We start from the raw sequence: 115,343 nt of genomic DNA, 5'->3' as shown, positions 1-115,343 counted from the left end.
ACTTAACCGAAAACTCACTTGAATTTACCGATCCTCAAAAAATGTCAGCTAAGACTGGACTCACCGCACGGCTCATTGAACTGTTTTCTGCCATTCAAGGTGAAGGACTCAATGTTGGTATCCGTCAATTATTCATCCGTTTGGCTCTGTGTGATTTGCGCTGCCATTTTTGCGATAGTCAGAATACCTGGACAGTTCCAGATTTAGCGGCTGTGGAACAAACTCCCGGAAATCGGGACTTTGAAGCTCATCCTAATCCCGTAACCGTTGATCAGTTAATGACATGGGTTGAGCGGCAAAATTATCCAGGACTCCATGAAAGTATTAGTGTAACAGGTGGCGAACCCCTGTTGCAGGCTTCCTTTTTAAGAGAGTTTTTACCCGTGGTACGACATCAAACCGGGTTACCCATCTATTTGGAAACCGGTGGACATCGTCCGGAGCAACTAGCCCAGATTTTACCCTATTTAAATAGTATCGGTATGGATATGAAATTGCCGAGTGTAAGTGGGGAAGAGTGTTGGCTCGCTCATCGTCAGTTTTTACAACTTTGTCTGGATGCAGATATTCAGTTTTTTGTCAAGCTGATTATTGCCCAAACAACGAACACCGCCGAACTGGAGTTAGCCGCCGAATTGGTTGCAGCGTGTAACCCCAGTATTCCCGTGTTTTTACAACCTGTAACGCCCCTGGCTCAACCCCATCATGCGCCAATGAGTCCGCCAACGCCGACTCAAGTTTTAGAATGGCAAGCGTTGATGAAGCACCATCTCAAATCAGTGCGCGTCATCCCCCAAACCCATAAGATGATCGGTCAGCTTTAGGCTCTGGATTCTCGTTTGCTTTTCGCTTCAGCTTTGGCTTTAGCAGCACTTTTTTTCAATGCGGCTAGGCGAGCTTCGTAGCGGCGACGTTGACGGCGACCGGGAGTAACTTCGACTAAGGTTTTTAAGGCACTGCCTAGGCTCTTGTAGGCGTTGGGGAGAGTGTAACCAAAGCGAGTAGCCAGGGCGATCGCTTTTTCATCTGCCTCAATTTCTGCCTTGAGAGTTTTCTCGCCGTTGTTTTTCTGATAGAGTCTCCATCCAGAAACACCACAGAGGGCGAGTGCCAACAGCAGTAGCAATCCATCTTGTACCCAAAGTTCCCCAACAGCTCCTCCCAAACCAATGGCTAGGGCTGCCATTTCCCAACCTTCTTTGGGGATCGTGTCATTCTGAATCCGGGCAACTTCGTGCCAAAATAGGAGATTACGTTGGTCAAGGGCAAACTGCTCCCATTTCACTAAGTCAATTTGCACCTCCACCTCATCGCTACCAATTTCTTCGGTGCGTAACAATGGGGGATTGACCTCAGTCGTTCCTTCCACCATGACCCAGCTTTGCAATTCTGGGGGGAGTAAGGTTTTTAGACGCCGGAGTTCACTCATCTCGGCTTTGGCAGAAGAAGTTGCATAAGATGTCATAGATCTGCCTCCAGGAAACTTAAACCAATTAATAAGGGTATCATTTGGCAGTATAGCGAGATTCACCCTCTGCCCTGTTTCTGGCTAGGTGTCAGGTAGCTTTCCCGGCTTTCCCGGCTTCCCCCAGAAGGGCGGGTTTGGTTAAGTTATCGGTTTGGCGTCATAAGTTATAAGTTATCCGTCAAAAGAAGCCCCTACACCCCCTGCTTCAAGAGCTTCAAGAGATCCATAACTCAACCACAATACTGATTCAGCAACTCCTAGGAACTACACCGTAGCGCTAGATACGAGAAGACCCGGAGTTCACGCCTATCCCAAGCATCTCGTATTGCTGCTACCTTCCGGTTCTGACAAGGTTTGAGCGTTGGGATTGCATGAATCCGAGTCATTTATCAGCATAACATCTTTGGAACCCCATTGATCAGTTCAGGGAGATATTTTTATTCGGCAATGATGCACCATTCGTGAAGCTGGTACTTAACACAGTGATTTACCACCAACGGATCTCGCTCAACGATCGCCTGTGCCTCTTGTTTTGAACTCGCCTCAAACAGGAGCATTCCTCCTCCTCGCTCCGCCCAGTAACCTGTTTTGGCTTGATGTCCTTTGGCAATCAAGTCTTGGACGTAGGCTTTATGAGCCGGAACATATTGGTCAAACGTAGGTTTATCGACGATGCCTTCTTCTATCTTGACGAACCAGGGCATTTGCTTTTTCCGATCAAAACCGCAGATAGTACATTATCTCAGATATCAGGTCTGGGGGAAGGGCAAGGCGTCGCTGTAAGTCGGCTAAGTTACGATAATTGCCCTGCTCTTGCCGATTTTGCACGATCGCTCTGGCAAAAAACAAGTCAACCCCAGGAATTCGGCTCAGTTGTGCCACGGATGCTGTATTCGCCGGAATCGATACGGGGGTGGCTGGACTTTCGGCGTCATAGAAACAAAAGCTGAGAATTGGTTGTAATAGCTGTAACCTCCCCACAGGGATACTTAACGCCGCCGCAATATCCTCCAAACAGCAAAACTGTACCCCACTACTTGCCAATTCAACCAGCGATCGCGCTTGATGGATGGATATTCCTGGTAATCTTAGCCAGTCATCCACCGTCGCTTGATTGACATCAATTCTCATCCCCAGCGCCACCGCCACCTCTATTTCTTGCGCCGATTGCAGCCGATAGTAGGGATCACTCTGAATCCGGGCTTGGATTGAGCGCCAGGTTGGGTTTAATCGATCCGTCGATAATAGCCTTATCGACAGATCCCCCAAAATCTGTTTAAATCTCTGCATAATTGCCTATCTGTTTATTATGCATAGATTAGAAGATCTAGTTCAAATTGGGGAAGCTGCCAAGATTCGAGGTGTCAGTATTGATACCCTTCGTCGATGGGAGCGATCCGGCAAGCTAAAAGCGGAGAAGACAGAAGGTGGTCATCGCCGCTATCGGGTTGCCGACCTGCTCAAAGTTGACAACCAGAACTTACGCCATACCGTTATTTACGGACGGGTTAGCACTCCAGATAAGAAAGAGGATTTGGCGCGTCAAATTGGGGTGTTAGAGCTTTACTGCCAGCAGCACGGATGGGGCTCGGTTTATACGCTAAAAGATATTGGTTCAGGGCTGAACTATAGGAAGCGTGGTTTACTAAAATTGATTGACTTGCTTCAGCGCAATGAGGTGGAGCGGTTGCTAATCACTGACAAAGATCGACTATTGCGGTTTGGATCAGAGCTAATCTTTGCACTCTGCGAAAACAACGGAGCGGAGATCACTATCCTGAACAAGCCAGCAGAGCAAGAACCAGAACAAGAGCTTGTTGAGGACGTTCTAGCGGTCATTACTGTGATGTCGGCTCGATTGTACGGAAAGCGGTCGCGCCGTAACCTAAAGGCAATGCAAGCTATGCATGAATGTGCCGAAAAACTTATTGACTCCCAGGATTGACGAATTAAAACTATGCAGATAGAATTATTATGTAGTTTTATTGGCTTAACCGAGGAAAAGTAAAGTAACGATGTCACGTCGCAAGAGACAACAGAAAACTAAAGAAATTTATACTCAGGTTATTCCTGTTGCCTCTTGTTCCGACTTTCCGCAGGTGATGCGGATCATGCACCTGTGTGGCATCGAGAGAGCATTAACATACAACAAACTTGGGTCGCTACAAGGGTGGGGGCTTGACTGGAGGAAAGCCGACCCTATCGTGAGAACTCAACTGAGTCCAACTGATATTGGATTACCTGCGAAGCTTTGGGAATGGTCGGTCAATGACACCATGAAAGCAATTTTAGCGCAACAAGAAGCCGCTAAGACCTTCATGGTTCGAGCAATTTACCGCCGCGCTCTAGACGAACCATCGCGGTCTAAGTTGCTGGATTTGATGCACAATGATCCAACCTCTGATCCTTGGCTACATCGGGTGTTCCGTAATCAATACCAGCGTGGACATACCTTTGTTCGTAATCAGATCGTTTACCAAGGTGGCGGTTACACCTGTAAGCGACTCACTCGCAATACAGTCAAACTGGAAGTTCAAGGGTTGGAGAAAGGTAAGCGGATTACGCTAAAACTGAAATGTCGTCGCACTGTGTCTGGGCAGATTCGACTAATTTGCAATGAAGACGGTCAGCTATCCATCCATTGCACTCGGAAAAGAACGCTGACTCTTCCCAGGCTCCGGGTCGATCAAGAAATCGGTATCGACAAGGGGTATACTGAGGCGTTTTATACCTCCAATGGGGACAGCATTGCCGATGGACTCGGACATCTTATGACCGAGAAAACGAAGCGCATCACCCGCACAAATCGCAATCGTTACAGACTGCGCTCTCATGGCAAAAACAACCCGGAAAAATCGGCAGCAATCCTCAAAAACAATCTGGGTCACAAAGTCAAATCGCGTAAACTAAGAAAAGAAAAAGCAACCATTCAGAATTTCATTCGCAAAGATTTAAGACGAGTTATCACCTCTCCGACTCGCATCTTTGCAGAAGACCTCACCTTGCCCATCATTGGAAAACAGCAAGCGAAGCCGATTAATCGCAAGCTGAATCAATGGATGAAAGGTGAGTTACAAGCTTCAATCGAGAAGATCGCATTGGAGACTGGATCAACAGTGTCTGTGGTGAATCCAGCTTATACGTCGCAAATGTGTTCTCGCACCGGGACGTTATTGGGTCAACGGGACGGGGATCGTTTTACCTGTTACACAGGGGACGTAATTCAAGCAGACAAAAATGCTGCATTGAACATTCTGCATCGCGGCTTTGATAGTGAGATCACTCGCTTTCTGAAATATGCAGAAGTCCGTGCCATTTTATTGATGCGGACAGTTCGATACTTGGCTTCGATTGGAAAGTCCGTAACCGAAGCTTCAGATTTGGGCTGGCTTAGTCCCAAGTTTAGAGCAGAAGCCTTACGACTTGAAGCGGAGTATCACCTAGCGGGGTGCTAGGTGCGGTTAAGCTCCGGTGGGTGGGAGAAGTGCCTTGCTCCATCAACGTCCCTAACGATAACCATCAACGGATGAAACCAGCAATATGAGACATTTCTAGCTTATCTGCATAGATTTGCACAGATTTAGTTCACCCCAGTCAAACAGTGCCATCTTCTTTATCAGGCAATACGATCCAGTAATTGGCGACGCTTTTGCTCAAACTCATATTCTGACATCAACCCCTCCTGACGCAGCTTGTCCAGTTGTCGCAGTGCATCCGCGATCGCACCCACTTGCGCCGGATCAACCTCTGGGATTTGACTTGGCGCTGATGTCCCGGTTTGGATCAAATCGCCATTAAAATTTTGGTCGAATTGTTCCGAATTTTGCAACAAATACCATACCCCTTCAATGGCACTCGCCACTCTGGGAATTGGTGTCCAGGACAGCAACAAATACAAAACTCCCCACCAAGGTTGCCCCAGATAAAACTTGTGCAGTCCAGAAATAGGTATCACTACCCCACTAAATGCCAGTAAGGAAGCAACTTTTCGACTTTTCGGCTTGCTTAACATAGTGGTTCTAACACCAGACGAAAGGACACCGTTATCAATCAAGAAAGAGGAACGCTATGCTTTAATGATATTCAACTACCCTGCACCCGGCATCCCCACACCCCTACTCCCTTGCATCCCCAATACGGATAACCGAAGTTTCCCCTAAGTGCAACACTGCACTAGAATATGACTGGAAACGGCAGTACAACCCACTCGGTTGATCGGGTAAGAGCTATGGGGTTTTTTGATTCAGATATAGTCCAACAAGAAGCTAAACAACTGTTTGAAGATTATCAGTCCCTTGTCCAATTGGGAGGCAGCTACGGTAAATTTGACCGAGAAGGGAAGAAAATTTTCATTGATCAGATGGAAGCGATGATGGAGCGCTATCGAATTTTCATGAAGCGCTTCGAGTTATCCGAGGATTTTATGGCTCAGATGACAGTTGAGCAGCTTAATACACAACTTGGTCAGTTTGGCATCACGCCTCAGCAAATGTTTGATCAAATGCAAATGACGTTAGAGCGGATGAAATCGGAACTGGAACAACAGTCTTAGAAGTGGACTCGGAGGGGTTTGGTAACCAAACCCCTGTTGTTTGTGCCGCCTATCATAGACATCCACCCGATTAGGTGAAGCCAATTCGTGCTTGAATAGAGTAAGGGCAGCTTAATCGCTGCTCAAATCGCGGTATTTTGGGAAAGGAAGATACCCACTCATGAAAGGCAAACACGTTTTACTCACTGGCGGTACTGGCGGACTAGGAATAGGGGTGACTCCAGCCGTATTAGCCTCTGCACCCAAAACGGTAACCATTCCTTATCGCAATCCTCAAGATGTAGAACACCTGAAACAAATCCTATCCCCGGCGGATTTTGTCCGGATTAGCTTTGTCCCTACCGATCTCACTGATGAGGCGAATGTCAGCAAGATGATCGACGATATGGAAGGGGTGGATGTACTAATCCATTTAGTGGGTGGCTTTTCCATGGGAAAAACCCACGAATACAGTTATGAAGCTTGGAAAAACGATTTTGACCTGAACTTAAATACCACCTTTTTGGTGTGCAAATACAGTTTGGCGAAAATGCTGCCCCAGAATTATGGGCGCATTATTACCGTGGGATCGCGGGGTGCTGTGCAACCGGGGGGACAGTTAGCCGCCTACTGTGCAGCAAAAGCTGGCGTTGTCGCCCTGACTCAAGCGATCGCGGATGAAACCAAAGGCACAAATATTACCGCCAATAGTGTACTCCCTAGCGTGATTGACACACCAACCAATCGTCAAGCGATGGGAGAAGAAAATGCCAATCAGTGGGTGAAACCCCAATCTATCGCCCAGGTGATTTGTTTCTTAGCCTCAGACGCGGCGCAGGATGTAAGCGGTTCGGCTGTTCCGGTTTATGGCAGCATTTAAGTAGAGACGTAGCATGCTACGTCTCTACATTGTTTTAGGGGCGGGTTTGACTTAAGTCAATTCGCCGTTCTTGGGGAATCATATCTGGACAATTAATCGCCCATCATGGGTCATTCGTCAGTGACAATAAACACAAACAACTAATAACTTTATAACTATTTTATATCGCTAAAATATAAATATACTATACTATATTCCCTATCAATTGGAGTTAAGAAACAAGGATGACTTCCCTGATCTCTAAAAAAATATGTATGCTGGGTGATTTTAGTGTCGGTAAAACCAGCTTAATTCGTCGCTTTGTAGAACGACAGTTTAGTGATAAGTATTTGTCCACTGTGGGGGTAAAGATTTCCCGAAAAACGGTTAAGGTGCAAGCAAAAACTCCCCAAAATGCGATTCAGGTACAAATGCTCATCTGGGATTTGGAGGGAAATACTAAATTTAAAACGGTGACGCCGATGTACCTACAAGGCGCAACCAGTGCGGTAATCGTAGCTGATGTCAGTCGCCAAGTCACAATCGATCATATTTCAGATCACTTACAAGCGTTTTTATCTGTAAATCCCAAAGGATTTGGTCTCGTTGCTTTAAATAAAGCGGATCTTCTTTCGGAAAAACAACAGCAAGATTTGCTAGACAAGTGTCAATTGAATTATCCAAATAAAATCGCTGCTGTCTATCCCACATCAGCTAAAACGGGGAAAAATGTTGACGATATTTTTTTTACCCTAGCTCAGCGAATGGTTGAATGAAGAAGATGATGTGCAACCCCCAGATCAGGAACTGATGCAGGTTATGGTAGCAATTAGTAATCAGTTAGGAGAGTTTATTAAGCGTAAACAAGCAGAAGCCGCACTGCGACAAGAACAGGAAAAATCTGAACAGTTAGACGTAGCCAGCTACAGCAGTGATTAATAAAAGCAGGGTAAAAATAATGAATAAAGAATGATTACTCAGGTTAAATCCTATACTTGCTATATATAATTTCTATGCTGTAATTATTGAGATTAAAAAATATTAGTAATAAAATAAATATGAATATGTTAGCCAATCTAGGTAATATAATTTTTTATGCACACCCTGTTTAAAAAGTTACTATTTTCTCGTCATATTGAATATTTAGCCGTCGATGAGTCATTCAGTATTTTAGAATTATCTCATAAAATCGCTCAGTTCGCTGACCGTCCTCAGGATTTGAGTATCGGTAAGGATGTGCGTCTGAGTTTTCCGGAACTTGTAGGAATTGAAGAGATTTTAAGCTATATCCTTCAGGGGCGACAGTTAAACTTTGATTTAAAAGGAATTGGGCGATTTTCGGGACGAGGTAATCTTCTCTATTTTGATATGTATATCATCAATGACAGTGAAGATTATCAGGCAGGAAAAAAACTCATTATTTTGTGCGAGGATGTCACTGATCGGATGAATTTAGAACAGACCTTAGTTCAACGCTCAAATGAAACGACCTTATTATTAGATGCTTGGGCAGCATCTAGTCAATATCTTGATAAAATCATCCAATATATAGGAGATGCTTTATTCGTCACTAATTCGTCATCCATTATAAAACTTGTCAATAAAGCGGCTAATTCCTTGTTCGGTTATAACAATTCTGAGTTAATCGGCAAACCTTTATCTTTAATTATTGATGAGTCTCAGGTTGAAATTTTAGTATCTCCGAAAAATGGCTCTTGTGGCAATGGCATCAACACAACTAAAATGGTTTGTCAGACTAAGACGGGAGACAAGATTATCGTGGCATTTTCCTGTTCTAGAATTGAGAGTGAATTAGAATACGAACAGGATATTATTTATATTGGGCGTGATATCAATTGATGAAGTAAATTCAAAAAATATTAATAAGCCTAAAATTATTACTGTTCCCTGTTCCCTGTGACACACCGAGCGTGTTACCGAGCGTGTTACCGAGCGAAGTCGAGGTTTATTTTTTTTGGGTGCTGGTACACCTTTACTATTCCCCAATCCCCCCTCCAAACTGCATAAGTGTCACCAGATGAGAGATACCTAAGCTTTAAAGAGGTTAAACTGGCGGACATTAGATCCCATCAGCATCAACTATGGAAGCAGGAACATTTCTCCCATCCCCACCCCCCCTAAGTCAAGACTTAGCTATTTCTACCCATGGATTGACAAAGCAATTTGACCGACATATCGCCGTCAATGATATCGATTTACAAGTCGCAGCCGGTGAAGTCTATGGATTAATTGGTCCCAATGGCGCCGGAAAAACGACGCTAATTCGGATGTTAGCCGCCGCTGAGGAACCGACGACGGGTGAAATTTATATCAATGGCGATCGCTTTTTGCGGGATCAAAGCAACCCCAAACTCAAGCAGCGCATTGGTTATCTCCCCGATGATTTCCCTGTCTACGAAGATTTAACAGTTTGGGATTATCTGGACTATTTTTCCCGACTCTATCGCCTGCGAGAACCCCGACGTACTCGACGCCTGCGGGAAGTGTTGGAACTGGTACAGCTTACCAGTAAGCGCAAAAGCTTAATTGCTACCCTATCGCGGGGGATGAAACAGCGCCTGAGTTTGGCAAGAACGATTATTCATGAACCGATTCTGCTGCTACTGGATGAACCCGTTTCCGGATTAGATCCCATCGCCAGGATGCAGTTTCGGGAAATTATTAAAACCTTACAAGAAGCGGGGATGACGATTTTGATTTCATCCCATGTCTTAAGTGACTTAGCTGAACTCTGTACATCAGTAGGGATTATGGAACTCGGCTATTTGGTGGAAAGTGCGCCTTTAGCTGAACTGTATCGCCGCCTTAGTCGTCAGAAGATTATTCTCTCCAGTTTAGGAGATATGGATGCATTGGCGGCTGAATTGAAAAATTATCCCTTAGTGCAAGAAATCGAACCGATTCCGGGAAAAAACCAGATACGGGTTGATTTTTCTGGGAATCCAGAAGAGAGTGCCATGTTATTGCGATCGCTTGTTGAAGCCGGAATTCCGTTAACCGAGTTTCACTGTACCCAAGAAGACTTAGAAACTATATTCTTAAAGCTAGGACACCAACAAGTCTCTTAGAAGATTGTGAATTATGTGTAGGGGCGGGTTTTACTATTATCGTTTTTGACATCACCCAGATAGAACTAAACCCGCCCCGACCAAGGTTTGAATTGAATATTTTTTCACGAATGACCAATGACAAATTTAGGAGACTATTCTCATGCTAAATAAAGGAATAGACAAACTCGGTGACTGGAACCCGCAACTCTTGCGGGAATTGAAGGGAAGACTGAAGGGACGGAATATCGCGATCGCACTGATTATATCCTTAGTGGGTCAATTCCTACTGTTCTTTTCTTGGTCAGGCGATCGTCCTCATGTTCCTCATGTTCCTTCTCATGCTGATATTCATTACCCCGATATTCATTACCCCGTTGATGAATTGGATATGCAGCTTTTGTGGCAAGACTACTATCGCGACATCTTCATCTCTCTCAGTCTTTTTGTTCTCTTTGCCCTCTTGGTTATCGGGAGTTATATGCTAATTGCTAACCTGGGTCATGAAGAACGACGCGGTACACTGAATTTTATCCGACTCAGCCCTCAGTCAACGTCACAGTTTTGGCTGGGTAAACTCTTGGGGGTTCCCATTCTCCTCTATCTAGCAATTGCCATTACTCTACCCTTCCATTTATGGTCGGGTTTATCTGGCAAAATTCCCTTAGCAGAAATTATCAGTTTCTGGGTAATTCTCATCGCCAGTAGTGGCTTTTTATTCAGTGCAGCGCTGTTATTTGGTTTGTTCGGTTCCTGGTTTAGTGGGTTCCAATCTTGGTTAGGCAGTGGCGCAGTTTTTACATTTTTGGTGATGGCGAATGTTAAACCCATTAACAACAGTTCCTTCGATTGGTTAAGTCTGTTTTCTCCATCCGTATTGTTTCCTTATCTTGTCGATGAAACCAATTCACACTATACAGGTTTCCCCTTTCACTTGGGAAAAATTCAAGCGTGGCAATTTTTTAACCTACCCCTGGGAATGATGGGATTCAGTATTGTTGTCTTGACACTGCTTAACTATGGTTTATGGACATACTGGATTGGACAAGCCTTTAACCGACAGTTTCGGAATCCGGGTACAACGCTACTGAGTAAACGCCAAAGTTATTTATTCACGGCTTGCTGGATAACATTTACTCTAGGTTTTGCCCTGCAAGAGCCAACTTCAGGATATTCTTATCCGTTTCCTGATAACTTCTACATTGTACTGGGATTCAATCTGGTACTGGTTTTGGGTTTAATAGCTGTCCTATCTCCTCAGCGTCAAGCGTTACAAGATTGGGCGCGTTATCGACATCAAAATCGTTCCACTGTTAATTCCTCATTGATAGCCGATTTACTCTGGGGTGAAAAGAGTCCAGCGTTCTTCGCGATTGCCATGAATTGTATGATTGTGGCACTCCCGTTACTCGGTTGGATTTGGCTAGCGTCAGTGGACATTGACATGAAACAGCAAGTCTTTGCCAGTCTAATTCTCAGCCTGAGTATGATGTTAATCTATAGCGCGATCGCACAGTTGATGCTGTTGATGAAAACGCCTAAGCGGGGAATCTGGGCAACTGGAATAGTCGTCGCAGTGATTGTTTTACCACCAACTCTATTGAGTGTATTATCGATTGTTCCCGGACAAAATTGGGGCGGGTTATGGCTATTTACAGCGTTTCCCTGGGATTATGTGATGCGCCATGCATCCGTTGGACTGGTGTTGCAAACCTTTCTGATTCAAGTGATTATCTTGGGTGGGTTAAATTGGCAGTTAAGGCGACAGTTACGCCTAGCTGGAGAATCTGCCACGAAAGCACTTTTGGCAGGGCGTTCACCTTTGTTTAATTGACCGACTGAATTGGGCGCACGCCATGCGCCCCTACAGTTTCTGGATGGAATTGTAATTCATAAAATAAGGTGTGCAAAATCATTACTTTCCCGACTTCCCTCACCCCCAGCCCCTCTCCCAAGCTTGGTAGAGAGGCTGGGGGTGAGGGCTGTAAGTTGAGGAATTTCCCTCATCCTATATTGCTTCTATCGCCGCTTCCAGTGCGATCGCGATATGAGTCCAATGGCTTCCCCCTTGACAAAATACGATATAAGGGTCTCTCAAGGGTCCATCAGCAGAAAACTCTGAGGTACTCCCATCAATAAATGTTCCTCCCGCCATGACTAACTGACTCTCATATCCCGGCATTTGGGCAGGTACAGGATCGAGATAGGAACCAATGGGAGAATATTGCTGAATCGCCCGACAAAAAGCGATTAATTTTTCCGGTGAACCTAACTGAATTGCCTGAATGATATCCCGACGAGGTGCCATGGGTTGAGGATTGACGGGATAGCCTAATTGATCAAAGACATAAGCGGTTAAATGCGTTCCCTTGATCGCCTCGCCCACCATTTGCGGCGCGAGAAAAAGTCCTTGAAATAATAACCGATTCTGTTCAAATGTTGCCCCACCCGAACTACCAATTCCGGGGGCAGTTAATCGACAGGTTGCGGCTTCGACTAACTCGGCTTTTCCGGCAATATATCCCCCAGCAGTGACAATTGTGCCACCAGGATTTTTAATCAACGATCCCGCCACTAAATCCGCACCAACGGCTGGGGGTTCTTGGTTTTCAATAAACTCGCCGTAACAGTTATCGACAAAACAAATCGTATCTGGATTTTGCTGTTTAACGCATTGGACAATTTTTTCGATATCCGCGATGGAGAGACTGGGACGCCAGGAATAACCACATGATCGCTGAATTAAGACCAGGCGTGTACGTTGTCCAATTGCTGTTTTTAACGCCTGCCAATCAATGGTTCCATCAGCCGTTAATTCTAACTGACGATAATGAATGCCAAACTCTTGTAATGAACCCTGACCTTGACCCCGAACCCCAATCACTTCTTCCAAGGTATCGTAAGGCGCACCCACCAAGGATAGCATCTCGTCACCAGGACGCAACACCCCAAACAAGCAACAGGCGATCGCATGAGTTCCAGAAACCAATTGAACTCGCACGGCTGCTGCTTCAGCACCCATGACTTCTGCAAATACTTGGTCTAAGGTTTGCCGACCTAAATCGTCATGACCATAACCACTTACCCCAGCAAAGTGATGCACCCCAACGCGATAATTACGAAAAGCAGTCAGGACTTTTTTCAGATTTTGCTTGACGTTTATGTCAATCTCTTCAAAAATTGGACGGAGTGCTTTAACAGCATCTTGAAGCTGTTCTGAACTGTTGATTACCATAGAATTGTTTTTTTAGATTGAATCCATAAAATGCAACATATTTTTGTCCAACTTGTTATCGTAACCAGTTTAGCCTTAAGTCTCCTCCTGACTAGCATCACTCCGGCTGAAGCAATGACGGTTAATTTTACTTGGCAAGGCAATCAGGGCTATTCGGCAACAGGAACATTCAATTATGATGAAAAAACGGCTCCTGCTATACTATCAGAAAAAGGAGTGGGTACAACTCAAGCCTTAGAAAGCTTGACCGTTTCTTTTGCTGATCCATCGAATCATCCGATTAAAACATATAATACTATTAACGATGGTGTATCAACGGGCAAGTATTTTCAGTTTAACTTTAATACGATGACTCAAGACATTATCGGTTTAATTGATATTGGCGGTGAGTTACCCGGAGATATTTATTTAAAAGGAACGGTTGATACAGACTTATCCTTGATTCAAGTTTTTGATTCAGGAGCGGAGAAAATAGTCGATAGTAATTCAGGGACAATTGTTATCCAAAGTAATTAGGGGCTACTGAATAAGTCTTGTGGTGGGGAGAGGCAACATCTCGACTTCGCTCGGTGTGTCATAGGCAATAGTTGCAACTCTCTGTTGAGGTGAAATTGGGCGCTTAGGTCAGCTTGCAATCCCAGGATGCAAAAGGGTGGTAGAGATACCGTAGTAGCTTGGCAAGCTTAAAACAGTGGTCAAGTATTTTCTCAAACCCTTATGAGAGTAGCGATCCAGAAAAATTTTACCCACAACTTTAAGCTTGCCAGCCTAGTAGGGTGGGCATTGCCCACCAGCCTTAAGTCAGGTATTAGTGAGCAAGATGCTCAATGTAGCGAGCAAGATGCTCAATGTAGCGAGCAAGATGCTCACACTACGACAAGGATTTCACCATTATTGACATTAAGGTTTAAATGCCGAACAGCTTATGACAAATGACCAATGGCGATCCCCACTATTAACTTTAATTTCTCCCACCTAATAGAACCAATTCTTCAATCGCATCTGCCTCAGTTGGTAAAGCGGCGGTGAGGACTTCGCTACCTGAAGGAGTGACTAAAACATCATTCTCAATCCGAATCCCACGCACATCAGCAAACTCAGCTAAACGATTCCAATTAACCACATCTTGATACTTGGCGCGTCGTTCTGGATCATTTAAAATAGCTGGAACTTGATAGAATCCAGGTTCAATCGTCACTAGCATTCCCGATTGCAAGGGTCGATCCAATCGCAGAAATCCTAAACCAAAGCGATCGCTCCTGACTCGACCTTCTGCATATCCCGCTAAATCCCCTAAATCTTCCATATCATGCACATCTAAGCCGAGCAAATGCCCAACGCCATGGGGAAAGAATAAAGCATGAGCATCTCGTTCCACTAAATCCGATACCTGTCCCCGCAGAATTCCCAAATCCACTAATCCTTGAGTCAGGGTGGCGGCGGCTAACAGATGAATGTCGCGATATTCTACACCGGGATGAATTTTCTCAATACAAGCGTTATGGGCGGCTAAAACAGTATCGTAAATATCGCGCTGCGTCGAAGAAAAGCTTCCAGTTACAGGGAAAGTACGAGTCACATCGGCTGCCCATCCTCTCTCCGTTTCCGCCCCCACATCCGCCAACAGTAAATTTCCAGATTGTAAGGGATGGTGATACTGGTCATTGTGCAACACTTCGCCGTGAACCGTAACAATACTGCCATAAGCACAACTCATGTTGTGGGCAAGAATCACCCCTTCCATCGCCCCCCGGATTGTGGCTTCGTAGAGGCATTCTGTTGCCACATCTCTACCCCCGATTGCCTGCATTCCCGCTTTATGGGCAGCTACCGTCACGGCGGCGGCTTTACGTAACTCGGATAATGCCTCCGCGTCGTGGCACAGTCGCAAGGATACAATCGCTTTAGCTAAGTCTCGGTCAATTCCTTCAGGGGAGTTAGCCCGGTTGACGCATCGATTTAATAGTTGTTCTTGCTGCTGATACGTCGCCCTATCTTGCACCGCCAGAGTTGCAGCATTGGCTGTGCGCGAGGCTAAGTCTGAGAACGGAAATGCCGCATCAGCACCAATTTTTTGGGCAATTTCCTCTCGTTTGGGCATTTCCCCATGCCAAAGGGTACTGGCTGGCGAGGGTTCATCCAGAAATAGTTCCAACCTGCCATTGTTGAGATAAATAGCAGCACCTTCCAACGGTAAACCTGCAAAGTAGAGAAAATGACTACTGGCGCGAAATGGAAACGGATTTGCCGGAAAGTTGCGCGGACAAGATTGTCCCGCCCAGAGAATGACGGGAAAATCAATAAGCTGGGCGAGACGAACTCGGCGATCGCGCAGGGTTGTGGCTAGGCTATTGTGGTTTTGCTGACTCTCCATAGTTTGGAGGGTAGCACAAGTTTTGAGGATCATTCAGGATCATCATCAGCGGTAGTGTCTATCCCTTCCGCTTCATACCGTTTTTCTGCCTCTGTTTTTTCTTCGGCGGCTTCTTGATCAGCACCTGTGATTGAATCTTTATCAGTTGCCTTATTTTCTTCTTGTGGTGTGGATTTACTGATGGGTTTTACCAGTCCGCAGGAGGTCATCGTTAAACTGCCCATCATCAGCAGTAAGCTCAATGAGGCGAGAGACATCCAAAGGGGTTTTCTCGTGTTTGGTTTTCCTGAAAACATGAGTCAGCCTTTAATTTAGTCATCCATTTAGTTGTAAGGGACGCCAAAAGGACTCAAAAAGTTTCATTGATATATTGTGTTGCAGCTAAGTTATTTTTATTTTAAAGTCGAAAAATATCCTTGAGTCAAGGCGTGATTTATTAGATACATTTTGCCCCATTCAAGACTTATGCATTTGTCGTTTTCTCCTCATCTCCTAACTCCTCTCCCAAGAAGAGGGAGAGGGGCTGGGGGTGAGGGCTGTAGCGTAAGTTGACACCAATGGATAGTATCGTGTCCCTACGAATGGTGACTTAGATACCCATTTGTGGAAGTCCTGCTATTTTGAAACTGAGAGGGCTGATCCCTCAGTTAATTACCAAAAGTATCTTTGAAAATTGACCTTAACCTCGTGTCATTTTGATATGATCCATAATCTGTTGTTTTTTAGAATCTGAAGTCATCGAAAAGCCTCGCTGAGGAATGGTGATCGAGCGCTTGATGTGTTCCATGATCCGCTGTTTCCGTTGGTCTGAGTTAGCCATGTTGAGTCCATTGAATGTTACTGTATGTTAACTTATTTTAATATATTCGTTAAGTAATGTGAACAGTTCCCAAAAATTAATGGATGATAACTCCGATTGGATTTACAGCTACCCAACCCTAGAGACGGGGAGATTACTCAGACGCTACAAGCGGTTTTTTGCCGATATTCAGCTTACGTCAGGGGAAACCATTGTCGCCCACTGTCCGAATACGGGTCCAATGACAGGCGTTTCCACCCCTGGAAGTTTAGTTCAGGTATCCCGTAGTGATAACCCCAAGCGCAAATTAGCCTACACCTGGGAGATGATCCAAGTCAATGACACCCAACCGACTTGGGTGGGGATTAATACAGCACTACCCAATCGGGTGATGAAGATCATCCTGGAACAAAGGCTGATTCCGGAATTAGCCAATCGCTACAGCCAAATTCGCCCCGAAGTGGTTTATGGCGCAAACCGGAAAAGTCGGGTCGATTTTGTACTGACGGGGGAGAATGACGCACCTCCCATTTATTTGGAAGTGAAAAATACGACTTGGGCGCAGGGAACCTTAGCCTTATTTCCCGATACTGTCACCACACGGGGACAAAAGCACCTGCAAGAACTCCAGCAGCTATTACCCCAAGCCAAGGCGATCATGCTTTATTTTATCAATCGAGGGGACTGCGATCGCTTTAGTCCGGGTGATAGTACTGATCCTGTTTACGGAAAACTCTTGCGAGAAGCGGTTCTCCATGGGCTTGAGGTGTTACCCTGTCGTTTTGAGATTACTCCCCAAGGTATTCGCTATTTAGGGTTAGCTGAGTTTCTTGTTGATTATGACACCGCATCCATCAGATGAGGGCTTTTTCGAGATACCTTAATTCTCACGCTGCCTACGATATGCAGCGACTCGCCCCTACAACCGCGATAATCCTGATAATCCCGATAAATGAGAATTAGCAATATTTTTGGCTTTCTAGATTTCTGGATCGGTATTGTTTACAATACTGCTCTTATTACCTGCCCTTTGTATTGTCTTGTAACCAAGCCGATAATTCCTCTAAATCGTTAAAATCTAAAATAGCATCACTTAGACCTTCTAATTCTTCAACAGACAAGTTTTGAAGCTGATTAATGATTGCGGGCGGAATTGACCCAAACTGACGCTCCAGCAAACGTAATGTCCATCGGATTGCTTCTTCTACTCGTCCTTCTACTCGTCCTTCTACTCGTCCCTCCTGCTTTGCCTTAACAATAAATCCCCGTTGATCTTCAAGGAATACCTCTCGCTTACGTAATTTTTCTAATTCCTCTACACTTAAATTCGCTTGGTTAGCAATATTCATGGCTTTCTCGAGTTCGGGAACCTGTCTAAACGTGGGTGGAATGACTTCCAAGCTGGGAGCGTCTTTAATAAAGTAAATCCATTTATCGGTTAAAGTGTCTAACTCCTCAATCGTTTTCGTGAACTTGGGTAATTCCACAAAAATTAGTTCGATTTCCGGATCGGTATAGTCAAATAATTCCTGTTTTTCCTTTAAGCCAAAACGAGTCAGGAACCGCTGAGTCTGGTTAAACATCTGGAAATCCGTTATCGTTAAGGCGATCGCGGGTTTAAGATGGGAGTATCCTTCCCCATATTTTAATTGATTAGCATAGGTTTTTGTCAGGTTATAAATGACGCGCTTTTCAAAGGACGCCACATTGAGTACCTGCATTTCGATTAACACCGTTGAGCCGTTATCCAATACAGCTCTGACATCCAGATAGCTGTCTTTTAAATCGACAACATCCCCAGGATTGTAGGGATCAATAATTTCTAAATCTTGAATCACTGGATTGGCATTATAGATTAAAGCGTTTAAAAAGCTAATCAAGATATCTTTGCTATCCTTCGCGCCAAATATTTTCTTGAAGGCAAAGTCTGTTTTGGGGCTAATGAATATCATGGTTATAATTTATCAATGATTGAAACTTTGAAAAAAACCTTTTTTGACATAATTTGCATTTGTTTAAGACATAGCCGATTACGTTGCTGGAGCAGACGGTTTCAAACACCGACAGGTATTCTCGAAACGAGTCTATATATTGATCATAGTTGAGACGAGCCTTCTCCCTAACGTTGACAGGGATATCGCTGGGTTGGCAAAATTAAACGGAATGATGTTACGTTGTGTAAAGCCCCTCAAACCATGGCACTGAAATAAGCCTTTGGGAATCGCTGAAACTCTGGATATCACAGCATTGACTCATCCGTGGCATTGCCGCGATTAAAAAATTGTGCCACAACCTAAATAAGTAATTGTCAGTTTCTGCGCCACCCATGACCCATGCAAGTATCGTCAGAGCTATTCCCGAACCCGGACAACTGGCAGATGTTAGAGGACGCCGCTTTGTGGTGACTGATGTCCGCCAGACTGCCTTATCCCCCAACTCCATCCTGGGGAAAATTGAGAATCCTCAACATCTGGTCATGCTCTCTTCTGTGGAAGATGATGCCTTGGGTGAACAACTGCAAGTCATTTGGGAATTGGAACCGGGCGCTTACGTTCATGAAAAAATGGAGTTGCCCTATCCCGCCGGGTTTGACCAACCCGCACGTCTGGATGCTTTCTTAGATGCTGTGCGATGGGGGGCGGCTTCGAGTGCAGATGTCCGTAATGTGCAATCGCCTTTTCGTAGTGGTATAGATATTGAAGATTATCAACTCGACCCGGTGGTGCGAGCCATTCAGATGCCTCGGGTGAACTTATTAATTGCCGATGATGTGGGGTTGGGAAAAACGATTGAAGCGGGATTAGTCGCCCAAGAGTTGATGCTGCGCCAGCGGGTGCGGCGGATTTTGATTGTCTGTCCCTCGGCGTTGCAAATTCAATGGCAAGAACAGATGCGAGATAAGTTTGGTCTGGACTTCCGCATTGTCGATAGTAGCTTGATGAAACAGTTGCGTCGTCATCGAGGGATTCACGTCAATCCTTGGACGCATTTTCCCCGATTAATTACCTCAATTGATTTTATCAAACGCGATCGCCCTTTACGATTAATCCGAGAAGTCCTGCCTACAGAGGGAGAGTCCATCTATCCCCGGCGCTTTGACCTGCTGATTGTGGATGAATCGCATAATGTCGCGCCTTCGGGTAGTGGGAAGTATGCCATTGACTCACTGCGGACGGCGGCGATTCGCTTACTCGAACCCCATTTTGAACACAAGTTATTTCTCACCGCTACCCCTCACAACGGCTATCCCGAAAGCTTTACCGCCCTGCTGGAACTGGTGGACAATCAGCGGTTCGCCCGGGGCGTTAAACCCGATCGCAACCAACTACAAACGATTATGGTGCGTCGCCTGAAGCGAGAACTGCCGCCTCGTTGGGATGGGACGCCGCGTTTCCCGGAACGGGAGTTAGAGGCAATTGCGGTTGACTATACTGATGCCGAACGACGGGCGCATCGACAACTCCAGGAGTACACCACACTCCGCCGCCAAGGTTCAACAGATAACACCGAAAAATATGCCACCGAGTTTGTCCTCAAGCTACTCAAAAAACGCCTGTTTTCATCATCGGCTGCCTTTGCCCTAACCCTAACTCAACACCTTAGTTCCCTCAAATCTGCCCGTCGTCGAGGTTCTGGGGTGTCGAAAGCCACCATGGGACTATTGCGGCGACAGGTGGAACAAATTGAGGAAGAGTTTGCCGATGATACCGTATATGAAGAGTCTACCGGAGATGCGATCGCGTCCACCTCTCGCCTATTTCGGGAACTCTCCCCCCAAGAACAATCCTTACTCCAAGACCTACAAACCTGGGCAGAGACAGCCTCTCGGCGACCGGATGCCAAAGCCAGGGAACTGCTGCACTGGATTGATACCCATCTGCGACCCAATGGCGAATGGTCACAGGAACGGGTGATTATTTTCACCGAATATCGGGCAACCCAAAAGTGGCTGTATGAAATCCTAGCAACCCAAGGACTTGCCCAGGATGAACGGCTGATGCTGCTGTATGGTGGCATTGATGCCCAGGAACGGGAACGGGTAAAAGCGGCATTTCAGGCACATCCGGATGTGGCTAATGTGCGGATTTTACTCGCCACGGATGCGGCGTCTGAAGGGTTGGACTTCCAAAATTACTGTTCCCGGCTGATTCACTACGAGATTCCCTGGAACCCGAACCGGATGGAACAGCGGAATGGGCGAATTGACCGTCATGGGCAAAAAGCAGATCAGGTTCATGTTTATCACTTTGTTGGCAAAGATTACCAGCAGAATGCGGTGTCTCATGTTCGTCCCGGCGAACTGGATGGGGATTTAGAGTTTCTGATGCGGGCGGCTTTAAAGGTGAATACTATCCGGGAAGATTTGGGCAAAGTGGGTTTGGTGATTGCCCAACAGGTTGAAGAAGCGATGCTGGGGTATCGCGCCGCATTGGATACCAGCCATGCGGAACAGGAATCGGAACCTGTGCGGCGGATGCTGAAGTTTGAACGGAAAGTACGCGACCAAATTGAGAGACTGCGGGAACAACTGGACGAAACCCGCCGCAATCTGCGCCTGACGCCGGATAATATTGAATCGGTGGTTCGGGTGGGGCTGGAGTTGGCAGAACAGCCGCCCCTGATTCCGGTGGAGATTCCTGATTTGAGGGGGAACGCCTATCAATTGCCGCCTCTTAAGCACAGTTGGGCGGTTTGTAGCGAAGGATTGGCACATCCCCACACCCATGAGATTCGCCCGATTGTCTTTGACCCGGATGTCGCCGGGGGTCGAGATGATGTGGTGCTGGTGCATCTGAATCACCGATTGGTACAGATGTGCTTGCGACTGTTGCGGGCGCAAGTGTGGTCGCGGGAGGGTCAGAACTCTTTACATCGAGTGACGGCGCAGTTAGTGCCGTCTTCGGCGCTGGAGTTTCCGGCGGTGATTGCTTATGGGCGTTTGCTGATTTTGGGCGGTGACCAGCAACGGCTGCACGAAGAGGTGATTACGGCGGGAGGGATACTCAAAGAGGGGCGGTTTAGTCGCCTGAATGTCGGTCAAATTCAGTTGGCGCTGGAGTCGGTTTTACCCGATGCTGTCCCGGAGGAGATCAAGGGACGGTTAGTTGAGCTTTGGCATAATTATGCCGATTCTTTGTTGCGATCGCTAGAGGTGCGGATGGAACAGCGCACGGCGGGTTTACAGAAAGCCCTGGAAGACCGTTGTCAGAAGGAAGTGAATGATATTACGGCTATTTTAACGGAACTACGCCAGAGTATTTTACAGGAGTTGCAGGAACCGGAGGCGGTGCAGTTGGAATTGTTCAGTAGCGCTGAGAGGGAACAGTTTGAGCGAAATGTCAATAGTTTACAAGCCAGAGTTGAGGAAATTCCCGATGAAATTGAACGGGAAACCGCGACGATTCGCGCCCGGTTTCGGAATCCTACACCGCGATTATTTCCTTTGGCAATTACCTATCTGATTCCGAAGAAACTGGCGTATTAGTTATCTTGTCTCCAGAGTCTTCCCAGAACATGTTAAGAAGGAGATGAACCTGCCTTTGATTCCGGCACGACTCTACAATTGCTATGTCTACTGCACGTCACCACGCCGAATGGTTATCTTTAGTTGAAGCATCAGGTCTGTTTTTGAGTATGCCTGTTCTGTTAGAGGCATTTCCTCAAGGATTGGACGCCCATGACCCGGAACTGTTGCGGAGTCTGCGTCTGGCTTTTGAAGAATGGGAGGATAATCAGCAGGGGTTAAGACCTGACCCGGCGATTCATCGCGCTTGGGTGGAGTTTGTTTTGCAGGAGGTGTTGGAATTCCCGGATGAGGTGCTGTTGTCGGGACAGCAGATTCCCACCGGATTGAGTGTGGATGTGGCGGAACATCAGGATAGGCTGCGTCCGGATTGGGTGGTTTACTCTCACCCTGACCCTCACCCCAGCCCTCTCCCTCAGGGAGAGGGCTGGGGTGAGGGTCGCCTGTTGATTCAGGTTGTTCCTGCTGGTCAGGATTTGGATAAACCTTTGGCGGGAAAACGCTGGAAGGCGAGTCCGGCGACGCGGATGATGGAACTGTTGCACAGTTGCAATGTGCGCTTGGGATTGGTTACGAATGGCGATAGGTGGATGCTGGTGAATGCGCCCAGAGGGGAAACGACGGGCTTTATCTCTTGGTACGCTAATCTCTGGTTGGAAGAACATATTACTCTGAGGGCGTTTCGCAGTTTGCTGGGGGTGCGGCGGTTCTTTGTGGAAGAGCCGAATTTAGAAGCACTTTTGGGGCAAAGTGTCAATAGTCAACAGGAGGTTACTGACCAGTTAGGGTATCAGGTTCGCAAGGCGGTGGAGGTGTTGGTGCAAGCGCTGGATCGGATTGATGGCGATCGCAATGGTACTCTCCTTGCAGGAATCTCGGAATCCCAATTGTATGAAGCGGCGCTGACGGTGATGATGCGTTTGGTGTTTCTCTTCTCCGCTGAGGAGAAGGGATTGCTGTTACTGGGGGATGAACTCTACGACCAATGTTATGCGGTGTCTACCCTGCGATCGCAGTTACGGGAAGTGGCAGATCAGCAGGGGGAGGAGATATTGCAGTATCGCCATGATGGTTGGTGTCGGCTGCTAGCAACATTTCGGGCGGTGTATGCGGGAATTCGCCACGATGCGCTGCAATTGCCTGCTTATGGGGGCGATTTATTTGATCCTGACCGATTTCCGTTTCTGGAAGGACGCCCTCTGGGTAAAAGTTGGCAGACTACCCCATCAAACCCGATTCCGATTAATAATCGCACGGTTCTGCACTTATTGGAAGCGCTGCAACTTTTGCAGGTGAAGGTGCCAGGGGGCGGGATAGAACCGCGTCGGCTGTCGTTTCGGGCGTTGGATATTGAACAGATTGGTCATGTTTATGAGGGGTTGCTTGACCATACGGCGGTGCGGGCGATGTCTACGGTGTTGGGATTAATCGGGACGAAGGATAAGGAACCAGAAGTGGCGCTGGTGGATTTGGAGAAGGCGTGGGAACAGGGTGAGGAGGAGGTGGTTGGGTTTCTGAAGAAGGTGACGGGGCGATCGGTTTCGGCGTTGCGGAAGGCTTTGCGCCCTCACCCCTTAGTCCCCTCTCCCTCAGGGCGAGGGGAAAGTTCTGTGGGGGGGCTTAGTTCTCTGGTTCGCCCTCACCCCTTAGTCCCCTCTCCCTCAGGGCGAGGGGGAGGTTCTGTGGGGGGGCTTAGTTCTATGGAAAGTCAACGGTTGCTGATTGCTTGTAATAATGATACCGTCCTGTTTAATCGGGTTTTACCCTTTGCTAAACTGATTCGCTTCGATACGTTTGATTATCCGATTGTGATTCCAGAGGGTAGTGTCTATGTGACTCAAGGTTCGGATCGTCGGGAAACGGGGACACATTATACGCCGCGCAGTTTGACTGAGGAGATTGTTCGCTATACTCTTGAACCTTTGGTTTATCGAGGAGTGGTTGAAGGAAAACCCAAGGAACAGTGGCGACTGAAGTCGGCGGCGGAGTTGCTACAGCTAAAAGTCTGTGACATGGCGATGGGTTCGGGGGCGTTTTTGGTTCAGGCTTGTCGCTATTTGGCGGAACGGTTGGTGGAGGCGTGGGAAGGGTTGGAACTTCATTCTCTAACCTCGTCTCGCAGGGGGCGAGGGGCGAAAAAATATGTGGTGGTTACGCCAGAAGGGGAGTTGTCTCAGGCGCATCCACAGGAGTGTTTGATTCCTACTGATGCCGATGAACGGCTGATTGTGGCAAAGCGGATTGTGGCGGAACGCTGTTTGTATGGGGTGGATAAGAATCCTTTGGCGGTGGAAATGGCGAAGTTATCGTTATGGTTGGAGACGCTGCAAAAGAGTAAGCCGTTTACATTTTTAGATCACGCCCTCAAGTGTGGGGATTCTCTGGTGGGGGTGAGTTTGGCACAGTTGCGCTGTTGGAATTTGGATACCAGTAGTAAGATACTCCAGTTGGATGTGGGTAGCGATCGCATTCTCCGAGAAGTGGAAGAGGCGATCGCATTGCGTTTGCAAATTGAAGCCAAACCGGTGACTACGCCGCACGATCAACAGGAGAAGGCGTTTCTGTTGACCCAGGCTAATGCCAGAATAAAGGATTTACGCGATCGCGCTAATCAACTCATTTATAGTTATTTTGTCCAAGGGACGAAATCGGAACAAGAAGCATTGCGCCAGCGCTTATTATGGGTGGCAAAAGGTGAGGCGGATGTGTCGGAACGCGATCGCGCGGTTTTGCCTAGGGAGGAAGAGTTGCGCCCGTTTCACTGGGAGTTGGAGTTTCCAGAGGTGTTTTCCCTCACCCCTGCCCTCTCCCTGACCCTCACCCCTGCCCTCTCCCTCAGGGAGAGGGAGTTGGAGAGGGAGTTGGAGTTGGAGAGGGAGTTGGAGTCAGAGAGGGAGTTGGAGTCAGAGAGGGGTTTCCACGCCCTGATTGGTAATCCGCCGTTTATGGGGGGTAAAAAGATTACGGGCGCACTGAGTACAGAATACCGAGATTTTCTGGTGGAATGGATTGCCAATGGTAAACGCGGCAATGCTGATATTTGTGCTTATTTTTTCTTACGTGGGCAACAGTTACTCCGTCAAGATGGCGGGTTGGGTTTACTAGCAACCAATACAATTGCCCAAGGGGATACCCGCGAGGTTGGATTAGACCAATTGGTGGCGCAGGGTTGCATTATTCCTCGTGCGGTTCCTAGTCGCAAGTGGCCCGGAACGGCGAGTATAGAAGTGGCTCATGTTTGGCTGCGGCAAGGGAATTGGCAGAGTAAGTTTATTTTAGATGAAAAGCCGGTTGAGGGAATTACATCGTTTTTGACGATACCGGGGAAAACTGTAGGAAAGCCTTATCGGTTAGCAGCAAATCAGGATAAATCGTTTATTGGTTCGTATGTGCTGGGTATGGGTTTTGTCTTGACTCCAGAAGAAGCCCAAGCCTTAATTGAAAAAGACCCTCGCAATCAAGATGTTTTATTTCCTTATTTAAATGGTCAGGATTTGAATTCTAACCCTGACCAATCACCGAGTCGCTGGGTAATTAATTTTAAAGATTGGGCTTTTGATGCTGAACATGACAATCCGAAGAAGCCTAAAGGTGCGCCCTATGCGGCTGATTATCCGGATTGTTTGGCAATTGTAGAAGAGAAGGTTAAGCCTGAACGAACTCGAAGAAAAGAAAACGGTCAATTTGCACTTCGGAAACCACTGCCGCAAAAATGGTGGATTTATGCAGATAAACGACCAGCACTCTATGATGCGATCGCGGAGTGCGATCGGGTGTTGGTTGCTGCCAGAGTAAGCAAGTTGCTTATTTTGTCGCTAGTTCCTAAAAATACTGTTTTTAGTGAACAGTTAGTTGTATTTCCTTTGGATACATACAACTACTTTAATTTATTACAGTCTTCTATTCATAATATATGGGCTTGGGAATTTTGTTCAACCATGAGAGATGCTGGAATTCGCTATTCCCCCACAGATGGCTTTGAAACCTTCCCCTTTCCCACATCAACCCCAAACCTAGAAGAAATAGGCGAAAAATACTACACTCACCGCCAAACCATCATGCAAACACGCCAAGAAGGACTCACCAAAACCTACAACCGTTTCCACAATCCCGACGAAACCGACAGCGATATCGAACACCTGCGCCAACTCCACATCGAAATGGATTATGCCGTCGCCGCCGCCTATGGTTGGACAGACTTACTCCCCTCTCAAAGGGCGGGAGGATTAGAACACGATTTCCACGAAACTAAACAAGGATTACGCTTCACTATCAGCGAAACTGTACGGCGAGAAGTCCTCGACAGACTCCTACAATTGAACCACGAACGTTACGCCGAAGAAGTCGCCGCAGGATTGCACGATAAGAAGAAAAAGGGAAAATCTCGGAAGAAGAAAGGGAAAAAGAAAGCATCGCCGGGACAGACAAGTTTGTTTTAGTAATGAATAGGAGTTTATTCTATGAGAAGAGTACCCATATAGTAGTCGGAAATAGTATTTTCTGCATCGGTGCTTTGCCTGCAATGTGTTTAAGGAGATAAGTATGTCAGATTTTTTCTCCGATAAGATTAACCCTCACCCCAGCCCTCTCCCACAGGGAGAGGGAGTGAAAGAGGGAGTCGGAGAGGAAGTGAAAGAGGAAGTGAAAAAGGGAGACCACCTCGCCGGAATTAACCGACATATCCCAGACATCTTACTCCAACGGGCTAGAGAACTCCGCAAAAAACAAACCCCCGCCGAAAAACTCCTCTGGCAATGTTTGCGAAATCGACAATTACTCAACGCCAAATTCCGTAGACAACACAACATTGGTCGCTATATCGCTGACTTTTACTGTCATGAAGCCCGATTGGTTGTTGAATTAGACGGTAGCATTCATGAGATCCGAAAAGCCGAAGATGCTATTCGTAATGAATGGATGCAAAAAAATGGCTTTACCGTACTGCGATTTTCTAATCAGGAGGTGTTTCATCATCCCGAAAACGTTCTGTACCAGATTGTGGATGTCCTCACTCGTTCCCTCTACTAAATTTCCAACATTTTACCCATGACATCTTGTCCTTCTCGTCAGTTATCATTTCCGTCTTCCTTCTCTTTTGCCCTCTATCTTGTCTCCATTAATACTGTAACTATTCAACCAGACATGACATGACTACCCCTTGGCTAACAACAATGAAACCCACATTCCAGACGGAATGGCTTGCCCTATCTGCAAAAGAAAGCCGCCAAATTCTGGAAAAAATTAACCTCCTCTCTCAAGACCCTACCCCCGATGCTAAAGTCAAAAAACAACTCAAATACTTAGGCGGAAAACTCCATCGCCTCCGTTCCGGAAATTACCGCATCTTCTACACCTTTGACCATCCTTACGTTAGCTTACTCGCCCTCCGCCGCCGCGATGATGACACCTACGACGAAGAAATCGATGCCGAATTCCTCGGTGGACTTGACCCTAAGTTCATAGATATCACTAAACCTAATCAACCCGACTGGGAAAGACTGTTTACCTTCCCTGACCCGGCACAAACAAAACTCCCAGAACCCATTACCCACGAACTCCTAGAAAACCTTCGCATCCCTGAACCCTGCCATCCGCGATTAATCCAAGTTAAAACCCGCGAGGAGTTATTTGATTGTCCAGGAATTGCCGATGATATTATTCTCAAACTCGACGACTATTTATTTGAACGTCCCCTGGTGGACATCCTACAACAACCCGATTTCCTCACCGGTGATGTCGATAACCTCCTCCGATTTAAACAAGGCGATATTTTCGGCTTTCTCCTCAAACTCAATCCCGAACAAGAAAAATACCTCACCTGGGCAATAAATGCCAGTGGTCCAACTCTGCTTAAAGGAGGTCCGGGAACCGGGAAAAGTACTGTCGCCCTGTATCGAGTGCGGGCAATTCTGGAAACCTTGAAAGCCTCTCCCCAGCCTGCCTTATCAAGGGAGGAGTCGAGTAGTACCCCAAAACTCTTATTTACCACCTATACCAACGCTTTAGTCGCCTTCTCAAAGGCATTGCTGGCAAATTTACTAGGGGATGATATCCAGTATGTAGAGGTAAAAACAGCCGATGCGATCGCCTATTCTATCATCTGCCAAGCCACGGGCAAACCCAACCTCGCCCAAGCAAAAGACTTACGGCGACTGATTAAACAAGCCCTACCGAAAGCGATTGACTCATTACCCGGTAATCTGCTGCAACGTCAAGCCCAAGCCCAAATCCTGGAACGCTTGAACATCGACTATTTAATCGCAGAAATTAACACCGTTATCGAAGCCAGAGAAATTACAGCCCTCGAAGACTATTTAACCACCCCCCGCACTGGACGAGAAATAGCCCTGAATAAAACCCAGCGCCAAGCCATCTGGCATCTGCGCCATCACCTCTATCAACTTCTCTGTGAACAAAGCTTAGAAACCTGGCAACAACTCCGCAGCCGCGCCCTGAAAATCCTCCGGGAGATGGACAACCCACCCCTCTATGATGCGGTGATTATCGACGAAGCCCAAGACTTGGAACCCAACGCCCTGCGCCTGCTTTGGCAACTGTGCCGTCACCCCAACCGCCTGTTCGTCACCGCTGATGCCAACCAATCCATCTACGGTAGCAGCTTCCGTTGGCGGGATATACACCAAGACCTAAAATTTAAAGGGCGCACAGGCATCCTCTACGTCAACCACCGCACCACCAAAGAAATCAACGAAGCCGCGCACTCTTACCTAGTCGGTGGCAGTTTGGATGATATAGTACAGCGTGACTATATCCACACCGGACCCCCTCCGGCTGTCCGTTCAGTGACCACATCAGCCGATGAAGCCGCCCTCCTCACCCGGTTCTGCAAATCCGCCGCCCGTGAATTCCGCTTAGGAATTGGCGCTTGTGCGATTCTCACCCCCACAGAAAAGGCAGGGAAAACCCTAGCCGAACAGCTTAAGTATCAGGGATTAGAGGCTACGTTTATGGCTAGTCGTGAGCTAGACTTAAAAAAACAAGGCGTAAAAATCCTCACCCTAAAAGCGGCAAAAGGATTAGAATTTCCTATAGTGGCAATAGCAGGCTTTCTGAATACTCCCTTCCCGACTATTCCCAGAGGTACGCCAGACGAGGCGAAAGCGGAAATTTACCAGCGAGAACGTCGCACCCTCTTCGTCGCCATGACCCGGGCAATGCGTGCCTTACTCCTAGTGGTTCCCGCCCAAAATCCCGGACGATTGTTGCAACAGTTCGACCCCCAACTGTGGAATCTCGGCAAGACAGCGAAATGAAAGTAATCCCGCTTCCCCCCGTCCTCCCTGGCGACCTAAATTTAAGCCAAATTAATCAACAACTGCGCGATCGCACGGCACAATTAGATTGGAGTGCTGTGGTTTCTGCCCCAGAAAAGCAGTTGACCGTTTTGCTAGCAGGACTCGACCTTTCTGACCATGCCGATGAAGTGGGAATTAATGGTGCGATCGCGGATAATATTATCGCTGAAATTAGCCGTTTCTTCAAAAAGCAAGAAACAAAAACCAAAAAAAGGCATTCCCCGTCTCAGCCAGCGCCCCAAACTACCCCTGAAGTTTGGACTCCAGTCCCCTCTCCAGTCCCCCCTATCCAAGTCCCCCCTATCCTAGGGAAGAGGGGGTTAGGGGGTGAGGGCATCCGCGCCGAATTTGAAACAGCAATTCTCAATGACCTCCTCGGACCCGTCAATGGTGAAACAGAGGAGATTGAAGAAAGTAGTGTTAGCGATCGCTATCTTATCGGTTTACTTGCCCCCTTGCACCGTAACAAAACCCCAGAAGAAAAACCAGAACAACAGGACGAATTAACCGTTGCAGATAAAGGTAACACCGAGGAAGGCACTACCGAAGCCACCATTCCACCCTCGGAAACCATGTTTCCCTCCTCCTTTGGCATGACCTTCTGTGTCAGTGGCGCGGCGGAACAATTGCAAATCACTGCCAAATGGGGAACCTATAAAAAAGAGAAAAGCCAACTCAGCTTTAAGGAAGATGGCACTCCCAAACAAATTTGGAAACGCTATCCCATGCAGGGTGTCCGTATCCAAAACCTCATCGATGGCGGTGAATTTGACTGGACGGTACTACCAGACAAATATGAGGTTTTCGTGCGAGGCAAAACCCGCCGCCAGGATAATGGGGACTGGATTGTCACTCTATTCCTGGTCAACGGACAACATGAACCGAAACCGTATCGAGACTCCGCTTGGTTATTTCAACCCCAACTCACTGTCCGTTCCGCCGATAACCACCATCCTGATATTTTCATCCGCAAACCCCTACCCCGTTCCGGTCAAAACCTCGACCCGATAATTCATGCCGAAAATCAGGCGATGGCGATGCTGTATCGCCGTCAGGTCGAATTTGCTGTGGGACATGGGGTTAGCGTCCATGCTGAAACTGCCCCCAATACCACCGAACGGGCAGTCTGTCTCTCTACCTGTGTCGCCCCTATCTACGAAGTTGCCAAAACCACACCACCCACGGCTGAGGAAATCCCGGAATTAGCGGGTTTAGTTTTGGACATGAAAGACCTGTCGGAAACCAACGGTGAGACCCTAGCCGCTAAACTGACTCCCCTAATTACCGCCTACCAAACCTGGATAGAAACCCAAGAAAAACGCCTATCTGACCCCGCCGCCGGACTAGCTGATTACCGTGATGCTGCCCAACGTGCGATCGCTAATTGCCAATGCACATTAGAACGCATTTGTCAAGGCTTAACCATGTTGCAATCTAATAAATTAGCCACAACCGCCTTCCAGTTTATGAATCGGGCAATGTGGCAGCAGCGGATTCAATCAATTTATGCCGAGAAAAAGCGCCGTGATACTGTAGCAGGTTTAGCCAAAAACACCAGGGAAAAACAGAAAACCTCTCAACAAAACCAGCCCTCCCTAGCAGACATCGACCAACCAAAAAACCGGAGTTGGTATCCCTTCCAGCTTGCCTTTATTCTCCTCAACCTCCCCAGCCTGACCGACTTGCACCACCCGGACCGAAGTCATCCCACCGATGCCATAACCGACCTCCTCTGGTTCCCCACAGGCGGCGGTAAAACAGAAGCCTACCTGGGACTCACCGCCTACACCATTGGACTGAGACGACTCCAAGGACAAATTGGCGGACGTGACGGCGAACATGGCGTCGCTGTCCTGATGCGCTACACCCTGCGCCTATTGACGCTGCAACAATTCCAACGGGCAACTGCCTTAATCTGTGCCTGTGAAGCCATCCGGCGAAACGACGAACAAACATGGGGGACTGAACCCATCCGCATCGGGTTATGGGTGGGACAGAACAGCACACCCAATTACACCTCCCAAAGTGAAGAATTTACCAAACAATCCCGGGGACAATACCAAAACCATAGCGGCGGTTCCCCCCACCAACTCACCAACTGTCCCTGGTGCGGCAGCAAAATTGAACCGGGCAAACATATTCACGTCGAACCCGTCGAAAAAGGCAGAGGTCGCACCTTGATTCGCTGTGGCGACCCCCTCGGTCGCTGTCCCTTCTCCAAAGGGGAAGGCTTACCCGTTTTAGTCGTCGATGAAGAAATCTATCGCCGCTTACCTGCCCTATTAATCGCCACCGTTGATAAATTTGCCCAAATGCCCTGGAAAGGGGAAGTACAAATGCTATTCGGGCAAGTAAACGGGTATTGCCAACGCCACGGCTTTCGTTCCCCCGATGTAGATGATAAAAACCGCCACAACCGCACAGGTAATTTACCCGCCGCCAAAACCCTACCTCATCCCCTGTTGCGTCCCCCTGACCTGATTATCCAAGACGAACTGCACCTGATTAGCGGTCCTTTAGGGACATTAGTCGGACTCTACGAAACAGCCATAGACCAGCTATCCTCTTGGAACGTCGATGGCAAGCGGGTACGTCCCAAAGTCGTCGCCTCCACTGCCACAATTCGCCAAGCCCAAGCCCAAGTTCACAACCTTTTCTTGCGGAAACTGCACGTCTTCCCGCCGCCCGGATTAGATGTCGAGGATAACTTCTTCTCCAAACAGCGCCAACCCAGCCCAAAAACCCCCGGTCGCCGCTACCTGGGCATTTGCGCCCCTGGACGCCGACTGAAAGCAGCGATTATCCGAGTTTACGTGGCTAGTCTTGCTGCCTCTCAAGCCCTGTATGAAAACTATGGAGAACACGCCGACCCTTGGATGACGTTGGTGGGTTACTTCAACTCCCTGCGGGAACTAGGCGGTACTCGCCGTCTGGTGGAAGATGACATCACCTCCCGCCTCGCCAAAATGGATCGGCGGGGACTGGCAAAACGCCTGAACATCACCATCGATGAACTCACCTCGCGCAAAGACTCCACCGACATTCCCGTTATCCTTGATCGCTTAGAAACTCCCTTTAACCCCCAACAGCAAGCCGAAACCAAAGCACGACGCAAAGCCGGACAAAAGGTGGAAAAACTTGACCCCTTAGATGTTATCCTCGCCACCAACATGATTTCCGTCGGGGTAGACGTGAAACGCTTGGGCGTCATGGTTGCCTGCGGTCAACCCAAGAATACGGCTGAATATATCCAGGCGACGTCGCGGGTGGGACGCACCCATCCGGGTTTAGTGATTACCGTTTACAACTGGGCAAGACCGAGGGATTTGTCCCATTACGAACGCTTTGCCCATTACCACGCCACCTTCTACCAAAACGTGGAAGCACTTTCGGTCACTCCCTTTGCCTCGGGTGCGTTGTATCGGGGCTTAACTGCCTTGTTCGTTTCTTTGGTGCGGCAATCGGGTCAAGACTTCAATAAAAATGACTCGGCTGGACGCATCGAACGCGATCATCCTTACATTCAAGCCGCCATTGACGCCATTGTACAGCGAGCCAGCTTAATTGAGGATGTCAAAATCGGGGAATACGTCCGCCAGGAACTGGAAACTCGGTTAGATAAATGGAAGCACAAAGCCGAGAATCTGCTGGGAGGTGGCATCCTCAAGTATCAAGCCGACAAGCGGGATGGCACGACGATTGAGTTACTCGACGCCGCAGGCAGTAAGGAATGGCAGGATTTTACCTGTCTGAACTCCCTGCGAAACGTAGAACCAACAGTGGGTTTAATCCTCACCGACCAACCCCCCGATGAAGATTTCTCTCGTTTACCCCAACCTATGGGTATGGAAATGCCAGAGGAATCATAAGATAACTATTCCCTGTTGCCAATGAATCAGTCCAACTACAGCTATAAAGTCGGCGAACTGCGACCCAGCCAAATTTTATTTTCCTTTGGCATTGGTGCGATCGCAGACTTACCCAATCTCTCAGTTATGATCATGGGACTGGAAGATTGGGACAAAAACCGTGGTATTGAACTAGCAGAAGAACGCCTGCTTGCCGCCGTGCGTGGGGAATTGGGGCAACAGGTAAAACAGCTTAAAGCACCGCCCATCCCCCCAGATGAGCAGAGTTCCACCCTCTCCCTAAGTGAACTATCCCGAATCGGCATTCCCGTCGCCCCTTTCCCAAGCTGGATGGTGTGTCCTAAATGTCGCTTACTTGCCCCCTTACAATCGGAATTTTTTGCCCTGAAACCCAATCCTTACCGACCGGATAAGACGTGCTACGTTCATAAAAATTGCCACAGAACGATCAAGCCGCCCCCGGTAATTCCAGCTCGATTCTTGGTCGCTTGTGAACATGGACATCTCGATGATTTCCCCTGGATGTATTTCGTTCACCGAGGCAATATTGAGTGTAAAGGTTCATTACGCTTAGAGGAATTGGGCGTTTCCGGTTCCGCTACAGATATTGTGGTTAAATGCAATGGTTGCGATACACCACCTCGACGATTATCCGATGCCTTTGGGGAATCGGGCAAAAAAAATATGCCCCGCTGTCGAGGTCGTCATCCCCATCTGCGTAGCTTTGACGACTCCTGTGATCAGCAGATGAAAAGCATTCTTTTGGGAGCCTCAAATAGCTGGTTTGGTATCACCCTTTCTGCCCTTTCTATTCCCACCGCATCGAGTCAGCTAGGGCAGCTCGTGGAGCAGTACTGGACAGCCTTAAGCAAAGCAACCAGTCCAGAAATTCTTAACGGTATCCTCACAGCCATGCAAGCGATGGGGCAACTCCAAGAATTTGCCCAATATCCTCTAGACGAGATTTGGGTACAAATCGAGCAACGCCAAACAGGACAGGAGGATATTATCCGTGCGGGAGATTTGAAAACTCCGGAGTGGGAAATCTTTTCCCAAGCTGACCCCACCAAGAATACAAAGGAGTTTCAACTCGACCCCGTAGCACCGCCCAAAGGTTACGAACACTGGTTTAATCAAGCCGTTCTGGTGAAACGACTGCGGGAAGTACGCGCATTGATTGGGTTTACCCGGATTCAATCCCCCGGTGATTTTGCCGATGCAGAAGAAATTCCCGATGATTACCAAGTTTGTATCAGCCGTCATGCTCCTGAATGGGTGCCAACCACGGAAGTGAAAGGCGAGGGCATTTTTCTGGAATTCCAAGAATCAGTCCTGAAAGCCTGGGAGGAACGTCCCCCTGTCAAAAAGCACGAACAACGTAGCCGGGAAGCCCATAAAAATTGGTGCAATGTCCGCTCCCTAGACCCGGACAAGGTACGATTTCCGGGTATTCGCTATATGCTACTGCACTCCTTTTCCCACGCCCTGATGCGGCAGCTTGCGATCGAATGCGGGTACAATGCGGCTAGTCTGCGGGAACGAATCTATTCCAGACCGCCAGAGGATGAGAATGGTTCTCAGGCAGGACTTTTAATTTACACCGCCGCTCCTGATAGCGAGGGAACCCTAGGCGGGTTAGTCAATTTAGGGCAACCTGCCATCTTGGGACATCATATTGCCCAAGCCCTGGAACAAATGCGTCTTTGTTCGTCTGATCCCCTCTGTGCCGAACATGCACCGCTATCGGGTACAGCATCATTGCACTGGGCGGCTTGTCATGCTTGCTTGTTCAGTCCGGAAACGTCCTGCGAACGGGGTAATAAGTACCTTGATCGGGCGTTGTTGATTCCCACCGTGCAATTGACTGACTTAGCTTTTTTCCAGTGACTCCTAAACTGCTATTTGCCATTCACTCGGTTGCCCAGTCGCTTCCCCTAGTCGCTGTGGAATCCGTAACCCGACTCTTAGCCACGAGTTCTGATACGTCTTGTCATGAAGCACTCAAAGCCACCGTTTTAAACCAGCTTGCCAATGCTAACTTTCGCCGCCTCGTCGCCAATCTACTCGAAACCTGGGAACAAGACGCCAACGATTTGGATAGTCGCGCACTCGCGGCAGCTCTGACGTCTGCCGCCTACGGTGTCGCCACAGCACGAGAAGCGTTATCGGTGGAGTTAGTTTGGACAGGACCCGAATCCCCAGGCATTCCCCTGCGCCGCACTGACCAAGTGCTGTTGCAACTCATTCGGGAAGCCAAACAGGAGTTGACGATTATCAGTTTTGCCGTTTACAAAGTGCCAGAAATTGCCCAGGCGTTAGTGGCAGCCATGAATCGAGGGGTCAGCTTACGAATTCTAGTCGAAACGCCCCAATCCGGTGACGGTAAAATCGCTTTCAGTGTCAGTGCAGCACTGGGAGCCGAAGTTATGCAACGGGCACAGGTGTTGGTGTGGCCCAAACAGCGACGACCTATCGATAAAGAGGGCAAATATGGTTCCCTTCACGTCAAATGTGCGATCGCAGATAGCAAACACCTGTTTATTTCTAGTGCCAATTTAACTGAATATGCCCTAACCCTGAATATGGAAATGGGATTATTAGTTAAAAGTGAAGACTTAGCGGGTCACGTTAAACAGCATATTGATCATCTGATTCAGCAGGGAATTCTGATTCAGGTTTTGAGAGTTTAACGGTTTGGCAAAATGAACTTTTTCGTCCCCATTAGCTTCAACGGTAATGTGAGCTGATCACGAATGAACCAAGACATCTGTAATAAATATGACTAAACTGAGAGTTAAAAGACCCATTGACAATTTTCGCACTATGGGGATCGGGAGGATCAACTTGAGCAAGCATTTAACACCATCTGTGGCAGGTTTAACCCTATTCGCCTTTTTTGCCCTAACCGCACCGCTTCCGGGAATGGCGCAAGTCCCGACATTTTCGCCCCTTGCACCAACGACGGTGACGAATCCACCACCCGATTTACCCTATACCCTCGGAGCAGGCGATCGCGTTGGCGTGACGATCTTTGATGTTCCTGAATACACTGGAGAATACCAGGTTTTAGTTGATGGTACCCTCAATTTACCCGTTGCTGGCAGTATCGTTGTCAAAGGGTTAAGCATCAATGAAGCTAGTGAACGGATTTCTCAGCGATATGCTCCCTTTGTCAGACGCCCTTTAGTCACCTTAACCCTGATTGATGCTCGCCCCCTAAAAATTGCTGTCGGTGGGGAAGTCAATCGTCCGGGTTCCTACAACGTCACCCTCAACGAAGGACAACAATTTCCTAGCGTGACTGAAGTGATTCAGGTGGCTGGCGGCATTACTCGCTCGGCTGATGTCCGAAATGTGCAAATCCGCCGCCTGACTAACTTAGCTACCCGCCAAAGGTATACGGTGAATCTCTGGCAGTTATTGCAAAATGGCGATCTTAGCCAAGATGTGACCTTGCGAGATGGCGATGAAATCTTCATCCCCACCACTACCGGAATTGACCTCGTGGAAAGCCGTCAACTAGCAACTGCGAGTTTTTCAGCCGAAGCGGTCAAACCTATTAAAGTCGCCGTCGTCGGGGAAGTGGTGCGTCCGGGTCCTTATACCGTAACCGCTGCCACATCGGGAGCCGCTACAGCTGACAGTGCCAGTGGCAGTAATCGTAATGTCGGTGGTGGTAGTAGTACAGAACCGCCAACGGTAACTCAAGCGATTCAAGTGGCGGGCGGTATTACACAATCTGCCGATATTCGTAACGTGGAAGTGCGACGTACCACCAGAGATGGCTCTGAGCAAGTAATCGTTGTCAATCTCTGGGACCTCCTGCAAGAGGGAAATCTCGCCGAAGATGTGATTTTGCAACAGGGAGACACGATTAGAGTCCCGGAAGCCGAAACTCTGACCGCTTCAGAAGCCACGGAATTGGCATCTGCTAGTTTCTCGGCGGCAATTATCAATGTCAATGTAGTAGGAGAAGTCCAGAGAGCCGGTAGAGTCTCCATTGCGGCTAACTCACCCTTGAATCAAGCCCTGTTAGCAGCGGGCGGATTTGATAACCGTCGCGCCCGTAAGAGTTCTGTGGAGTTGATTCGTCTCCAACCCAATGGCACCGTGCAAAAACGGGAAATTGAGGTGGATTTTACTGCCGATGTTAACGATCAAAGCAATCCGCCCTTGCGCCCCAATGATGTGATTATCGTCAGACGTTCCGGCTTTACCCGAGTCACGGATACGTTGGGAACAATTGTAAGTCCAGTTAGCAATGTGTTCTCGATCTTGAGATTTTTGGGATTCTAGTTGATGGAGTTGATGGTGAAAGTCGATCAGGTTTTCTTGACTAAGGACAGGGAGCAGGAAACCCATTAATTTTGGTAATATGATCTCTTAGCTATAGCGCTCAATCCACGCAGAAGGAGTAGGGGGAAGATGGAGATCGGTCAGATTCAACCACCATTATCGCCTAATGGTAATGGAAAACACCCGCAGTATGCACCACCGATAGTCTACCGGACTCCACCTCCGGAACCCGAAGCGGATGAATGGACATTGCGACAGTTGGTCAACGTTATTCGACGTCGGGCTTTAGTCATTGCTGGAGTCGCGATCGCGGTGACCTCGGGAATCAGTTTTTGGACGTTGAATCAGACACCAAAATATGAAAGCAAGTTTCAACTGTTGGTTGAACCCGTCACGGAGGAAGGAGACTTAGACAAACTTACGGAAGTGGTGGGTGGTGGTGATGGACGGAATTCCACACTGGATTATGATACCCAGATTCAGGTTTTACGCTCTCCTCAGCTAATGGAGGCTATTGTCCAAGAGATCCACAAGCATTATCCTGAGGTCAGTTACGAGTCTTTAATGAGTCAGCTAATTGTCAGCCGACTGGGGGACACCAAGATCCTGGAAGGGCGTTATCGGGATACTGAGCCGGAAAGAGTGCGGCGGGTTTTACATGAAGTGGCTCGAGGATATCTGCGCTACTCTTTACAAGAGCGACAACTGAACCTGAAACAGGGAATTCAGTTTGTGGATGACCAGTTACCTGTGCTGCGCGATCGCGTGAATAAACTGCAAGGACAATTGCAAGCCTTTCGCCAACAACATAACCTCCTCGATCCGGAAATCCAAGCCCAAGAGTTATCCCAACGGGTGAGCGCGATTGAACAGCAGCAGTTACAAACTCAGGTTGAGTATCAAGAAACCCGATCGCTTTATAACACCCTCTTACAACAGTTGGGATTATCACCCCAGCAAGCAATTGCCACAGTCAGCCTCAGTGAAGCCCCTCGCTACCAACAGTTACTCAACCAACTCGCGGAACTTGAATCCCAGATCGCCCTAGAATCGGCAAGGTTTACGCCACAAAGTCCCACGATGCAAGCCTTACGCCAGAAACGGGATAATCTCTTACCTTTACTTAGCCAAGAATCCCAAAACGTTTTGGGCGTCAGCCTAAGCGAGGCTGGGGTGTCCGGTGCTTCTCCCAATTCGATTCGCACAAACTTGACCCAGCAACTGGTGCAAGCGACTAATCAACTGCAAGTCTTGCAAGTCAAACAAAGTGCGATCGCGCGATCGGCTCAACTGCTCAACCTCCAGGTTAAACAAATTCCCGTTATCGCCCGCCGCTACACAGATTTCCAGCGAGAACTCCAAGTCGCTACCGATAGCTTAAATCGCTTTCTGGCGGTGCGGGAAAATCTGGAAATTGAAGCCGCCCAGAAAGCCTTACCCTGGCAGATTATATTAAAGCCAGAAGTCCCCCAAGTCCGCGTGTGGCCCAATACCCAGCGCAATATCACATTAGGTGCGATCGCTGGGTTATTGTTAGGCATGGGCATGGCTTTGCTGATCGAACGTTTGGATAATGTCTTCCATTCTCCCGATGAACTCAAAGACTTAACCAAACTGCCTCTACTGGGCATTATTCCCTACCAAAAACAACTCAAACAACAGATGATGTCTACGGCAAACTTAAGCCAGGTAGCATCATCACCCCCGTCCACTAACGGTCGAAAATCCCGCCATTCATCCCGAAGCTACAATGCGTCTCCCTTCTTAGAATCATTCCGTTCCCTCCAAACGAATATTCGGTTTCTGGGTAGCGATACACCTGTTCACTCCATCGTTATTAGTTCAGCCACCCCCTCAGAAGGAAAATCCACTGTTTCCGTTCACCTCGCCCAAGCCGCCGCCGCCATGGGTCAACGAGTGTTGCTGGTGGATGCGGACTTACGCCGCCCTCAGGTGCATCACTATTTGAATCTGGATAACCAGGTCGGCTTAAGTAACGTGATTGCTACTGGATTGACAGCAAAACAAGCAATCCAGCGCCTACCGATGTGGGATCGGTTGTATGTCCTCACCGCCGGTCAAGTCCCGCCCGATCCCAGTCGTCTTCTGTGTTCCAAGAAGATGCAACATTTGATGGAACAATTTCATGCGGTTTTTGACCTAGTGATTTACGATACACCACCTGTGTTAGGACTAGCAGATGGTCGTCTCTTGGCGGCTCACGCTGATGGTGTGATGATGGTGGTGGGCTTGGGTAAGAGCGATCGCTCGGCGTTAATGCAAGCCTTGGATACTATGAGAATCTCTAACGCCACCGTGTTAGGAGTGGTTGCCAATGGTGTTAAAGGGTATACCACCCGGTCTTACTACTACTATCACAATCACTATGGAACCGAATCCGACATTCTCAAAGCAAAACAGCTATTGATGAAACGGATGGAGGAAAACATCCAGCCGGATGACGAACAGAAGAATCACGAATAAAAAAGGTTTAAACCTTCACCTGTGTAGGGGCGGGTTTCACTACTATCATTTCTGTTGCACCTAGATGCGACTAAACCCGCCCCGATTAAATCTGATTCTTGACAAAATAAACTAAATATTGTAATAAGACCGATACCACTGAACAAATTGTTCCACACCCACTTCAATGGACGTATTCGGTTTAAATCCCACATCTTGCATTAAATCATCCACATCCGCATAAGTAATCGGCACATCTCCCGGTTGCATAGGTAGCATATTTTTCACAGCCGTTTTGCCCAAACATTGTTCGAGGGTTTCAATGAGTTGTAGCAATTCAATCGGTTGATTATTGCCAATGTTGTAGAGTTTGTAAGGAGCAGAACTTCTCGAACCAGGTAAAGCATTTCCTGATGCTTCCGGCGGCGGAATCTTACCCATGACTCGCACCACCCCCTCGACAACATCATCAACGTAGGTAAAATCCCGTTGCATCCGACCATAATTGAACACATTAATCGGCTGTTCAGCGAGAATCGCTTTGGTAAATAAAAATAATGCCATATCGGGACGATACCACGACCCGTAGACCGTAAAGAAGCGCAAGCCAGTTGTCGGGATGTTGTACAGATGACTATAGGCATGAGCCATTAATTCATTCGCTTTCTTAGTAGCCGCATAGAGGCTAATGGGACAATCGACATTATCCTGTACCGAAAACGGCACTTTCGTATTCGCGCCGTACACCGAACTGGATGAAGCAAACACCAGATGCTTGATGTCGGAATGGCGACATCCTTCCAGGATATTGGTAAAACCCACCAAGTTACTATCCACATAGGCATAGGGATTTTTCAAGGAATAGCGAACCCCCGCCTGCGCCGCCAAATGAATGACAAACTCAAAGGATTCTTGGGCAAATAACTGGGCAATTCCCTCTCTATCGGCTAAGTCGAGTTTATAAAAGCGAAACCCAGGTTGGTTCTCCAGTTGCGCCAGTCGAGCCTGTTTGAGGGAGACATCATAGTACGCATTCAGGTTATCTAGTCCAATCACGGTATCACCCTGGGCAAGTAATCGTTGACTAAGGTGATATCCGATAAAGCCGGCGGCACCTGTGACTAAAACGTTGACCACACTTGAATTCCTCTATAAACGTTGGGATTGGTTAATTTATCGAGTCCGCCTCGACAAATCAACGGGTTCTGGGGGAGAGCTATTCACAGAGAAAGAGCGGGAGAACGGAAGCCCCGTTCCTTCACTTCGTTCGAGGACATGATTTTTAAATCGGGGATGAAGTTCGACGCGGCGAATTCATTCGCCGTCATCTTTTCTGGTTTTCAATATAACACCTAACTGTTTCATTGCTAACATTTACAGCGGTAGAAGCAAAATAAGAATGAGTCCACAAACAAGGAAGCATTAAGAGTTGCGGAAATTCTTGTCTAAGCAGTCGAGAACTTCTACCCTTAATTGCTTTTATGACTTATAGTATAGCAATAGCGACAGTACCTAGTCAGTCATGATTTTAAGCTACGTCTACAAACTACGTCCATCTGGCAGTCAGTCTGTCAAGATGGAGTCGTGGCTTAATATGCTCAGAAGCCATTACAACTGGTGTCTGGCTGACCGAATTGAAACTTATCGACAGCAGTTCATCCAAGGCGCGTACTGCAACCTAAGAACTTCATCAGAAGCTTATCCACTGACCTGCTGTATCGTCAAAAATGGAGCAACAGGAAACCCTTGGCAGAATAGCGGTAAAAAACGCAATGCTGGCACAATCCAAGACGCTGGACTGGTAGACCTTAAAGCCGCCCGTCCTTGGTACAAATCAATAGACTCGGATGTTTTACAGCGCAATATCGCTCGGTTGAATACTGCCTATAAAAACTTCTTTGATGGGCGAGGGTTCCCGGCATTTAAAAATCGCAGTAACTTTCGGTCGTTTGAATACAAACCTGGTCGGGTTAAGTTTAAAGGGGTCTTGGTCTATCTGCCTAAAATTGGCTGGATGCGCTTTTTCAATTCCCGTCCTATACCCGATGGATTTGCCATCAGGAGTGTGACAATCCGCCGCAGAACTGATGGATGGTTCATAAGTGTGCGACTAGAGGACAAGTCAGTCCCAATGGCTACACCCCGACCAACATCCGAGGTGAAAACGGCGGTTGGATTGGATATGGGCTTAACCCGATTAGTGCATTGTTCCGATGGGAGTGATATTCCCAATCCAAGGTTTGCTACTAACCAGAAGACTAAGCGGACTCTCTCGATTCGCCAACGCCGTGTCAGTCGCGCCAAGAAGGGTGGTCATAATCGCAAAAAACGAGTGGCAGAGGTAGCAAAACTGCACAGTAAGATAGCCAATCGCAGAAATGCTGGACGTAGGCAGGTAGCCAACAAACTAGTCAAAAAAGCCGATGCCATTGTAGTAGAAGACCTCAACGTTCAAGGCATGGTGAGGCGGTGTAAACCTAAGCCAGATGAGGGAACTGGACGCTTTCTGGCTAATGGTCAATCAGCCAAGCGGGGTCTAAATCGCTCCATTCTGGATGCCTCATGGGGAGAGTTGATCTCCAAGATTCAGTACGTGGCTGAGAAGTCAGGAAAGGTCTTGCTCAAGGTTGACCCACGAAACACATCCAGAGAGTGCAGTGCCTGTGGTCATATCGATAAAGCTAACCGGGATAGAGAGCGATTCATCTGTACCGAGTGCGGTCATTTCGATCATGCGGACAAGCAGGCGGCACGAAATATCAAACACAAAGCCGTTGTTGAATATGGCTTGAAACTAATTAAGGTACCCACGGACTGTGGGAAACCCAAACAGCTTTGTCTGTTTGAAACGCCCAGCACTGAATTAACAGTGTCTAAAAGGAGAAAATCCGGCGCTCAGTCGAGCAAACGCCGGGTGCCTGGGAACCTGGGAAGACAATTAGAGTTGTTTCCCCAGGGTATATAGAGCGTGAGTTCTATAGAATCTCCCTTTTTCTAAAAGGGAGAGTGTCAAACTACTATACTGGGCAACGAATATGGTTTAAGCCAGTGACCAACGAGATGATATCAAGCCATTCCATACAAACCAATCCGGTTAATCAAGAACGAACCCACTGGAAGCAAGTCAGCGTTCAAATTTTGGTCGTCACCGCATTCCTCAGTTTAGGGTTCCTGCTGGATGGCAATATGGGTGGCGGTAATGAAGTCAATATTTTACCCTTTGCCAGACAGTATGCTGACCCAAGTTGGATTCCCGGCGACTGGTATCTCAATCAGCCTCCGGGCTATCGCATCCCCTTCCTGGCGTTGTTTGGCTCAATGGCGGCGGCTTGGGGGTTTTTAGCCACGTCTTTAATCGGGCGGCTGTTGTGTTACACCTTAATGGCTTCAGGGTTAGTGTTTCTGGGTCGAAAGCTGGGGTTGAGTTTGCCGTTGCTGCTGTTGGCGGTTGGCTTATTTCTCTATGTGGATGACCATCAAGGGGTAGTTGCCCGTGAATGGTTGGTGGGAGGAGTTGAGCCGAAAGCTGTAGCTTACGGTTTATTGCTGTTCGCTATTGGGCTGATGTTAACGGGTCACTATCGCCTGATGGCACTTCTTTTGGGGCTAGCTACATTCTTCCACATTTTTGTCGGGGGTTGGGCGTCTCTGGTGATAGGAGGATGGTTGCTACTCAGACGCCACCGCCATTTTAGAAGTATTCGCTATCTGGGTTCCGTTGTCGCGATTTATCTAATCGCCAGTGCGTTATCGATTTACACGATTCTGGAACATTTATTGACACCTAGTCCTACAGGTGCTATTGAACCATCCTATGTTTATGTGTTTATCCGTACTCCTCATCACCTGAATCCCCTCTATTGGTCGGCGGAGTGGTGGATAAAACCGGCTGTTTACTTGCTGGTGTTGGCGCTGAGTGTGGGCATACTTTGGCGCCAGCGACAGTCTCAGGAACATGCAGTGCGGATGGGGTTGGCGGAGTTCACGCTACTGACGTTGATACCCTTTGGTTTAGGACTCGCGATCGCACCGTTTGATGATCAGGGTACGTTCTTACAATATTACCCGTTTCGGCTGGGGGATGTGATGTTACCCCTAAATACTTGTCTGCTGTTTGCTTGCGCCCTGGAGCAAAGCTTTATCGGTAAAGCACGACCCATTTTGTTATTTGTTTGTATTGTGTTATTGAGTGGGGCTTGTACTGTTCAGGCTGTACAATTTCACCACGCTTTCGTTGCACTATCTGAGTTTCCCAGTGAACAACAGGGGATAGACCCCGAAGGCAAGGCTATAAGTGATTGGATTCGCACGAACACCCCTGATGATGCGCTGATTGTTACACCCCCCGCAGAACTTACCCCCTTTACTTGGGTGGCAGAACGCCCCACTGTTGCCAAATTTAAGTTTATCCCCCCGACGAAAGTGGGAGTGTTGGACTGGTATGAACGTCTCACTGACTTGAGTGGTACACTCAACCCTTGGCCCCAACCGGGTGAACGAGTTACGTTCAGTAAGATGAAGCAGGCGCTTAGGGCTGGTTATAACAGCTTAACAACCGACCAAGCCCAGGCTGTGATGAATAAGTATGGCGCTGATTATCTGCTGACGAGTAGCACTCACCCTCTAGATTTTGCGATCGCGTATCAAAATTCGCGTTATATTCTCTATGCTAGGTCTTTGGAATAGGGAATAGGCAATAGTACAGAATGTCTTAACCTGCCTTTGTCAGGCTATAACGGTTTAATTTTAGGCAATGGTTCATGTCGATTTTTATTGGTTTTTCTGATACCTGATGCAGGGCGACCCGATAAGGTTTATGGGTGAATTGTGTTCATTTTTGCAGCGGGTCGCCCCTACGGTTCAATTGATATCAATAGAATTGATGGGGTATGCCAAATGTGGCGGTAAATAGTCGGACATTGCTTTACACATAAGACGAATGACCAATGAACCATGAACAATCAACAAATGACGAATGACAAATGACAAATGACGAATGACAAATGACGAATGACAAATGACAAATGACAAATGACGAATGACGAATGACAAATGACGAATGACAAATGACAAATGACAAATGACAAATGACGATAAGAGCCCTTAACCTTAACTTTTCCCACCTACTTACGGGCAAAGTCTCTCGCACTCAGCAGGTGTTTTGGTTGAGTTTGAGCTTGACTTTTGCCGCTATTTATGCATATCCGGCACTACAAGAGGCGTTGAGTCATGACTATATTGTGCAGGATGATGCGCGGCAGCATGTGTTTTGGATGCGTCGGTTTCTGGATTCACAGTTGTTTCCTGGGGATTTGATTGCCGATTATTTTCAATCGGTTGCACCTTGGGGATACGCAACATTTTACCGCATCTTTGCCGCAGTAGGAATTGATCCGATGACGTTAAGTAAGATTTTACCCTTAGGGTTAGGATTGGTAGCTACTGCCTACTGTTTTGGTATTACTCTACAAATTTTGCCTGTACCCGTGGCGGGGTTTATCGCATCATTACTATTAAATCAAAATCTCTGGATGAGAGATGATTTAGTATCGGCAACACCTGTAGCGTTTGTCTATCCCCTATTTCTCGCTTTTTTATATTATCGGTTGCGACGATGGTTACTGCCAACCCTTGTCGCGATCGCACTTTTGGGGGTATTTTATCCTCAGTGTGTCTTGATTGTGGCTTTTTTGTTGATTGTTCAGCTAGGGCGGTGGGAACAAGGGCGGTTTCAGTTATCGCCAGTGCGCTCAGATTATTGGTTCTGTGGGTGGGGATTGGCAGTCACATTTGTGGTTCTTTTCCCCTATTTAAACCCGTCAGAATTTGGTTCTGTAATTACGGTAACACAAGCAAGGAGTTTACCTGCTTTTTCGGCTAAAGGATGGTCAAGTTTTTTTAATGATGACCCCTGGAATTACTGGGTTTGTGGTAAGCGTAGTGGGATGCTACCGACGGAATGGTGTCGGTTGATGGCAAAGTATTCGATTCTTTTAGTACCGCCACAGGTTTGGGTGAGTTTTTCGTTGCCGTTTCTGTTGAACTATCCCTCTCGGTTTCCTTTAGTTAAACGGGTGAGTGGGGGTATTTGGCTGTTACCTCAGATGCTGTTGGTATCGATTGCCATGTTTGTCGCGGCTCATTTGTTTCTATTTAAGCTACATCTTCCGAATCGGTATACGGAACATAGTTTACGGATTTTGGTGGCGTTGGCGGCGGCTGTGGCGCTGACTATTTTATTGGATACAGTTTTACAGGTGGCTCAAACTAAAGGGAAACCGCTTTTGGGGGTTGGGTTTACGGGGGGTTTGATGGCTATTCTTTTGGTTTATCCCAGTATTTTGCAAGCGCATGATTATCCGTTTCCGATTCGTCGTTACACGGTGGGAACTATGCCGGAACTTTATGTGTTTTTACAACAACAACCGAAGGATACGGTAATTGCTTCGTTGACGGAGGAAGCGAATAGTTTACCGACGTTTGCCCAGCGGACGATTTTAGTCGGGGGGGAAGGTTATGCGTTGCCTTATCATTTGGATTATTACAATGAAATGTATCAGCGGACGGTTGATTTGATTGAGGCTCAGTATAGTTTAGATGAGGGAAGGGTGCAAGATTTTATTCGGCGGTATGGGGTTGATTTATGGTTAGTTGAACGGGGGGCGTTTACGCCGGAGTATGTGATGGGTAATCGTTGGATTCAAGAGTATGAGTCGGCGGCGACGAGGGCGAGGTTGAGTCTGGCAGGGGGAGGGGTTCCGGTTTTGGTGGAGAGGATGGAAGGATGTAGGGTGTTTGAGGGGGAGGGGTTGGTTGTTTTGTCGGCGGATTGTTTGGGTATTAGTTATTGAAGAATGACAAATGACAAATGACAAATGACAAATGACAAATGACAAATGACAAATGACAAATGACAAATGACGAATAAGATATCTCGTTCTCAGATTATCGTTTGGTTGAGTCTTAGTTTGACGTTTTCTGTGGTTTATAGTCTTTTGGCACTTCAGCAGGCGTTTAGTAGTGACTATTTGGTGGATAGTGATGCTAGACAGCATGTGTTCTGGATGCAACGGTTTTTGGAGTCGGGGTTATTTGCTGATGATTTAATTGCCGATTATCATCAGTCGGTTGCTCCAGTTGGGTATGCGACGCTGTATCAGATTATGGCAGGTTTGGGGATGAATCCACTGGTATTTAATAAGCTGGTGCCGACTGTTTTGGGGGTGATTACTACGGGTTACTGTTTTGGTATTGGTTGGGAATTGTTACCTCTGCCAATTGCTGGATTTACGGCGTCTCTATTGCTGAATCAAAATCTTTGGACAACCTATACTCTGATTTCGGGTACGCCAAGAGCGTTTGTTTATCCAATCGTGTTGGCGTTTTTGTACTATGTGTTGCGGCGTTCATTATTTCCTTGTTTGGGTGCGATCGCGCTTTTGGGGGTATTCTATCCTCAGTATGTGTTGATCTGTGCGGGAATCCTGATTTTGCGGATGGGAGACTGGCAAGGGGGGCGATGGCGGCTTTCACCGAATCGCTGGGATTATTGGTTGGCTGGGTTGGGATTGGCGGTGGCGATTCTGGTATTGCTACCCTACACTGTACAGTCTAGTGAATTTGGTCCTGCGATCGCGGCGTCTGCGGCGAGAGGGTTACCGGAGTTTATGCCTGAGGGGAGAACCCCTTTTTTTGATGCGAATCCTTGGGAGTTTTGGCTGTTTGGCAAGCGTAGTAGTTTTTTGGGGGGATTGTCTCTACCGCCGTTACTGTATCTGGGGTTGCTTTTACCAGTGCTGTGGCGCTATCCCTCCCGCTTTCGCTTGGTTAAGCAGGTGACGAGGGGTGTGGTTATTTTACCGGAGATGGTGATAACGGCTGGTGTGACATTTGTTCTCGCCCACGTTTTCTTGTTTAGGCTACATCTGCCGATTCGGTATACTACCCATAGCCTGCGAATTGTTATGGCATTAGCGAGTGCGATCGCGTTTGTGGTAGTTGTAGATTCATTGGTTTATTGGGCAAGGGTTACTTCTCGCCCCTCTAGACGATACTTGGCTTGGGCAGTTACGGCAGTTTTGGGGATGATACTTATTTTCTATCCCTGTTTTGTGAGTTTCCCGTTGACTCGATATAAACAAGGTCAATATCCCAGTTTATATGAATTTTTAGCTCAACAACCGCAGCCGAGTCTGATTGCTTCCCTTGATGAAGAAGCTAATAATTTACCGACGTTTTCCCAGCAGCCGGTTTTAGTCAGTGAAATGTATGCGATTCCCTATCATGTCGGGTACTATACTCAGATTCGGCAACGGGCAATTGATTTAATTCAGGCTCAGTATAGTCCAGACTTATCTCAGGTACAACAGTTTATTCAACGCTATGGCGTCACCTTTTTTTTAGTGCATCGTGCCGCTTTTACACCTGACTATATTTTGGGGAGTAATTGGTTGATGCAGTATCCCCCAGCGAAAGCCGCGATTACTCAGTTACAGGTAGGAATAAATCCCGCCTTGTCTAAAGTTACAGCACAGTGTAGTGTATTCGATACGGATGCTTTGATGGTTCTAGACGCGCAATGTATTATGGGGATTGCTGAATAAAGAAAGCCGGGGTGCCTTAAACCCGCCCTTCTAAGGCAGCGGCAGGAAGTTAGAGTGAGAACATGAAAGAAATTCGTCATCATGTCATAATAGCTTGTGTGGCACTAACCATCATCTTAGGTTTATTTTTCCGCTTCGCCAACCTAGGAAAAAAGGTCTATTGGACGGATGAAATTTATACATCAGTTCGCGTCTCTGGACATACCATTCAAGACTATAGTCAGGATAACTTCAACGGCGGGATAATTCAAGTTAAAGCCTTACAGGATTATCTGCAACCTCGCCCTCAAAACGGCTTAAGCGATACGATGAAGGCATTAGTCAACAAATCAGAGCATCCACCGTTATATTATTTAATGGCTCATTTCTGGGTGCGCTGGTTTGGCAATACTCCCTCTGTCACTCGCAGTTTATCCGCCCTCATCAGTCTATTGGTATTTCCGGCGATGTATTGGTTATGTCGGGAGTTATTTGCATCTCCGATAACCGGATGGATTGCCGTTTCCCTGATTGCCGTTTCTCCGGTTCATATCCTCTATGCCCAAGAAGCACGGCAATATAGTTTGTGGACAGTAACTATATTACTATCCTGTGCCGCTTTATTGCGAGCCATGCGAATGAAAACGCCAGGAAATTGGGGGATTTATGCCGTAACTCTGTCACTCGCACTCTATTCCCATTTACTCTCATTTCTGGTGTTAATCGCTCAAGCCATCTACGTCGCCGCCATGAATCGCTGGCGGTTAACTCAACAGTTCAAGGCATATCTGTTCGCCTTAACCGGAGCAATAGTAATATTCTTACCCTGGTTCGTCTTAATTCGCGAAGTTCGAGCCACAGGTTGGACATCAAAAGATATCCCACTATGGATTCTGTTCAAACGCTGGATATTTAATCTAGCTGCCGTATTTTTTGATCCGCAAATTAGCTACGATAAGCAACTATTCGATATTCGCTATGGTATGGATAATGGACAATTTGGGCTTAACTATCCATTAACCTATCTCGTCATCCCGATTCTACTCCTAGTAGCTTACGCCATCTATTTTCTGATTCGCACCACCCCGAAACAGGATTGGTTATTTGTCCTAATTTTAATCAGTATCACCGCACTTCCTTTAGCCTTACCCGATTTACTAGGGCGGGGACAACGTTCAACAATTGCCCGTTACCTCATCCCTAGTTTTTTAGGGATTCAGTTAGCGGTAGCTTACTTACTCAGCGTCAAAATAACTCCCAGTTTTGCCAAAACTAGACAACAGCAACTGTGGCAAGTGGCAACCATTATTTTAATCTCCCTAGGCATTTTATCCAGTGCGGTAAGTTCTCAATCCGAAACCTGGTGGAACAAATACACCAACTACTATGACCCACAAGTCGCTCGGATTGTCAATCAATCTCCCACCCCCTTAGTCATCAGTAGCAGCGTCGTGAGAACCACATCGCTGAGTTATTGGCTCAACCCCGAAATCCAATTAATAGTAATCGAAGCCCCCCCACTTCCCGACAATCTCAATCAATTTAGCAATGTATTCTTATTTCAACCCACCAATAACTTACGTGCTGAACTCGAACAGCAATCCCCCTATCAAATAAAACCCGTCTATGAATTAGGATGGCTTTGGCAAATTTACAAATGACAGGTAGAACGGTAAAAAGGTAATAAAATAACTACAGCTATGATAACGAATGACGAATGACAAATGACGAATGACAAATGACGAATGACAAATGACGAATGACAAATGACAAATCCCAACCCAGAGTAATTTTCTGGTTATCTCTCAGCCTCATCATTGCCACCAGTTATAGCCTATTAGCCCTAAAACAAGCCTTCAATTCCCCTTATATCGTCCAAGATGACGCCAGACAACACGTCTTTTGGATGCAGCGATATATAGATTCCCAATTATTCCCCAATGACACCATTGCCGATTATTTCCAAACCGTCGCTCCCGTCGGCTACAAAACCCTCTACCAACTCATCGCCAACCTAGGAATCGCACCCCTAACCCTGAGTAAACTCCTCCCCCTACTCCTCACCCTCATCACCACAATTTACGCCTTTGCCCTCACCCGACAACTCCTCCCCCTACCCATCGCCGGATTTATTAGTTCCCTGCTCGTCAATCAAACCCTGTGGATGCGGGATGATTTAGTCTCCGCCACACCCAGAGCATTTGTCTACCCATTACTCCTCGGATTCTGGTATTATCTAATCAAGCGATCGCTAATTCCCAGTTTAGGTGCGATCGCGCTGCAAGGATGGTTCTATCCCCAAAGTGTCCTCATCTCCAGTGGACTATTAATTCTCCAGTTGGGGAAATGGCAAAGGGGGAAACTGCGACTGTCGCGTGAAACGAAGGATTATTACTTCAGCGCGGCGGGTTTACTCGTAGCATTTTTGGTAATGTTACCCTACGCCCTCACCCAATCCGACTTTGAGCCAATTATTACCGCCACGCAAGCCAAGGATATGCCAGAATTCTGGGCGGGGGGGCGAGCCAGCTTTTTTACCGATAACTTCTGGGATTTCTGGTTAAACGGCGATCGCAGTGGACTTCTCCCTCGACGCCAATCCCTTCCCATCTTACTATACGCCGCCCTCTTATTACCCTGTTTCGGAAAAATTCCCCAACACTTCCCCCTAACTCGACAGATTCACCCCTCAATCATCCTCCTCCCCCAAATTCTCCTCATCTCCCTGACTCTATTTTTTACCGCCCATTTACTCCTCTTCCACCTCCATTTACCCAGTCGTTACACTGAACACACTTTACGACTCCTACTTCCCATCGCCACAGGAATCGCCCTAACCATCTTATGTCATGGACTATTCCAGAAAACCCAAATCCTCGCCATCGGTTTCGCCACAATCCTCGCCGGAATCCTACTATTCTACCCCCTCCTCGTCCCAAACTTCCCCAAAACCGCCTACGAAATCGGAACAGCACCTCAACTCTACCAATTTTTCACCCATCAACCCAAAGATAGCCTTATCGCCTCCCTATCCCCAGAAACCGATAACCTCCCCACCTTTACCCACCGTTCAATTTTAGTCAGTTGGGAATACGCCATCCCCTATCATCTCAGCTATTACCTCCCCTTGCGCCAACGCGCCATTAACTTAATTCGCGCTCAATACAGCCCTGACGCCAACGAGATCAAAACATTCATCCAAAAACACTATATAGACTTTTGGCTAATCGACCAATCCGCCTTTACCCCCGACTACATCACCCACAACAAATGGATACAACAATTTCCCGATGTCGCCACAGAAGCCAGCCTGAAATTAGAACAAGAAATCCCCTTAGCCCTCCCCCCCTTAATTCGCCAATGTACCCTCTTTCACACCCAAAAATTCACCGTCTTAGACGCCAAATGTCTAGTAAGGGCTTGGTAACCAAGCCCCTACTCGATACACCCCATAATGCTCATCGCGAAACAACTCCTCCAACCCCTCACACCCCCAATCAAACTGCTCGCGCTCCAAAACAACATGAGTAATCCGATACCTATCCCGTAACTCCCCCAAAACCCGACACCCCTCTCCATAAAACCCTTGAGCCAACTGCAGCCGACTATACCACTCAATCACCTCCCTATCCTTATACGGATGAGACTTAAAATTAACCAAAATCGGCGCCCCCGTATATAACCGAAACTTCCGTAACCGCTTACTATCCGGCGGAACCAAATAAACATCCCCCGATACTCTCGTCTGCTTCACAAACTCCATCATCGGCGTCGTCTTATCCTTCCCATAAAACGAAATAGCCTGCTCCACCGCCCCCGCCAAAACCAAAACCGATAGGATAAATAACGTCACCCGCGCCACCAACCGCTGATGCTGAATCATCGGATTACGGTAGTCTTCAAACGCCCAAGAAACCAAACCCGCACCAATAATACAACTCGATAACGGCACCAAAAAGACAGACAATCGCCAAGGCGCGATAAACGCCAACGTATCAGAATTCAACTGAATTTCAGCCACCGTTAACCCTATCGCCATCATCCCAGGTAACAGCAACACCAGAAACAGCTTTGTTTGCCGCACCAAATAAACCGCCAACGCCACTATCCCCGCCTGAATATAAGGCACCTCATTATCCAACCAAACCTCAGGTAACGAATGGTGCGGCGTTCTAAACTCAACAATAATTTCCTGCGCCTTGCGCCAAATCTCCGGATTCGTAGCGCTGAAGGTGAAATACATATAACAAAAAACGGGTAAAACCAGAATCAACGATAAAACACCAACCGCTAACGCCTTCCGACTATTGAATTCATCCTTTAAAATAACCCCCATATACGATAACGTCAGGATAGCAGCACTCGGCAAATACGTCGGATGAAACGTCGTCGCCAACGCTAACGACGATACCGCCAAAAACGGTTTCCGACTCAGAAACAGCCAAATCGACAACAGGATAAACGCGCCAAAATTACACGGCTGAAACACTTGTCCCAGAATAAATTGATCCGCCACACCCGCATGAAAATGCCAGCCCGTATCAAAATGTCCCACTTTGATATGTACCGTGTGCAGCGCAATAAACACCGTGAAAAACACCCAATACTTCAACCCGGAATAGCCAATCTTGTAGACATGATTGACAATCCCCAAAATACTATAGGCATACACCCCGAAAATAAGGATGTAATACCCATAAAACATCCATTTTGGATGGATATACTGATAGGTAAACTGGACTAAAAAACTAAAAGCCGGCAACGGATCAATCGTATTCGCCAGCCAGTCTTCTGACAACAACCCATAACCGGCTTTCGCTAAACCTTGTAAAAACTTAGTATTCTGATTATCGGGTGAGTTATAGATGGGATCTTGAGTATAAGCGATGCCAAAAACCAGGGCAACAGCCAAAAACCGGGCGATAGATGAAAATGACTGGCTACGGGGGGTTGCCTTAACCTTCATACCTAAAATCGATGACTCAGCCTGTTGGAATAGATCCTTAGCAATCCTACACTATAATGACTCAAATGGAAATCACGGCAGGGAGGATAATCAGTTGAAGATTGCTGTACCATCAAAGGCGTTTGTTAATGGAGCCTTTTGCGGCTTAGTGATTTTTAGTCTATTGATTAACCTTTGGGGAATTAACTGGGGGTTACCCAGTTTTAACGGCTGGGCGGCGGATGAACTTACGCCGATACGAGTGTTGGAAGCCGTGGAACAAGGATTTGCCAATGGATGGCATTATAAGTATCCACCCTTTCATTTTTATATCCTCACAGTTTTCTATTCCCCTGTCTTGCTCTTGCATAAACTGGGTGTCGTAAATGTCTATAGTTTACCCACCTATACCCTGTTATTTTATATCGGCAGAGTCCTCAGTCTGATCCTAGCCGCCGGGATTTTAGGGATTGTCTATAAACTTGGACAAGAACTCTATGATCAACAATCAGCGTTCTTCGCAGCAGTAATCGCTAGCTTAAATTTACCATTTATTTATTATGCAAAAACAATTAACCTGGATATTCCCTATTTATTCTGGTTCATGCTATCTCTATTCTTTTATATCCGCATCTTAAAAGCGCAAAAAACTAGGGATTATGTATTATTTGCTGCAACAGCCGCGATCGCGGTTGCCACCAAAGACCAAGCCTATGCCTTCTATATCTTAACCTCTGGCTTTATAGTATGGCAGCACTATCGGTATTTGCAGCAACGTGATCCAGCCGTCACCCTAAAAACCGCCCTGAAAGACCGAAAAATTCTGCTTTCTTTAGCTGTAGGACTTGCCTTATTTCTCGCTATCCATAACGTTATATTTAACTTAAATGGCTTCTTTGCTCATGTCAATGATATTACCTCAGGGGGCGCCACCATCAGTCCTCGATTTGAGCGCAGTCTTTGGGGACACCTAATCATGTTTTGGCAAAGCTTGAGGCATATTAGAGTATCATTTGGCTGGCTTTTATCCGGACTCTGTATCCTGGGTTTGCTCAAGGCGTTTTGGCAACGAAAACACTATTATCTCCTCTGTTTACTGATTCCGATTGTCTCGTATTATTTATTCTTTGTCAGCATTGTCATGTATAACGCGCTGCGTTATCTGTTTCCCGCCTGTCTAATTTTGGCGTTTTTTGGCGGTAAGCTAATCGGGGATTTCCTCAACTCATCTACCCAGCTATTTCGAGTTAAAATATTATCCATTATTGCTGTATTTATTTATACATTTTTTTACACCACATCCGTTAATGTATTAATCACCCATGATTCGCGATACATTGTTGAACAATGGATGACAAAAACCATTACCTCCAACGATTTTATTTTAGGAGCCGGTGACGCTAAATATTTACCCAGATTAGAAAAATTTAGCTCAGAAAGTCTCAAGCGCCCGACTCTGGAAACTCTCAAGCAGAAAGATCCAGATTATATTATTGGCACGAGTGCCTATGATAGTCGTCGCTTTGAAGCCAATACCCCTGAGTCTGAATTTTTCTCTCAATTAGAGACAGAAGAACTCGACTACGATTTAGTGTTTCAGTATAAAGCCAAGCCGCAATGGGATTTACTCAATCATGAAGAATTAGGCTATCGACATATCAATCGTATGTACGTTTACTCCAACTTTGATAAAATTAATCCGGAGATCAGGATTTACCAAAAGAGTAGTCAGTAAGTCATTCATCCTTGGTAAGAGTTTTAGCGAAATTTAGGTATCCCAATCTCAAGGCTGAATAGCCTATATCCGATTACTGCGTTTGTCAATCATATCTGCCAAAAGCGCAAACATACCGATTTGGGTAGCCGCAACAAAAAGGATCAGAGTCGATTCCGTTAAATCCTGGCGAATAAAGACATCTTGAAACAGTGAGATTAAGAAGCCAGCAAAGAATAAACTTGCCACCGGAAAAAAGATTCGCATGGGTGCAAAATATACACCCATCCGGAGAATTAACTGAATAAACCCTAAGGTGTCGCGGATTGGCTTAATTTTGCTTTTGCCAACTCGATGATAGTAATCAATCGGTTCATAATGGACGATATAATTATTCGTGAGCATGGCAATTGTAATCGTGGTGGTAAAACTGAAGGTATCCGGGAGAATCGTCAAGAAACGTTCTACCACAGGCTTGCGGAACACACGCATTCCACTATTTAAATCAGGAATGCGATACTTCGTCACCCACTGGGCGAAGCGGACAAGAAACCACTTGGGAATCTTGCGAATTCGGGAATAACGAACATTAGCTCCAATCCTCGCCCCAACTACCATATCGGCTTGATTTGCCAGTTTTACTAAGTCGGGAATGCGTTCATTCGGATAGGTGCCATCGCCGTCTGTAATCGCGATAATCGAGTATTTGGCATATCGAATTCCTGTCTTTAGTGCTGCACCATATCCTCGATTGATTCCATGTTGGATTACTTGAATCGTGGGATACTGTTGTAAAATTTTACCCGTGTGATCGGTTGAACCGTCATTGACGACAATAATTTCCGACTGACAGGGTACAGACTTGAGAATGCTCTGCAAGTGTTCCAGTGTAGCCCCAAGACTTTTTTCTTCATTATAGAGGGGGAGGATCAGCGAAAAATCAGGGAAAGTTCCTGACACTAAGGTGGATACCTCACCCCATTGCTGACTATCTGGCATTACTAATCTATTCCCCGGACGAAATAAGAGTTTAGCTTATTTCAGGATACCATCCTGACTGGCTCTCCCTTAAATCGATGATAACCGTTTCGCCTTAGCTAATTTTTTTTTGAGGGTGGGAATTCAATTTTTAATAATTTTATAAAAGGCTCTAATCAACGACTCATTGCCAAGCTAGGCGACATGGCATAATTCAGGAACGGGTTGTACTTTTTCGCGTTTGCTACTGCCAACTTTATAAGATTTTACAACAGAAAGCTCGAAAAGCTGGGAGGCATTCAGGTGTGAGTATGGTTCAAGGGATTCAGGCATAGCTTGGTAACAATGGGGACAAAACCAGTAGACTTGGTGAGAGCGAATGTGCCTGAGTAAGGTGTGTGAGCAACAAAGACATGTATGACTAAACATCTTCTTCCTTCCTATTTGCAGTAGAGTTCAGTTCCGGTACAATACCGTTATTGGCGTTGTTTGACGAGACTGTAGGGTGTGATACAATCTATGACAACTCTGCTTTATCTCTAGACTAAAACCGAAATCTGAGGAAATTCTGAGGATAAAAATCTGTTTCAAAAGTTTAGAGTTTCCTGACTGTGGTGAATCGGACAAGATTATTAAAAGAGTATTAAATAAAAGCTATTTAATTTATTTTTGTGATACGCAATCAGGCGGATCAGGGGTCACAGTGTCAAACCGGGGTGTCAAAATAGGGATTCGATCGCGATCGCACTGTAGATAGTAGTATGCCCCAACCCAGGATCTGCCGCATCAATGGCGGAATAACGGGTTGGGGCAAACGTCACGCGAAAGCAAGAATACAGTATGGTTATCCATTACTCGGCTAGCAACCCCAGCCCAACCCAACCCGCAAACCCGACTTCATGCCCATTTCAGGAACAAAAGGGGGATTCTGATGCTTGTGCATTTCTAGCCATCTTCAATGACTCCCTCGATGCCATGGTTATTACCGACAGTCGGGGAAAAGTACTCAAGGCAAATCGGACAGCTTGTGAGTTATTTAAATTATCTCACGATCAACTGCTGCATCGCCATATCAAGGAGACTACACCGATTAGTATTCATCACTGGCGCCCCTTTCTCGCCCAAGGGCGAATCACCCATAACTTTTGTCTGTGGCGTTCCGATGGGACTCAACGAGATGTAGAATTAGAAGGCATCGCCAATATGTTGCCAGATCATCATCTATTAATTTTTCGAGATGTAACCGAACGTCAGCAAGCGGAAAAGGCATTGCGGCAATCGCAGTATGTCATTGAACAAATTAGTCAATCCATTTCCGCTATTGTTTATATTTACGATATCATCGAACAACGGAATATCTATAGTAATCGCACCATTACTGATATTTTGGGGTATTCTCCGGAAGCAGTCCAAGCCATGGGAGACACCCTGTTTACGCAACTGATGCACCCGGACGATTTAGCCAACGTATCGGCACGAATGGAACGCTTGGCGACAGCTTCAGAGCGAGAAATTATCGAAACCGAATACCGAATGCGTCGTGCAAATGGGGAATGGTGCTGGCTTTATAGCCGAGATACAGTGTTTACCAAAACTCCCGATGGCAAACCCCAACAAATTTTAGGCGTCGCCACCGATATTACCACGATAAAATTAGCTGAAACCAAAATATTAAGCTTGAATGCTGAATTGGAACAACGGGTGAAAGAACGCACTGAAGCCTTACAGCAAGCCAATGAAAAACTCAAACGAGAAATTCGCGATCGCCAACAGGCTGAAAAAACTCTACGAGAGAGTGAAGAACGATTCCGGTCTATTTTTGAGAATGTCTCGGTGGGAATTGCCCTGCTGGATCTCGACGGGTATATTCTGACAGCAAACGAAGCCAATTGTCGGTTCCTAGGCTACTCCCCCGATGAAATTATCGGGATGCATTTTTCTCGGTTGACTCACCCAGAAGACTTATCTCTGGATACCGACTTATTTGATTCAATCGTGTGCGGAAAACGCACAAACTACACCATCGATAAACGCTATCTGCGCCAAGATGGGGCTTGTGTTTGGGGTCGGATCACGGTATCGGTAATTAAACATGATGATGGTTCACCCCGATATATTGCCATCGTTTGTGAGGATATCAATGATCGCAAACAAATGGAAGAGGTATTGCGAGAAAGTCAGCAGAAATATAAAACCCTGTTTCAAATCTTTCCGATTGGTATTTCTATTGCTGATCAAGGGGGAAATATTATTGAAGCCAATGAAGCCAGTCAGGAAATTTTAGGACTATCCCGCCAAGAACACACCAGTCGTACTTATGATGCTCCCAATTTGCCCATTATTCGACTCGATGGTACTCCCATGCCAGCCTCTGAATTTGCCAGTGTTCGCGCTTTAACCGAAAACCGAGTCATTGAAAACATGGAAATGGGAATCGTCAAAGCCAAGGATAAAATCACTTGGATTAGCGTCACCGCCGCCCCCATTCCTCTCCCCGATTACGGCGTTGCCATTGCCTACATTGACGTTAGCGATCGCAAGCGCATGGAAAAGGCATTACGGGAAAGCCAACAAAAATATAAAACCCTGTTTCAAATCTTACCCATTGGCATTTCAATCACCGATAAACAGGGGAATCTGATTGAAGCGAATGCGGCGAGTGAGAAAATTTTTGGGCTATCGGTTTCTGACCGAATTCATACCAAATATGTTTCGCCCAACTTGAAAGTTATCCGACCGGATGGTACGGTGATGCCACAAGCAGAATTTGCCAATGTTAGAGCGTTAACCGAAAACAAAGTTATCAAAAACCATGAATCGGGAATCGTTAAGCCAGATGGAAAAATCACTTGGATCAGTGCCACAGCTTCACCCATTCCCTTACGCGATTCCGGTGTGGTTGTTGCCTATTTAGATATTACCGAACGCAAGCAAGCCGAAGAAGCCCTCCAGAAAGCGACAGAATTAGCCGTTCGAGAAGCCAAACGCAGCGAAATTGCTAACCGTGCCAAAAGCGAATTCTTGACCAATATGAGTCATGAACTCCGCACGCCGTTAAATGGTATTTTAGGGTATGCTCAACTGCTCAGACAAGACACAACCTTAACTAACCAACAGCACCATAATTTGACCATCATTCACCAATGTGGTGAACACCTGCTCACGTTAATTAATGACATTCTCGACTTAGCTAAGATTGAAGCGCAAAAGATGGAACTCTATCCCACAGAGTTTCACTTGCCGAACTTTCTCCATAGTCTTGCTGATTTGTTTCAGTTACGTGCCCAACAAAAAGATATTATCTTTACCTATCAAGTGCTTTCGCCACTTCCGAATGGGGTGATGGCGGATAACAAACGACTGCGACAGGTTCTGTGTAATTTACTCAGTAATGCGATTAAGTTTACGGAGCGGGGTGATGTGACATTTAGGGTGAGTGTTGTTAATCGAACCCATGTAAAATCTGTCTCTACAAATCATACCCTCGAAGCAAAAATTAGTCAGGGCGGGTTTTGTACAAACGTTACCATCAATAGTCAAAATCAAGTCCCTAAACCCGCCCCTACAAACCCTGATCTTGATCCAAGCGAAGGGTTAAGAATCAACCATCAACCATCAGCAAAACTTCGCTTTCAAATTAAAGATACAGGTGTGGGTATTGAGCCAAGTCAATTAGCCCAAATCTTTTTACCCTTCCATCAAGTCAGCGCTCATAGCCATGCGACTGAAGGAACGGGACTAGGATTGGCGATTAGCCAGAAATTAATTCAACTGATGGGGAGTGAAATTAAGGTGAAGAGTATTCCCGGTAAAGGAAGTGTATTCTGGTTTGATATTAATTTACCCTTAGTATCAGGATGGCAGGAACCCAATCCATCTACCCAACGCCGGATTACAGGTTTCAAAGGGGACAAACGGAAATTAATGATTGTGGATGATAATAGAGTTAATCGTGCTCTATTGCGGGCGATGCTAAAGCCTGTAGGGTTTGAAATCTTAGAGGCGGTTGATGGTCCAGATTGTTTGCACAAGGTTGTCGAGTTTTATCCTGATCTGATTTTAATTGACTTAGTGATGCCAGGGATAGATGGATTGGAAACCACGCGCCGAATGCTAAAGTTACCCCAACTCCAGGATAGGGATATCGTCGCGATCGCGCTTTCTGCAAGTGTCTACCCCCAGATTCAGCAGGAGAGTCTCGCCGCCGGGTGTCGGGGTTTTCTCGCCAAGCCTGTGGAAACCCAGCAACTTCTCGACGCGATCGCGCACCATTTAGAACTAGAATGGATTTATTCCCAACCTCAATTCCCCTCCCCAACTGAGGCGACTACTCTAACCCAGACGCCGATTATTTCCCTACCCTCATCAGAAATTACAGCATTAGCTGATTTAGTTAAAATGGGGGATATCCAAGGCATTATCGAACGCGCTGAATCTCTAGCCCAACAAAATTCGCAATTTGAACCCTTAACCAGCCAAATTTGTCAGTTAGCGAGAGGGTTTCGATTGAAACAACTGCGGGAACTGATTCAAGATTATCTTGTTGATGGTTGATAGTTCATGAATCACTATATGTCTGAATTGTTTGCTTGTTTCATCATTGATCATTGCTTATGACCATTCAAGTTCCGGATAAAAGTAAACTGCTTATTGTCGATGATAACCCCACCAATTTAGGGTTTCTCTTTGAGTATTTAACTAAATCTGACTTTAAAGTCTTAGTCGCTTTAGATGGAGAAAGTGCGATTGAACAAGTGCACTATGCCCAGCCGGATCTGATTTTATTAGATGTAATGATGCCGGGATTGGATGGATTTACAACCTGTAAATGCCTAAAATCTGATCCATCAACTCAAGATATTCCCGTAATTTTTATGACCGCACTCTCCGATACTGTCGATAAAGTCCAAGGCTTTAAAATTGGTGCGGTTGATTATATCACCAAACCCCTACAACCGGAAGAAGTATTGTGTCGCGTCCAAACCCATCTTGCCTTGAGAAATCTGCAAAAGCGACTCATTGACCAAAATCAAAAACTATTGCATTCACAAGAGAAGGAACGGCAAAGATCCTTAGAACTTGAGCAGGCATTAAAAAAATTACAACAAACCCAACTTCAACTTATCCAATCTGAAAAAATGTCAAGTTTGGGTCGGATGGTTGCCGGAATCGCCCACGAGATTAATAATCCGTTGAATTTTATCTACAGTAATGCCTCAATTACAAAAAATTATCTGGAAGAACTCTTACACTTACTTCATTCTTATCAACGCACCTACAACAATCCCCTCCCCGAAATTGTTGCAGAAACTGAAGCCATTGACCTGGATTTTTTGCAGTCAGATTTACCCAAAATTCTCAACTCAATGCAAGTGGGAGCGGAACGAATATGTCAGATTATTCTGTTGTTGCGGAGTTTTGCTCATTTGGATGAATCCGATTTTAAATTAACGGATATTCATCAAGGAATTAATAATACACTATTTTTGTTACAGCACTGTCTTAAATCTAAGTCAGACCGACCAGCTATTCGAGTGATTAAAGAGTATATCGATCTGCCTAAAATTGGCTGTTATGGGGGTCAGCTCAACCAAGTGTTTACGTATATTATCACCAATGCCATTGAAGCCATTGATCAGCAGAAAGAGAAATGGGGAATAGGCAAGAATGGGTTTGAATCGAGTCCGCCAACGATTTGGATTTGTACGGAAATTAAAGACAATACCAATGTGGTTATTAAAATTGCCGATAATGGTTTAGGGATGAATGATCAGGTCAAACGCCAAGTCTTTGATCCTTTTTTTACGACCAAGCCTGTGGGTTCAGGAACAGGGTTAGGTTTGGCTATTAGTTATCAGATTATTGTAGAAAAGCACAAAGGTCAATTACAGGTGAATAGTCAACTGGGAAAAGGAACAGAATTTGTGATCGAGATCCCCTTGGGTTTGGATGAGAAATCTCAATCAGGAATGATGGATAAAGAACGTTTTTTAGAGTAATTCTCAATACCTTGCTGTTTCTTTCTGTTCCTTCCTGTTTCTTAATCTCTTAGCCTAATGTCCTACAGCCAGTTTACACTTGCCAAAGCCGTGGCAGATTTTAATCTCGTCTTGGTTGAGGTTCCGCAATTTCTGCCCGAAGTTGCTCCGATTACACCGTCACCCACATTAACGGAATTCCTAGAAACGAGTCTGCCTTTAACAGCCACAGGGAGTGAAAAGGCGCGATCTGAGGGCATTATTTACCCAATTCTCTGGGAAGTAAAACGTCTTTTATTTTCTCAAGTTAGCTTGTTTTCAGGAGAAGAGTTTGATGTCGATTCCACTGTGGGTTTAAATGGGATCTGTGATTTTATTTTGTCTCGTTCCGTTGAGCAACTTTTTATTCAAGCCCCAGTGGTAATACTGACTGAAGCGAAGAAAGCAGATATTCGCACGGGATTAGGTCAATGTGTGGCGGAAATGGTAGCGGCGCAACGGTTTAATGCGGCGGCGGAACGTTCGATTACAACCGTGTATGGCTGTGTAACCAGTGGTACGCAGTGGCGGTTTCTGAAGCTGGAGGGACAAACGGTAACGATTGCGCTAACCGATTATCCGTTACCTCCAGTTGATCAGATTCTGGGATTTCTAATTTGGATGGTGAGGGAAGGTTAATTGTAGGGGCGGGTTTAGCCGTTTACTGAACGGGTGTATCCACAACTGATCAACAAAACCCGCCCTCTTTTTGTTTTGATTTGAACTAAATGACATAAGACATAAGACAAATTATGCCGTCTTGAAAAACCGGATAATTTCGCGAATGTGATCCAGGAATTGACTATCTGTGGTTAATTGCGCGATCGCTTGTTGGGCTTCCCGGGCTAGACGCCTGTGTTCCGCCTCATTCTGGGCTTCGAGTTGATCAAAAGAAGCGCGGAGACGGGCGACATCTTTGCGCGTTTCTTCCCAGTTACGGTTCTGCATCGCTACCCAAGACTGCTTATTTTCGGGATCGAGTTGGGGTTGGATCTGTCTGATATCCTGTTCTAAGTTTGAGACGCGATCGCGTAGTTGATACACATCCTCACGAGGATACTTAAACTCCCGGCGAATCATCGCTAAACGGGCAGCTAAATACTCATAGAGTCGGATTGCTGGGCGTAAGGCGGTTAACAACAATGCTGCACCCGAACTCACATAACCTACCGCACTAATCCCCATAGCCGCTAGCGTGTAAAGCCCAATGGCAGATAGAATATGTAAAGCTATCGCCACCCAGAGCGATCGCGTTGCTACCACTTGAGCATAATTAACCTGTTTGGTGTCAATCTGCATCCCCTTTTCCGCCGATTGCGCCGCATCTACTAAAACAGACTTGGCTTCAAAGTGGACATTCCAGGGAACTGTCACAACCACCAATAGCCACCAAAAACTGGCAACTCCAATCACCCAATCCAGAAAATGTCCGGCGCTGATATGCAACCATTGCAGGATGCCAAATATCAGTAGGGTAATGATTCCCAATGCCCCACTCCATCCGATAAAGTTGAATAACATATCCTGTGACCTGTAAGTGTGAAACGTTTTCCCCGATCATGCTTAGCGGTTCTAGGAATAGGGGTTCAGCTTGTGATAGTTTCTGTTGTTTCACAAGGATGCACCGGATCGGATTGATTGTTAAGAAATATTAAATAAACGCTAAAAACTGAGGAATCTGGGAAACTTTTATATGTCTGAGTCATCACAGACGTTGTGCAGAGGAAAGTTTTGAAGGACTATAAACCTACAAGGATTGAAGCGGACAAGATGAGAAAACGTGCATTTTTCACACAAGTAGCCACCCTAGCCACGATCGCCCTATCTAGCGTCATCGCGAATAAATCAGTGGCGGCGACATTTGAGCAAATTCCGGTTGAGCAAAATAAATTTATTGCGGTTGCTGCACCTTTTGGCGAGAGTTCCCATCAACTGTTGATTATCGAACAAAAAAGCAATGCGCGGCAATGTTGGAGTGAAAGTGGCAGTAATCCTGTTATCGTTGATCCCTTATTATTAAACTTTGACTTTAGTGGGATTTGCGGACGTAGCACCGATAGCAATGGCTATTCAATCCGCATGGCGGGTGAAGATTTGGGCTTAGATTATTTACTAAGAATTGTTGAACGCAATGGTGAATTGGTACTGATAGGAACAAATAGCCGCGATCGCAGCGCCCCAGAGGTTATAGTCGGTAAAACCCAAGGATTAGCCAATGGGTTTGTCAAAATAGTCTTAGAACCCGGTTGGGACTTTGCCCGACGTTCCTATCAAGGTAAACCATTGGGTCATATTTATCTGGCAAATAGTCAACCCTTAAGCAGTATTGGTACAGGTAGCGGTTCCGGTACAGGTTCTAACCCAGGCACAGGTTCCGGTACAGGTTCTAATCCAGGTTCTAACCCAGGCACAGGTTCAGGGACTGGCAATCCAATGGTAACCTTTCCTGATGTTGCCAATGACATTTATGCCAATGAAATTCAGCAAGCCGTGGCAATGGGATTTATTGCTGGATTTAGAGAAGATAACACATTTAGACCGCAAGCGGCTTTAACTCGTGAACAATTGGTTTCGATTATTTTTGAGGCACTGAATCAACTTCCCAACGCCAATCTAGAACTTCCTGCTCAAGTTACCTTTGCCCCTTATCCTGATGTTAATCCCTCCCGATGGAGTGCGGCGAAAATTCAATGGGCGCGGGATAATAACATCATTAGTGGTTATGCGGATGGAAAATTTCGACCCACACAATCGGTGACTCGTGCTGAACTGATGGCAATGGAACGACGGGCGGCGGAGTTTGCCTTAACCCTGCAAGGTCAGCCACCGACGCTGACAGCGAATCAGTCTGCTTTACAGTTTAGCGATATTCAGGGTCATTGGGCAGATGCACTGATTACTCAAATGTCTGCTTATTGTCGAGTGGCGTCTCCGTTAAATGAAAGGGGGAGTGATTTTTATCCGAATAGCCAAGCCCAACGGAATTATGCGGCGGCGGCGACGGTGCGAATGCTTAATTGTGTGAAATGATTGGTCATTGGTCATTGGTCATTGGTCATTCGTCATTTGTTTGAATTGTATGTCAAATAATGTCCGAACTTTGGGGAATGGTGTTTCCAAAATGGGATGCTCCCCAAGAAACCGCTAGTTTAGCACACGCTTGTCCGGAAGAACCAACTAGATCAGGGCACGATAGTATCGTGCCCCTACTAAATTAATTATCCTTAAGCTGTGGTAGGGACACGGCATTGCCGTGTCCTATTATCACCATCGTAGTCTAAACTTCAGTTGATTAGCAAGCGTTTTTCTTCAAAGAAAGCCTATGAAACACCGAGCGTGTTACCGAGCGTGTTACTGAGCAAAGTCGAAGTGTTCCCTATTGCCTATTCCCGCTTCGCGTAGCGCTATATTCACTTACCACGGACTTCCAACTAAAGTAAACGCACTCCAATAATAAGGATGAGTGAGTTCCTTTTCTCGCAAATTAGCTAATTCTGGCGGTAAGGCAATCCGATGATTGGGTGTAATCAAATAACCCTCTTCTAATCGCACTTGTCCGCGAATCATGGCTAATTGTGCCTGTCGTAATGCTTCTGCTTTGAGTGGCGATTGCTGTAATTGTTCATAAAAACCTGTCATTAATCCTAAGGTGCCTTCATCACTGACATACCATAAACTACCTAGGGCAGATTTAACCCCAGCTTGTACCGCTAACCCGGTAAATCCTAACTCCGCTTCTTCATCCCCTAAAGCCGTCCGACAAGCACTTAATACCATCAGTTCAGCACTGGGGTCATGTAATCCTAATTCGCGGATATCACTCAGTCTGAGTTTACGATCCCAAAACTGAATATAAGAAGAACTGGGTTGACCTGATTTAAATTCGCCGTGGGTGGCTAAATGGATAATTCCAAAGGGTTGAGATGCCCTCGCTCTTTTCAAATTAGCGGCAGTAAAGGTTTCATTCAAGAAGGATTCACCTTGCCATAATTGAGTCGCGATCGCGGATAATTCAGTGGGGACAGCCGGTAAGGGGTTTTGGTCAGTAAATTTGGACGCACCCATAGCTAAAACCTTTAAATCTCTCACATCTCGATAACGGGTATCGGTGAGGGAAAGACTAGGCATGAAACCAATACTATAGTGTTCAATTATAAATTTATCCCCATCATGCAAAACTGCCAGGGGTAGGGAACGCAATCCCTGATCCATAATGAAGGCTAGATTATTAATCTCTTGCGTCTTTAATTCTGTCTCTAAGGGTGCAATTAGCCATTGATAAAACTGTTGGGCATAACGTTGATAGGGACGAGGGATGTGAGTATCAGTAACGGTGCGACGCAATTTGTCAGCGGTATCCATTACCTTTTCGCGGGTTGCACCGGGTATCGGGTGGCGTATGAGTTGCCCCTTGGCGGTGACAAGGATAATTTCCAGTTGATCACTATTTCGTGAGGGAGACTCCTGGGCTGAAGATTTACTGTCTTGACTGGCAATTGTGGTGGGTACAAATACAGCATAAATAAGCGCAGGTTTAGCCCCTGTAGCTTGTTCGATACGATGTAGAGTTTCCCTGGCATCTGCTAAAGTCAGAATGGAAATATCCTTGAGTTCCAGATAGGTTTCATAGTCACGAGTTAATGATTCCTCCCATTGGGCAACCTGGGCATCAATTTCAATTAGGGGGAGTTCCTCGAGTTCGTCTTCGTCGGTATAGAAAGGGGCTTCAGTGACAGGTTTGATTAAATTAACGAGATTGATAGGAGGATTCGTTTCGGAAGTGATGAACTCCGGAGGCAAAATTGGTGGAGTTACCGGAATTGGAGACTCTGTAACCGGAGTCGGGGGTGTTACCGGAATCGGTGGAGAATCAACGCTGATAATTTGAATATTGCCCACCTTCTGAGTAAATAGAAAAGATTGAGTGGGGGAAATCGTGAAATCGCCATTGGTAATTGTTCCCCTAGTTCCATTGGTTATCCCATCACCCACGATGAAGGGAATAACACCATCTCCACCATGTCTGAGCGTAATAGAATCTCCACCCAATCCCCCAGCCGTAGAGATGCTGGCGTTAATCCCATTCTGGTCAATAAATGTTCCCGTAGCGCGGAAAAATTGACCAGCAGTACTATCAACTTGACCGCCTTGACCACTATTTCCTCCTTGGGCGTTGATCCAGGTAACTTGAATATCGCCAATGGGGTCTAAGGTAACATTACCGCCATTACTGATAGTTCCGCTACTATTAATTTTTCCTGTTGTAATTGCAGTCGCCGCATCAATTAAAATATCACCGCCACTGAATCCAGAACTGTTGAGATCATTAGTGATAATTTCTCCATCACGACTGGTTAACGTAATAGTTGCGCCTTGACCATTTCCACCGGAACTAGCATCAATATCACCAGTAGTAATATCTTGAACAGCGCTTAAACTAATCGCTCCCCCATTGTTAGTTTGATCATGACTATCGAGGATGCCGCTACGAGTATCAATTGACCCGTTGCTGGTTAGAGTAATCGCCCGACCTGGATTAATAATTGTACCTGTCTTAATGCTTTGATTCGCTTGCAGCGTAATCGTGGCATCTTGAGTGCCAGTCAGGGTAAAACCTGTGGTATCAATTGCCCCTGAACCAACTAGCGATCGCAAAATTACCGGAATCTTAAAGGTGATGTCATCTGCCAACGTAATTTTACCCTGATTATCTTCCCCACCAATCACCAGTTGCTCAAATCCATCTTGGAATATATTCAGTTTCTCCGTATCCAGATTCCAGGTATTACTATTACTATTGGTTGTATCTCCAACGGTTATATCGACTGTCGGCTCAAGGGGAGATAATACCACCGTTCCAGTTCCTTGGATTTGTGGCGTTTGCGGGATATCTGAAGTATCAACGACCCGAATTTCATCAGCAATCAAGGTGGTTGTACTCTCTCCAGTTCCGCTAGCTTGAATAAAACCATCTTGCACATTAATTCCTGCTGCACCATTAGCACCAATTCCCTCCAGCGTTAGATGTCCGTCGGCGGTTGTTTCTACACCACCGCCTCTTAAATCAATGCCATAGTTACTGTCTCCTGTTCCTTTACCGACTCCGATTAGAGTAATCGCACCATCCCTCGCCGTAATTCGAGAAAGATTACTCTGGTTAGGATCTATTTCCTGAATTCTAATCCCGTGATTTTCGGTGATTCCCGCGCCAGCAGTTCCCTCAATCGTAATATTGCCCTTTCCAGTTACCTCAACAATAGAACCCCGAAACAGTTCAACCCCATGGTTAAATTGATCCGGTCCAATTCCCCCCTCACCAATAAACTGAATATCCCCCTCTCTGGTACTAACTAAACCACCTAAATCAACTTTGATCCCTTGACTACCATGTAACGTTCCTTCTCCTCCATTCCCTCCAGTTCCCTCAATAATAATCGTTCCTGTTCCTGTAGACTGGACAATTCCGCCCTGACTACCAATAGAAACCCCATAATGTAAACCATTATCCCCAGAACCCCCAGTGCCGATCAGATGAATGATGCCATCTTGCGAAGACACAGTAGCGTTCTTAATCGATATGCCCCGATTTCCTAGAATATCTGGGCTAAAATTACCGCCGTTTCCCCCTGTACCGTTTAAGGTAATTGTTCCTTCTCCAATCGTTTCGACTCGACTATCATCAATAATGTGGATACCAGAAATACCCGAGGTCGTATTTTCTTCAGTTCCCCCTCTACCGATAATCGAAATATGACCTGTACCTGACTCAACAGTTCCTGACGCGATCGCAACCCCAACCTGATTCGGTATAATTCCCCCAGAATCCGTCTGTATCTCTGCCGATGGGGTTACCTCCACCCCAGTTTCCACCGTATTCCCCGAACCCGTTAACAACGTCGCTAAATCCAGAGGGTTTGTCGGTAACGCTAACCCCTCATTATTCCTCGGTAACTCCACCTCGAAACTTAACACTTGCCCAGGTTGGGAAATTTTCACCAAACGAGAATTCGGCACAGCCGCGATGGTAATTGTTCCCCCGGATGCCGTCAACGTTCCTGTATTAACCACTTGTCCACCCAGTAGGGCTAAATCCCGTCCAGGTGCAACCGCCAATTCACCCGCATTAATAATTATGCCCCGTTGGGATAAGTCAAAGGCAAATTGACTGGGATCTCCGACCAAGTTCTGATAGTTATTATCACCCAATGCATTAAACCAGTCATTGCCAAATCCAATTCCTGTCGCCGTTGTTGCCGTAAAATTAGCCGGGACATTGAGTTGAGCATTAGCACCAAAAACAATTCCCGCTGGATTCATTAAATATAAGTTTGCCGTTCCCCCGGTTACCTGAATCAATCCGTCAATAATGGAAGGATTTTCGCCAATCACTCGTCCCAGAATATTTCTCAGCTCCGGAGTTGCCAGAAAATTAGCAACTTGATCTGAATCAATACCAAACTCTTGGAAACTGTGGAATAAATTCGTCCCATCCCTTGACAAACTGCCACCTCTAATATCAAACTGGTTGTCATCTTGGGTGACAGTTGTTCCTGTACCGTTAACGCCTGTGGCTTCGATAATGGATTGAGCCAACACTGGAGCAGCTGTTACCAGTCTTACAGTTCCAGTTAAGAGAGTCAACAGGCAGATTTTGCACCACTGAGCAGATTTCATCAGGTTAATTGTTTGTGACAAACAGACTGTATTTTATCCCAGTGTTTGGCTTGATTTTTCCTCTAGCAACAAAAATCTAAAAAACGCTAAAACAATTTATAATATAACGGTGTTAAATAAGTTGTGTAATCTTTTATTGCCGATGACGCACCGAGCGTGTTACTGAGCGAAGTCGAGGTGTTGCCTATTCCCTGTTCCCTAATCACTCAAAACCGCTAAATGCAAAATCCCATCCCCCTGATTCGCCAACGGATTCTGCGTGTGACCAATCACTAAACCATAAAAGGGTGCATACGCTTTAATGCTATTCTCACCAAAGGCATCGGAAATAATACACAAAGTTTGCTTTTTGTCAACTCGCTGACCCAACTTAACAGTAAGGCGCAAAATCCCACTGCGGGGCGCTCGTACCCACTTACTTTGCTTAACTTCTAATGATGGATGTAAAGACTCAGGGAACGCCAACTCAATCATCTTTAGCCCCACCATCATTCGGAGGATGCCTTCGACACCAATTGCGATCGCATCCGGGTCAAACCGCAACGCCTCACCCCCCTCATACAAGAGGATTGGGATACCTCGCTTCGTCGCGGCTTGGCGCAACGATCCATCACGCACCGTTGAATGCATCAGCAGGGGTGCAGCAAACGCTTTAGCACAGTAATAGGTTTCTGGATCATCTAAATTCGCCCGGATTTGCGGTAAATTCGTGCGATGTTGAGCCGCTGTGTGCAAATCAATCCCATGGGTACAGCGACTCACTATTTCTGTCATAAACAAATTCGCCAACCGAGAGGCTAAAGAACCACGAGAGGAACCAGGAAACGAACGATTTAAATCTCTGCGATCGGGCAAATAACGGGATTGTTCAATAAAGCCAAAAACATTAACAATTGGCACCGCAATCAGGACACCATGAAGCTGAGAAGGATTAATCCGTTCCAAGACTTGACGAATAATTTCCACCCCATTAATTTCATCGCCATGAATCGCCGCACTCATCCACAGTCGTGGACCAGTATTCGCGCCATTAATCACAGTAATCGGTAACGAGAGTAGCGTTTGCGTTGGTAGACGGGCAACCGGAATTTCTGTGCGCTTCCGTTCTCCGGGCGCAACACGAATTCCACCAATTGTTAGAGTTTCATGATTCACAGTTAAATGTAGAGACGCGCCATGGCGCGTCTGTGTGTAGGGGCGGGTTTCACGATTATCATTTCTTCCCTCACCCTTTCTTTAACTAAACCCGCCCCGACTAACTTTTGCATACAACAAACAAAGGACGAATGACGAAGGACAAAGGACAAACTAATACTGAATGCGATCGCGCGTTTTGCCAGATGCTGCATTCTTCTGCAAAAACTCAATAATTTTCCCCGCCACATCCACACCTGTAGCATTTTCAATCCCTTCTAAACCAGGAGAAGAGTTAACTTCCATCACCACCGGACCATGATTAGATCGCAACAAATCCACACCCGCAACCCTTAATCCCATCGCTTTCGCCGCCCGTACCGCCGTACTGCGTTCCTCTGGAGTTAACTTAATTTGTTCAGCATTACCGCCCCGATGCAGATTGGAACGAAATTCCCCCGGTGCGCCTTGTCGCTTCATCGACGCCACCACTTTGTTATCAATCACAAAGCAGCGAATATCCATACCCCCCGCTTCTTTAATAAACTCCTGCACCAATATATTGGCATCTAAACCGCGAAACGCTTCAATCACCGACTTCGCCGCTTGATGAGTTTCCGCGAGAACCACACCAATCCCTTGAGTCCCTTCCAGCAATTTAATCACCAGCGGCGCACCGCCCACAATTTCAATTAACCCATCAATATCTTGAGTGGAATTAGCAAACCCAGTCACCGGAAGTCCCACACCTTCACGGGAGAGAATCTGAAGACAGCGTAACTTATCGCGGGAACGAGAAATGGCTTGGGATTCATTCGCCGCGAACACCCCCATCACTTCAAATTGCCGCACCACAGCCGTCCCATAAAACGTCTTAGACGCACCGATGCGAGGAATAATCGCATCCAACTCTTCCAAAACTTTCCCCTGATACACCACCTTTGGCTTATGAGACGTAATATTCATATAACAGCGCAGGTAATTTATCACCCGCATGTCATGACCCCGCGCTTCCCCCGCTTCCTTGAGGCGTCGCGTGGAATACAACGAAGCATCCTGGGACAAGATAGCTATTTTCATATACAAACTAAAAACTATTAAATCGTTTGCTTAATTTTGCCCTTCCTGGTTGAACTTTGGACAAAAGACAGACCCGCATCAACTAAAAAGCGTTTGCGGACGGCTTGACGCCCTAACAGCATCCGGAATCCCATGACATCCCGGTTAGTCAGGGTAAGTTCAATCAACCAGCGCTCCCCGTTTAGTTCTACCATAGTTTGGATAACAGGTCGTAACTGGGCGTGACCCCCAGAATTGCGAACCTGTCGCTGGTCAATCAGTTCAGCTTCGGTGGAAACTGTGCGATGGGTATCGCGTTGATCGGGATGGACTTTAAACCGAACCATAGTTTTGCCATCCCGTGAGAAGGTTTCGACATCAAAAGCGTGTAAGGCGGAGGAACGCGCCCCGGTGTCAATTTTAGCTTTAATCTGGGCAATTCCTAGATCCGGCAAGGCGACTCGTTCCCGCCAGCCGATAATGGATAAGGATTTGGACATAAATTTTGTTCACACTTGCTGGAATAGGGTTAGTAACTGTAACCTATGTAACGGAAAACACTTACGTTTTATTGGCGGCGCTGGCGTTATCTGTAGGGGTAGGGCAATTCAAAACAATACCCACCCGTGTCAACTTAAGGTGAGAAAGTCGGACTTGATATCACCCCATCGACTCTATCTGCTATCTTGAACGGGACTTGGTATAAATCAGCCCGAACCGTCTTTTTGCCAAGAAATCACCCTGACGTCGTAAAGGGTTTCGATCCAAACCTTGGCACCACATCTGGGACGATCGGGACGATAAACCACACGGCATCCTCCCGGTATTTCTACCTCATGACCATAGACATTCGTCTTGCCGCTTGGGTCTCCCTGCTCCTTTGCTCCCATCCCCGGTATTCTGTCGCACCACTTCTTCACCGTAATCACCGGCTGGCGTGAGTCGTTTTTTTGATTGGAGCGAATTCTTTGTGAGTTAACGTGAATAATCGTTTTCGCCGGCTTTCGGGGATTGCGCCAACGAGGCTGCGGACCTCTTTGACCAGGCTTAATTATCGGTTTGCCGTTAAATAGAGGCATTAACCACATCTTCCCAGTCTTGTAAGCACCTTCGACTCGACCCGCAAGCAACAGGACTCTCAGTCGAGCCGTAGAGATATTTAAAAGTTGAGCCGCTTGAGTTGTACCAACGATCATATTAACTATAATGATACCGTAATAGTTTTTATAACACGGTTAACACATTTTGATACTATTTTGTTCTACAACGCCGCCTATCGCCAAAAGAAGCTAAAATTCCCTTGACGAGTCTCAAGGATAAAGCAAAACCATGGCAAATTCATCTCCCATCCCCGTGGTTGTCAACGGTGCAGCGGGTAAAATGGGTCGTGAAGTGATTAAGGCAGTCAGTCAAGCCGAAGATATGACCTTGATTGGTGCCGTTGATCATAACCCGAACTATATGGGTCAAGATGTTGGGGAAGTCGCAGGTTGTGGTGCATTGGAAATTCCGATTCTGAATGACCTGCAAGCCACGCTAGTCATGGCGACTCAGGAGAAAGTGCAAGGGGTGATGGTGGATTTTACCCACCCTGACAGCGTCTATGAGAATGTTCGCACCGCGATCGCCTATGGAGTTCGTCCGGTTGTCGGTACAACGGGACTCACCAGTGATCAAATCAAAGACTTAGGCGAATTTGCCGAAAAAGCCAGCACAGGTGCCTTAATTATTCCCAATTTTTCTATTGGCATGGTCTTATTGCAACAAGCCGCCATCCAAGCCTCCCAATATTTTGACCACGTTGAAATTATCGAACTCCACCACAATCAAAAAGCCGACGCCCCAAGCGGTACAGCGATTCAAACCGCTCAACAATTAGCCGGATTGGGCAAAACCTATAATCCCGCTAAGGTCGAAGAAACCGAAAAACTGGCGGGGGCTAGGGGGAGTGTCGCCAATGACAACATTCGCATTCACAGTGTTCGCTTACCCGGTTTAATCGCTCACCAAGAAGTCATCTTTGGTGCTACTGGTCAAATCTACACCCTACGTCATGATACTAGCGATCGCTCTTGTTATATGCCAGGCGTCTTGCTTGCCATTCGCAAAGTGACTCAGCTCAAATCTCTCTTCTACGGATTGGATAAAATATTGTAATGTCATTCGTCCTTTGTCCTTTGTCTTTTGTGTTTTCTAAGTACTCAATGACCAATAACCAATGACCAATGACCAATAACCAATGACCAATGACCAATAACCAATAACCAATAACCAATGACCAATGACCAATGACCAATGACCAATGACCAATGACTAATGACTAATGACTAATGACTAATGACTAAAACCCATGCTAGTACCACTTACCCGCCAGACCTTTGAGCAACTCATTCCTGTGATTGCCACAAGTTCCCAGTATGCTTACTACTGGGGAAAATTCCCAGACTTTTTAAAGCGACTGCTGATTTCGGTTGTCGCTGTTGTCGTCGTATTGCTCTTAGGACTCTTTTTAGGTGAAGGGTTTGATCCCTTACGCTTTCTTTTAGGTATTATCACCGGGTTGTACTGGTTTTGGAGTCCTGTCTATTGGGCAAGTCGGCGTAATCTTGAGGTACGTCGCTATAAGTATAGTGGCTTCTGGCAAGGTCGAGTCTTGGATGTCTTTGTCACCGAAGAATTGATTGGTACTGAAGAAAATGTCAACAATCGGGGCGAGTTGGTGATTGTGGAAAATCGGGAGCGACGCCTGAATTTAGAAGTCGGTGACAAGAGCGGATTTAGCACACTGCTACAAGTCCCTCTGCGCCGCACTTACAAAGGCATTGTTCCCGGTCAAATTGCCCAGATGGTGGTGATGTCGAATCAGCCGGATTTATCCCGTATTGCCAACAACAGTGATATTTATATTCCTCGCTTGAATATCTGGGTAAGTGACTATCCTTACGTACAGCGCACTGTGTTTGATCAGGTTAGTCGCCAGTTAACTCAAGCTGAGGAGGACGATTATCCCGTGAATCGTGTGGTCAAGACTCGGCGTCGTCGGCGTTGAGGGAATGGGGAGATGGGGAAGCAGGGGAAGCAGGGGAAGCGGGGGAAGTATTAGTCAGGGCGGGTTTTGTACAAACGTTATCATCAATAGTGAAACGTTATTCCCTAAACCCGCCCCTACAACCCATACCCTCGAAGGATTCAATTTACACTGGTACTATCCTGCCCGTATGCCTGCCATGCTAAGTCTACCAGTCCATTCACAATAGCCGCCCCTACAACCGATGAACCTTTACGCCCTTCGATACGAATATGAGGCACCAAGGAATCTTCAAGTCGGGATTTGGCAACATCCACCTCAACAAATCCCGAAGGTGTACCAATGACTAAGGCGGGGCGGATTTCTTCGGCTTCAATCAGTTCTACCAACGCCGTTAGCGCTGTTTGCGCTTGACCCACCACAAAAATACCCTCTGGGTAGCGTCTGGCTAGGGTTTGAATTCCCCAAGCTGCTTTCGTCTTTTCTTTTTGGGGGCGGGTGATGGCTTCCATGCTGCAATAGACGGGATTGGCAAAGGTTTCTTGAATGTGAGGCGTAATTCCCACCTGTACCATTGGCACATCTACCACAATCGTAGTCCGAGCCGCTAGCGCCGCCGCGCCTGCTTGTAACGCACGTTCGGAAAAGCGAATCAGCTTTTGATACTCAAAGTCGGCTGTTGCATAAATCACCCGACGCACAATTTCGTATTCGGCGGGTGAAAAGGTATGAGCGCCAATTTCGCGATCGATAATTGCCAAACTTTGAGCATCTGTTCCGTGCCATTCCATGGTGTCTCTCAATGCCAAACCGATTTTTGAGCCGTGAAAACTTTAGGACTTAGGACTGACTCTAGGTCAGCTTCCTAGATAGCTTATCAGACTATTCTTACATGCAGTAGACCGAAACGGCTTGCGATCGCGCATTTTGCCTCTGAAAGATAATGTAGCCTGTCATACAAATTAATCAGACCGCCTGTTACAACAATCGACGCTATAGAGACGGTTTGGTTAGATGGGAGCAATATAGATTAAATTAATCTTGCCATCTGTAATATAGAATTGGCAATAACCCAGAAACAATAAACTTGTATCCCAAAGTCAGCAAGAGTTTCAGACTAATATGGCACGTCTGCACATAAATGAACAACCTGTAGGGGCGACCCGCTTGCATCAATGAACAATACCAATCCACTTAATGGGATCGGGTCGCCCTTTCTATAGGGTCAGGTTATCCTCTGCTTGTGTTTTGAACCGCTAGTCGAGACGTAGACTGATTCGTCTGGAACATCGCTTGCTATTACCCAACCAACGCTATAGAGATGGTTGGGTTAAACGGGAACAATTCTCTATTATAAGTAATCAAACAAAATTCAACTTCCTTTACAACTCCAAACGGCAAAGGATAAACTCTAATTTAATTTTTCTCCCATCTCCCCCATCTTTCTTCCCCAGCTTCCCAACTTCATCCCTCATCCCTCATCGTCAAAAAAAATCCGTTTTCCTGGAGTTGCGCCAGGGAACGGTTAAGATAAATTTGGGCGATCGTATCTTGGGGATTAATCCTCAACACCTCTTCAAACCGCTGTTTTGCTTGACCAAAGGCTTGCTTGGCGTAGAGAAACAACCCTTCCTCAAATATGGAGATCGTCGCTAACTTGCCCTCCTTAATCTTTAGCGAATCTCCATCAAACACTTCAAACACCGCTACCGCTTTTGACTTCCCCTTAACTTTAACCTGCTCCACAAACCGGAGACTATACTCGGTTGGATTATGTAAACGAGTTAACGTCTGTCCCGAAATTAATAACGACACCTTATACTGTTTCGTTAGTCCCTCCAAACGAGCCGCTAAATTCACATCATCACTAATCACCGTACTATCTATTCGGTGTTTTCCCCCAACTGTACCCAGCATCAATGAGCCAGTATTAATGCCAATGCCAATTCTGATAGGAGTATACCCTGATTGCAGACGACATAGATTATACTCATACAATTGCTGAACCATGGCAATTCCGGCTTGAAGCGCATCATCAGCAATCCCGCTAAAGAGTGCCATAATCGCATCGCCCATATATTTATCGATAAAGCCTTTATGTTCAATAATCGCTGGCTCCATCCGCTTTAAAAAGGCGTTAATAAATTTGAAATTCTCCTGGGGAGTCATTCGTTCCGAGAGAGTGGTGAAATCCCGAATATCAGAAAAAAGAACAGACATTTCCTGCTGAACTTGATCGCCTAATTTGACATCAACCACACTTTGTTTATTTAAAATCTGTAAGAATTGACTGGGAACAAAACGGGAGAAGGATTTATTCAGTTGGAACAGTTCATTCGTGAACTTGATTCGCTCCGCCTCCGCTTGTTTGCGAGACGTAATATCTTCTACAAACCCCTGATAATAAAGTGGAGTTCCCGACGCATCATATACAGTACGGGCGTTCTCACTAATCCAGATAATTGTGCCATCTTTGCGACAGATCATCGACTCAAACTCGCACACAACACCATGCTGCTGCATCCGTGTCATGAATTCCGGACGCCGACGGGGGTCAACGTAGAGTTGATAGTGAATACTGTTAATGATTGTCAGCAATTCTTCCGGGGAATCGTAGCCGTAGATGTGCGCTAAAGCGGGGTTAGCACTCAGATAACTACCATCCAGCGCAATCTGAAAGATTCCTTCTTGGGCGTTTTCAAAGATAGAGCGATACTTTTGTTCTGCTTTCACCAGTGCAGCTTCAGCTTCTTTCCGTAAACGCAACTCATTGTAGACATCGCTAATATCTCGACCTTCGATAATCAAAAACTCAATACTGCCATTGTCATTAATAATTGGTTTAATCGAAAAATCAATTGTTGCAATGCGTTGTTGTGCGCCTAAGATATCCACTTCATAACGGATAAACTTACCGCTAGCCGCTTGAGCAATGGCGGATTGTAACTGAGCTTGGGTTTCCCTGGAAATAGTCCACCAGTAACAGTCCCAAAACGGTTTTCCTGCCACATCCTCTAAATGCAATTCACCAAAATTCAGGGCAGTTTGGTTGACTTCTAGGACAATTCCGTCAACACTCAGCATTCCCGTAAACTGAAAAGTCTGATTGAAAATAGCCCGGAATTTTAACTCACTAGCACTGAGTAATTGAACAGATTGTTTTAGATCTTGATTTAAACATTTAAGTTGGGCGTTTTGTTCATCCAACTTTTTTTCTTGCAGATAACTATTAACGGCTTCTTTTACCGTCAAACTTAAGTCTGACGCCTGCCATGGCTTAGCGATATAACGATAGAGTTTGGCATACTTAATCGCATTGCCTACGGCTTCAATATCCGCTTGCCCGGTGAGCATAATTTTTAGCGTTTTCGGTGACAACTCATGAACACGCTTTAAGAGTTCATCCCCTTTCATCCCTGGCATGATATGGTCAGAGATAACCAAAAGAATCTCATAGTCATCGCCTAAGAGTTCTTCAACTAACTCTAATGCCTCTTCTCCCGCTTCGGCAATTTCGATCAGGTAATTCTTGCCAATCGCTTCCTTAAGCTCGACTTTTAGACTTCTGAGTACTGTTTTCTCATCATCGACACAAATAATTACCGGTTTAGTCATAGTAGATTGCCCGTAGGGTTACGCCGAAGTCACAAGGATTTTGGATGGGGTTGAAATCATCGGATTGAGTGGGTAATTTTCCAATTAGTACGTTATAGTTGAGATAATCCTAATTTAATGGCTTCCACTAATTCTGCTTCTGACCAGGGTTTGTATAAGCAGTGATGCAGCTTGGCTTCCTGTTTTGCGCGTTCAATCGCCTCCTCATCCGCTTGACCTGTCAGCAGAATTTTAATGATATGGGGGAATTTATGATGCACCTGAACCAGAAACTCATCCCCTTTCATTCCCGGCATTAACCAATCCGACACAATCAGAATAATACTAACATTTTCTTCCACAAGTTCATCTATTAATTCTAACGCTTCATCAGCCGCTTCTGCCAGTTCATAAGTATAAGCATCGCCAAAGGCTTCTTTGAGTTGAGTCTTGAGACTTTTAAGAACAGATTTTTCATCATCAACACACAAAATAACGGGTTTAGTCATTTGTCATTTGTCATTTGTCATTTGTCATTCGTCATTTGTCATTTGTCATTTGTCATTTGTCATTTGTCATTCGTACAGTCGGGGCGGGTTTATTTACATCTGGGTGTAACCAAAAAGATAGTAGTGAAACCCGCCCCTACATAATCTTCCCCATCTTCCCCATCTTCCCCATCTTCCCCATCTTCCCCATCTCCCCCATCTCCCTCATCTCCCCCATCTTTCCCAAAAATTTAGACGGGTTGTTGTATAGGAGACAGCCTGAGAAGTCTCCTATGCTAGAATCAGCGTACACGGGCACGCAACAGGTGATGGAAATACGCCATGTTTGAACGCTTTACAGAAAAAGCCATTAAGGTGATCATGCTAGCCCAGGAAGAGGCACGTCGCCTGGGGCACAACTTTGTCGGCACGGAGCAAATCCTTCTGGGTTTGATCGGGGAGGGAACTGGCGTCGCCGCCAAAGTTCTTAAGTCGATGGGTGTCAATCTTAAAGATGCCCGGATTGAAGTTGAGAAAATCATTGGTAGAGGTTCCGGCTTTGTCGCTGTGGAAATTCCCTTTACCCCTAGGGCAAAACGAGTCTTAGAATTATCACTCGAAGAAGCCCGCCAACTGGGTCATAACTATATCGGAACTGAGCATTTACTGCTGGGATTGATCCGGGAAGGCGAAGGGGTGGCGGCACGAGTTTTGGAAAATTTGGGTGTAGACCTGACCAAGGTGAGAACTCAAGTCATCCGGATGCTGGGCGAGACGGCAGAAGTCACCAGTGGCGCATCTTCGGGTCGCACGAAAACACCAACCTTAGATGAATTTGGTAGCAATCTGACCCAAATGGCGGGTGAAGGTAAACTTGATCCGGTAGTGGGACGCGCTAAAGAAATTGAGCGCGTTATCCAAATTTTGGGGCGCCGCACCAAAAATAACCCTGTATTAATTGGGGAACCTGGGGTGGGAAAAACCGCGATCGCAGAAGGATTGGCGCAGCGAATTGCCAATAACGATATCCCAGATATCTTAGAAGAAAAGCGCGTCGTTACCCTGGACATCGGGCTACTGGTGGCGGGAACGAAGTATCGAGGTGAGTTTGAAGAACGCCTCAAGAAAATCATGGATGAGATCCGTCAAGCTGCCAATGTAATTTTGGTGATTGATGAGGTTCATACCCTGATTGGTGCAGGTGCGGCTGAAGGAGCTATTGATGCCGCAAATATCCTGAAACCCGCTTTAGCTAGGGGCGAACTCCAATGTATCGGGGCGACAACCCTGGATGAGTATCGTAAACATATTGAACGGGATGCGGCATTAGAACGGCGCTTCCAACCCGTGATGGTAGGTGAACCCTCCGTTGAAGAGACGATTGAGATTTTATACGGGTTGCGCGAACGCTATGAACAGCATCACAAGCTGAAAATTTTAGATGAAGCCCTGGATGCAGCGGCGAAATTGTCGGATCGCTATATCTCGGATCGCTATTTACCCGATAAAGCGATTGACTTGATTGATGAAGCCGGTAGCCGGGTGCGTTTAATAAACTCCCAACTTCCCCCAGCGGCGAAGGAATTAGATAAGGAACTGCGACAAGTCCTTAAGGAAAAAGACGACGCCGTGCGATCGCAAGACTTTGACCGGGCAGGTGAACTGCGCGATCGGGAAATGGAAATTAAAGGCGAAATTCGCGCGATCGCTCAAAATAAAAAGGCGGAAACTGGAACCGATGATTCGCCGGTCGTCGATGAGGAAGATATCGCCCATATTGTCGCATCCTGGACGGGAGTACCCGTTAGCAAGCTGACTGAATCCGAGTCCGAGAAGCTGCTGCACATGGAAGATACACTGCATCAGCGCCTCATCGGTCAGGAAGATGCAGTGAAAGCGGTATCACGGGCGATTCGACGGGCAAGGGTAGGTTTAAAGAACCCCAACCGTCCCATCGCCAGTTTTGTCTTCTCTGGTCCTACCGGGGTGGGTAAAACTGAGTTAGCCAAATCCTTGGCGGCTTACTTCTTCGGGTCAGAAGAAGCGATGATTCGCTTGGATATGTCCGAGTACATGGAACGCCATACCGTCAGTAAATTGATTGGTTCGCCTCCAGGCTACGTCGGCTACAACGAAGGCGGTCAACTAACCGAAGCGGTACGTCGTCGTCCCTACACGGTGGTGCTATTCGACGAAATCGAAAAAGCCCATCCTGATGTCTTTAACATGCTGCTGCAAATCCTGGAAGACGGGCGTCTCACCGATGCTAAAGGGCGGACAGTAGACTTTAAGAACACCCTATTGATCATGACCTCTAATATTGGGTCTAAGGTGATTGAAAAAGGTGGCGGTGGTTTAGGCTTTGAGTTAAGTGACAATGAAGCCGAATCCCAGTACAACCGCATCCGTTCTTTGGTCAACGAGGAACTCAAGCAGTACTTCCGTCCCGAATTCCTCAACCGTTTGGATGAGATTATTGTCTTCCGTCAGCTAAGCAAAGACGAGATCAAGGAAATCTGCGATATCCTACTGCGGGAAGTCTTCAAGCGTCTCACCGAAAAGGGAATTGCCTTGGAAGTCACCGATCGCTTCAAAGAACGGTTGGTGGAAGAAGGGTACAGTCCATCTTACGGCGCAAGACCCCTACGTCGGGCAATCATGCGCTTGTTAGAAGACGTATTAGCAGAAGAAATCCTTTCGACTCGCCTGCAAGAAGGAGACAGTGCGATCGTCGATGTGGATGAAGAGGGCAAAGTGAAAGTGATTCCCGGAGAACCTGGGGAACAACGGGAACTTTTACCTCAAGGTGCTGAATAATCCACTCGATTGATAATTCCCTTATGGCGGTAGAGAAGGTTAGCCTTTTCTACCGTTTTTGTCGCAGAGGGCAGAAGGCAGAAGGCAGAGGGCAGAAGGTTGAGTTATGCGTATACTTGATGATTTAGAAACACCGTTCCAGATTAATATTGTGCCGATGATTGATGCAATATTCGCAATCTTGGCATTTTTTATCATTTCAACGCTTTATTTAACCCGATCTGAAGGACTACCTGTTAATTTACCGACAGCGATAACCGCAGAGAGTCAGGTACAAGACCGAATAATTACGGTCACGATTCAGGCAAATGGAGCCATTTTTATTAACCAAGAACCGATTGAATTATCACAACTTGAAGTAGGGATAGAGTCATTAGTAACAGGAGATTCTCCATTCTTAGTGATTATTAATGCCGATGAAAATGTCCCTCATGGTCGAGTCGTTAGCGTTATGGATCGCTTACGGTTAGTCCAAGGAATTCGTTTAGCGATCGCGGCAGTAGAAGCAATGAGATAAGCCGTTCAGCATTTAAACCTTAATGTCTATAATGACGAAATCCCTGTAGTGCTAGCCAGAAAGCTCGCTACTAATACCCAATTTAAATGGAATGGTACTGAAAATTTACATTTTGGGAGCGCCAAAACCTTGATATACCGTAGGGTGGGCATTGCCCACCAGCCTTACAGCACTTTCACGCCACGGTGGGCTCTTCCGGATGCTTGGTGGAAAATGTAGCAAATAATACGATTTAAACTGAATTAAGCTAAAAAATGCTAAACCACCATCATAGCCCACAATCGGGCAAACTCCTCAAATCGGCACGGGCAAACCTAAACATTTTTTAAAATTTAATTTATAATTCGTAAAGATATTTATCGCAAATTTTCGACCCTAGTCTAATAAAATAGCTAAAGTTAGCTTGCTGGTTGCGACAAAAGGGAATGACTCCTGTACGAACAGGTTCTGACATGCTATCACGGAAAGATATTATCTCAGAGATTGGCTACAGCCAGCAGCATTACGGAATGGATTAGGGATTCCGCAACGTCCAGTTTTGTCGGCGTGGACGCTGGTTCCCTGTAATATGCACAGACAACTTCTCTTGTCAAGATCTTATAGAATTTGACACTCTCAGGTTTTTTTCTGTTCGCTGATTTAAATTTTAAATGGAGGAATATGACTCATGCCATTAGATTATTTTGCACCAGGAGTCTACGTTGAAGAGGTAGACCGAGGCAGTCGCCCGATAGAGGGCATTAGTATGAGTGTCGCTGGGTTTATTGGGTTTACCGAGGATATACGCGGTGACGCCGAATTATTTAAACCCATGCTGATTACCACTTGGGATCAGTACTTACAGTCCTTTGCCAAAGAAGGCTCCGATGGGTTTACGGACTTTGACGCCTATTTACCCTTTGCGGTTCAAGGGTGGTTTCTCAATGGTGGGGGTCGCTGTTGGGTGACCAGTATTGGTACAAAACTTCCCGGTTCTGAACCGCCGCCAATCGAGCAAACAGGGACTAAGATTCTCACAGCCGGAAATCGCCCCTCTTTACAATTCACGCTTAAACCGGCTGAATCTGAATCAGAAGAAGGGGGAGCCTTAGCGCTACCCGGTGCAGATGAACCTCGGCTGCGGATGGTGATTCAAGAAAGCACACCCAAACCCTTACCCGAAGACGCACCAGAGGATGCCGAACCTCCGTACAATACCGGTGAATTCTTTGACCTGATTGTGGCACGGGGCGACGAGGTATTGGAACGGTATGACCACCTGACGATGAATCCCGAAGTGGAAACTCAGGTAGCTGACTATGTAGTTACCGCCGTAGAAAGTTCTGAATTTATCCAGGCGGTTGACATTTCCCAAAGCGGACAACCCCTGTCACGGCGACCTATGCAGGGAGCGTATGAGATTACACCGCCCCCCTATATTTCTGACCCGGAACACTTTGCCCGTGATTTACAAGGACAACGGGATGACCGCACGGGGACACAGGGGATTTTTGAAATTGATGAAGTCGCCATGATTGCTTGTCCTGACTTGATGAAGGTGTATCAAGAGGGATTGATGAACTTGGAGCAAGTTCACGGTGTCATGGAAATGATGCTGAGTATGTGCGAGAATTCCTTCCCTGGTCCAGCTTACCGGATGGCGGTTCTTGATGCACCTCCGGTCAAGCCGACGAAAGGAGATACCCCGGTTTCGGCTGACCAACAGAAGCCTCAAGATGTCGCGGCTTGGTTAAAACTGTTTAACCGACGTTCCATGTTTGGCGCTCTTTATTATCCTTGGATTAAAGTAGCGAATCCTCGCAATGGTGGGCGTCCCATGTATGTCCCCCCCTGTGGTCACATGATGGGGATTTGGTGTCGCACGGATGAGACACGCGGCGTGTTCAAAGCACCCGCTAACGAAACACCGCGCGGTGTGACTGGTTTAGCCTATGACACCAATATGCGGGAACAGGAACTGTTGAACCCGATGGGGATTAACTGTATCCGGAACTTTGCCAATTACAACCGAGGTTACAAGGTTTGGGGCGCTCGCACGTTGGTAGAACCGGATAACGTGCAATGGCGTTATATCAGTGTCCGCCGCTTACTCAGCTACATTGAGAAATCCATTGAAATTGGGACACAGTGGGTGGTGTTCGAGCCAAATGACCAAATTCTCTGGGCGCGTGTACGCCGCACGGTTAATAATTTCCTAGAACGGCTGTGGCGTGAAGGAGCATTGTTTGGAACTGCGCCTTCGGAATCGTTCTATGTCAAATGCGATGCCGAAATCAATACCCATGAGACAATTATGCTCGGTCGTCTCTATGTAGAAGTCGGTGTTTGTCCAGTACGTCCGGCTGAATTTGTGATCTTCCGGATTAGTCAGTGGGCACCGAATCAATAGGTGACACCACAACCTCCTACCTAAGTAATCGCTTTAGGTAGGGGTTAAAACGCCATTTAGGGGCGACCCACTGGCATTAATGGACAACTCTAGAAACAGGGCGGGTTTAGTCACATCGAGGTGCAACCGAAAAGATAGTAGTAAAACCCGCCCCTACATCGGGTCGCCCTGAATTCAGGTAAAGTAAATAATTGTAACGAAAAAGGGTTTAGAAAAATACAATAGAAAGGGAATGAAACCGGAATTTCATCGAACGTTTAACAGCACCTCACAGACCTTGACATTTTGTAATCGTTATGAGCAAAAAATTATGCTATAACAGAAGTCTCTAACTGTTAAACTGTCTGATTATGGTCTGATGGTTTGGTCAATGTGTTAACTTATGTATCGCCAACACATCGAAACAAGTCAAGGTTAACTATTAACTTGAGAATAAGGAGATAAAGATATGGCTGCCGAACTAAAAGGTCTTGCCCCTAGTAGTTTTTCCTGTGATATTGATGGTTTGGGTGAACTTTCATTTCAAAGTGTGAAAGTTCCTGATTACAAGCCGAAACTAGCGGGTGAATCCGCCGTGGTGGGTTCAATGAAAGGTGGGAAATCCGAGCGGCAGATTAACTCGGCGGGCTTTGAGGAAGTGGTTACTTTTGATTTAGTCTGCCTTTCTAGTCCAAGTCCCACCAGTGCTAGTGTAGTCATGTGGAAATGGTTCAAAGCTTGCCTCCCTCCCTCCGATGGCGGTGAAGGAAAATGGGCTGATAACAAAAAAACAGGAAGTATCTTTGCCTACAGTCATGATGATGCAATTATCGCCCAATGGGACTTCCAAGAAGGGTGGGTCTCGAAAATGAGCCTTTCCGAATTGGATGTCAACGGCAAAGATTATCTCAAAGAAACCTGGACAATAGTGTGCGAAAATTGCACCCGCGTGATGTAGGACGTTTGAGGGATTTGATCATCAGCTATTTAATGAACTGAATTATCTGGGAGTTGAACCATGGGAGATATTGAATATAACACAAACGCTGCTTTCTTTTTTGATTGTGATGGAATGGAGATAGTCGTCGAAAAATGTACGATTCCTGCGATTGAAATGAAAGTGGCAGCAGGAAGCGGAGCCATCGGCTGCGGCAGAGATGGGAAAACCCAAACCCAAGCTACCCCGGGTGCAGTCGAGTATGGTTCTGCTCTTAAACTCGAATATGTGGCAGGTAACGAGGGAGATCAACAGAAAATAACCGATTGGTATAAGAAATGCCACGCCTCCTCGTTCTCCGGTGGAGCTACAGAGTCGAGGAAAAACCGAAAAACAGCATCACTGTTTATTTACGATATGAATGGTAATATTGGGGCGCAGTACGATTTCATCGATTGCTTCCCCAGCAACCTCACCCAAACCAGTCAATTAGATGTTAGTAAGCCGGGAGAACTGGCGAAAGATACGATGGAGATTCGGTTCACGAAAATGGTACGGGCAGACGTGTGATGTGAGTATTGCCTCAATTCGTAATCTAGTTTGTTTAATAAGCTGCCTGGGTGTTTGTTTAAAAAACACCGGGCAGTGTTTTGTCCATTGCCGGATAACATGAAAGGCAAAGGAGGTGAACAATGGCAGAAGTTGAAATTCTGACGCGATCGCGCTTTTATTTAGAGTTAATCTTAGATGGGAGTAACGACGCTGTCGATGGTTTGTTTCAGGAATGTGCGGGCTTTAAGGCAACTCAGGACATTGTTGAAGTCTGCGAGGTAACGCCGCAGAAGTGGGGTAAAAGCGGGAATTCTAGAGGTAGAATGGTTCGCACTAAGGTTCCGGGTAATATCACCTACACCAATCTCACCTTGAAACGAGGCTTAAATATCTCCATGACCTTGTGGAATTGGCTGAATTCCGTACAGGAAGGCGCGAATTGGCAAGATCAACGGCGTAATGGTGCATTAGTCCTCTATGATACGGCATCTAAGGAGCAGTTTCGATTTGAATTTAAAGGCGCGTGGCCCGTTAGCTATAAAATTTCCGATTTGACTGTCACAGGAGATGAGTATCAAATCGAAGAAGTCGAGGTGACAGTTGAACAATTAACACGGATTAAGCCAGGTACATGATTCAAACCGAGTTTGAATTTGAGCTTCCCAAAGGATATCTGGATGGGGAAGGAAACTTACACCGCAAGGGGGTAATGCGGTTAGCGCGGGCGATTGATGAAATCGTTCCTATGCGTGATCCTCGCGTGAAATCTAATCCCGCGTATGCCACGGTGATTATTTTATCAAGAGTCATTTTACGTTTGGGGGCTTTAGATGAAGTCACTCCTACAATAATTGAAAATTTGTTTACCTGTGATCTCAATTATTTGCAACAATTTTATCGGCAAATTAACGAATTAGAATCTGATAATCAAGTAGAACAAAGTTCTAGTTTGTAGGCACAATCTCAATCAATATCATCTGACTAGAAGTGAGATAAAATTTATTTTTTTCAAAGATAAATTTCAAAAAGCAGGTTTTGATACAGGTGGTTAAGTAAAGGGCGACCCGATCCAATTAAATGGATAAACTTGTTGATTGATGCAGCGGGTCGCCCCTACAGGAAAACTAAAAAGACGAAGAACGAAGGGCAAATGACAAATGACAAATGACAAATGACCAATAACTATGGACTCTACCTATTTTGAATTTACTCTACCCAAAGGTTTTGTTGATACCAATGGTGGTATTCATCGGCATGGGATAATGCGTCTAGTCACCGGGAAAGATGAGATTGTAGTTCACCAAGATAGCCGCGTGCAGAAAGAATCTTACTACCGCATTTTGGTTATTTTGTCTAGATCTATCACCCGTCTCGGCAACCTTTCTCCGGTTACACCAAAACTCTTAGAACAACTTTTTTTAGTAGATTTAATTTACTTACAGAACTTTTTCAATCATATCAATCAGCATCAGGGAGGAATGGCGCGATCGGGGGAATATTAGGCTACCCCTTGGATCGTTTATACCAAGAGGTAGCCTTAATTGCTTTTTACTTTCACTGGTCATTAGACGATATCCTTAACCTAGACCATAAAGAACGGCTGCGCTGGGTTACAGAAATCCGCCGATTCACGAATGACAAATGACGAATGACGAATGACGAATGACGAATGACGAATGACAAATGACAAATGACAAATGACAAATGACGAAATTTGCCTTCCCCTTGTCAGAAACCGCTGTTCAGGTAAAAATAGGGTCACAGTTGATCGAGTGTATCCCTGAGTTAGACCAAGCTCAAGTGCTTGTAGATACGGAACCACCAGCCGATTATTTTGATGATCTGCCTTCATTCAATCCCCTATTTGCTCAAGGTGTTAGCACTCGCCCCTGTCCCTGTGGATCAGGTCAATTGTTTCAAGCGTGTCATGGCAGCTTAACTATCAACTGTCAATCGTCAACCGTGGAAACCTCTGAGTCATCATCATAATGAGTAATTCTCTAGCCATTGCTACCGTAACTGCAACTCTCCAACGAATTGTACAGACGTCGATTCAGGACGATATTAGTGGGGCAATGGTGACCACACTACGACCCAATGAAGTGGGAACAGCAACTCCCCAAGTGGGCGTGAATGTCTTTCTTTACCAGGTTCAGATTAACCATGCTTGGCGTCAACAAGCTGAAGTACAAGCCCGCAGTCGGGGAAACCCAGGTGCCAAGCGATCGCAAACTGCCCTAGACTTACATTACATGATCAGTTTCTACGGGAATGATAACGACTTACAACCGCAACGGTTGATGGGTAGTGTGATGGGTGGTCTTAACGACTGGCGTACCCTGAAAAAAGAGAGAATTCAGCAAACCCTCCACGATTCTACCTATCACTATTTATTAGAGTCTGACCTACCGGATCAGATCCAAGAAATCTCCCTGTGGCCCCTCGATTTGTCCTTAGAAGATTTATCTAAAGCCTGGTCAGCTTTTTTTCAAACCACTTACTTGTTATCTGTGGCTTATCGGGCTAGGGTAATTATGCTCGAAGGGCAAGATACAGGCAAGAGACCTCTGCCAGTACGGGCTCGTTCTTTAGAGGGAATTGTTCCCTTTACTAATCAGCCGAAAATTGATCGGATCATTTCTGAAGCTGGGCGATTGGAACCCATCTTAGCCGATAGTACGGTGTTAATTCAAGGGAACCATTTACAAAGTGATATCACCCAAGTTTGGATTGGGGAAATGGAAGTCACCCCCAGTGAAATCACCGACACCCAAATTGTATTACCCCTTTCCTCTATACCCACTGAATCATTACAGGCGGGGATGCATAGTCTCCAGGTGGTGCATCGTCTGGCAAAAGTGATGCCACCCACATCGAGTAATGGTAATGGCGTCAGTGGGAATGGGGGTCAGATGCAAACGGTTAATCAGCCTCAAACCTTTGTTTCTAGTATTCAGTCGAATGTATCTCCGTTGGTGATTCGTCCCACAATTACAAAAACTACGGTGTCTAAAAAAGAGGTCGATGATGAAGATTTGCGGTCTGCGGAAATACGGGTACGATCCAATTTAACCGTAGGCAAAAAGCAGCGCGTTTTGTTAGCCATGAATGAAATTGACACGAATCAACCGGCGGCTTATTTGTTTGAAGCGTCTCCTCGCCAGACGGATGTGATTTGGGTGTCTTTCCCGGTTGAACGGATGAAAGGAGGGCGCTATTTAGTTCGTTTGTTGGTTGATGGTGCAGAAAGTCCGCTGATTGTGGATACTGAACCCGATAGTCCCACATTTAATCAGTATGTGAGTCCGAGAATCTCGATTTAAAGGGTTGATTGTTCATTGGTTTTGACATCCTAAATTTGTGCTAGTTGGTTATTCTTTATCCCTGAGAAGACGATGGACGAAGATATTATCAGACAAAAACTTAATCAAGAGTTAGATGCGATTAGTATTAACAAGTTGACCCAATTGGGAAATCAAGCGGTTCAGCTAGGGCTAATTGCCGGTCACGGTTATCACAAGGGTAAATATGAAATTCTGCGTCAGGGTGAGGCGTTACTGATGTCGCCTGATGAAGCTCAAACTTATTTGGAAAAGCTTATTCAAGACGTGATATGAAGCGGAGGAAGAGAACAACCCAGAATCGTTGCCCTGCGAGTGTCTTCCTCGCTATGGTGCTATTTTTTTTACAAATCCTGTCTTATTTTTGTTGATTTGCGCCATTTGGCAATTATGGATTTTTTATTAGAGTATTTTGAGGAGATTCCAGAAAAACTTAGAACGATTTTTTGTTCCCCATTTCACAAAACTTAGTACAGTGATGTAGGGTGGGCAAGAGTGGTAAACATGGAAACCCCTATCACATTCTTTGTTGCTCTTGCCCACCACACGGCGATAGGTAAACAGCCCCTTCTCCCCACCATGGGCAACAGATATACTACAGAGATACTATAGAAGTCACGCGATCGCGAATACCAAGATCACTTCTACTTCGGATCAAGCGCCGCCTGTTCGTAGTCAGCACGCTTCGTGCTGGAAAATAAAATAGTTTAAGGCACCAAGCGTGCCTACTACAAGCAATTTTACTTAAATTAGGGAAGCCCACATTCCCATTTAAGACTTGAGTCTAAACCAGAATGTGAGCTTACCCTGTCAGGGCTTCACGGGTTCATTTATCTGCCTTTATATAGGGTTTTTTCAGGCAGGGTGCTTTCGCTTTCTCTATTGTGCAGCCGAACCTCAACCAATTGGGTATAGTTTTGATGAAATCTGCTCGGATAAATATTAAATTTCTGTGAAAGTTGCCCCGACAGGTCGCTTTTGACACAGTTCAATTACTCGAATAGATTTTACGGTTAAATCGGGCGTAAGACCCTGCATTGGTGTCAACTTAAACCACAGCCCTTACCCCCATCGCCTCTGCCAAGCTTGGGAGAGGGGTTGGGTGAGGGAGTTCTAATAAACCATGGAGCTAGCTGGAGGAGAAGCAGTATCATTCCTGCGTCATTGTCTTTTAGCCGATTAATTGATAAAGATTAGCATTTGACTGCTACCTAGCTTACACTAGGATACGGGAGTGAAATCCGGCTTAAACTCCCTTTCACAGCAGTTCTTATGGAAAATTTAATGTCTGGCGACAGACATTAATGATAATATATTGCATTTTGAGAGAAAAATGAATCCCTGGAGTTCCCAACCCAAAACTGGTCAAGTGATTAACATTAATCAAGCTGATCGGTGGCAAGTGTACCGCCGTTTACAGGAACTATCGATGGCGAGTCACTGCGGGATGAACCAGCCACTCACCGCTGAGATTCATGATCCAGTGACGGCGATTCAACTGTGGAGTGTGGTCAGACAGTTAACTGTACCACGCCGAGATCTAGCCTCTTGGCTGTCGGACTGCTGGCGGCTTCCTAGCCGCAAAAAGTAGGGAGATGAGGGAGCAGGGAAAGCAGGGGGAGGTAAGAAACGATAATAGTAAAACCCGCCCCTACAAGCCCGGTTCCCTCGAAAGTCGTGAAGGGTCAAAAACATTCTATGGAACAAGCAGCGATTCTACATCTAGAGGACATTACCAAGCACTATGATCAACATACGACTCCAGCCGTTAATCATGTGACGCTGACTTTGCGTCAAGGTGATTTACTGGCGTTATTAGGTCCCTCTGGCTGTGGCAAAACCACTCTATTGCGGATTGTGGCAGGGTTTGAACGTCCTCAGTCGGGACTGGTTGTTTTGGCTGGACGCCCCGTGACGGGTTCCGGGTATTGGATACCTCCAGAACAACGGAACACAGGTATGGTTTTTCAAGATTATGCCTTATTCCCTCACCTGAATGTGGCGGACAATGTTGCTTTTGGCTTAAAAAACCGCCGCAGTGGGATGAGTCGGACTTCTATTAAGAAAAATACGGCTGACGCGATCGCACTGGTAGGATTATCAGGATTAGAGAAACGCTACCCTCACGAACTATCCGGAGGACAACAGCAGCGAGTCGCCCTCGCCCGGGCGTTAGCACCACGTCCCAGTTTAATCCTGTTAGATGAACCATTGAGTAATCTGGATGTGCAAGTGCGTCTGCGGTTGCGCCAAGAAGTGCGATCCATCCTTAAAGAAATCGGCACATCCGCAATTTTTGTTACCCACGACAGAGAAGAAGCCCTATCCATCTCCGATCAAGTGGGGGTGATGCGGGCTGGATGTTTAGAACAGTTGGGAACCCCTGAAGAAATTTATACCAACCCAGCCTCTCGTTTTGTCGCTGAATTCGTCACCCAAGCCAATTTCTTACCCGCCCGTCGTCGGGGACAGTTATGGGAAACTGAGGTGGGTTCGTTTAAAATCAGCAATGGAGAATGTCCCGGTAACATCCAATTCCCGAATGATGCCATTCCAGATTGTGGGGAATTAATGCTGCGGGAAGAAAACGTAATTCTCAAACCCGATAATGATGCACCCGTCTTGATTCGCGATCGCCATTTTTTAGGTCGGGAGTATCGGTATTGTCTCCAAACCCCGTCCGGTAAAGAACTCCATGCTCGCACCGCCCTGAATACACCCTTACCTGTGGGAATCAGAGTTCAATTATCTGTGGCTGATTCATCGATCCCAATTTTCCCCGCAATTGCCACAAGTACACCCCTAACTCCAGCCTATTAGTAGTTCGTAGTAAGGGCTTTAGCCCTTTTTAGCCCTTCTTCTTTGATCTACGGCTTTTTAGACTGGAGAATCTTCTCAATTTGGGGCTGGTGGCGAGCAATCACAACCAAGCGATCGCCCAATAGAAGTTGTTCATTTTTGGGTGGATTAACCAATGTCTCTCGATGTCTCTGAGTTTGCCGTTCCACAGCAACTAAAATACTCTCTAGCTCCTCTTTTAGCCATTGAGCCGCATTCCAGAATGAAATACCATTCCATTGTTGAGGTAGAGGAATTTTATAGATTTGGTTTCCCATTTGCACAGTAAGTAGTTCCGCTAGCACATCCACAGAACCCCAATTTCGCACTGAAGTCGCCATTAAATGACTCGCCAATTCATCTGCGACAATCACATCTTCCACTCCCGCTACTCGCAGTTGCACATTATTTTTGCCATCAAGAAGTTGAGCGCAGGTATAGATACCCGGATGCAGTTTTTCAATCGTTAATGCCGCTAAAACAGTTCGGGCATCCCGATCCTGATCACTGCGCGGATGTGTGGCATGGCGTTTATTTTTAGCAGCAAAATAGCGAATTGTCAACTCGATAATAAAGATGCCAGTGAGTAGTTCTTGAGTCAAATAGACAAGTTTATAGGCTTGACCTTGACTGTCAAGCGTGACTTCGGCAATCACAAGAATTACGGAAAGCAGAATGAGCAGGATCAGCGCCAGTTCAGTTTGGGGAGTGTGGATAAAGCGATCTAAACGGGCTTGTAAAGTTTTGTTGGGCATATTGAGGTATGAGAATCTATGTCAATCTAAATTCACCAGACATTTATTTATACTGACAGTAGCGCTTAAAAGGTCTTGTTCTATGGCGGTCAAAAACTCCCAAACCCATACAGCTCGCAAATCCCAGGCGATGTCCAACCTACCGCCCCTAGAAAATGGCGATCGCTTAACCAGAAAAGAATTTGAGCGACGCTATGAAGCAACGACAACGATAAAGAAAGCGGAACTGATTGAAGGAGTGGTTTACGTGGCGTCACCGTTACGCTTTGAGCCTCATGCTGAATCTCTGGCAATTTTATGACCAACGCCTCGATTGGTTTCAATTATGAGAAGGCGACTATGTTTCCCTACAACCGGATGATGGAGGGATTGTCAGGAGTGATGTTTTTCCGGGATTGTGGTTAGCTGTACCCGCCTTGTTAGCAGGGGATTTGGCTCAAGTGCTGTCAGTATTGCAGGAGGGATTGGCGACACCGGAACATGGGGCATTTGTTGAGCAGTTAAGGGAGTAATAACTGAAAGGATGTCCTCGGTATTTAAGCCGATCATGATGGGAGTTAGCATTAGCATTAGAAGGAATGTCTAGATCTGTGAGGTGTCGCTTAACACGACGAAGTTGACGTTCCCGTCCTCGATCCAATTGTTTGAGTTGGGAACAAACAATACGCCGCCCTTTAAGTTCTTTAAAACCAACACACCAACAAAATACTGAAGGTGCGTCTGGTGGAGTTCCGATTTGCTTGCGCCCAACGGACATTGAAATAAGTCTCTGATGCAATCTATAAAGAATTTGATCTTTGCTTCTTCGCGTACCAGGAGAATATGATTTTTCAGAAGAATTTGTTGATTTCTGCTTAACGCCCCGGACTCGTCCGCTACTAGTCTATTCAAAATATCCTTCGGTTTCAACTCAACAGTCAAAGTGAGGAAGTTAAAGTTTTGTGTAGGGGCGGGTTTCACCATTATCGTGACTTATCTCGCAACAGATGTAACTAAACCCGCCCCGACCAAGGTTTAAATGCAATTCAGGATTAAGCAATGGTCACGTCGCCGGATAAGTAAACATCCTGAATCGTGTGGAACAGCTTAACACCTTCCTCGAAAGGTCGCTGAAATGTCTTGCGTCCAGAAATCAATCCACAACCACCAGCGCGTTTATTAATCACAGCGGTGCGAACAGCTTGGGCAAAATCATTTTTCCCCGATGAACCGCCAGAATTAATTAAACCTGCACGACCCGCATAGCAATTAAGAACTTGATAACGAGTTAAATCAATGGGGTGATCAGTAGTGAGTTCAGAGTAGACCCGATCATCCGTTCTGCCATATTTCTCGCCTGTAGCTTTGGCAACCGCACCATAGCCATTGTTGCATTCGGGCTGTTTCTGCTTGATAATATCGGCTTCAATGGTAACGCCAAGATGATTAGCTTGACCCGTGAGATCAGCCGAAAGATGATAATCTTTATCTTGCTTAAAAACGCTATTGCGTAAATAGCACCACAAAATTGTTGCCATTCCCAATTCGTGGGCGCGGGCAAATGCTCGACTCACTTCCTCGATTTGGCGGCTCGATTCCTCAGACCCAAAGTAAATCGTAGCACCAACAGCTACGGCGCCTAAGTTCCAGGCTTGCTCGACACTGGCAAACATAAGCTGATCATATCGATTCGGATACGTCAGCATTTCATTGTGGTTCAGTTTAGCAATGAAGGGGATGCGGTGGGCATACTTGCGGGAAACCATACCCAAAACCCCTAACGTCGTAGCAACGGCATTACAACCCCCTTCCAAGGCAAGTTTGAGAATGTTTTCCGGGTCAAAGTAGACCGGGTTCGGGGCAAAAGAGGCGGCGGCGGAATGTTCAATCCCTTGGTCTACGGGTAGGATAGACAAATAAGCTGACACCGCAAGCATCGAAGTAATGCGTAAATGGTCACTTTATTTTCGTGGCGTTGTATTAAACACGAAGTAGTCGGATTTTCATTAAAGTTAACGGTTGAGATTAGGGAACAGGGAACAGTACAGTAAGGATTTGAGGCTTGTTAACATTTCTTGCTACAGCGGACAGAGTTGATGTCCAGGTACTTACTCCTGTAATCAGAACTGTATGCTATATAGACGTAAACTGCTTGGTTTCTACTTAACCCAGAGAAGCGTCACTACTCATATTCGGTTGGGTGACATTCGATTAAGGACAGGTTTTGTGGATTGGTTATCGGTTATGAACTCTCCGGAGCGCGTCAATCCGCCCCGACAATAGTGTGACTTCATTTTTTCAGAATGGACTGAAAAAGAAGGTAAAGAGTTTGATTATTGACAAGTTGATACGTTGCGGCTTGATTCGATTCCTTTCGGTTTAGTTAATAATTAGTTTCTACGACTTCCTATTTGCCACGTCTTTTTTATTTAAGCCGATTAAACTTAATCAGGAGTCTTGGGGAATAGTATTTTGACCTTCCAATAATTTTAGATAGGAGTAGGGTACAGATAGGGGCCACGTAATAGTGGCGACAACGAAACAAACTCCACAGCTAAATTTATCGTCTTCCGATAAGGTATTATCTTCTTGTAAACAGGTAAACCACTTGTTTAACAAGCGCATAGCTACGACTAAGTAAAGAGTAACTGAGCTAACTAACATGATATGCAACATAATAAGCTTACCTTCAAGAATGGTTTTTCAGCGCTAACGGCTGGTTAAGTCTTTCGCTTTTTATCTAGTATACTGAACGATTTGCTTCCCAAAAGCCTATACTACCCATATTTACACAATATTCACTGTTCCTCTTTTATTTTAACTGTATTTTAATAAAGGGAGTCGTTATCCGTCGCCGTTGTGTGATATTCAGGTGAACTGAGTCTGGCAGTACGTGTCAAGCAGAGAAATGCAGTTCGCGATCGCACCCAAATGAGCCACCTCATAGCCATGGGTGTTTTGCGTCGGGAAACTCAAGCAGGCGGCGCGGGCAACGTGACCAAATTTCATGGCAATGGAAGCATCGCTGCCAAACCCACTAATCGTGGCTAACTGTAAAGGAACACCAATCCCATTCGCCGCCTGTCGCAGTTCCCAGTTGAGTCCTTCATCGTAAATCCCATAGCCATCCTGAGACAACAGCACAGGGGCTTCCCCATCTTCAATTGGGTATTCTGAGGAGAGAGGGCAAATTTCTAGGGCAATTAAAGCATCAAGAGTGTGATTTTGGCTGAAATACAACGCGCCAATTGCGCCAACTTCTTCCTTTGCCGACGCCACTAAATAGGTATCCACAACCGGAGTTTTAACCTGTTCTGCTAAGCTTAACAGAATAGCAACAGAGGCTTTGTTATCCAAGGTATAACTCGCAATGTAATCCTTGAGGCGTATGGGTCGCTTACGGTGTTTACCCACAACCATGCGCGTTCCGGGGCGCACCCCAGCGGCGACAAGTTCAGCCAGAGTACATTTCGTTTCCACCCAAGCCTCTTCCCAACGCAGGGGGGCGGTTTCCTGTTGCGCTTTTTGGGGAGATTCATGGGAAACATGACGTGATCCAAAGGACAGAATGCCACTCAGAATTTGATTATCACCCAATAAATCGACAACGCCTTCCCCATAAACCCACGGAAATGAGCCGCCGAGTTTGCGGATTTGCACCCGTCCCAGTTCATCTATCGATTTAACAATACCGCCAATTTCATCTTTATGGGCAGTAATCGCAATAGATCGCTCAGAGGTTTGACCCGGTATTTTCGCAATAATATTCCCGGCTCGATCCTGCCACGATTCAACGCCTAAGCCTTGCAATCGACTGATCAGCAGTTGATCAATTTCTCGTTCTGCACCACTAGGAGAATGGTGCAACACTAACTCTTCAATCGTATTAAATAAGTGGTCGTAATTTGAGGACGGCATGAAGGCGATAAGTAGGTGAAAAAATTAAAATTAAAGTTAACGGTGGAGAGCGTCATTCGTCATTCTTCATTTTTCTGATGCAAAGGTTTGAGGATTATCTACCTAACTTAATATAGACGGGCGATAAATCTGTAAGTTTATTCAATCGAGTCAGAAAACACTTAAATCAGTGATGGTCAGATCAAGTCAATTAACACCATAACATAACACAGTCATTTCATGTCGGCAAAGGAATAATGGATACTCCGACATTTACAGCAAGAGACGTTCCACCAGAACGTCTATACCATGACAACGATGGATGACCTACAGTTCAGTTTAAGTGTTAGGCTCGGCAAGTTGGTCAGTAATCCCGTCTACAGCCCCATTGATATTGGGAAAAAATTCCCATCCCTGTCGGGGCGGGTTTAGGAATTAAGTTTTATACCAATGTAATAATTAAACAGGCAAAACCCGCCCTATCCACCCCTAATCTTTTTAAAGTTCAGTATTTTTCGCCTGGAAAAAGGGCTGCGTTTCAAACCCCAATCCATTTGCCAAAACCGAGTTAGGAAATTGCTGAATCGTTTGATTGTAACGTTGTACCGCCTGATTATAACGCATCCGTTCTACAGCAATGCGATTTTCTGTTCCGGTTATTTCATACTGAAGGTTAGTAAATAATTGACTTGATTGTAACTGATAATTATTGGCGGCATAGTCTTGAAAACGATTAATCGCGTCATTCACTTGTTCTATAGCCACCGCTTTTTTCTCTGGCGTATCCGCTTGCAAATAAGCCTGACGAGATTGCTGCAACAGAGACACAATTTCTTTTTCGTGTTCGGTGTAAGCTTGGGTGACTTGAACCAAATTAGGAATCAAATCTGCCCGTCGCTGAAGTTGATTTTCCACTTGCGCCCATTGTGCCTCAGCCTGCGAAGCATGGCGAGAAAATGAGTTATATGTGCCAATACTCCAAATCACACTAATAGCCAAAACACTTGCACCAATTGTCGCTAGAATTTTGCGTTGTTTTTGACGCCGTTTTTGGCGCGATCGCACCTCTTGAATTGCCTGTTGAATAAACTCCCCTGGAATCTGAGCTTCTGAACCCGCTTGTATGAGTTCTGAGGCAGAGTAAGCTTGGCTGTTATTGGCATAATTTCGTGAGGCTATTTCTAGAACCTCTGGAACAATTTCTTCAGGTATTCCCCCGTTTAATTTATTCATGACTTGCTCCCATTTAAATCAACAATTTCATAAAATTACCAATCTCCACCTGCACCACCGCCGCCACTATCACCGCCACCAAAATCGCTACTACTGCTAGAACTGCTGTCACTTGAGCTGCTGTCACTTGAACTGCTGTGTGAAGTGGAAGGCAAACTTGGGATAGTTTCTATCTTCTCTTTGTAATAATCACAACATTTGCAGTCATCGATAATGCGACGTTCACCCGTGCTATATTCAGTCGGAGATGTAATTGTTGTTTCACTGTGTTTCATTGTTAATTCTTGACATATTGGGCATTGTATGTAAGAACGAGAATCAACCACATAAGCCCGGATATGTATTAACCGCAACCGCATCTTCTGGCTACAGGAACGACATTCCCAACCTTCAAATTTCACGCTGCCTAAATTTCGAGCCACTTTTTCGGGTTTGGTGAGGAAAGAGGGAACCAAGCTTGGTCGCACTCTTTTCAATGGTAAACCGCAATCGCTACAACGCCAAGATGGTGGAACGTAATATTTTTTTGTTAATAAGATAGCAATTGGAAAGCCAATAATTACACTAAAAATTAACCAGCCAATTGCAACCTTCATACTAAAGACTTTAGGAGAAATGACGACCAGTAATAGTCCCAAAGACAACGTAGCCAAAACTATACCAATATAGGCGATTAGATAAGCTTTCTGCTTAGGAGTATTGACGCTATGGAGGCGCGATCGCCCTGTGGGTTTGAGCAAGATTGGCTCACTAATTTTCTTGAACTGGTAGTATTCAAACCATGACAACAAGATAGCACATATACTAATTAGTAAAATAGCACCTCGCTGAGGCAGAGTTATAGTATCAACTGGGTACATAGCATGAGTACTGCCACTGTGCAAAACACTCACCAGCGCGTTTGTTCCTGCCAACACACCACCATCAAAATCGCCTTGTTTGAATCGGGGTGTAATCTGATTCTCAATGATGTTACCAACTTTAGCATCCGGTAAAATTGGTTCAATCCCATAACCGGTTTCAATTTCAACGCGACGATCGCCGACTGAAACCAAAAATAGTACACCATTATCTTCATCGGCTTTGCCAATTCCCCAATGATTAAATAACTCTGTTGTAAACGCTTTGGGTGAAGCTGATGGGGCTGTTTCTGGCACAGTAACTACAGCAATTTCTGTACCGTTTTTTGATTCTAAGTCATTAATCATTTGATTAAGTTTAGTTTCTGTCGAATCACTGAGAATATTTGCCATATCCGTCACCCAAGTGCCATTGGATTGTTGCGGATTGGGAACATCATGTATATTTAACGCATGACTCACACAAGGGAATAGGAGAAGCGCTAGACAAAACAGATTTGCTAAAATTAGACGTTTAACTTTTATAACTTTCATAAGCATTTGTATCCAAAATTTGAAAAAATTAATTATGATGTGCTGGCTATTGGTTAAAAACTGGAGAGGTATCGAGTCCGGATGTTGATTCAAATGTCGATGTCGTTTTGTTCAGGTCGTAATGACAACAAATTTGAGCAGAGGGCGACCCAACTTAATTGAATGGAATAGAGTATTTAAGTAGTGAAATCGGGTCGCCCCTACACTCTGGACTACAGGTATTTTGGGTTATTAAGAAGGGGGAATATTGATCAAAATAGGCTACTTAGAAATCACCGCCAGCGCCACCACCGCCACTGTCACCGCCACTAAAACTACCACCACCGGAATCGCCGCCACCACTGTAGCCACCGCCACCGGAATCACCGCCCGTGTAACCGCCGGCTGTGTAAATACTACTTGAAGAACGACGACTCGAAGAACGACGACTCGAAGAACTGCTATTACTATTGGCGACTAGAAAAATCACGACCGTTGGCACACCTAATAGTAGGAGCAATGCCAGTAAACCTTCTCCAGAGGATTTATAGATCTTAGATTGGGACTCTAAAGACGTAGTATTACTAGCGACTCCAGTATTCGTTTGAGCAGTCGGCAAATCGGAATTAATCGGATTAATTTGATTTTCGGTGTTTTCACTAACAATCGCTGCCATTTCTGTCGCCAACCCACTATTCACTGGTTGCGACTTGGTAACGTTTTCAACTGTTAATGCTTGTGCCGCAATGGGTGAAAAAACTGTAAGACAAAATGGAACTGTCCAAAGCATCTGTTTTAGTTTAGGGGCAAAAGATTTCATGATTTCAATCTCCGAAAAAACTTGATGTTGATTGGGTTATGTGAGAACGCTGTAAATTCTTGAACCTGCGTCGTCTGTCTCTTACTCGCTATTGAGTCTTGGCTTTTATGCGAGAGGTTGATTGTTGTAATATTTCTTTACAACTTGATAGTGTTGATTGACTAACTTAAGGGTTGGTAGAAAATGATGCGATCGCTGATGGCGAAGACAGCGCCACTACAAACTGATGATGTTAGATGTAAGAGTTTGTAGTCAGCGCTTAACTTGCTTATGGCATGCTTTGGGCAACTACGAAGCGGTATTCATTCCGTTTAGAAACCACCGCCAGCACCGCCACCGCCACTGTCACCGCCGCCAAAGCCGCCACCACTAGAACCACCGCCACCACTGTCACCGCCGCCACCACTGTAGCCACTGTAGCCACTACTCGAAGAACGACCACTACTCGAAGAACGACCACTACTAGAACTGTTATCGCTATTTAGGGCTAGAATCAGCACTCCAACAGGTACGCCCAATAGGATGAGTAGTGCCAGCAAAGCCTCGTTAGACGACTTATAAATACTGTCTTGTTGCTCAGGAGATGTAGTATTACTCGCGACGACAGGACTCGTTTCAGTAACCAAGGCTTTTGTTTCGTTGAATGTGCTTTCTTCAACGGTTAGGGCTTGGGCAGCCAGAGGGGAGAAAATGGTTAGACAAACTGGAACTGTCCAAATCATTTGTTTGAGTTGACGTGCCAAAGGTTTCATTGTTTTTATCTCCGATAAACTGTTGATATTGATGAGGTTATGGGGGAAAGCTGTAATTTTTTGAAGCTGAGTTGTCTGTTTCTTATTCACGGTTAACTCCTAGATTGTCTGCAAAAGGTCAATTTGAGGAATAATGTTTCACACATTTAGCCAGCATCTGTTATCGACTTGAGGCAGTCAAAACCTGTAATGATCCAAGCGAACATGAGATTAGAAACCACCGCCAGCACCACCACCACCACTGGAACCGCCGCCACTACTGCAACTACCGCCACTACTGGAACCAACACTGACACCGCCACCGGAAGAACGACGCTTGGAAGAAGAGTTCCTATTGCGATTCGCGGCGAACAGAACTATGATTCCCACAGGTACTCCTATAAATAGAAGTAATGATTGCAACGTCCCTCCAGAAAATGTTTCTTCACTAGATAGTTGAGATGAAGATACAGCCGTCGTACTGTTGGTCGTTTCTCTATTTGCTTGTAACGTTTGGATAGCATCGCTTGTATTGGCTTCATCCCCTAAGTGAACAACCAATGCTTTTGTTCCGGCTAATGTCCCTCCGTCAAAGTCACCTTGCTTAAAGGGTGGAGTAATTTTAGTTTCGATAATCTGACCCACCTGGGCATCAGGTAAAATAGGTTCGATACCATATCCGGTTTCAATCTCGACGCGACGATCGCTTATGGAAATCAAAAACAGTACACCGTTGTCTTCATCAGCTTTGCCAATCCCCCAGTGATTGAACAACTCGGTGGTAAAAGATTTGGGTGATGGGGCGGGAGAGGTTTCAGGTACAGTCACCACTGCAATTTCTGTACCATTTTCAATTTCCAACTCGGAAATCATTTGATTGAGTTGGCGTTCCGTATCCTGACTGAGAATATCTGCCATATCTGTTACCCAAGTGCCATTTAGCTGTTGCGGATTAGGAACCTCTTCAACGGTTAAGGCGTGGGCGGAAAGCGGTGAGAGGACAGTGAGACAGAAGGGAACTGCCCAAATTGCCTGTTTGATTTTAGTAGTTATGCTTTTCATGATGTATTTCCTCTAAAGGTTGGAGTAAGTTCGCCATAGTCGTCAGGCTACACCTGCTGAGACAAAATCAGTTTCCCAAGTGTGAGATGAAATAGGTGACATCTCTGCCTCACATAAAAAGGCGATCGCAGGCTTGTTAATGCATAGAGAGGACATTTGCGTGAGCGGCTGTCCCGGTTGGTGGATTTCTACGTCCGTCAACACAATGAATTTTCGAGAATTATTGAGCATATCGGAGAGTCGAGAACGATAGCTATTTGGAAGGGCGGAAACTGCCATATCACCGAATATTTGAACGTTATTTAGCGTCAAAATTTGGACTCTCATCGAATTCTTCCTCAAATTTCATTGGTGTTGTTTTCTGACACCCTGACCGTGGATCGGCTTGTTCGTTTTACTCATTCTTGTGAGTTATTTATGTTATAGCCCCTTTAAGTGAGCCTTGTCAAGGGTCAAGTCTAGTAAAAGGCAGAAGGTAGGAGGAGCATTGGTGTAAACTTAAGCGCCAAAAGCAGAGAGAGCAGGGAGAGCAGGGTTGTAGGGGCGGGTTTTACAGATAATATTCTGTTGATTGTCGGATAAGCTAAAACGCATTGCTCTAGGGATCTACCGGAAAGTTGACACAGATAGGTAGAAGCAGGCAACAGGAAGTCATAGTACTCCGAATGTGAGAAATATGACTGATGTGAGATAGATCGGGAAGGGCGGCAGGTATGGAAGGAAGATAGAGAAGATAAAATCTTGAAATATCATTCAGACGAACCATGGCAAACATCCCCAGCTTTACCCCTCAACCCACAGCAGATGGCTCATTCACCTTCTTTTCTGAAGCGTTTGGTGAATATTTCCACAGTACTCAAGGCGCAAAAACGGAAGCGTTGTTAAAATTTGTGGAACCTTGTCACCTGAAACAAAAAGCCCAACAGCAGGTTGTGCGTCTGCTGGATGTATGCTATGGCTTAGGCTACAATACGGCGGCGGCTCTAGAAACAATTTGGATAATTAACCCCAGATGTCGAGTTGAATTAGTCGCTCTGGAATTAGACCCGACTGTACCGCGAAGCGCGATCGCACATCATTTTCTCAGTGGCTGGAATCACCCAATTCCTGAATTCCTAGAGGGTCTAGTGACAACCTCAGAAGTCAAAACGGATCAGCTTCAGGCGCAACTTTATTTCGGCGATGCCAGAAAAAGCATCCAGCACTTGTCTCAGTTGAACTTTCAAGCTGATGCTATTTTTCTTGATCCCTTTTCTCCCCGTCGCTGTCCTCAATTATGGACGGTGGAATTTTTCCAGCATTTAGCCAACTGCTGCGCCAAAACAGGTAGACTCGCAACCTACTCCTGTGCTGCGGCTGTCCGTAGTGGATTAATCACGGCTGGATTTAAGATTGGTCCGACACCCCCTGTCGGGGGACGACAACCGGGAACCGTGACAAGTTTTGATGCTTCCACTCTACCCCCTCTGTCAGAGCGATCGCGTCAACATTTACAAACCCGTGCAGCTATCCCCTATCGTGATCCTCAACTGAGGGATCAGGCTGAGATTATCCTGCAACGACGGCAAATTGAGCAGCAAGCCTCTACTCTCGAACCCACCTCCCACTGGCAAAAACGTTGGTCAGCGAAAGAGGGATGAGGGAGCTGGGGGAGCAGAGGGAGCTGGGGAAGCTGGGGAAGCAGAGGGAGATGAGGGAGATGGGGGAGATGGGAGAGATGGGGAAGAATTGTAGAGACTTCTCCGGTGGAACATCTTTTGTAGGGGCGGGTTTTACCACTAACGTTTCGTTTTGACCCTGATATAACTAAACCCGCCCCGACCTCACCGTTCAATTATCACAAATGACAAATGACAAATGACAAATGACGAATGACAAATGACCAATGACGAATGACGAATGACGAATGACTAATGACTAATTCCCCACAGGAACGCAGCAACACCTAGTAAACACAAGATACCAGATATCCCAGCTAAAGGATTATCTCCTATTCCCGTTATCCATATTGGTCTTTTTCTGGTATAAGAAATCAGTTTGGCTTCCTGGAGACAGGTTAATCCCCAAATCCAACCCCCATGAAGTCCCCAGGCTAAGCCTAAACTTCCTTCATTCACACAGCGGGCTAGGACTAATACCATACCCATTAGCCACAATCCAGGAATTTGAGGGAGTGTCTGTTGCTGTTCCCAAATCAAATGCAATAGAGCAAAAATCAGACTGGATATTACCGCCGCTATTACCAGAGAATAGTCCTGTTGGAGTTCCGTCAGAAGAAATCCACGAAATACCAATTCCTCAATTAATCCAATCCCTAGTCCTATTCCACATATCGGCAACCCAATTCGGGTCAATTGCTGCCAATTTTCTCCATGCCAATCCACCCAGCCTACTAGCCATTGTCCCGTAAAGCTGATTCCTAAACTCAAAATTGCCAGGGCAAACCCCCCGACTAAGGATATCAAAATCCGCGTCGTCCAGTCCCAGCCATAGTCGGGAAACGATGTATCTTCTATCTGTGTTGCCCCCCAGATAATCAGAGGGGCAATGAGGTAAAGAACAGCGACGAATGGCAACTTTTTCTGTGCTGCCAAAGGCTTAAGAGGATGCCATTTCAGTCGGGTTGCGATCGCGATGGCTAAAGGCAACCACAACGCAGACCAAGCCAGAAAAAAAACCGCGACTTTTACCAGCGCCGATGCGCTTATTAGCCAAATAATACACGGATTATCTGCCTGATCAAAAATAGCCATAAGCGAGATCGGCAAACGGTGAGGAGCTATAATTTTTACGCTGCTACTTTCATGCTGCCAAGGATGGATACTTTGCATAACCCATCCTTTTTAGCATGAACTGCCTCAAACCTCTGCGGCTTCTAATTCCTCTTCGGACGCCTCAGATGTATCCATATCCACCTGTTTGAGGTGGATATGCTTGTAGCCCAGTTTAATTTCAAACTCATCACCAGGCTTCAATCCCATTTCGTTAGTATAGGTTGAGCCAATCACAATCTGACCATTTTTATGGACGCTGACGCGATACGTCGGTTCCCGACCACGACCATCTTTTGCTCCCTCTGGATCTAAGGGAACACCCTTCGCCCCTAACACCGCATCATAAAAATCAGTTAAGTTGACGCGGGTCTGACCGGTTTTACTTTCGGAGTAATAGCCACAGCGTTTTGCTGTTTCTCGCCGAGGCAAGTGAGAAAGCTCTTTTACTTTTTGAAGTAAGGCTTTCCCCGTTAATGCATTAGCTTGGGTCTCTGCCATAATTTCACAGACTATCCTTTATTTTTCAGGATGGTAAACGTCGTATGCTGCCAAGTGTATTTGGCTATATAAAAAATATATCGTTAAATCTCTGGTTTTGGTCAAGATTTTTTTGATCATTTATTAAAATTTCTAGGAATTTGAGCCATAAGGATTTTCCGGAGACGCCAAAGCCGCTTCTTAGGTTAAAATTTTAACCAAGATAGGACTCCGTGGCAAAAGATCGAACCTGAAGTATGTTCAGATGAGTGATCCATCTGGAGATTTGGCAGGTCATCTGGGAAAAATTTGACCAGACACAAGGGAGAGAGCATCTATCAGCAGAAAATCAACACTCCCAAGGATGAATGCTGAGTGACCGCCGATTGTCTTAGACTGTAGTCAGTTTGCTAAATATCGCGGCTAAATGCTCATGGACAAGTTGAGCGAGTGCCTTCTGGCAATATTTCTTATCTATATTTGTGGGCGATCAGGAAATGAGGGGGTGATGGTCAATGGGTTGGTTGTGACTCGACTGAAGGTGGTAATTTTCATATAGGTGTTGAGATACAAAGAGAGCATATCACTATGCAAGTTGCCTTTAAAATCATTCGACAGACTCAAAATACCTCCCCCACTATCGAGACTTACAAGTTAGATGTGGAGGAAGGAAACACGATTCTGGAGTGCCTGAATCGGATTAAGTGGGAGCAGGATGGAACGTTAGCGTTTCGCAAGAATTGTCGCAACACAATCTGTGGTAGCTGTGCGATGCGGATCAATGGTCGCTCCGCACTGGCTTGTAAAGAAAATGTGGGCAATGAATTGGCGCAGCTCCCTGAGCATCATCGCCCGGAGATTCCGGAAATCACAATTGCCCCCCTGGGTAATTTACCCGTGATTAAGGATTTAGTCGTGGATATGCGGAGCTTTTGGGACAACTTAGAAGCGGTTGAACCCTACGTTAGCACAGCCGGACGAACCATTCCAGAACGGGAATTTTTACAAAGTCCCCAAGAGCGATCGCGCCTGGATCAGAATGGTAATTGTATCATGTGTGGCGCCTGTTATTCAGAATGTAATGCTCGCGAGGTTGATCCCACATTTGTTGGTCCTCACGCCCTCGCCAAAGCCCAACGTCTAGTCGCCGATTCTCGCGATACCGCAATAGTTAGTCGCCTGGAAAACTACAATCAAGGCACTAAGGGGGTGTGGGGATGTACCCGTTGTTTAATGTGTAACGCCGTTTGCCCGATGGATGTCGCCCCCATGGATCAAATCGGTAAAATTAAACAAGAAATTCTGAGGAGCAAAGACAAGCAAGCCAGCCGCTCAATCCGCCATCGCAAAGTCTTAATTGATTTGGTTAAACAAGGAGGTTGGGTTGATGAGCGCAAATTTGGCATCCAAGTGGTGGCGAACTTCTTCCGAGATATTAAAGGAATGCTCAGTTTAAGTCCCCTCGGATTACGGATGCTCGCCCGTGGTAAATTCCCCCTAGGATTTGACGCCTCCGAAGACACCGCCCAAGTGCGATCGCTGATTGAATCCGTCCAAACCTTGAAATCTGAGACACCAGAGGAAGAAATTTTACCAAAATCATGACATCTCAAACACCCACCCCAGAAAAATCGACAACAGAAACCCCCAACCAAACCGAACCCGCTTTTGGGTGGACACCTTACGCCGAACAAATCAACGGACGGTTTGCCATGATCGCATTTGTGGCTTTATTGCTGATCGAGTTGATTACAGGTAAAGGTTTGTTAGGTTGGTTGGGTTTGATTTAGTTATTCGTCATTGGTCATTCGTCATTGGTCATTTGTCATTGGTCATTGGTCACTTGTCATTCGTCATTGGTCATTCGTCATTGGTCAGGGAACAGGGAACAGGGAACGGGGAACAGAAAACAGGTAAGCGTTTTGAGTTAACTCCCCCATCTTCCTCTGCTCCCCCTGCTTCCCCTGCTCCCCCTGCTCCCCCTGCTCCCCCTGCTCCCCCTGCTTCCCCATCTCCCCGAAACCCAACACCCCGACTACCAACGAGAATCTCGCGTCACTGAATTTCCCCCAATTGCCACCGCCCGTAAATTGTATGATCCGGTTTGTCCGGCTTCATAAGCGTTTGCCATTAACAAATAGATCCCATCCCTGGGTAAAATCACCGATAATCGGGCATTAGTACCACCACCGCTATCATCATCTTGGGCTAAATCATTACCATTGGGATCAAGCAAAATTAAATAAGAATCGATTTCCCCACTGGTCATATCAATTTGCACCTGCTGACCCGCCCTGCCTTCAAAGGCATAGATGTCAAAAAAGCTGTTATCGTCCGCTAAAATATGACTTCCTTGACCCAGCCGACCGGGAATCACTGTACCATTTAGGGCTAAGGGTTGGGGAGGGCGGTGAGTCGGAGAGGGGCTAGGCTGCTGCACCGTCTGGGGCGCACGTCCATTGCGTACAGCCGCCAGAAACGGGCGAATTCTATCTATGCTAATCGCAAAACCAATCCCCAAATTCCCGCCGCTAGGACTGCCCAAAATCGCTGTATTCACCCCAATTAATTCACCTTGAGAGTTCAGTAGGGGTCCGCCAGAGTTTCCCGGATTAATCGTAGCATCGGTTTGAATTAAGCCCCGTTGTTGGTCGATACGGCTAACAATCCCGACTGTAAACGTGCCTTGAAACCTGCCAAACGGATTACCAATGGCAAATGCCCGTTGTCCAACTTGGACGGGACGAGGAGCCAGAGAAATCGTCGGTAAATTGCTAGGAGTGCGAATTTTGAGAATCGCTAAGTCTAGACCATTATCCCCAAACGCTACCACATCAGCGCTCAGGCGTCTGCCATCCGCTAGCGTTACCGTAACCGTCGGGGAACCTGCGACAACATGAGCATTGGTGAGGACTAATCCATCGGCGCTAATAATACTGCCACTGCCTGTACCTTCTACTGTATCAATGGAAACCACTGCCGGACTAGCTTGTTGATAAACCTGAATATTAATTTGTTCATCAATATCTTGAGCTACTGCCACTGTCGAGCCTAGCCAGAGATTCAGCCAGTCAATCGGTGCGATCGCGTGGAGAGTCGTAGCACCAATCGCAGTAACAGTGGCAAGGATTCCCGATATAGCAATACGCAGGCGTTTGGTACTCATGGTTGATGGTGATTAAACCTCAAGGTCTAGTTTTATGGTGACTTATGCTTAAATCAATAAAAGTGAGCTGGCTCCTATATGTGAGTCCAGCGAATGACGTAGCTTGTTTCTCGAAAAGCTAGTATGACAAATGACGTAGCTTGCTTCTCAAGGGAGCGAGTATGACAAATGACGAATGACGAATGACGAATGACAAATGACAAATGACAAATGACAAATGACAAATGACAAATGACGAATGACAACTTATTCAGCGCAAGGTCTTAAGTTGGATCTGCGCTTCATTATATTGATCAATTCTGCCGTTGTCGAGATGTAGCTTAGAGGCTTGCTCTAAGTCGTTAATCGCTTCCATTGTATTCCCTAGTTCAGCATGGGTTAATCCTCGACCAGAGTACGCAAAGGCATTATTCGGATTAAGTTGAATGGCTTCGGTATAATCGTCTAGAGCGCCAGAGTTATCGCCAAATTTTCGGCGGACACGGGCGCGATTGGTGTAGGCGACGCTGTTTTGGGGATTGAGTCGAATGGCTTGGGTGTAATCTTCGAGCGCTCCTTGGTTATCGCCTAACCTACGACGAATTTCCCCACGATTAATGTAAGAATTCTCATAACTGGGTTCAATGCGAATCGATTGGCTGCAATCTTTGAGTGCTTTTTGATACTCTTTAAGATTTAAGTAGGCAATACAGCGATTGTTGTAAGCGATGTGGTTATTTGGATTCTGAGTAATCGCCTCCGTACAATCTGCGATCGCGTCTCGATAATTTCCTAGGTTAAACTTTGCCTGACAGCGATTTGTGTAAGCCATACTATCTGTAGGGTCAATCGCGATCGCTTGGGTATAATCGTCTACAGCCCCCCTATAGTCTGCCAAATGAAATCGGGTTCTGCCTCGATTGTAATAAGCCTTAGCATTATTGGGATTTAACTCAATAGCTTGCGTATAATCTGCCATGGCTTCTTGTTGATTACCCATCGCCCCCAGCACTAATCCTCGTGCCGCGTAAGCTTGGGCATTTTGGGGATTGAGCTGAATTGCTTGATCAAGATCTGCAATCGCAGCTTTATACTGGTTCAGTTGGTAGTTGCTAATTCCGCGATGGTAGTACACTTGAGCATCATTGGACTTTCGTTGAATTAATTCGGTAAAATCTTCTACAGCGCCTTGCCAATCTTCCAAATCGTAACGGGCTAGTCCTCGCTGATAGTAACCATCTGTATTACTTGGAGCAAGCTCAATAAGTTTAGTGTAGTCTTCAATAGCGGCTTGATGCGCTCCCAAATCATCGTAAGCTATTCCCCGATTCCCATAAGCTAATGGGTTGTTAGGATTAAGCTGAATTGATTCATCAAACGCCTCAATCGCGCCCTGCACATTACCACTTTTTAGTTGTTCCACTCCCTGTTCAAAAAACTCTTGCGCTTTTTCCCGGTCTGGATTTTGGCTTAGCAGCCCAATTAATCCCAGCCCAATGGCTAAACTTATTCCTCCTACCAAAATGGATAGACGCCATCGCTTCAGCCTGGATTGATTAGCCGATTTCGGCAATGCTTTTTCGGGAAATATTTGCCAATTGCCAGAATCAGCAATGGATGTTTGGGTCGAGGTGGATATCAGGGGAGATTCTACTTCGGGTTCAGGGGGTTTAGCTGCAAAGGTTAGCATTTCTTGAAACCGGATTAACCCTTGATCGTCCTTGGGCTGTTGACCGGATTTTTTCAACGTATTTAAGGGATGATCGGGAACAAATTCTTCGACTAGATAAAATTTTTTATTTTCGACAAAATAGTTGACGATATCGGGATTTTGGTTGGTTTGTGCCAACCGTTCCAGGGTTTCAGATTTATGAGTCAAGAGAAATTGCAGCCGACGAAGTGCCTGAGGATTTTTTGTGGGCAACTTGAGTTGTCGAATCACGCAAACCGGGCAATCGGGATGGCGAGTATCGGCGGCTAGGTAAATTAATCCTGAGACACCTGAGCCTAAAATCCTGACAACGCGATAACGATTATTGAAAACCTGATCGATCATGGCAGCCTAGCACCTGGCTTATCGCCCTAAAGCATCCGTTTGGGGTCATTTTCAGTGTAGTCTGATCCCGAAAGGGAACAGGGAACAGTAAAGGATGTCCTAACCTCAATGGCACGCTCCAATCAGCATTTTGCGATCGCCGAAACTCCTGATATACCGTAGGGTTGGCACTGCCCACCAGCATACCAGTCAGTGGCATTCGTCCTAACGTATCTGCGTAGCCCTAGATATAACTGGACTACACCCTCTGTCTGGTTAAATCGAGGATTAACTCCGCTAACTGGGGAGTTGCGCCAAGGGGTTCACCGAACTCAAGTTGGAGTTGAGGGTATTGCTGTTGTAAATCAAGGACAGATTGCGCGATCGCGTCTGTAAGTCCGCCAGCAAACAAAAAATAAGGCACAATGGCGATATGCTGATATCCAGCCTCCGCTAAAGTAGCGACTCGTTGACTGAGCGTTGGTTCGATTGACCAATAAGCGTCGATTGCGCCTAATTTCTGGGCTAAGGTGGCGACTGGCTGGTTACCACCAGGGCGACGTGTGCCATGAGAGATTAAAATTTTAATCGGAGCATTTAGGGGTGGCTGTTGATTCACCAGCAGTTGTCCTAAATGGGGATGTACTCCGATATGAGGTTGCAGGTTGATGGTTAATTTTTCCCCTAACCGTTGTTGTGCGATCGCTACTTCTTCTGGGATATCCTCCATCACATGTACCCCCGGTAAGAGAAATAAGGGCAAAGCTTGGATCTGCGGGTAGCCAGTTCTTATCGCTTGAGTCGCAAACTGACAAATTTGTTCATGTAAGGATAGAGGTGCTAGTTCTAACGTGGCAGTTCCGACGCGAATCCTCAAGGCAAGACTAGCCTCACCTTGACTCGCTAACTGCTTCTGGAGTAACTGTGCCAATTCCTCTAGTCCTCGCTGAGGACGTGGATCTCGGCTTCCGTGAGCAATAAGTAGATAAGCAGAGGAACTACGCAAGAGTCTTAATCGTTAATGGGGATTACTGTAAACAATTGTATCGTCTGAAGTCGGAATTATGAATTATAAGAGGAAGGAATTGTTCTGAATGTGGAAACACCGTCTAAAGGATTTCAATGGAAATTTAAACCCCCATCAATGGAAGACCCCCCATCAATGGAAGAATATCATTGGTTGGCGAGATTTAAAATTTGTCCAGTTACCGTATTTCATTCAATTTGAAAAATGGTCGATCATGGAGAGAATATATCACTTACCGCTCTGCAAGAAAATATGGCAAAAGAATATGGAAAAGACACTGTATTGGAGCAATCAACTATGATTGAGCATCACTACTGGCTGTGGTATTCAAACTATTTCACTCAAATCGTTGCCGCCGTTGATGTTCAATCGGACAAGTAAGGGATTAGCATTGAATCGTTTCTTTCTCTCGTTTCAGAAATGGTAATGAAGTGGGGGAGGAATGAGTGGAAATGTAATTCCTATTTCGCTCTTGACGATTACCTCCTTTACTCCGCAAGAAACCCACTAAGTTTTGCAAAAGTGATGGCGTAATCCCTTGTTTCTCTGACGCTTTAGACAACTGAGCCTGTAAAGGCTCAATTTCTTGAGTGGGCAAAATACCAGCTAACAGAGGTACTTCCTCAACTAAACTTACAGTCATCAGGGTAAATGCGACATGCTGCACTTGTTCAACGGGAACATTTAGTTCTTTAGCGATCGCAGACAACGAAACTGTCCCTTGCGCTCGTTCCCATACTTGCTCCTCTAAAGGATACAAGCGATAAGCAGGACTACCCGCCATGATACTAGCTAATCCTGAATTTGGATCAGGTAGTTTATCATGGAGATTATCCCAATTTTTCAGTAATCGCAACCCTCTCAATGTGGCTTCTGTCGCTGAGATGCTCAATCCCGTCATTTCTTTGGTGGGTATGGGAGCATTTGGGATAAATTTAAACTGACCTTCCTTGAGTTCAAATAAAGTACAGACTCGCTGCAATACCTGATTCTGAAAAAGTTGCTTTAAATGTTCGATTGACAATATTCCGTGATGTTTGAGGCTTAACCCCAAGGGTTTATCAGTCGGACATAGCTGTACCAGTTTTGTTACTACGCGCTGGCTCACTCCCATCTGTTCAGCAATCAATTTCACTAAACCTTGATGATCTAATTGATGTGCTGCCGCCACAATACGTCCCTGGTAAACCCAAATGTAATAAATTGCGTTGAGTGGTGTGGGGTATTCTGGTAATGCTCCTAGCGTCAACACTCCAGTTTTCTGTCCTTTCTCTAGAAACTGGAAAATTTCTGGTATTGAAAAGTCGGATAAGGAACTGGTAATCGACATAATTCTTGAATTGAACGCTACGCAGGATAATTTGCTCTACTACTAACGCATACTACGCTTTATTCGCTTACTTCGTAAGGCTTCAGCCGCCTTGCTTTTCAATTCTTTACTAGCCGTGAGCAAATTGTCGGCTTTTTGTTATCTACTATACGAAAATCCAGTGATTTGCCGCCAGTAACCTGGCATTTAGCGCTAAAGGTTTGCTCTAAAATACTAAAATTTGTTAAGCTATCAGCTCAGTTTTTATTCCTAAGTATCTATACCGGCTCCAAAAAAGACCAAGGGGATTGCATGGTGCTATTGAGTCTATCATCTCTCAATTTTACGCTTATCCTGCTGGTGGATTATCTCCGTCAAATTACGGAATAATCCTCTAAAATGTTAGCGATTGCTCACAATCTTAAATCTAAACAAAAATCACAAACTCTAACATTGTCAAAATTGATACAGTTAAATCTTTGAACTTGATCAGGACTACAGCTAGAGGGAATCACCAGTGCTTGCGGTGGAGCATCGAACCTGCCTGCGATCGCGCTGACTTGATGTTTGATTGTTGATACCTACACCTGACAGCAGGATGACACCTCCCTGCCTCAAAATAAATGCAGATTTCATTTCAAAAAGCTATATAAAGGCTTAATTCGACTACGGAAATAGAATTCTGCGCTCTATGGAAACAACATTGATTTCTTCTATGAAGATCCCGACGCCGAAGTTTTGGGATACCTTCACTGGAATGATGAAGGATCTCGCCTAATCATCCTTAGTGAACTACCCGACGCCCTCGCGCAGCCGAAGCGCGGGCTTCCTACCCAGAAACCAGCGTAGTAGTAGATTGCTTTCGTCCTCTAAGTAGGTTGGTGGAAATAAGCTCAACTATATTAAGTTATGTAAAACTCGCCTCAAACTCTTACAAAGGACGAATGACGAATGACGAATGACGAATGACGAATGACGAATGACGAATGACGAATGACGAATGACGAATGACAGCTCCTGGGTTATTCACCATCAACAAGTTACCTGTCAACCATGATTCGGCGTGACTCCCTTGCCAACGCTAAGATGGGGTATCCGTTGCCAAATCAGGAGAAACAATCCACACTCAAGCCAGTTTAGACTTATAATTTTGACTGGAGATTTGGGTTTAGATTTCCCGTCCTTGTCGGACGGCTTTAAAAATGTCCTAATATATCGATGAATTCATGTATACTAATAATAGCGGTAAAGCGCACATAAAAAGCGAAGTTGGTAAAGCGGATTATTATCTCTTGTATCCGGAGCCCTGGCAGCAAAGAATAAAGCCTAAATCTTGCAAACTGAGAGACGTTAAAGCGAGAATTCGATAAATCTCGATACATCAAAATACCGTGGGACACACGGAAATATAAGCTTGAGGAGTGAGTTGAAAGACTCAAGTATGCTCGATAAGACCAAAGGTAAACCAATTCACTTGTTGAAGCGGATAACCGGAGGCAAGGTCAGCCCAAGAATCCCCGCACGTATAGGGCGGGGATTGTCAAACCAGTCCCCACCTGAGCTATGTTTAACCGTTTCCAAAATCTATTTTCTAAGGGTAAGAAAGGTATCGGGATAGAATTAGCACCAGAACGTATTAGTATTGCCCAACTGCGAAAGCAAGGTCAGGGCTACAAGCTGGTGAGCCTTCATACCCATGAAGTTCCCGAAGGTTTGTTTGACGGCGGGAAAATAATCGATGCCGCCAGTTTAGCTGAACTTGTGACGGAAATTCTCGATGAGCATAAACTCAAAGTCGAGCAAGTCGCTACGGCTGTCCCCATGCGGGAAGCGGTGATCCGAATTATTCCTATTCCCGCCGAACTCGATGACCAAGAACTGCGAGATATGGTTCTCAACCATGAAGCCGGTCTATACTTACCCTATCCGCGTGAAGAAGTGGATTTAGATTACCAAAAACTGGGCTTCTTCATGGACGAAGACGGGATTGAAAAAGTACAAGTCTTGCTGGTGGCAACACGCCGGGAGGTGACAGACACCTATCTGGATACTTTCCAACTGGTGGGGTTAAAAGTCGATGTCCTGGAAATCAATAGTTTTGCCCTGATTCGCACCATCCGCGAGCAACTGCGACAATTTGCGCCTCAAGAAGCGGCGGTATTGGTGGATATAGAATTTGATAGTACAGAAATTGCCATTATTGTCGATGGTGTCCCCCAGTTTTCCCGTACCGTTCCCATTGGTACATTCCAACTCCAGAGTGCGCTGTCGCGGGCGATGAATTTACCGACATCCAGAAACACGGAACTCTTGCAGGGAATGACTATACCCAACACTCCGG

General features: G+C 46.1%; 95 protein-coding genes, 1 other RNA gene and 2 pseudogenes (1 of these 98 only partly in view). 57 read left to right on the top strand and 41 right to left on the bottom strand.

Features of this window, described 5'->3' with window-relative positions; all coding sequences use genetic code 11:
• The first annotated feature begins 41 nt into the window (after nucleotides 1–41).
• Entirely contained in the window at nucleotides 42–824 is a 783-nt protein-coding gene (locus RIG27_RS26150) for a 7-carboxy-7-deazaguanine synthase QueE (protein WP_446350080.1), read from the top strand.
• Here the strand turns inward: RIG27_RS26150 and RIG27_RS26145 are convergent.
• From RIG27_RS26145 to RIG27_RS26130, 4 genes are all read right to left on the bottom strand, one after another.
• Nucleotides 821–1,465, bottom strand: a complete 645-nt coding sequence (locus RIG27_RS26145; RefSeq protein WP_446350078.1) for a DUF3318 domain-containing protein — start codon at nucleotides 1,463–1,465, stop codon at nucleotides 821–823. The genes RIG27_RS26150 and RIG27_RS26145 overlap by 4 nt on opposite strands.
• 290 nt (nucleotides 1,466–1,755) lie before the next feature.
• Nucleotides 1,756–1,852, bottom strand: an RNA gene (gene ffs, locus RIG27_RS26140) — signal recognition particle sRNA small type.
• A gap of 53 nt (nucleotides 1,853–1,905) precedes the next feature.
• Nucleotides 1,906–2,172, bottom strand: coding sequence for a YciI family protein (locus RIG27_RS26135; protein ID WP_446350076.1), 267 nt, complete (start codon nucleotides 2,170–2,172; stop codon nucleotides 1,906–1,908).
• Nucleotides 2,173–2,185: 13 nt separating this feature from the next.
• The gene (locus RIG27_RS26130; RefSeq protein ID WP_446350074.1) at nucleotides 2,186–2,758 is read right to left on the bottom strand and encodes a helix-hairpin-helix domain-containing protein; all 573 of its coding nucleotides are present in this window, start codon (nucleotides 2,756–2,758) and stop codon (nucleotides 2,186–2,188) included.
• Between the two features lie 19 nt (nucleotides 2,759–2,777).
• Here RIG27_RS26130 and RIG27_RS26125 point away from each other — a divergent pair, with 19 nt between their 5' ends.
• Together RIG27_RS26125 and RIG27_RS26120 are read left to right on the top strand one after the other, a co-directional pair.
• On the top strand, nucleotides 2,778–3,413 hold the full coding sequence (locus RIG27_RS26125) for an IS607 family transposase (protein WP_446350072.1): 636 nt from the start codon (nucleotides 2,778–2,780) through the stop codon (nucleotides 3,411–3,413).
• A gap of 70 nt (nucleotides 3,414–3,483) precedes the next feature.
• Complete coding sequence (locus tag RIG27_RS26120) at nucleotides 3,484–4,923, top strand: zinc ribbon domain-containing protein (RefSeq protein WP_446350071.1); 1,440 nt, start codon at nucleotides 3,484–3,486, stop codon at nucleotides 4,921–4,923.
• Between the two features lie 161 nt (nucleotides 4,924–5,084).
• On the opposite strand, the gene RIG27_RS26115 is transcribed toward RIG27_RS26120, so the two are convergent.
• Nucleotides 5,085–5,480, bottom strand: coding sequence for an NINE protein (locus tag RIG27_RS26115; protein WP_446350069.1), 396 nt, complete (start codon nucleotides 5,478–5,480; stop codon nucleotides 5,085–5,087).
• Nucleotides 5,481–5,696: 216 nt separating this feature from the next.
• Between RIG27_RS26115 and RIG27_RS26110 the strand changes: the two genes are divergently transcribed.
• From RIG27_RS26110 to RIG27_RS26080, 7 genes are all read left to right on the top strand, one after another.
• The gene (locus RIG27_RS26110; protein ID WP_044206685.1) at nucleotides 5,697–6,020 is read left to right on the top strand and encodes a DUF1825 family protein; all 324 of its coding nucleotides are present in this window, start codon (nucleotides 5,697–5,699) and stop codon (nucleotides 6,018–6,020) included.
• A 160-nt stretch (nucleotides 6,021–6,180) separates the two neighbouring features.
• Nucleotides 6,181–6,879, top strand: a complete 699-nt coding sequence (gene fabG / locus RIG27_RS26105; protein WP_446350067.1) for a 3-oxoacyl-ACP reductase FabG — start codon at nucleotides 6,181–6,183, stop codon at nucleotides 6,877–6,879.
• Nucleotides 6,880–7,103: 224 nt separating this feature from the next.
• Nucleotides 7,104–7,634 carry a Rab family GTPase gene (locus RIG27_RS26100; RefSeq protein ID WP_446350065.1) on the top strand — a complete coding sequence of 177 codons (531 nt, stop codon included), beginning with the start codon at nucleotides 7,104–7,106 and terminating at the stop codon, nucleotides 7,632–7,634.
• Entirely contained in the window at nucleotides 7,627–7,797 is a 171-nt protein-coding gene (locus RIG27_RS26095) for a hypothetical protein (RefSeq protein WP_446350063.1), read from the top strand. Before RIG27_RS26100 ends, RIG27_RS26095 begins: the two co-directional genes overlap by 8 nt.
• 156 nt (nucleotides 7,798–7,953) lie before the next feature.
• Nucleotides 7,954–8,718, top strand: coding sequence for a PAS domain S-box protein (locus RIG27_RS26090; protein WP_446350061.1), 765 nt, complete (start codon nucleotides 7,954–7,956; stop codon nucleotides 8,716–8,718).
• 242 nt (nucleotides 8,719–8,960) lie between these two features.
• On the top strand, nucleotides 8,961–9,947 hold the full coding sequence (locus RIG27_RS26085; protein ID WP_446350059.1) for an ABC transporter ATP-binding protein: 987 nt from the start codon (nucleotides 8,961–8,963) through the stop codon (nucleotides 9,945–9,947).
• Nucleotides 9,948–10,089: 142 nt separating this feature from the next.
• Nucleotides 10,090–11,760, top strand: a complete 1,671-nt coding sequence (locus RIG27_RS26080) for an ABC transporter permease (protein ID WP_446350058.1) — start codon at nucleotides 10,090–10,092, stop codon at nucleotides 11,758–11,760.
• A 174-nt stretch (nucleotides 11,761–11,934) separates the two neighbouring features.
• On the opposite strand, the gene RIG27_RS26075 is transcribed toward RIG27_RS26080, so the two are convergent.
• Nucleotides 11,935–13,161, bottom strand: a complete 1,227-nt coding sequence (locus RIG27_RS26075; protein ID WP_446350056.1) for a methionine gamma-lyase family protein — start codon at nucleotides 13,159–13,161, stop codon at nucleotides 11,935–11,937.
• A 30-nt stretch (nucleotides 13,162–13,191) separates the two neighbouring features.
• On the opposite strand from RIG27_RS26075, the gene RIG27_RS26070 reads away from it, so the two are divergent.
• Both RIG27_RS26070 and RIG27_RS26065 read left to right on the top strand, forming a co-directional pair.
• Nucleotides 13,192–13,677 carry a hypothetical protein gene (locus tag RIG27_RS26070; protein WP_446350054.1) on the top strand — a complete coding sequence of 162 codons (486 nt, stop codon included), beginning with the start codon at nucleotides 13,192–13,194 and terminating at the stop codon, nucleotides 13,675–13,677.
• A gap of 201 nt (nucleotides 13,678–13,878) precedes the next feature.
• A complete protein-coding gene (locus tag RIG27_RS26065; protein ID WP_446350053.1) occupies nucleotides 13,879–14,097 on the top strand; it encodes a hypothetical protein in 219 nt (72 codons plus the stop codon).
• Between the two features lie 25 nt (nucleotides 14,098–14,122).
• On the opposite strand, the gene RIG27_RS26060 is transcribed toward RIG27_RS26065, so the two are convergent.
• Both RIG27_RS26060 and RIG27_RS26055 read right to left on the bottom strand, forming a co-directional pair.
• On the bottom strand, nucleotides 14,123–15,535 hold the full coding sequence (locus RIG27_RS26060) for an aminopeptidase P family protein (protein WP_446350051.1): 1,413 nt from the start codon (nucleotides 15,533–15,535) through the stop codon (nucleotides 14,123–14,125).
• 29 nt (nucleotides 15,536–15,564) lie between these two features.
• Nucleotides 15,565–15,792 (bottom strand): hypothetical protein, encoded by a 228-nt coding sequence (locus RIG27_RS26055; protein WP_446346057.1) that lies wholly within the window; start codon nucleotides 15,790–15,792, stop codon nucleotides 15,565–15,567.
• Between the two features lie 642 nt (nucleotides 15,793–16,434).
• Here RIG27_RS26055 and sfsA point away from each other — a divergent pair.
• Nucleotides 16,435–17,196, top strand: coding sequence for a DNA/RNA nuclease SfsA (sfsA, locus tag RIG27_RS26050; protein ID WP_446350049.1), 762 nt, complete (start codon nucleotides 16,435–16,437; stop codon nucleotides 17,194–17,196).
• A gap of 157 nt (nucleotides 17,197–17,353) precedes the next feature.
• On the opposite strand, the gene RIG27_RS26045 is transcribed toward sfsA, so the two are convergent.
• On the bottom strand, nucleotides 17,354–18,286 hold the full coding sequence (locus tag RIG27_RS26045) for an Rpn family recombination-promoting nuclease/putative transposase (RefSeq protein WP_446350047.1): 933 nt from the start codon (nucleotides 18,284–18,286) through the stop codon (nucleotides 17,354–17,356).
• Nucleotides 18,287–18,660: 374 nt separating this feature from the next.
• Here RIG27_RS26045 and drmD point away from each other — a divergent pair, with 374 nt between their 5' ends.
• The 9 genes from drmD to RIG27_RS26000 all read left to right on the top strand — a co-directional run bounded on the left by drmD (nucleotide 18,661) and on the right by RIG27_RS26000 (nucleotide 39,823).
• Complete coding sequence (drmD, locus tag RIG27_RS26040) at nucleotides 18,661–21,819, top strand: DISARM system SNF2-like helicase DrmD (RefSeq protein WP_446350045.1); 3,159 nt, start codon at nucleotides 18,661–18,663, stop codon at nucleotides 21,817–21,819.
• Nucleotides 21,820–21,902: 83 nt separating this feature from the next.
• Complete coding sequence (locus RIG27_RS26035; protein ID WP_446350044.1) at nucleotides 21,903–26,297, top strand: Eco57I restriction-modification methylase domain-containing protein; 4,395 nt, start codon at nucleotides 21,903–21,905, stop codon at nucleotides 26,295–26,297.
• Nucleotides 26,298–26,400: 103 nt separating this feature from the next.
• Entirely contained in the window at nucleotides 26,401–26,886 is a 486-nt protein-coding gene (locus RIG27_RS26030) for an endonuclease domain-containing protein (RefSeq protein ID WP_446350042.1), read from the top strand.
• 143 nt (nucleotides 26,887–27,029) lie between these two features.
• Complete coding sequence (locus RIG27_RS26025; RefSeq protein ID WP_446350041.1) at nucleotides 27,030–29,132, top strand: UvrD-helicase domain-containing protein; 2,103 nt, start codon at nucleotides 27,030–27,032, stop codon at nucleotides 29,130–29,132.
• On the top strand, nucleotides 29,129–33,043 hold the full coding sequence (gene drmA, locus RIG27_RS26020) for a DISARM system helicase DrmA (protein WP_446350039.1): 3,915 nt from the start codon (nucleotides 29,129–29,131) through the stop codon (nucleotides 33,041–33,043). Before RIG27_RS26025 ends, drmA begins: the two co-directional genes overlap by 4 nt.
• A gap of 21 nt (nucleotides 33,044–33,064) precedes the next feature.
• On the top strand, nucleotides 33,065–34,930 hold the full coding sequence (gene drmB / locus RIG27_RS26015) for a DrmB family protein (RefSeq protein WP_446350037.1): 1,866 nt from the start codon (nucleotides 33,065–33,067) through the stop codon (nucleotides 34,928–34,930).
• Complete coding sequence (gene drmC, locus RIG27_RS26010; protein WP_446350035.1) at nucleotides 34,927–35,733, top strand: DISARM system phospholipase D-like protein DrmC; 807 nt, start codon at nucleotides 34,927–34,929, stop codon at nucleotides 35,731–35,733. Before drmB ends, drmC begins: the two co-directional genes overlap by 4 nt.
• Nucleotides 35,734–35,887: 154 nt before the next feature.
• Nucleotides 35,888–37,339 carry an SLBB domain-containing protein gene (locus tag RIG27_RS26005; RefSeq protein ID WP_446350033.1) on the top strand — a complete coding sequence of 484 codons (1,452 nt, stop codon included), beginning with the start codon at nucleotides 35,888–35,890 and terminating at the stop codon, nucleotides 37,337–37,339.
• 129 nt (nucleotides 37,340–37,468) lie between these two features.
• Nucleotides 37,469–39,823 (top strand): GumC family protein, encoded by a 2,355-nt coding sequence (locus tag RIG27_RS26000; RefSeq protein ID WP_446350031.1) that lies wholly within the window; start codon nucleotides 37,469–37,471, stop codon nucleotides 39,821–39,823.
• A 111-nt stretch (nucleotides 39,824–39,934) separates the two neighbouring features.
• Here the strand turns inward: RIG27_RS26000 and RIG27_RS25995 are convergent, their stop codons facing one another.
• Nucleotides 39,935–40,939: an NAD-dependent epimerase gene (locus RIG27_RS25995; protein ID WP_446350029.1), complete on the bottom strand. Its 1,005-nt coding sequence runs from the start codon at nucleotides 40,937–40,939 to the stop codon at nucleotides 39,935–39,937.
• A gap of 187 nt (nucleotides 40,940–41,126) precedes the next feature.
• A pseudogene (locus RIG27_RS25990) lies at nucleotides 41,127–41,288 on the bottom strand (transposase); the annotation flags it as partial.
• 36 nt (nucleotides 41,289–41,324) lie between these two features.
• Here RIG27_RS25990 and RIG27_RS25985 point away from each other — a divergent pair.
• Nucleotides 41,325–42,767 (top strand): RNA-guided endonuclease InsQ/TnpB family protein, encoded by a 1,443-nt coding sequence (locus RIG27_RS25985; RefSeq protein ID WP_446350028.1) that lies wholly within the window; start codon nucleotides 41,325–41,327, stop codon nucleotides 42,765–42,767.
• Nucleotides 42,768–42,862: 95 nt separating this feature from the next.
• Nucleotides 42,863–44,488: a DUF6798 domain-containing protein gene (locus tag RIG27_RS25980; protein ID WP_446350027.1), complete on the top strand. Its 1,626-nt coding sequence runs from the start codon at nucleotides 42,863–42,865 to the stop codon at nucleotides 44,486–44,488.
• 174 nt (nucleotides 44,489–44,662) lie between these two features.
• Here the strand turns inward: RIG27_RS25980 and RIG27_RS25975 are convergent, their stop codons facing one another.
• Nucleotides 44,663–44,875: a hypothetical protein gene (locus RIG27_RS25975; protein ID WP_446350026.1), complete on the bottom strand. Its 213-nt coding sequence runs from the start codon at nucleotides 44,873–44,875 to the stop codon at nucleotides 44,663–44,665.
• Between the two features lie 14 nt (nucleotides 44,876–44,889).
• Here RIG27_RS25975 and RIG27_RS25970 point away from each other — a divergent pair, with 14 nt between their 5' ends.
• From RIG27_RS25970 to RIG27_RS25960, 3 genes are all read left to right on the top strand, one after another.
• Nucleotides 44,890–46,653, top strand: a complete 1,764-nt coding sequence (locus RIG27_RS25970; RefSeq protein WP_446350024.1) for a hypothetical protein — start codon at nucleotides 44,890–44,892, stop codon at nucleotides 46,651–46,653.
• 66 nt (nucleotides 46,654–46,719) lie between these two features.
• Nucleotides 46,720–48,405, top strand: coding sequence for a hypothetical protein (locus RIG27_RS25965; RefSeq protein WP_446350022.1), 1,686 nt, complete (start codon nucleotides 46,720–46,722; stop codon nucleotides 48,403–48,405).
• A gap of 62 nt (nucleotides 48,406–48,467) precedes the next feature.
• Nucleotides 48,468–50,045, top strand: coding sequence for a glycosyltransferase family 39 protein (locus RIG27_RS25960; protein ID WP_446350020.1), 1,578 nt, complete (start codon nucleotides 48,468–48,470; stop codon nucleotides 50,043–50,045).
• Here RIG27_RS25960 and RIG27_RS25955 read toward each other — a convergent pair.
• Complete coding sequence (locus tag RIG27_RS25955; protein WP_446350018.1) at nucleotides 50,036–50,164, bottom strand: hypothetical protein; 129 nt, start codon at nucleotides 50,162–50,164, stop codon at nucleotides 50,036–50,038. The two genes, RIG27_RS25960 and RIG27_RS25955, sit on opposite strands and share 10 nt — an antisense overlap.
• On the opposite strand from RIG27_RS25955, the gene RIG27_RS25950 reads away from it, so the two are divergent.
• Nucleotides 50,144–51,811, top strand: coding sequence for a hypothetical protein (locus tag RIG27_RS25950; protein ID WP_446350016.1), 1,668 nt, complete (start codon nucleotides 50,144–50,146; stop codon nucleotides 51,809–51,811). The genes RIG27_RS25955 and RIG27_RS25950 overlap by 21 nt on opposite strands.
• Here RIG27_RS25950 and RIG27_RS25945 read toward each other — a convergent pair.
• Entirely contained in the window at nucleotides 51,794–53,350 is a 1,557-nt protein-coding gene (locus tag RIG27_RS25945) for a DUF6798 domain-containing protein (protein WP_446350014.1), read from the bottom strand. The genes RIG27_RS25950 and RIG27_RS25945 overlap by 18 nt on opposite strands.
• A 94-nt stretch (nucleotides 53,351–53,444) precedes the next feature.
• Here RIG27_RS25945 and RIG27_RS25940 point away from each other — a divergent pair, with 94 nt between their 5' ends.
• Complete coding sequence (locus tag RIG27_RS25940; protein WP_446350012.1) at nucleotides 53,445–55,064, top strand: ArnT family glycosyltransferase; 1,620 nt, start codon at nucleotides 53,445–53,447, stop codon at nucleotides 55,062–55,064.
• 63 nt (nucleotides 55,065–55,127) lie between these two features.
• Here RIG27_RS25940 and RIG27_RS25935 read toward each other — a convergent pair whose 3' ends face one another.
• On the bottom strand, nucleotides 55,128–56,042 hold the full coding sequence (locus tag RIG27_RS25935; protein WP_446350010.1) for a glycosyltransferase family 2 protein: 915 nt from the start codon (nucleotides 56,040–56,042) through the stop codon (nucleotides 55,128–55,130).
• Between the two features lie 819 nt (nucleotides 56,043–56,861).
• Here RIG27_RS25935 and RIG27_RS25930 point away from each other — a divergent pair.
• Genes RIG27_RS25930 through RIG27_RS25920 form a run of 3 tightly spaced genes read left to right on the top strand, consistent with a single transcriptional unit; the run spans nucleotide 56,862 to nucleotide 62,677 of the window.
• Nucleotides 56,862–60,575 (top strand): PAS domain S-box protein, encoded by a 3,714-nt coding sequence (locus RIG27_RS25930; protein WP_446350008.1) that lies wholly within the window; start codon nucleotides 56,862–56,864, stop codon nucleotides 60,573–60,575.
• 59 nt (nucleotides 60,576–60,634) lie between these two features.
• Entirely contained in the window at nucleotides 60,635–62,020 is a 1,386-nt protein-coding gene (locus RIG27_RS25925) for a hybrid sensor histidine kinase/response regulator (protein ID WP_446350006.1), read from the top strand.
• A gap of 57 nt (nucleotides 62,021–62,077) precedes the next feature.
• Nucleotides 62,078–62,677, top strand: coding sequence for a hypothetical protein (locus tag RIG27_RS25920; RefSeq protein ID WP_446350004.1), 600 nt, complete (start codon nucleotides 62,078–62,080; stop codon nucleotides 62,675–62,677).
• Between the two features lie 111 nt (nucleotides 62,678–62,788).
• Here the strand turns inward: RIG27_RS25920 and RIG27_RS25915 are convergent, their stop codons facing one another.
• On the bottom strand, nucleotides 62,789–63,559 hold the full coding sequence (locus RIG27_RS25915; protein WP_446350002.1) for a hypothetical protein: 771 nt from the start codon (nucleotides 63,557–63,559) through the stop codon (nucleotides 62,789–62,791).
• Nucleotides 63,560–63,808: 249 nt separating this feature from the next.
• Between RIG27_RS25915 and RIG27_RS25910 the strand changes: the two genes are divergently transcribed.
• Nucleotides 63,809–65,068: a DUF3747 domain-containing protein gene (locus RIG27_RS25910; protein ID WP_446350000.1), complete on the top strand. Its 1,260-nt coding sequence runs from the start codon at nucleotides 63,809–63,811 to the stop codon at nucleotides 65,066–65,068.
• Nucleotides 65,069–65,452: 384 nt separating this feature from the next.
• Here the strand turns inward: RIG27_RS25910 and RIG27_RS25905 are convergent, their stop codons facing one another.
• The 5 genes from RIG27_RS25905 to RIG27_RS25885 all read right to left on the bottom strand — a co-directional run bounded on the left by RIG27_RS25905 (nucleotide 65,453) and on the right by RIG27_RS25885 (nucleotide 73,101).
• A complete protein-coding gene (locus tag RIG27_RS25905) occupies nucleotides 65,453–69,712 on the bottom strand; it encodes a CHAT domain-containing protein (protein WP_446349998.1) in 4,260 nt (1,419 codons plus the stop codon).
• 198 nt (nucleotides 69,713–69,910) lie between these two features.
• A complete protein-coding gene (locus tag RIG27_RS25900) occupies nucleotides 69,911–70,867 on the bottom strand; it encodes a succinylglutamate desuccinylase/aspartoacylase family protein (protein WP_446349996.1) in 957 nt (318 codons plus the stop codon).
• Nucleotides 70,868–71,020: 153 nt separating this feature from the next.
• Nucleotides 71,021–71,926 (bottom strand): 30S ribosomal protein S6--L-glutamate ligase, encoded by a 906-nt coding sequence (gene rimK, locus RIG27_RS25895; protein ID WP_446340273.1) that lies wholly within the window; start codon nucleotides 71,924–71,926, stop codon nucleotides 71,021–71,023.
• 17 nt (nucleotides 71,927–71,943) lie between these two features.
• On the bottom strand, nucleotides 71,944–72,405 hold the full coding sequence (locus RIG27_RS25890; RefSeq protein ID WP_446349994.1) for an ATP-dependent zinc protease family protein: 462 nt from the start codon (nucleotides 72,403–72,405) through the stop codon (nucleotides 71,944–71,946).
• A 207-nt stretch (nucleotides 72,406–72,612) separates the two neighbouring features.
• A complete protein-coding gene (locus tag RIG27_RS25885; protein ID WP_446349992.1) occupies nucleotides 72,613–73,101 on the bottom strand; it encodes a DNA-binding protein in 489 nt (162 codons plus the stop codon).
• A 133-nt stretch (nucleotides 73,102–73,234) separates the two neighbouring features.
• On the opposite strand from RIG27_RS25885, the gene dapB reads away from it, so the two are divergent.
• Both dapB and RIG27_RS25875 read left to right on the top strand, forming a co-directional pair.
• Complete coding sequence (dapB, locus tag RIG27_RS25880; protein ID WP_446349990.1) at nucleotides 73,235–74,062, top strand: 4-hydroxy-tetrahydrodipicolinate reductase; 828 nt, start codon at nucleotides 73,235–73,237, stop codon at nucleotides 74,060–74,062.
• A gap of 193 nt (nucleotides 74,063–74,255) precedes the next feature.
• Entirely contained in the window at nucleotides 74,256–74,954 is a 699-nt protein-coding gene (locus tag RIG27_RS25875) for a phosphate ABC transporter permease (protein ID WP_446340276.1), read from the top strand.
• A gap of 140 nt (nucleotides 74,955–75,094) precedes the next feature.
• On the opposite strand, the gene RIG27_RS25870 is transcribed toward RIG27_RS25875, so the two are convergent.
• The 3 genes from RIG27_RS25870 to RIG27_RS25860 form a co-directional block, all read right to left on the bottom strand.
• Nucleotides 75,095–75,724 (bottom strand): precorrin-8X methylmutase, encoded by a 630-nt coding sequence (locus RIG27_RS25870; protein WP_446340277.1) that lies wholly within the window; start codon nucleotides 75,722–75,724, stop codon nucleotides 75,095–75,097.
• A 673-nt stretch (nucleotides 75,725–76,397) separates the two neighbouring features.
• A complete protein-coding gene (locus tag RIG27_RS25865; RefSeq protein ID WP_446349988.1) occupies nucleotides 76,398–78,548 on the bottom strand; it encodes a PAS domain S-box protein in 2,151 nt (716 codons plus the stop codon).
• Nucleotides 78,549–78,640: 92 nt separating this feature from the next.
• Nucleotides 78,641–79,036 (bottom strand): response regulator, encoded by a 396-nt coding sequence (locus RIG27_RS25860; protein WP_446343940.1) that lies wholly within the window; start codon nucleotides 79,034–79,036, stop codon nucleotides 78,641–78,643.
• Between RIG27_RS25860 and RIG27_RS25855 the strand changes: the two genes are divergently transcribed.
• The 15 genes from RIG27_RS25855 to RIG27_RS25785 all read left to right on the top strand — a co-directional run bounded on the left by RIG27_RS25855 (nucleotide 79,037) and on the right by RIG27_RS25785 (nucleotide 92,367).
• Nucleotides 79,037–79,180, top strand: a complete 144-nt coding sequence (locus RIG27_RS25855; protein ID WP_446349986.1) for a hypothetical protein — start codon at nucleotides 79,037–79,039, stop codon at nucleotides 79,178–79,180.
• A 177-nt stretch (nucleotides 79,181–79,357) separates the two neighbouring features.
• Nucleotides 79,358–81,832 carry an ATP-dependent Clp protease ATP-binding subunit gene (locus RIG27_RS25850; protein WP_446348130.1) on the top strand — a complete coding sequence of 825 codons (2,475 nt, stop codon included), beginning with the start codon at nucleotides 79,358–79,360 and terminating at the stop codon, nucleotides 81,830–81,832.
• A gap of 106 nt (nucleotides 81,833–81,938) precedes the next feature.
• Nucleotides 81,939–82,349 carry an ExbD/TolR family protein gene (locus tag RIG27_RS25845; RefSeq protein WP_446348128.1) on the top strand — a complete coding sequence of 137 codons (411 nt, stop codon included), beginning with the start codon at nucleotides 81,939–81,941 and terminating at the stop codon, nucleotides 82,347–82,349.
• Nucleotides 82,350–83,016: 667 nt separating this feature from the next.
• A complete protein-coding gene (locus tag RIG27_RS25840; RefSeq protein WP_446349983.1) occupies nucleotides 83,017–84,738 on the top strand; it encodes a phage tail sheath family protein in 1,722 nt (573 codons plus the stop codon).
• Between the two features lie 448 nt (nucleotides 84,739–85,186).
• A complete protein-coding gene (locus RIG27_RS25835) occupies nucleotides 85,187–85,675 on the top strand; it encodes a phage tail protein (protein ID WP_446349981.1) in 489 nt (162 codons plus the stop codon).
• 60 nt (nucleotides 85,676–85,735) lie between these two features.
• Nucleotides 85,736–86,224, top strand: coding sequence for a phage tail protein (locus RIG27_RS25830; RefSeq protein ID WP_446349979.1), 489 nt, complete (start codon nucleotides 85,736–85,738; stop codon nucleotides 86,222–86,224).
• A 122-nt stretch (nucleotides 86,225–86,346) separates the two neighbouring features.
• Nucleotides 86,347–86,841, top strand: coding sequence for a phage tail protein (locus RIG27_RS25825; protein ID WP_446349977.1), 495 nt, complete (start codon nucleotides 86,347–86,349; stop codon nucleotides 86,839–86,841).
• Nucleotides 86,838–87,161, top strand: coding sequence for a hypothetical protein (locus tag RIG27_RS25820; protein ID WP_446349975.1), 324 nt, complete (start codon nucleotides 86,838–86,840; stop codon nucleotides 87,159–87,161). Before RIG27_RS25825 ends, RIG27_RS25820 begins: the two co-directional genes overlap by 4 nt.
• 229 nt (nucleotides 87,162–87,390) lie before the next feature.
• A complete protein-coding gene (locus RIG27_RS25815) occupies nucleotides 87,391–87,708 on the top strand; it encodes a hypothetical protein (RefSeq protein ID WP_446349973.1) in 318 nt (105 codons plus the stop codon).
• A gap of 8 nt (nucleotides 87,709–87,716) precedes the next feature.
• Nucleotides 87,717–87,851, top strand: a complete 135-nt coding sequence (locus RIG27_RS25810) for a DUF6760 family protein (protein WP_446349971.1) — start codon at nucleotides 87,717–87,719, stop codon at nucleotides 87,849–87,851.
• Nucleotides 87,852–87,910: 59 nt separating this feature from the next.
• Nucleotides 87,911–88,195: an SEC-C metal-binding domain-containing protein gene (locus RIG27_RS25805; protein ID WP_446349969.1), complete on the top strand. Its 285-nt coding sequence runs from the start codon at nucleotides 87,911–87,913 to the stop codon at nucleotides 88,193–88,195.
• Entirely contained in the window at nucleotides 88,195–89,529 is a 1,335-nt protein-coding gene (locus RIG27_RS25800) for a DUF4255 domain-containing protein (RefSeq protein WP_446349967.1), read from the top strand. The genes RIG27_RS25805 and RIG27_RS25800 overlap by 1 nt, the downstream gene beginning before the upstream one ends.
• Before the next feature lie 72 nt (nucleotides 89,530–89,601).
• Entirely contained in the window at nucleotides 89,602–89,823 is a 222-nt protein-coding gene (locus RIG27_RS25795; protein ID WP_446348108.1) for a hypothetical protein, read from the top strand.
• Nucleotides 89,824–90,880: 1,057 nt separating this feature from the next.
• Entirely contained in the window at nucleotides 90,881–91,138 is a 258-nt protein-coding gene (locus RIG27_RS25790) for an Asr1405/Asl0597 family protein (RefSeq protein WP_446349965.1), read from the top strand.
• Nucleotides 91,139–91,245: 107 nt separating this feature from the next.
• A complete protein-coding gene (locus RIG27_RS25785; RefSeq protein WP_446349963.1) occupies nucleotides 91,246–92,367 on the top strand; it encodes an ABC transporter ATP-binding protein in 1,122 nt (373 codons plus the stop codon).
• 47 nt (nucleotides 92,368–92,414) lie between these two features.
• On the opposite strand, the gene RIG27_RS25780 is transcribed toward RIG27_RS25785, so the two are convergent.
• A complete protein-coding gene (locus RIG27_RS25780) occupies nucleotides 92,415–93,140 on the bottom strand; it encodes a hypothetical protein (RefSeq protein ID WP_446349961.1) in 726 nt (241 codons plus the stop codon).
• 130 nt (nucleotides 93,141–93,270) lie between these two features.
• Here RIG27_RS25780 and RIG27_RS25775 point away from each other — a divergent pair.
• A pseudogene (locus tag RIG27_RS25775) lies at nucleotides 93,271–93,652 on the top strand (hypothetical protein).
• A gap of 519 nt (nucleotides 93,653–94,171) precedes the next feature.
• Here RIG27_RS25775 and RIG27_RS25770 read toward each other — a convergent pair.
• From RIG27_RS25770 to RIG27_RS25730, 9 genes are all read right to left on the bottom strand, one after another.
• The gene (locus tag RIG27_RS25770; RefSeq protein ID WP_446349959.1) at nucleotides 94,172–95,056 is read right to left on the bottom strand and encodes a class I fructose-bisphosphate aldolase; all 885 of its coding nucleotides are present in this window, start codon (nucleotides 95,054–95,056) and stop codon (nucleotides 94,172–94,174) included.
• 511 nt (nucleotides 95,057–95,567) lie between these two features.
• The gene (locus RIG27_RS25765; protein WP_044207172.1) at nucleotides 95,568–95,795 is read right to left on the bottom strand and encodes a hypothetical protein; all 228 of its coding nucleotides are present in this window, start codon (nucleotides 95,793–95,795) and stop codon (nucleotides 95,568–95,570) included.
• A 192-nt stretch (nucleotides 95,796–95,987) separates the two neighbouring features.
• Complete coding sequence (locus RIG27_RS25760) at nucleotides 95,988–97,037, bottom strand: M42 family metallopeptidase (protein ID WP_446349957.1); 1,050 nt, start codon at nucleotides 97,035–97,037, stop codon at nucleotides 95,988–95,990.
• 477 nt (nucleotides 97,038–97,514) lie between these two features.
• Nucleotides 97,515–98,249: a LemA family protein gene (locus RIG27_RS25755; protein ID WP_446349955.1), complete on the bottom strand. Its 735-nt coding sequence runs from the start codon at nucleotides 98,247–98,249 to the stop codon at nucleotides 97,515–97,517.
• A gap of 35 nt (nucleotides 98,250–98,284) precedes the next feature.
• Nucleotides 98,285–99,643: a TPM domain-containing protein gene (locus RIG27_RS25750; RefSeq protein WP_446349953.1), complete on the bottom strand. Its 1,359-nt coding sequence runs from the start codon at nucleotides 99,641–99,643 to the stop codon at nucleotides 98,285–98,287.
• Nucleotides 99,644–99,908: 265 nt separating this feature from the next.
• Nucleotides 99,909–100,442 (bottom strand): hypothetical protein, encoded by a 534-nt coding sequence (locus RIG27_RS25745; protein ID WP_446349951.1) that lies wholly within the window; start codon nucleotides 100,440–100,442, stop codon nucleotides 99,909–99,911.
• A gap of 311 nt (nucleotides 100,443–100,753) precedes the next feature.
• A complete protein-coding gene (locus RIG27_RS25740; RefSeq protein ID WP_446349949.1) occupies nucleotides 100,754–101,284 on the bottom strand; it encodes a hypothetical protein in 531 nt (176 codons plus the stop codon).
• Nucleotides 101,285–101,404: 120 nt separating this feature from the next.
• Nucleotides 101,405–102,235: a TPM domain-containing protein gene (locus tag RIG27_RS25735; RefSeq protein ID WP_446349947.1), complete on the bottom strand. Its 831-nt coding sequence runs from the start codon at nucleotides 102,233–102,235 to the stop codon at nucleotides 101,405–101,407.
• A gap of 42 nt (nucleotides 102,236–102,277) precedes the next feature.
• Nucleotides 102,278–102,562 carry a DUF6812 domain-containing protein gene (locus RIG27_RS25730; RefSeq protein ID WP_446349945.1) on the bottom strand — a complete coding sequence of 95 codons (285 nt, stop codon included), beginning with the start codon at nucleotides 102,560–102,562 and terminating at the stop codon, nucleotides 102,278–102,280.
• 437 nt (nucleotides 102,563–102,999) lie between these two features.
• Here RIG27_RS25730 and RIG27_RS25725 point away from each other — a divergent pair, with 437 nt between their 5' ends.
• The gene (locus tag RIG27_RS25725) at nucleotides 103,000–103,875 is read left to right on the top strand and encodes a tRNA (5-methylaminomethyl-2-thiouridine)(34)-methyltransferase MnmD (RefSeq protein ID WP_446349943.1); all 876 of its coding nucleotides are present in this window, start codon (nucleotides 103,000–103,002) and stop codon (nucleotides 103,873–103,875) included.
• 270 nt (nucleotides 103,876–104,145) lie between these two features.
• Here RIG27_RS25725 and RIG27_RS25720 read toward each other — a convergent pair whose 3' ends face one another.
• Together RIG27_RS25720 and RIG27_RS25715 are read right to left on the bottom strand one after the other, a co-directional pair.
• The gene (locus RIG27_RS25720; protein WP_446349941.1) at nucleotides 104,146–104,988 is read right to left on the bottom strand and encodes a CPBP family intramembrane glutamic endopeptidase; all 843 of its coding nucleotides are present in this window, start codon (nucleotides 104,986–104,988) and stop codon (nucleotides 104,146–104,148) included.
• Between the two features lie 105 nt (nucleotides 104,989–105,093).
• Nucleotides 105,094–105,507, bottom strand: a complete 414-nt coding sequence (locus tag RIG27_RS25715) for an AbrB family transcriptional regulator (RefSeq protein ID WP_446349940.1) — start codon at nucleotides 105,505–105,507, stop codon at nucleotides 105,094–105,096.
• Between the two features lie 567 nt (nucleotides 105,508–106,074).
• Between RIG27_RS25715 and RIG27_RS25710 the strand changes: the two genes are divergently transcribed.
• The 3 genes from RIG27_RS25710 to RIG27_RS25700 are packed head-to-tail and all read left to right on the top strand — an operon-like array spanning nucleotide 106,075 to nucleotide 107,548.
• Nucleotides 106,075–107,091, top strand: coding sequence for a succinate dehydrogenase/fumarate reductase iron-sulfur subunit (locus tag RIG27_RS25710; RefSeq protein ID WP_446349938.1), 1,017 nt, complete (start codon nucleotides 106,075–106,077; stop codon nucleotides 107,089–107,091).
• A complete protein-coding gene (locus tag RIG27_RS25705) occupies nucleotides 107,088–107,276 on the top strand; it encodes a chlorophyll a/b-binding protein (protein ID WP_446349936.1) in 189 nt (62 codons plus the stop codon). Before RIG27_RS25710 ends, RIG27_RS25705 begins: the two co-directional genes overlap by 4 nt.
• Nucleotides 107,258–107,548 carry a hypothetical protein gene (locus RIG27_RS25700; protein WP_446349934.1) on the top strand — a complete coding sequence of 97 codons (291 nt, stop codon included), beginning with the start codon at nucleotides 107,258–107,260 and terminating at the stop codon, nucleotides 107,546–107,548. The genes RIG27_RS25705 and RIG27_RS25700 overlap by 19 nt, the downstream gene beginning before the upstream one ends.
• Here the strand turns inward: RIG27_RS25700 and RIG27_RS25695 are convergent.
• The 4 genes from RIG27_RS25695 to RIG27_RS25680 form a co-directional block, all read right to left on the bottom strand.
• Entirely contained in the window at nucleotides 107,522–108,652 is a 1,131-nt protein-coding gene (locus RIG27_RS25695; protein WP_446349933.1) for a trypsin-like peptidase domain-containing protein, read from the bottom strand. The two genes, RIG27_RS25700 and RIG27_RS25695, sit on opposite strands and share 27 nt — an antisense overlap.
• 74 nt (nucleotides 108,653–108,726) lie before the next feature.
• Complete coding sequence (locus RIG27_RS25690) at nucleotides 108,727–108,897, bottom strand: hypothetical protein (protein WP_446349931.1); 171 nt, start codon at nucleotides 108,895–108,897, stop codon at nucleotides 108,727–108,729.
• A gap of 5 nt (nucleotides 108,898–108,902) precedes the next feature.
• Nucleotides 108,903–110,687, bottom strand: coding sequence for a tetratricopeptide repeat protein (locus tag RIG27_RS25685; RefSeq protein WP_446349929.1), 1,785 nt, complete (start codon nucleotides 110,685–110,687; stop codon nucleotides 108,903–108,905).
• A gap of 238 nt (nucleotides 110,688–110,925) precedes the next feature.
• On the bottom strand, nucleotides 110,926–111,672 hold the full coding sequence (locus RIG27_RS25680; RefSeq protein ID WP_446349927.1) for a sirohydrochlorin chelatase: 747 nt from the start codon (nucleotides 111,670–111,672) through the stop codon (nucleotides 110,926–110,928).
• A gap of 225 nt (nucleotides 111,673–111,897) precedes the next feature.
• Between RIG27_RS25680 and RIG27_RS25675 the strand changes: the two genes are divergently transcribed.
• A complete protein-coding gene (locus RIG27_RS25675; RefSeq protein WP_446348068.1) occupies nucleotides 111,898–112,074 on the top strand; it encodes a hypothetical protein in 177 nt (58 codons plus the stop codon).
• A 4-nt stretch (nucleotides 112,075–112,078) separates the two neighbouring features.
• Here the strand turns inward: RIG27_RS25675 and RIG27_RS25670 are convergent, their stop codons facing one another.
• The gene (locus RIG27_RS25670) at nucleotides 112,079–113,023 is read right to left on the bottom strand and encodes a DUF4388 domain-containing protein (protein WP_446349925.1); all 945 of its coding nucleotides are present in this window, start codon (nucleotides 113,021–113,023) and stop codon (nucleotides 112,079–112,081) included.
• A gap of 1,542 nt (nucleotides 113,024–114,565) precedes the next feature.
• Here RIG27_RS25670 and pilM point away from each other — a divergent pair.
• On the top strand, nucleotides 114,566–115,343 hold the 5' portion of the coding sequence (pilM, locus tag RIG27_RS25665) for a type IV pilus assembly protein PilM (RefSeq protein ID WP_446349923.1). It continues 326 nt past the right edge of the window; 778 of the gene's 1,104 nt are visible here — the first part of the coding sequence; it begins with the start codon at nucleotides 114,566–114,568; its stop codon lies off the right edge, out of view.

This window comes from Coleofasciculus sp. F4-SAH-05 (genome assembly GCF_040222985.1).
GTDB classification, from domain to species: Bacteria; Cyanobacteriota; Cyanobacteriia; order Cyanobacteriales; family Coleofasciculaceae; genus Coleofasciculus; species Coleofasciculus chthonoplastes.
The sequence above is the reverse complement of the archived record's forward strand: the minus strand, read 5'-3'. Positions and strand labels throughout refer to the sequence as shown.

Coding starts and splice junctions, on each gene's coding strand:
- RIG27_RS26150 (WP_446350080.1), top strand. CDS start 42: ATGTCAGCTAAGACTGGACTCACCGCACGGCTCATTGAACTGTTTTCT.
- RIG27_RS26145 (WP_446350078.1), bottom strand. CDS start 1,465: ATGACATCTTATGCAACTTCTTCTGCCAAAGCCGAGATGAGTGAACTC.
- RIG27_RS26135 (WP_446350076.1), bottom strand. CDS start 2,172: ATGCCCTGGTTCGTCAAGATAGAAGAAGGCATCGTCGATAAACCTACG.
- RIG27_RS26130 (WP_446350074.1), bottom strand. CDS start 2,758: ATGCAGAGATTTAAACAGATTTTGGGGGATCTGTCGATAAGGCTATTA.
- RIG27_RS26125 (WP_446350072.1), top strand. CDS start 2,778: ATGCATAGATTAGAAGATCTAGTTCAAATTGGGGAAGCTGCCAAGATT.
- RIG27_RS26120 (WP_446350071.1), top strand. CDS start 3,484: ATGTCACGTCGCAAGAGACAACAGAAAACTAAAGAAATTTATACTCAG.
- RIG27_RS26115 (WP_446350069.1), bottom strand. CDS start 5,480: ATGTTAAGCAAGCCGAAAAGTCGAAAAGTTGCTTCCTTACTGGCATTT.
- RIG27_RS26110 (WP_044206685.1), top strand. CDS start 5,697: ATGGGGTTTTTTGATTCAGATATAGTCCAACAAGAAGCTAAACAACTG.
- fabG (WP_446350067.1), top strand. CDS start 6,181: ATGAAAGGCAAACACGTTTTACTCACTGGCGGTACTGGCGGACTAGGA.
- RIG27_RS26100 (WP_446350065.1), top strand. CDS start 7,104: ATGACTTCCCTGATCTCTAAAAAAATATGTATGCTGGGTGATTTTAGT.
- RIG27_RS26090 (WP_446350061.1), top strand. CDS start 7,954: ATGCACACCCTGTTTAAAAAGTTACTATTTTCTCGTCATATTGAATAT.
- RIG27_RS26085 (WP_446350059.1), top strand. CDS start 8,961: ATGGAAGCAGGAACATTTCTCCCATCCCCACCCCCCCTAAGTCAAGAC.
- RIG27_RS26080 (WP_446350058.1), top strand. CDS start 10,090: ATGCTAAATAAAGGAATAGACAAACTCGGTGACTGGAACCCGCAACTC.
- RIG27_RS26075 (WP_446350056.1), bottom strand. CDS start 13,161: ATGGTAATCAACAGTTCAGAACAGCTTCAAGATGCTGTTAAAGCACTC.
- RIG27_RS26070 (WP_446350054.1), top strand. CDS start 13,192: ATGCAACATATTTTTGTCCAACTTGTTATCGTAACCAGTTTAGCCTTA.
- RIG27_RS26065 (WP_446350053.1), top strand. CDS start 13,879: ATGAGAGTAGCGATCCAGAAAAATTTTACCCACAACTTTAAGCTTGCC.
- RIG27_RS26060 (WP_446350051.1), bottom strand. CDS start 15,535: ATGGAGAGTCAGCAAAACCACAATAGCCTAGCCACAACCCTGCGCGAT.
- RIG27_RS26055 (WP_446346057.1), bottom strand. CDS start 15,792: ATGTCTCTCGCCTCATTGAGCTTACTGCTGATGATGGGCAGTTTAACG.
- sfsA (WP_446350049.1), top strand. CDS start 16,435: ATGGATGATAACTCCGATTGGATTTACAGCTACCCAACCCTAGAGACG.
- RIG27_RS26045 (WP_446350047.1), bottom strand. CDS start 18,286: ATGATATTCATTAGCCCCAAAACAGACTTTGCCTTCAAGAAAATATTT.
- drmD (WP_446350045.1), top strand. CDS start 18,661: ATGACCCATGCAAGTATCGTCAGAGCTATTCCCGAACCCGGACAACTG.
- RIG27_RS26035 (WP_446350044.1), top strand. CDS start 21,903: ATGTCTACTGCACGTCACCACGCCGAATGGTTATCTTTAGTTGAAGCA.
- RIG27_RS26030 (WP_446350042.1), top strand. CDS start 26,401: ATGTCAGATTTTTTCTCCGATAAGATTAACCCTCACCCCAGCCCTCTC.
- RIG27_RS26025 (WP_446350041.1), top strand. CDS start 27,030: ATGAAACCCACATTCCAGACGGAATGGCTTGCCCTATCTGCAAAAGAA.
- drmA (WP_446350039.1), top strand. CDS start 29,129: ATGAAAGTAATCCCGCTTCCCCCCGTCCTCCCTGGCGACCTAAATTTA.
- drmB (WP_446350037.1), top strand. CDS start 33,065: ATGAATCAGTCCAACTACAGCTATAAAGTCGGCGAACTGCGACCCAGC.
- RIG27_RS26000 (WP_446350031.1), top strand. CDS start 37,469: ATGGAGATCGGTCAGATTCAACCACCATTATCGCCTAATGGTAATGGA.
- RIG27_RS25985 (WP_446350028.1), top strand. CDS start 41,325: ATGATTTTAAGCTACGTCTACAAACTACGTCCATCTGGCAGTCAGTCT.
- RIG27_RS25980 (WP_446350027.1), top strand. CDS start 42,863: ATGATATCAAGCCATTCCATACAAACCAATCCGGTTAATCAAGAACGA.
- RIG27_RS25970 (WP_446350024.1), top strand. CDS start 44,890: ATGACGATAAGAGCCCTTAACCTTAACTTTTCCCACCTACTTACGGGC.
- RIG27_RS25965 (WP_446350022.1), top strand. CDS start 46,720: ATGACGAATAAGATATCTCGTTCTCAGATTATCGTTTGGTTGAGTCTT.
- RIG27_RS25960 (WP_446350020.1), top strand. CDS start 48,468: ATGAAAGAAATTCGTCATCATGTCATAATAGCTTGTGTGGCACTAACC.
- RIG27_RS25950 (WP_446350016.1), top strand. CDS start 50,144: ATGACAAATGACAAATCCCAACCCAGAGTAATTTTCTGGTTATCTCTC.
- RIG27_RS25945 (WP_446350014.1), bottom strand. CDS start 53,350: ATGAAGGTTAAGGCAACCCCCCGTAGCCAGTCATTTTCATCTATCGCC.
- RIG27_RS25935 (WP_446350010.1), bottom strand. CDS start 56,042: ATGCCAGATAGTCAGCAATGGGGTGAGGTATCCACCTTAGTGTCAGGA.
- RIG27_RS25930 (WP_446350008.1), top strand. CDS start 56,862: ATGGTTATCCATTACTCGGCTAGCAACCCCAGCCCAACCCAACCCGCA.
- RIG27_RS25925 (WP_446350006.1), top strand. CDS start 60,635: ATGACCATTCAAGTTCCGGATAAAAGTAAACTGCTTATTGTCGATGAT.
- RIG27_RS25920 (WP_446350004.1), top strand. CDS start 62,078: ATGTCCTACAGCCAGTTTACACTTGCCAAAGCCGTGGCAGATTTTAAT.
- RIG27_RS25915 (WP_446350002.1), bottom strand. CDS start 63,559: ATGTTATTCAACTTTATCGGATGGAGTGGGGCATTGGGAATCATTACC.
- RIG27_RS25910 (WP_446350000.1), top strand. CDS start 63,809: ATGAGAAAACGTGCATTTTTCACACAAGTAGCCACCCTAGCCACGATC.
- RIG27_RS25905 (WP_446349998.1), bottom strand. CDS start 69,712: ATGAAATCTGCTCAGTGGTGCAAAATCTGCCTGTTGACTCTCTTAACT.
- rimK (WP_446340273.1), bottom strand. CDS start 71,926: ATGAAAATAGCTATCTTGTCCCAGGATGCTTCGTTGTATTCCACGCGA.
- RIG27_RS25890 (WP_446349994.1), bottom strand. CDS start 72,405: ATGTCCAAATCCTTATCCATTATCGGCTGGCGGGAACGAGTCGCCTTG.
- RIG27_RS25885 (WP_446349992.1), bottom strand. CDS start 73,101: ATGATCGTTGGTACAACTCAAGCGGCTCAACTTTTAAATATCTCTACG.
- dapB (WP_446349990.1), top strand. CDS start 73,235: ATGGCAAATTCATCTCCCATCCCCGTGGTTGTCAACGGTGCAGCGGGT.
- RIG27_RS25875 (WP_446340276.1), top strand. CDS start 74,256: ATGCTAGTACCACTTACCCGCCAGACCTTTGAGCAACTCATTCCTGTG.
- RIG27_RS25870 (WP_446340277.1), bottom strand. CDS start 75,724: ATGGAATGGCACGGAACAGATGCTCAAAGTTTGGCAATTATCGATCGC.
- RIG27_RS25865 (WP_446349988.1), bottom strand. CDS start 78,548: ATGACTAAACCGGTAATTATTTGTGTCGATGATGAGAAAACAGTACTC.
- RIG27_RS25860 (WP_446343940.1), bottom strand. CDS start 79,036: ATGACTAAACCCGTTATTTTGTGTGTTGATGATGAAAAATCTGTTCTT.
- RIG27_RS25850 (WP_446348130.1), top strand. CDS start 79,358: ATGTTTGAACGCTTTACAGAAAAAGCCATTAAGGTGATCATGCTAGCC.
- RIG27_RS25845 (WP_446348128.1), top strand. CDS start 81,939: ATGCGTATACTTGATGATTTAGAAACACCGTTCCAGATTAATATTGTG.
- RIG27_RS25840 (WP_446349983.1), top strand. CDS start 83,017: ATGCCATTAGATTATTTTGCACCAGGAGTCTACGTTGAAGAGGTAGAC.
- RIG27_RS25835 (WP_446349981.1), top strand. CDS start 85,187: ATGGCTGCCGAACTAAAAGGTCTTGCCCCTAGTAGTTTTTCCTGTGAT.
- RIG27_RS25830 (WP_446349979.1), top strand. CDS start 85,736: ATGGGAGATATTGAATATAACACAAACGCTGCTTTCTTTTTTGATTGT.
- RIG27_RS25825 (WP_446349977.1), top strand. CDS start 86,347: ATGGCAGAAGTTGAAATTCTGACGCGATCGCGCTTTTATTTAGAGTTA.
- RIG27_RS25820 (WP_446349975.1), top strand. CDS start 86,838: ATGATTCAAACCGAGTTTGAATTTGAGCTTCCCAAAGGATATCTGGAT.
- RIG27_RS25815 (WP_446349973.1), top strand. CDS start 87,391: ATGGACTCTACCTATTTTGAATTTACTCTACCCAAAGGTTTTGTTGAT.
- RIG27_RS25805 (WP_446349969.1), top strand. CDS start 87,911: ATGACGAAATTTGCCTTCCCCTTGTCAGAAACCGCTGTTCAGGTAAAA.
- RIG27_RS25800 (WP_446349967.1), top strand. CDS start 88,195: ATGAGTAATTCTCTAGCCATTGCTACCGTAACTGCAACTCTCCAACGA.
- RIG27_RS25795 (WP_446348108.1), top strand. CDS start 89,602: ATGGACGAAGATATTATCAGACAAAAACTTAATCAAGAGTTAGATGCG.
- RIG27_RS25790 (WP_446349965.1), top strand. CDS start 90,881: ATGAATCCCTGGAGTTCCCAACCCAAAACTGGTCAAGTGATTAACATT.
- RIG27_RS25785 (WP_446349963.1), top strand. CDS start 91,246: ATGGAACAAGCAGCGATTCTACATCTAGAGGACATTACCAAGCACTAT.
- RIG27_RS25780 (WP_446349961.1), bottom strand. CDS start 93,140: ATGCCCAACAAAACTTTACAAGCCCGTTTAGATCGCTTTATCCACACT.
- RIG27_RS25770 (WP_446349959.1), bottom strand. CDS start 95,056: ATGCTTGCGGTGTCAGCTTATTTGTCTATCCTACCCGTAGACCAAGGG.
- RIG27_RS25765 (WP_044207172.1), bottom strand. CDS start 95,795: ATGTTGCATATCATGTTAGTTAGCTCAGTTACTCTTTACTTAGTCGTA.
- RIG27_RS25760 (WP_446349957.1), bottom strand. CDS start 97,037: ATGCCGTCCTCAAATTACGACCACTTATTTAATACGATTGAAGAGTTA.
- RIG27_RS25755 (WP_446349955.1), bottom strand. CDS start 98,249: ATGAATAAATTAAACGGGGGAATACCTGAAGAAATTGTTCCAGAGGTT.
- RIG27_RS25750 (WP_446349953.1), bottom strand. CDS start 99,643: ATGAAAGTTATAAAAGTTAAACGTCTAATTTTAGCAAATCTGTTTTGT.
- RIG27_RS25745 (WP_446349951.1), bottom strand. CDS start 100,442: ATGAAATCTTTTGCCCCTAAACTAAAACAGATGCTTTGGACAGTTCCA.
- RIG27_RS25735 (WP_446349947.1), bottom strand. CDS start 102,235: ATGAAAAGCATAACTACTAAAATCAAACAGGCAATTTGGGCAGTTCCC.
- RIG27_RS25730 (WP_446349945.1), bottom strand. CDS start 102,562: ATGAGAGTCCAAATTTTGACGCTAAATAACGTTCAAATATTCGGTGAT.
- RIG27_RS25725 (WP_446349943.1), top strand. CDS start 103,000: ATGGCAAACATCCCCAGCTTTACCCCTCAACCCACAGCAGATGGCTCA.
- RIG27_RS25720 (WP_446349941.1), bottom strand. CDS start 104,988: ATGGCTATTTTTGATCAGGCAGATAATCCGTGTATTATTTGGCTAATA.
- RIG27_RS25715 (WP_446349940.1), bottom strand. CDS start 105,507: ATGGCAGAGACCCAAGCTAATGCATTAACGGGGAAAGCCTTACTTCAA.
- RIG27_RS25710 (WP_446349938.1), top strand. CDS start 106,075: ATGCAAGTTGCCTTTAAAATCATTCGACAGACTCAAAATACCTCCCCC.
- RIG27_RS25705 (WP_446349936.1), top strand. CDS start 107,088: ATGACATCTCAAACACCCACCCCAGAAAAATCGACAACAGAAACCCCC.
- RIG27_RS25695 (WP_446349933.1), bottom strand. CDS start 108,652: ATGAGTACCAAACGCCTGCGTATTGCTATATCGGGAATCCTTGCCACT.
- RIG27_RS25685 (WP_446349929.1), bottom strand. CDS start 110,687: ATGATCGATCAGGTTTTCAATAATCGTTATCGCGTTGTCAGGATTTTA.
- RIG27_RS25675 (WP_446348068.1), top strand. CDS start 111,898: ATGGTCGATCATGGAGAGAATATATCACTTACCGCTCTGCAAGAAAAT.
- RIG27_RS25670 (WP_446349925.1), bottom strand. CDS start 113,023: ATGTCGATTACCAGTTCCTTATCCGACTTTTCAATACCAGAAATTTTC.